This window comes from Chryseobacterium sp. RLHN22, from assembly GCF_051011795.1.
GTDB lineage: Bacteria > Bacteroidota > Bacteroidia > Flavobacteriales > Weeksellaceae > Chryseobacterium > Chryseobacterium zhengzhouense.
In genome coordinates, this window is record NZ_JBPCHW010000019.1 from 1 (window position 1) to 88,378 (window position 88,378).

Genomic DNA, 88,378 nt, shown 5'->3' on the forward strand with positions numbered 1-88,378 from the left:
AGAAAAATTTTCGGCGGTCGCTTTGCGACCCCCGAAACTTTTTATAACAAATCTATTGAATTTTCTTAAACCTGAATCTCGGCTTAATTACAGAATTCAGAAACTGCCCTTTCGATCTCGCCTCTCTGAATTTCTCTGTAATTTCCGTAGGCACTCTTAGGTAATCATATATTGCTCCTGACTGATATATCACTCTTAATATTTCAGTTTCAGGAAAGTAAATATAATGATGTACAACGCTTGATGGCATAGCAAATATTCATCAAAAAATATTCCCAACAAGTAATACCTTCCAAACTTCGAAAGGTATTATTGTTTAATCATTAAGTTTGTTTTTGAAATCATCAATTCTGAAATCGGTCAAAGTATTTCCTTTTTCTATTTTTTCTTTGGAATACAGTCTGAAATCATTTTCGGTTTTCTCCAGTAAATAATCATAAGGTCCGACCGAAGAAATTAGTTTAACCAAAACCGGTGAAATTTCCAAGCAGATAAAGAGTCCCATTATAAAAGCTGCGGCTGTAGCAATGATTGCCGAATTTTTTCCTAATTCATCCAATGCCTGTAATCTGGCTGCGAATCCGTTGAACTTATCTTCAAATGTTTCTGTAGACTTTCTTTCGGTTTCAAGATTGGTGTACACTTTTGAGATTTCTTTATCGAGATAATCCAATCTTGGTGCAATCTGCTTTTGGTAATTTTCTAAATCCTGTCTTCGCTGTTCTTTCAGTTCCTGCTTACGTTTTGCGTTGGGTCCAAAACCTTCTTTTCCACTCGTTAAGTTGGTTTGTTTTCCTAGAATTTCTTTTTCAAGCTCAACAGCAGCCGAATCGTATGATTTTTGGTATTGAGTAATTTTCTCAGAGATCTGCTTTTTCTCAGTTTCAAAAGGGCCACTTTGCTGAAGAATTCTGCCGTTCATTTGTTTTTGCAGATCAGTTTTATTACGCTGGATGATGGTATTCAATTGCTTGTTGACTTCTTTTTCAAAAATTTTAAGCTCTAACGGCTTAGAAATAATAATTCCTAAAAACGTCGCTAAAATCAATCTGGGAATTGACATCAAAATCTGATTCCACCAGGTTCCTGTTTTTTTTATGGATGAAACAATGTATCGGTCAAGATTAAAAATCATCAGTCCCCAAAGAATTCCGAAGCCGATAGATGCCCACAAATCATCAAAAATAGTGTACATCGCATACGCTGCAGATAATGTTGCAAATACGGCAGTAAAAAGAACGATTCCTCCGATTCCTGCAAATTTATTCCATTCGCTTGGTGTTTTTCTTAAAATATGAATGTTTCCACCAGAGCAGATCAGCAGAAATTTCTGAAACCAGTTGATTCTGTGATTGGTTTGATATATAGTTGATTGCGTGTTTTTCATTATTGAAATTTTCTACAAAATTAGTATTAAAAAACATACCATTGTTACAAATAGTAATATGTTTTACCAAGTAATTTTAAATTTGTTTAAAATCATGATTACTGAATGGCTTAATTTCTGTATCAGTATGGATAATTTTAAATAAACTGAGTTTAGTATAAGAATTTTAATCTACTTAAATAAGAGGTAGAATTAACTTCTTTTTTCAATCGCAAAATCCTTTCACTCATCCAAGGCTTCTTCTGTGGTCATAAGCTGAATGAAGTGTGTCTGTGAGCTAAAAAATACTCGGGTATTAAGTGAAAAACATTGCGATTATAAAGCTTTAATTAGCAATCTTAAACTCAAACTCAGAACAAATCAATATTGTTATGAAAAACTTATCGAAAATCTCTTTAGCAGCAGCTGTATTAGCATTGTCATCGTGTAAAAAAGAAGATGTGATTGATAAAGAATTAAAAGAAGCAGCAGCAAATATGAACAAAATGACTCCTCAATTGTTGAGTGAAGGTGTACGATTAGACAGTGTTTCTGCAACGCAGAATAAAACTTTACAATACAGCTATACTTTAACGGATGATGTCAAGGAAGAACTGAAGACCGAAGAAATTAATGAATATAAATCGGCTGCAAAAGAAGAAGCCCTGAAAAGTATCAGAAATTCTCCCGACATGAAAAACTTTAGAGATAATAATGTTACTTTAAAGTATGTTTACTACGACAAAAACGGAAAACCAACAACCGATTTTTCTGTCTCACCTTCAGAGTACAAAGAAAAGTAGCAATTGAATTTATTTCAGACGATCGGGGTTTTGCTTCAGAAAGCTTTCCCATCCTGTGTAAGACTTTGTATCGGCAACAACTCCCGAATTGAAGTGATGGCAGACCGCAACCGCCAATCCGTCGGAAGCATCAAGGTATTTTGTAGGAAATTCTTTCAGTTTCAAAAGATTCTGAAGCATTCCTGCAACCTGTTCTTTACTGGCATTTCCGTTTCCGGTGATTGCCATTTTTATTTTTTTAGGAGAATACTCGGTGATGGGAATATTCCGGTACAAACTTGCGGCCATGGCAACACCCTGAGCTCTGCCCAATTTTAGCATCGATTGTACATTTTTACCATAAAAAGGAGCTTCGAGCGCCACTTCATCTGGATGAAATTCATCAATTAAAGCCAAAGTTTTATCGAAAATATATTTAAGCTTGGTTTCATGATTCGGGTATTTTTTCAGGATCAGCTCGTGAATGGATATCATTTCCATTTTGCCTTTCTTTACCGATATCAAACCAAATCCCATCACGGCTGTTCCGGGGTCAATTCCTAAAATTATTTTCTCTGTAGAAACCATCTCTGCAAAGATACGGGTTTCTTAATCTTTAAATTAAATTTTATGAGTTAGGAAAAATATTTTTGACTTAAATATTTTCCTGCAGATTATTTTATTTCTCGCAGATTTGTTTGATTAAGCAGATTACTTCGAAAATTTAAATCTGCAAAATCTGTTTAATCAGCGTGAGAATTTTATAGTAATAGACGAGGAAATCTATTTGAAAATTATTCCAAATTGAGTTTCTTTTCGTTAATCGGAATCCACTTTCCATCATATCTAAGCAATAAGATTTTATCAACGATAAATTTAGTTTTATAAATTTTGTCTTTATAAGTTTCCCATGCTTTCAAAAAATTTTCATAGGACAAATTTCTATAACCTACTGTCATATGTGGATTAAATGAATGTTTTCCAAAACTAAATTTTTCTGTTACATTAAAATATAATTGTTTTAAATTTTCATTTTCTTCGGGATGTATAAACAAAACAGGATTTTTAGGATTGGGAAAACTTCCAAAACCGTTTAATATTATTTCAAAAGGAGAAATGCTGGTGTTTATTTGCTGAAAAGTAATATGAATATCTTCTTCTAACTCAATTTCTCGTTCAAACGGTGGGAACAAAGTAATATGTGCATCGTTATTCAGTGCTTTTGAGTTTTCAAAATTTAAAGCTAAATCTTCTTTAAAAGTTCTTACCTCATCAATGATTTTCTGATCAGGATAGATGGCGATGAAGTACATTTTTTTCATTTCGTAAAGATAAGATTTCTACTCATTTTAAAAATTAATACTATACATAAGAAAATTATGCATAGATTTGTAAGGTATTTAAGCTTTACTATGAAAAAAAATAGTCTCTATAAAGGAACACTTCAGAATATTATTTTGAAACTCCTTTCTAAAGAAGTGAAGATGTATGGTTATCAGATCACACAGCGTGCAAAAGAATTAACGGAAGGTGAACTGGAAATGACAGAAGGTGCATTGTATCCTCTTCTGCATAAACTCGAGGCCGAAGCAATTATCACTTCAGAAGTTCAGGAAATCAATGGAAGAAGCCGTAAATATTACCTGCTTACCGAAAAAGGAAAAAAACAGCAGGCAACGCAGGAAAATGAAATGAGAAGCTATTTATTTAATCTGAAAACAATTTTTGATATATGATGACGCTTGAGCATAAAAAAGAAATTCGTGAGTATCTGATTGCCAAAAAACTTCCGTTAGATATCTTGATAGAACTTGAAGATCATTTTCTGAGTCAGATTGATCATCTTATGATTCAAAATATTTCTTTTGAAAGGGCCTTTGATGAAGTAAAGCAAATTTGGAAAGAAGATTTAAAGTTTACTAAAAGTTTTAACGGTGAAGAAGTTCCTGTTTTTGTAAAGACTATAAAGGATAAGAAAATAAATCGACTTCTTTCAAAAAGCCTGCTTTTGGTTTGCATAATTCTTTTAGGTGTTTTTTTGTTAAGTAAATTCAATGTTAAAGGCAGTTTTGAGGAGATAATGATTTATTTTTTTTATGTTATCTCGGGAATTCCGGCAATTTATTATTTGCTAAACATAAAGTGGTTTAATTTAATTTTTCGAAATAAATCATTCAAAATAAATATTTACCAAGGTGCAAATATTATGGCATTTCTTCCAGTCTTAATGATGTTGGGAGGAAGCTTTTTTTCAAAAATGGCAGAAAGAATTTATGATTTTGTAAATGTCGGTTCAAGAATAGGTTTAGCCTCATTTATTTTATTGGCTTGTTTTTTATGGTTTTTCTCTTTTGGCTTTTTAATGCAGATTGCATTTATACAATCTGTAAAAAAAATGAAACCTTACCTTAAAACTTTTAATTTGTAACATAATGAACAAAGAGAATTTTAGAGAAGTAGAAATTTATCTTAAAAGCAGAAATTTAAGCCCTTCTGTATTTGCTGAGGTTTATGACCACTTTGTAATGCAGGTTTCAGACTTAATGGCTCATCATAAGATAAGCTTTCAGGAGGCTTTTATTCAAACAGCAATCAATTGGCAGAATGATCTGAAAATGGTAAAAGCTGATTGGTTTTCGCTCAAAAGAATTGCAAGAATAGAAAAAGATATTTTGCAGCAAAGATTTAGAAAAATTATGCTCATTTCTTTTAGTGTTTCTGTTTTTGCATGGATTGTTTCTACAATTTCCGAAGATATTTATTTTGGGAGCGTAATTTTGATATTTGCTGTTTATTTCGGTTTTTCTTTATATGCATTTATTTTTAGAAAAATCAAATTTTCAGAATACAGGCAAAAAAGCTTCCATCCGTTATTATTAAGAAATATTCTTATGATATTTTTACCGCTACTTGCAGGTTATCTTTTCGGATATAATCTATGGGATTTTTTAGACACAAAATTTTCTAAGTTAATTCTTATTTACTGTATGATGATACATATTCAGCTTTTGTATTTTCACACTAAAAAAATAAACATATTGCTTTCATGACAACCGAACAAAAACAAGAAATAAGAACTTTTCTTTTGAATAAAAAGCTTCCGATTGATATTGTAATGGAAATTGAAGATCATTTTGTGAGCCAGATTAATGAACTTCAGTCGGAGAAAAATCTAAATTTTGATGATGCGTTCAATGCAACCATTATTTCTTGGTACGATGATTTGCGGCTTTTCTGGGATGGTAACTGGAGTACAGAGAAAACATCTGCCCTTATAAAAAAGTCGACAAGGCAAAAACTCATTTCAATCTTAAAAAAATCTTCGTTAATTGCTGTAATGGTTTATATTGTAGTACTAATGAGCTATTTTTTTATTCCGTTTTCAGCTTTTAGAATAATTCTGGGAGTTCTAATAAGTCTTGTTATGGTATTTCCATTAATTATTTATATCAAAGAAAAAAAATATTTTGACCTGCCTAAAAAATATAAAGACATTCAACTTTCTGCTCATCAGAATTTGGTAAGTGTATTTTTTATTCTTCCAATATCTTCCGTATGGTTTTTTCGTTTTGTTTTGGAAGTGAACGATAACTTTCTAACCCCGGATCATGTCAAAGGCATCGTTGTTAATTTTTTATTTCTATTCTTTTTCTTTTTTGAAGCGGCAATTATTGTGTCTCAGCAAAAATATCTTGAAATGATAAGAAATATTATTCCTTACCTAGAAAAGAATTTTAAAATTTCTGCTTAATAATTTTCCAATATATCTGCAATCTGTTTGATTTTAAGATGAGGTCTGAATGAAGCTGATTTCCCTTTTTCTTCATCGGCAATATTGGATAGAATAATAACTGATACTTTTGTTTTGGGATAATAGATATTCAGAGAAGGGGCGCCTTTTACATAACCACTGTGAAAATATGATACTGGTTTGTGGTCATTCATCATAATTCCTAATCCGTAGCCCATTGTCCCCAAAACAGGATGCTGTCTTTCTGTGCTTTTATCCATAAATTTTTTCAGTGTTTCAGGTTTAATGATTTTTCCACTGTACAAAGCATTATTCCAAGTGTGTAAATCGTCAATCGTTGACAAAACGCCGCCTGCAGGAATTCCGATTTCTTTGTTGCCTAATCTTTTAGGCATATTGTCAACTGCTTTTTGATTTTTCGAATTTCCTACATACGTTTTGGCAAAATTTTCTCCTTGAAATGAAGTTCCTGTTGATGAATTTTTCATTCCTGCTTTTTTGAATAATTCAAGCATATTTTCATCAAAAGATTTTTCTGAAACGGTTTCTACAATTTTCCCTAAAGCATTAAACCCGTCATTGGAATAATTAAATCCTGTTCCGCTTTTGAACATCAGTTTTTCTCCGAAATTATTTAATCCCGAACTGTGATTTAAAAGCTGTTCAATCGTAATGTTTTCGTATTCTTTCTTTTGAAGTTCTTTGATATATTTTGATGCTTTATCAGTAAGATTTAGTTTCCCTTGTTCCATTTGAAGTAAAATTAAGACTGCAGTAAATTGTTTGCTAATCGAGGCAATTGCAAAAACTGTTGAATTATTGATTTCAGTTTTATTCTCAAAATTGGAATAGCCGTTATTTTTTCGATACAATTCAATACTATCTTTAAAAACCGCAACGCTTCCATTAAAATGATATTGATTGAAAACCGAATCAAGCTGAGTTTTGTACAGTTTTTTTTGAAATACAGTTACGGCAGAATCGGCAATAACTTTTTTATTGATAGGTTTTGATGGTTCACCTTTTTGGCAGGAAAATAAAAGAAGACATAGAGAAGTGATGGTGAGTAGAAATTTCATGCTGTGCTTTTGCTTTCTCTAAAAATAAGAAAAAAGACTTTTTAATCAAATTTTAAAGCTTATGAATTCTGATAATTTTAAAAAGACTATTTCGCAAACAACTCACAAAACCAGAAAATATATTCACCTTCATCATTTTCGTCAGACTTTGGTTTCGGATAAGTCTTCTTTACGATTTCCCCAATTTCAAAAGTTATAGGATTGTTAAAAATAGGGCCATCAAAAGTAAACGTATGAAACTCTCCGTTTTCTCCACAGGGATCTACATTTTCGGGTAAATTTTTAATAAAATCTTTATCAATGATTCTTCCTGCAAAGCTTTTATCTAAATAAGTTTCGTTCACGCAGGTTACAATGGTTTTAAAACCAAGATCTAAAAACTCATGAATAAGTTCGGTTGTATTAATTTTCCACAAAGGGAAAACGCCTTCCATTCCGATGGATTGTAATTGGTTTTCACGATATTTTCTTAAATCTCCCAAAAAAATATCCCCAAAAATGGAGTAAGTAACGCCTTTAGATTTTATTTCACTCATGGTTTTACTCATAATCTCACGATATTCTTCCATGGAAGGCTCTTTCGGAAGTTCCATTTTAATTAAAGGAAAGCCCAGACTTTCAGCTTGTTTTTCCAGTAATGAAACATGAACACCGTGCATAGAAATTCTTTGAAATTCTTTATTGATACTTGTCAGCAAAGAGGTGATTTCAAATTGGTCTTGTTGTAAGATTTTATATAAAGCAAGGGCGGAATCTTTTCCGCTGCTCCAATTGAAGATGGCTTTGGGTTTCATCAAACAATTATTAACTTCAAGATTAAAAAATTTAAAACGTTCAGGAATGTTTCTATTTATTATCTGGCTTTCCAAAGTTATTGAATTCGTTAGCTTCGATCTTGTTTTTTTCTGCTTGTTGTCTTTTTTGTAATTCTTCGGCGTTTCTGTCCATGTCACTTTTGTGTGCGGTATTCATAGGATATGAATTGCAGCTTTTTAATGATGTTACAGCAATAAAGATCAGCGTTAAAAGAAGTGGATTTTTCATTTTTTTTGTTTTTATAAAACTAACAACATTGTACAAAAATACTAAACCTCAGAATGTGAAGAAAGTTACTTGATGATTTTTAACAATCTGTATTCAATATAGCAGTTCGGTTAATTGTTTGGTTTTATTTTGAAAAAACTAAATAAAGACCATCCTTTGAGACTTCATTGTAAATTGCTTTTGCTGTTTTTCCGGAAAAATGAAAAATTTTAAAATTGTTTACACCTAATTTGTATAATTCTTCCTCCTCAATCTCATGGCCATCTAAAAGTATGGTTGGTTCAAATTTTCTCGAGGAAATACCACCAGTCAGAACTACCATTTCATCAATTTCAGAGCTTTCAAAAGAAAATTCTTTATTTTTTAATTCTTCTTTTGTGAGGACAAACTCTTTATCATTATAACCGCCAAAATCAAAATGTAAGACATTATTGGTTTTGCGAATGTAGAAGTCAGGAACGGTTATTTTATAGATTCCGTTTTGATTGGTTTTTACTTTGAAAATTTTTTCTTTTGTAATAAAGGTAACTTCAATATTAGGTAAAGGTTTTTTTGTTTCAGAATTAGTTAGTTTCCCGGAAATGATAAAGTCATTATCAGACATTTTTTCTTTGTCTAAATCTCTTTCTGAATTTTGATTTTCCGAAATTTGAATTAAAGGTTTTTCAAAATTTACAGCCTGAGTTTGAATTCCGGCTAAACTTGCTGCAATTGTCAATCCTGCAACCAGTTGAGAATATCCGTTTCTTTTTTCTTTACTAATAACTACTTTTTCAGGAGGTGAAAAGTGTCTATTTGATTGATGTCTGAGAATCCGACCACAGATTTCTCCATTTGATTCATCTAAAATTCTGAGTATTTCCTGATCTGATTTTTGGGTTAAATCTAGTACGGTTTTAGAACATAAATCACAAAATTTCCCGTCCGGGATATTTTGCATATTATCCCATTTTTCTTTACAAGGATTTTCTATCTGAATAATTTTCATCATTAAAAGTTTTTATTTAAAACTAAATTACAAAATCTCACAAAATTCTATTCTGTGTAGGAAATAATTATTCCATCTTCATAATTTCCATTATCTCCTATTAATTCTCGGGCGTAAATTTCGGATAAGTGATAAGAAAATATTTTTTTCTCGTTTCTTTTTTTTTCGAAATCTTCTTTAGAAATTTCAACACCGTCTAAAAAGTACATGAATTCTTTATTCTTTGGTTTGAATTGTATTTTTTTGATTTTCTCTAAATTTAAATCAACAGTTTTTCCGTTGTCTTTAAATTTATTTTCACTGATAAAACTGTAGTATTGATTTTGATTGATTTCATCATTCTTATTAGAATCATTTTCAACAACAAAAATATTTTTAAAACCTAAATAGTTTTCAGGAATTCTGATGACATTGGAATAGTTAGAAGTAAATCTTTTTTCTAATTTTAGAATACTTACTATTTTCAATTGATTTGATAAGTCTTTATTTCCTGAATATTTTATATCTAAATTAATGTATTTCGGAGTGTAATGATCTCTACTATCATCTTCATTTCGTGGGAAATATTCAATTAATCCTTCAATTAGAACTTCATCTATAGTATCATGTTTTGCTTGTTGTGCATTCAGATTTGATGTAATAATTGTAGCTAAAAAAATTCCACTAGCAATTTTTCTGAAAGGAAAATTAAAGAAATGATAATTGGTGTTTGTTTTTTCTTCCTTAAAATATAATCTTGAGATTTGAATTCTTCCACAAATAGATTCATTTGCATGTAATAAAGATTGAATCTCTTCATCAGATTTATCGTTAAGATTGTGTACTTTTTTTGAACAAAGATTACAAAAACTCCCACCGGGAATTTCTTTCATGTTTTCCCGACCAACATTGCAAGGCTCTTTTATTTGAAATTCTTTTTTCATCATTAAAAGTTTTTATTTTAATCTAAAATACAAAAAACCTCAAAGAAAATTCCTTGAGGTTTTGATTTATAATTATTGATACGTTTAGTAGTCAATAATTGCGTATCCGGCTATGGACCGGCCTACATATTTCTTCTGTACTTACCACCTACTTCAAACAAAGCATTGGTAATCTGACCTAGCGAACAATATTTCACGGCATCCATCATCACTTCAAATAAGTTTTGTTGGTTGATTGCTGCGTGTTGTAAAGTTTTCAGAGCTTCTGCAGATTTATCTTGATTAGAATTTTGGAAATTATGAAGCATTTCAATTTGGAATTGCTTTTCTTCCTCAGTCGAACGGATAACTTCTCCCGGACGAACGGTTGGCGAACCGTCTTTCCCTAAGAAAGTATTTACTCCGATGATCGGATATTCTCCAGTGTGCTTCAACCATTCGTAATGCATCGATTCTTCCTGGATTTTTGAACGTTGATACATTGTTTCCATCGCTCCAAGAACGCCGCCTCTTTCTGTAATTCTGTCGAATTCTGCATAAACAGCTTCTTCCACCAAATCCGTCAATTCTTCAATAATAAATGAACCTTGCAGCGGATTTTCGTTTTTCGCCAAACCTAATTCTTTATTGATAATCAACTGAATCGCCATTGCTCTTCTTACCGATTGCTCAGTCGGAGTTGTAATAGCCTCGTCATAAGCGTTTGTGTGAAGAGAATTACAGTTGTCATAAATGGCATAAAGCGCTTGAAGAGTTGTTCTAATGTCATTAAAATCAATCTCTTGAGCGTGAAGCGAACGTCCCGAAGTTTGGATGTGATATTTTAACATCTGGCTTCTTTCGTCGGCTCCGTATTTCAGTTTCATGGCTTTTGCCCAGATTCTTCTTGCCACACGTCCGATCACTGAATATTCAGGGTCGATACCATTGGAGAAAAAGAATGATAAGTTCGGTGCAAAATCATTGATATCCATTCCTCTTGACAAATAATATTCAACATACGTAAAACCGTTTGCTAAGGTAAATGCCAACTGAGAAACCGGATTTGCTCCCGCTTCTGCAATGTGATAACCAGAGATTGAAACAGAGTAGAAGTTTCTTACTTTTTCTTTAATGAAATATTCCTGAACGTCACCCATTAATCTCAAAGCAAATTCAGTAGAGAAAATACACGTGTTTTGAGCTTGGTCTTCTTTTAAAATATCAGCCTGAACGGTTCCACGAACGGTTGCAATGGTTTTAGCTTTAATTTCAGCATAAGCTTCTGCAGGAATGACTTCATCTCCCGTGATTCCTAATAATTTTAAACCTAAACCATTATTGGAAGGTGGTAATTCGCCGTTATATTTCGGTCTTGCTAAACCTTTATCGTCGAATTTTGCTTTTAAAACTTCCTCAACCTTAGCCTCAAGCTTATTCTCAGCAATATATTTTTCAACATTCTGATCGATCGCAGCATTCATAAAGAAAGCCAACAACATCGGCGCTGGTCCGTTGATGGTCATTGAAACGGATGTCAATGCATTCACCAAATCAAAACCTGAATAGAGTTTTTTAGCATCATCTAAAGTTGCAATAGAAACTCCCGCATTTCCGATTTTTCCGTAAATATCAGGTGGTAAAGCGGGATCTTGTCCATACAATGTTACCGAGTCGAAAGCCGTAGACAAACGTTTTGCAGGCATTTCCGCAGAAACGTAGTGGAATCTTCTGTTGGTTCTTTCCGGCCCACCTTCTCCGGCGAACATTCTCGTTGGATCTTCACCTGTTCTTTTGAAAGGATAAATTCCCGCTGTAAAAGGAAATCCTCCCGGAAGATTTTCCTGGCCTTTCCATTTAATCAAATCGCCCCAATCGTTGTATTTTGGTAACGCAATTTTTGGAATTCTTAAATGGGATAAAGATTCTGTTGAGGTCTCCACTTTAATTTCTTTTCCTCTTACAAAATAGGAGTAAAACTCTTCTTGGAAAGCCTTTTTCGTATCGTCCCAGGTTTTTAGGAAGTCGATGTTTTCCTGTTGGAGCTCTTTTTCAGCTTTTTGATATTCAGCGTCCAAAGCTTCATTGGAGATAATTTTTTTAACACCATCAATATGATACATTGTTCTGGCTAATTCAGCTTGCTTTTCAATGTTTGCATCATATTGTCTATTGTTTTCAACGATTTCAGAAAGGTAACGAACTCTTTTTGGAGGAATGATCGTTACTTCGTCTGTAATTTCCTGTTCAACAAAACCTTGTAGATTTAAACCAGCAAATTTATCGTTGACTTTAGAAACCAATCTGTTGTATAATTCTGTAGTTCCGTGATCGTTGAACTGAGATGCCTTTGTTGCGTAAACCGGCATTTCATCCAATGGCTGTTCCCATAATAAATGATTTCTCTGGAACTGTTTTCTAACCGCTTGAAGTGCATCAAGAGCTCCTCTTTTGTCAGATTTATTTAAAGCAACCAAATCCGCATAATCCAGCATATCGATTTTTTCCAACTGCGTAGAAGCTCCATATTCAGGAGTCATCACGTACATTGAAACATCTGCAAAATCCGAAACTTCTGAACCTGATTGTCCAATACCTGAAGTTTCCAAAATAATTACATCTGGATGAGCCAATTTTAAAACATTCAAAGCGGAATGAATGAACGGAGAAACCGAAACGTTGTTTTCTCTCGTCGCCATCGAGCGCATATAAACTCTTGGATCATTGATCGCGTTCATACGAATTCTGTCTCCCAAAAGTGCACCTCCCGTTTTCTTTTTTGAAGGGTCTATTGAAATAATAGCAATTTTTTTATCTGGATTTGAACGGATAAAACGTCTTACCAATTCGTCTGTCAATGAAGATTTTCCCGCTCCACCTGTACCTGTGATACCGATGATCGGAATATTTAAATCTTTTGATTTTTCGTCGATCGCCTGAACTAACTCTGGTTTTTCTTCTGAGAAGTTTTCAACCGCAGAAATGATTTTAGCAATGCTTGTAGAATTTTCAAAACTAATTGATTCTAAATCGTTTGCCGTAACTTCTTTTCCTGTTGCGAAATCTGATCTCTTTACCAGATCATCAATCATTCCCTGTAGACCAAGCTCACGACCGTCATCCGGAGAATAAATTCTGTCGATTCCGTAAGACATAATATCTTCGATTTCTTCAGGCAGAATTACACCGCCACCGCCACCAAAGATTTTGATTTGTGGTGAGTTTTTCTCTCTTAAAAGGTCGTAGATGTATTTAAAATATTCGTTGTGACCACCTTGATAAGAAGTTAGGGCAATCGCATTGGCATCTTCCTGAATTGCTGTGTTAACCACTTCTTCAGCAGATTTGTCGTGACCAAGGTGGATGACTTCACATCCTGTTCCCTGAATCACACGACGCATAATATTAATCGCAGCATCATGACCATCGAATAACGATGCAGCTGTTACGATTCTTACTTTATTTTTTGGAGTATATTTTTGGGTTTCCATAAAAAACTAGAAAATTTCTGAATTTTCAAATATAATAATAAAATAAGAACCATTGTTTTGTTTTTAACTATCTGTTTGTTAGTGTTTTATGTATTTACTTGTTGTTGTTTTTGTAACTAAACTAACGTTTGTTCAGGTGTTTAGAAGGTTATTCTTTCATTTTGAATTTTTCGGAATTAAATTTTTATTTTTGCACATAGAATTTTAGGAATGAAAAGAGCGTTAATCTATTTTGCATTGGGGACAGTATTGAGTTTTTTAATCAATTATCTGTTTATAGATGGTGAGCATATCGATCTAGAAATATATTATGCCATCGCTTTCGGTCTTGCGTGGGGAATGGCGTATTTTCTCGATAATTCTAAATTTTCTCTTGTCCAGAAAATGGGTTCTTCCTTTGGTGTAATGGCGCTTTTAGTGGCAATTGGCGCCGTTATTTTCAATCTTGAACTGGCAATTCCGTCTATCTTGAAATTTTCTACGGTTTTTGTGGCTTATTATTTAATAGCAAGTTTCAGAGGGAGTAAATCTTTACGCAATTAAAAATTATTCTAAAGATTCAATTTTTAAACTAAAGATTTTCAATTTTCAGATTTTATTTATCGTTTTTCGACTTTACAAAAGTTGAGGTTTTGATTCTTCAAATGTGATAACTTACTTAATATCACTATTTTCAATACTTTAATTTAAAATATATTTTCAGATTAGAAAAATATGTGTACCTTTGCACACCCTTTTAGGGGAAAATTATGTTTAATCTTTAACTAAAACGTGTGAATACATTAAGTTACAAAACTGTTTCAGCGAACAAAGCTACTGCTAATAAAGAATGGGTTGTGGTAGACGCTGAAGGACAACCGTTGGGAAGACTAGCTTCTACGGTTGCAAAGATTTTGAGAGGTAAGCACAAAGCAAACTTTACACCTCACGTAGATTGTGGTGATAACGTTATTGTTTTGAATGCTGGGAAAGTTACTCTTTCTGGAAACAAGTGGAACGATAAGACTTATATCTGGCATACAGGTTACCCTGGTGGACAGAAGTCTATGACTGCAGCTGAACTTCAGAAGAAAGATTCTTTAAAAGTATTAGAGAAGTCTGTAAAAGGTATGTTGCCTAAAAACAGATTAGGATCTGCTTTATTGAAGAACCTTTATCTTTATGAAGGAACTGAGCACAAACATGAAGCTCAACAGCCTAAAACAATTAATGTTAACGAATTTAAATAATTAATATGTCTATAGTTCACAAAATCGGAAGAAGAAAAACTTCTGTAGCTAGAGTTTATGTAAAGCCAGGAACTGGTAACATTACAGTAAACGGTAAAGAAGCTGCAACTTATTTCTCTACAGACGTGATGGTTTACAAATTGAACCAGCCGTTTATCCTTTCTGAAACTGTTGGTCAGTACGATGTTACTGTAAACGTTTTCGGTGGTGGTAATACAGGTCAGGCAGAAGCTATCAGATTAGGTATTTCTAGAGCACTTTGCGAAATTAATGCTGAATTCAGATTAGCATTGAAGCCTGCAGGTTTACTTACAAGAGATGCAAGAATGGTGGAAAGAAAGAAGCCAGGTCAGAAAAAAGCAAGAAAGAGATTCCAATTCTCAAAACGTTAATTTTTTTCAGACATCAGATTGGAGATGTCAGATTTCAGACCTTTTTTCGTCTGCTATCTTATATCTGAAATCTATTAATCTAATTTTAAAAATTGCCCGTTACGTTTAGCATCCAAACACTTCTCCCATCTAAAGAAGTTGTTGATTGTTTAAAAAACGGAAAGTAAACTAACAAAAACAGAAAACATGGCAAAAGCAAATGTAAAAGACCTTCTAGAGGCTGGTGTACACTTCGGTCACATGACTAGAAAGTGGAATCCAAATATGGCTCCATACATTTTTATGGAGAAAAACGGTATTCACATTGTAGACTTACATAAAACAGCAGTTAAATTGGATGAAGCTTGTAACGCTTTAGAAAAATTAACTTCTGCAGGTAAAAAAGTTCTTTTCGTAGCTACCAAAAAGCAAGCGAAAGAGGTAGTTGCAAAACACGCTGCTGAACTTAATATGCCTTATATTACAGAAAGATGGCCAGGAGGTATGTTAACGAACTTCGTTACGATCAGAAAAGCTGTTAAGAAAATGAACTCTATCGACAAAATGAAAAAAGATGGTACGTTCGAAACTTTATCTAAAAAAGAAAGATTACAGGTAGACAGACAAAGAGCTAACTTAGAGAAAAACTTAGGTTCTATCTCTGACATGGTGCGTCTTCCTTCTGCAATCTTCGTTGTAGATATCATGAGAGAACACATCGCTGTAACTGAAGCTAAAAAATTAGGAATTCCAGTTTTCGGTATTGTTGATACAAACTCTGACCCAAGAAAAGTAGACTTCGTTATCCCAGGAAACGATGATGCTTCTAAATCTATTGATATGATCTTGAACGTAGTTTCTGAATCTATCAAAGAAGGTCAGTCTCAGAGAAAAGCTGATAAAGAAAAATCTAAAGAAGAAGGTGAAGTAGTATCTGCTGATAAAGATGCTGATTTCGATGCTGAATAATTAAAGGTTTTCTTTAAAATATAAAACCGCCAAAGTAATTTGGCGGTTTTTGTTGTTTTATACAAAGATCGTTGTTTTATTTTTTCTTCTTTTTCTTAACTGTTGATTTAGGCTTTATTTTGATGTTTTTTGCCTCTTTTTCAGGGCTGTTTTGAGCAAACAATTCTTTTGTGTTGATAGATGGTGGGCCAGGATTCTGTAGAACTACGACCATACTTTTCGTAATATCTTTCGGGCTTTTGTATTTCACATCGCATATACTCCCGGAAAAAATATAGGAATCTTTATTCAGAACAATGAAATTTTCACCTTTTGAAGGCACGGCCAGATTGTAAAACTTCTTTCCGGATATTTCTAAAACCAGATTGCAGTCAGAATTATTTTTAAGGAGAACAATAGCTTCATTATGATTAATATCTTCATTAAACATGTTGTTCAAAAGTTTGGTGGTCTTTTCTTTATGTTCATCCGAGGTTTCTGCCATCAGGTTTTTGAAAATTTCCTGATTGGCCTCGCTGTTTTTTTTCTTGATTGAAAGGTCGGGAAGTTCCATGAAAACAGGTCGGGCTTCCATGGGTTTTGCATTTTTGGCGCCTTTTGTCCATTCTGCATTTTTCAGAGCAATGATGCGTTGTCTTAGAATTCCTTTTTTAGGATCTTGTGGATGTGCTTGTGCAAGATATTCTTCAATCTTAGTGATGTCTGTACTTTTTAGAACATCTCCATCAGCAGTAGCATTGCTGGCGCAGGATGAAATGATAAGACTGAAGAAGGAAAAAGCAATAATGTTTTTCTTCATCAAATTGTGTTTTAATAATCTATTCTGAAATTATTCAGAAATTAAATGTCTGCAAATTTAAGCAATTAATTTTAAATCATTTAGTTAGACAACATAATACTATAAGAATTGGTAACAAATGTTGTTTTCTGATAAAGAGAGTTACAAACCATCCCCGAAAGAGTATAATTCTGGTTTTTGGGAACCATCGCATAGCCTATTTTATTGGTTCCGATGGGGATTTTTTTAAGGTAATTATTTCCTTTGATGGTAAGAACCATATTTCACCTGGATTTGTTTTCTACAGATATTGATGTTTTGAGCTGGTCTGAAGAACTATTCAAAAGATCATTAAGAACATCTGCTGTTTCCGGCTTATATGTTTTTAATAAAGCCTGATATTCTTGCTCGGTTGTTGATGTAGAATTTACTTTCGTACCTTGGTTTGAAGTTTTAGGATAGGTGTTTTTGGAAGGTTGCCTTGTACCATAGTTTGTATTTCCGCAACTATTCAGAAGTAAAAGGATGATCGCGTTAAAAAGAAGATGTTTAGTCATATTCATATTGCCGGATGTAAATTTAACTTTTTATTAAACTTAAAAAAGAAAGCTTTATTGCATGAAAAAGGTTGTATCATGTACAACCTTTCTTTTATTTTTAAATTAATTAATTTTAAATTTAATATAAGTAATTGTTTTTCCTTTAGCAGAAAACAATTCTTCGTAATGGGTTCTGATATCTCTTAAATGAGGTGTATTTGGATCGTATTCCAGAGCTCCATAAATATCGTGATGTGCAGAAATAATTTCGTAACCAGCACCTTGTAAATATCCTAACGTATAACCATGCAAAAACTCTGAATCGGTTTTTAGATGTACAATTCCGCCAGGTTTTAGGAATTTCTTGTATCTTTCAAGGAAATCAGGATGCGTTAATCTATGCTTTGTTCGTTTAAATTTAATCTGCGGATCGGGGAAAGTAATCCAGATTTCATCAACTTCATTTTCGGCAAAATAATATTCTACCAACTCGATTTGTGATCTTAGAAAAGCAACATTATTCATCCCGTTTTCTACCGCCTCTTTAGCTCCGAACCAGAATCTCGCTCCTTTAATATCAATTCCGATAAAATTTTTATCTGTAAAGGTTTTTGCGAGACCAACTGTATATTCACCTTTTCCGCAACCCAATTCCAAAACAATGGGCTGGTCATTTTTAAAGAAATCTTTTCTCCAGTTTCCTTTAAGTTTAAAACCTTCCAGAGCCTCATCTCTGGTTGGCTGAATAACATTGGGTAATATTCTGTTCTCTGCGAATCTTCTTAATTTGTTTTTGCCCATGAACTATGTATGAAAGTCTGCAAAATTACGAAAATTATGCAGCATTCAAGCTTTTAAAATGTAAGGTTACTATTTCGAATTTCAAATTATTTTGCAGAGCTGCCCAAAGCGACCATCATAGGTTTCTGAATGGTTTTTTGTGAAGCGTACTGAGCCCCACACACAATACTGGATAAAAGATAATCTCCTTTTTGTACTACGATCGAGTTGTCTCCGTGGGCGGGAACGGGAAGTCTGTATTTGGTATTTCCAACTCCTTCAATCCTTACAATGATGTTGCAGTCTGATCTGTTTTCGATCATGACGATACATTCTTTTGCATTCGGGTCGTTATCGAACAGGGAATTCAGGATCTTTACAGTTTTATTTTTGTGCTCTGTGGAGTTTTCTCCCATCAGCATATTGAATTCCGATGCTTCGGTATCTGCAATCACTTTTGTATTTTTTGTCGCAGTGGTATTGGTAACATAGACATTCTGCGCCGTACTTGGTGTATAAACAACAGCAGATTGGCCTACCTGTAGCTGTTTCTGATATTTCAGGATTTGTTTCTGCTTGATCATGGCATTCATCTCCTCAAAGGTAATTTTTGTGGAAGGACCTCTTCTTAGTCTTGCCAGATTTTCCTGCATTTCTCTTACTTTTCTGTCTCCCGGAGGCGCAGTTTTGATGTATTCTTTCATCATATCCATTACTCTTGGTTTGAGGACGGATCTTCTGGGATCATCGGGGTGAGCGTCTCTTAGGAAAGCATTTATCTCGTAAATGTTTTTGCTTTTAAGGATTTCACTATAGTCTTTTCCCTTTTTTTGGGCTGAAAAAGAAACGAATAATAAAGTAGTAAATAATAAAACTAACTTTTTCATTGAATAATATTTTGGTGTATTGTGTGCTTCTCAATATGAGAAGGTTAGTGAATGGATAGTTTCATTAAAATTAAACAAATTTTGAAAAAGAATATTGCCTGATGGGTTAAGATTTAACTCAATTAAATATTTTAGACGCTATAAATTCTTACCATTAATTTACAATTTCCTGGAGATGAGAATTTTTCAATCTCCGCTGATAAATAGGAAGGTATTTTTCGATAGGTAATTTTACGGCTTCGATATTGCCAGCCTGTAAGTAAACTTCAATATTTTCCGAAGTATAAACAAACTGTAAAAAGTTATCAATTAAGTTTGCAGGAATTTTAAGTCGTATAAAATAGTCTGTTCCCAAATAGTTTTTGATATTGGTAACGGAAGTATGCATTCTTTCATAAGCCACCAATCTCTGCTTTTTCTTACGTTCTCCAGAAAGAATGTCAAAAATACTTTCAATACTGAAGGTAAGTCCTCCGTCTCTTAGACCTGCGACAGGAAGCTGCGGTGAAGTTCCGTCACCTTTAGGTTCGGGAAGTCCGATTATTTTTTTTATGGCTAAACCTTTATCTTCCTTGCGAATAGAGTTTACGTCATATCTTAGATTTCCGGTGGGACGGAATCTACTGATTACGACTTCCTGAATATCGTGATAAGCGATCTTTAATTCAACCAGGTTTTTAGAACTGAGCATTTGTGAAGTCATCTTTACGTCTTTTCTTTCCGTAACAATAGAAGTGAAACGAATGATATCACCAGGTTCTGCTTTGATGCTAAAATCTCCGTTGTAGCTTGTAAGAACAGTTTTTAGAGTTGTAAGATTGGTTACATAAACCTGATTTAGATATAATGATGAATTATCTCTCAGGAATACCTCTCCCGAAAAAGTCTGCGCATTAATTTTAACTGCAAAAACCAACAGCATTACAAATATAAGTTTCTTCATATGTGATGCAAAATTACAGAAGAATTATGTCAATTCTGCGCAGTGTTATTCAATAAGTGGTTAAAGTTATATTAAACTTTGAAATAAATTGTTAATGAATGTTATAGAAATTTTGTTATGTCTATTTATCCCAGAAATTATCATTTCTGTGTTTTACCAAAAGCCAGCTTGAATATTTTACGGTTGTGATATCTCCAAGTTCTGTCCAGCTCAGGAAGTACCAGTATGTTGCCGTTGGTACAGGCCTTCCCTTCATATTACCATCCCATGTAAATTTGTTGGTCGGGGTACCACGGAATACTTCGGCACCATATCTGTCGAAAATTCTGAATTCAAGATTTTTTTTGTTCATTAAAGACGAATAATCGATTTCGTCATTTTTGCCGTCTCCGTTTGGTGTGATTGTATTAATTAATTTAATAATGACGAAATCTTCTTTAACAATATCACAATTTAAAGAATCTCTTACATAAATAGTATAGGTTCCTAAGCTTAAGTTGGTAAATATATTTGAACTTTGCCAGTTGAACCCGTCAATTGAGTATTCATAAGCAGGTGTTCCACCGCTTACGCCGATTGTTACCGTTGTGCCGTTTATTTCTATTGAAGTGATAACCGGTAGTGTAGATGCTGATACGTTTACAAATTGTCTGTAAGTACAGCCATTGAAAGTGAGATCTACCCAATAGTCTCCAACAGTGACATTTGAGATTGCAGGTGTAGTTGCACCCGTACTCCAGAGATAAGAATCAAAACCTGAACCAGCATCTAGATTGGTAGCAGTATTTGGACAAATAAACAGATCTTTCAGAATATCTGATTTTTTGGGAATTTTTAAAGTAATATTAATTGTAGCAACATCCGGGCAGAACCCACTTTTTTCGAATCGGATATAGTAAGTATGTGTACCTGTAAGAGTTACTGCACTGCTTATTGGCGCTACATCATTCTGAGCATCTGCCAATGTTGTGTGATAGCTTACCGTTACAAGAGGATCTGTTGTAAACTCAGTTAAGAATTGCGAAAGATTCATTGGTTTTACCCCGTCTAAATCATCGTCACAAAATGTTGTTGTAAGTGTATTCTTGATTAATGTCAATTTTGATCCTACTGTAAAATTTACCGGCTGAATTACCGGAGCACATCCATTCGGTGATTCTACCCTGATATATATTGTGGTATTAACAGTATAACTCCAGTTGTTTGGAAGAGTGTTGGCGTTTCCTGCATTCGCATCTGTAAGTTGTGCATAATATCTTACATTGGTAAAATAAGCAGGATTGTTTAAAATGAGTTGCGTTATGTCTGACAATACTACATTTACTGTACCATCAAGATTTTCATCACATTGTACCCCCATATTCATCGGAGTAACGATTGCCAGAGGATATAAATTTAAAGTAATCTGGGCAATATTCTTACATCCCGTACTATTCTTTACCACAGCATAAACAACCGTTCCGTTTGGTGCGGGATAGGTATTTGGTACCGTAATTAATGCAGATGAAGTTTCATTCTGAGCAGTTGCCAGGGTAGGATAGTAGGTAATGGTTACCGGGGAATTTGTCGTAACATTGGCGCTTGTAAGGTCAAATGTTCCGGAACCGTTTACATTACATGCATAGATTGTAGCATTGCTAACTGTAACAGGCTGAATATTGATTGTCACCGTTATTGTTTCACAATCCGGAAATTCAGTATTGTTACCACAGAAGGTATAGACAAAAGTATCTGTTCCACCCGCTGCCGGATTGGTAGCGGTATAAGTGATAATGCCTGTCGCAGCATTTATGGTTGCAGTTCCTAGCGTTGGAGCTGTAGTAATTGATACGGTGGATGCAACCGGTGTTTGTGTAGAAGTTGTAAAGGCAGGTGTAATAATTTTGGTGTCGCAGATATTGTAAGATGCAGAAGATTGCTTAGTACAATTTAGTACCTTAAACGGTTCGGTAATAAGAGGGGCGCAAGTTCCCATTGTAACTGCACAGGTATAATTTCCCGATCCTGTAGGAGTATAAGATGCGGATGTTGCACCAGGAATAAGTACACCTCCAACATACCATTGATAAGATTCATAGATAATAGGATCAACCGTAAGCACAATTCCGGGAACGCAATCTCCCCCTGTTTTTAAAATAATAGGCTGGGTTGGGAATCCCGCGAAAAATCCACCATAACCTACGGCATCACTTCCTGCAGTAATACCCGCTGTGATTGCTTTTGTAGAAGTTACTGTAATTGTACCTGTTGTATTTGGAATTCCGTATGTTACCCAGTTCAAATTTCCGGTCATATCGAAAGGACCGGTTCCCACCGGAGGCGGAGCATTATTGACAAGAACGGTAGCTCCTCGTTCTGTAATTAAATTAAGCTTTGTCGGGATTGTAAGGATCCCGGCAGGATTGTTATTGGTATGTACAAAGTTCTCATCAATTAATCCGATTTCATTAATTTGTTTAGGAAGATAGCAGTTTAATCCGGGAATGAAATTGAAACCTCCGGTTGCGACTTCATTTCCTGTACTTGCTGCTCCTGCAAGCAACTGATAAACATATGCATTTTTGGTGGTTACAATATAAAGATTGTAATGTCCCGTAGTTCCCTGAAGCTGATATTTTGTATCGGGAACCACAAAATATTGTCCTGTATTTAATGTGGCAATAGGAGTTAGTTCACCATTTACATACACCAAAGTATTGTCCTGCGTTGCAATAACCAAGACGCCTTCCATATTGCTGCCTATATTCCCATTACCCTTTACGAGTGCAAAAGTGCTTCCCAGTTGGCTTACCGGGATAGACTGATCCATCAGGATGTCAGAACTGGTCGGGTTATTACCGGCATACTGACCATTAAAATTACCATTGGTAATATTTACAGGTTTTGTAGCTACAATTTTTGCACCTATAAATCCGTCAAAATTTCCTGTTATATCTCCAATCCCATCAATAATATATGACTGGCCTTTATTTAATGTGAAAGTGAGCGTGGGATTAGTTGCTCCCGATGTTCCGTTAGAAAACTGGACTACAGATTTATATCCGGATACGGTTACAGTTGTATTATCTTCCGTTGCAAGCACGCTGGTCATGAAGTTAAGAATACCATTACTTACTGTGATTGGCGCTGTAGCAGCATAAAAAGTTGTACCTGTTGAAGCCGTTCCTTTTGACGTAATAATTTCTGCATGATTATAAACAGAAAATCTTAAGTTGGCATAAAACGGAAAATCTGCCTTAAGATATAATCCTTTTGTTGTAGGGGTAAATAGATCGCTTTGTTGAGTGGTAATAATATAATTACGAAGAACGTCAAATTTTTGCGGGTTGTTTTTACTGATTGTAACTGTACCAATGACAACATTATTGTTGTAAATGGTAACAGGAAACGGGGTAGTACGGTTGGTTGATAGATAAAGCTTTTGGTAAGGATTAGGATTACCGGTACGATCTACCATAGGCGCAAACCAATGCTCTCTGTCTAATTGTGCAAATGATATAGAGAATATATAAAAAATAAGAAAAAAAGATAGAATTTTCTTCATCCTGAACTTGATTTTATCACAAATTTAATAATAAAATACGTTAATAGTTTTAAAAATAAACAAAAAACCACGATTTGATATCGTGGTTTTTGTAATATTTAAAATTTGTAATGATTATTCTCTGTTTTTAACTAAGATCCAACCTGAGAATTTAATTGGAGTTTTAGCCTTATTGTTTTCATTCCAGCTGATGCTGTACCAGTAATTTCCTGTCGAAACTTTTTTCCTGTCATTGGTAGTTCCGTCCCAGGTATATCCGTTTTCTTTATTGCCCTGGTGAATTCTGTTTCCGTATCTATCGAAGATATTGAATACTAAATTTGGCTTGTTAGCAAGAGCCGAGTAGTCTAAAATATCATTTACACCATCAGAATTCGGAGTAATTACATTTACAATATTAGGAATCGTAATATTTACTTCCATAGGAACACAATTGAATGTATCTCTTACATAAACTTTAATGTCACCTCTCGGAAGATCCGTAAATACATTAGATGACTGCCAGTTGATATTATTTATTGAATATTCATAAGGTGCAACTCCTCCGGTTACATATACTGTAATGCTTGTATTGGATACCTCAACATTTGTAATAACAGGTTGCTCTGAGGCATACACTTTTACTTCTTGTTTGGTGATACAGTCGCCAGTTTTCAATTTTACCCAATAGGTTCCTACGCCTACACCAGAGGTCGTTTGTGTTGTATCTCCTGTGCTCCATTCGTATCCGTCAAACCCAGGTCCTGCGTCTAATACTGTTTTATCTTCAATACAAATTACTTTATCTTCTAAAACGGTAGATTTTACAGGAGGAAGAACAATAAGTGTTACTTCTGCTACTCGATAACATCCGTTTGCATTGCTTACTCTCACATAGACAACACCATTTGGAGCTATATATGGATTTGGCTGAAGAATTTCATTTGTTTGATTATGTGCATCAGTTAATGATGGATAATAGGTCTTGGTTACTCCGGTTTGTGTAGTAACTATTGCAGTTGTTAAGTCAAATTGACCTGTTGCAACATTACTTTCAAGGAAGCAGGTTCTAAGTGTAGCTTTGTTCACGACAGGGCTTTCTGCTACTGTCAGAGTTAAAGTAATCTGCTCACAGTCTACAAACTCAGGATCATTCCCGCAGAATTTGTAAACAATTGTGTCTGTTCCCACAAAGCCATTGTTAGGAGTATATCCTATAACTCCTGTCGTAGGGTTGATTATTGCAGTACCGTTTGTTGGCGGAGTAATAATCTGTACACTTCCAGGTGTAAATGTTTGTGGTGACGTTGTAAATTGTGGGACAATATTTAAATAGCCTTCACATACTGTTTTAGTCTGATTTGTTTTTTCAAGACAGGTAAATACTTTGAAAACAGGAGTGGTTTCCGGAAGGCAAGATCCTACCGTAATAGTCACTGTATAGTTTCCGGATTGTGTTGGCGTGTATGAATTACTGTTTGCTCCCGGAATAGCAATGCCGTTTCTGAACCACTGATAGGTGTCATAGCTGTCGTCTACTTCTAGTATTAGCCCAGGAATACATTCTCCTGTCTTCTTTGCAATTAGGGGAATTGAAGAAAATCCGGCAAAATATCCTCCGTATCCGGAAGTACTATGTCCTCCGTTAATTCCGGCAGTTACTGCTTTATTGGATTGTATGGAGATGTTCCCGGTAATAGGTTGTATTGCATAGGTTACCCAGTTAGTATTTCCTGTCAACTGAAACGGACCCTGTGCTGCTGTAGGAGTGATAGGTGCTCCTCCATTAACGGTATAAGTAACTGTAGCACCCACTTCAGTTAAAATATTAAGCTTTACGACAGTTCCACTAGGTACAACACTGGCTCCTGCTGTACCTGTCGGCATTTGACCCACTTTGCCAATCTCATCAATTTTTCTAGGCAAAAAGCAGTTCAAAGGAGGGATGTAGTTAAAGCCACAGGTAGCACTGTCATTGTCTACCGAAACCAGCTGATATAGGTAAACATTTTTTGTAGTACTTATAAACATATTAGCGTGCGATCCTCCTGGCTGTACAATATAGTTGCTTCCGGAAATTCTGTACCATTGTCCTTGGTTTAATGTTGCGACAGGAGTACTAGATCCGTTTAAATATACTTCCGTATTATTTTCAGTGGCGATTACAATTCCTCCTTCCAGATCTGGAAAGGTTGATCTCGTTCTTACCATTGCAAAAGTATTTCCGAGCCTGCTTGTTGGTACAGACTGATCTAATATAATATCTCTTCCGGAAGAAGTGCTCACTCCAAAATTGGCTGTCACATTTCCATTCGTAAGAGTGATGGGTTTGTCTGAAACAATTTTTGCACCCATAAATGGAACAGTAGCAGATATTGGTCCTGCAAAAATAAAAGATTGCCCCTTATTTAAAACAAATGTATGGGTGTTTGTTGTGGGAGTTGCTCCAAAGAATGAGAAAACTGCTGTAGCACTCCAGGTAGCAGTAACTGTTGTATTATCTTCTGTTGCTAAAACACCCGCAGTGTAATTGTTAGAAGCAGTCTGAGTAGAAGGAGTACTTGCTACAAAAAACTGTGTACCAATACCAGCTTTACCTTTGCTGGTAACCACTTCGGCATGCTGAGTTGAGTTTACCATTCTCAGGGTACAATAAAAAGGTTTATCTGCCTTAATATATAATCCTTTATTAATCACGGTAAAAGCTTCCGAATTATTGTTGGTAGAAATATTTGAAGCTGGAACAATGAAGGTTTGGGGGCTTCCTTTGCTAATTGTAACCGTTCCCAATGCGACACTATTACTGTATACCGTTACCACAAAAGGTGTTGTGGAATCTGTAGAAAGATAAAGTGACTGTGCTGTAACAGCGGTGGATGCAAAATATGGCGCTATCCAATGCTCTGTATCCCTTTGGGCAAAAATAAAATTGCCGCTGAGGATAAGTAATAAAAACGTGAGTAAAAGTTTTCTCATAAGCGTAGAATTAGGATTCATACAAAAATAGTAGAATATTTTAAATGTATTATAGAAAATATAAAAAAAAATTCAAAAATAATTAACAAAAAGCCACAACATTTAAGTTGTGGCTCCTGTTATTATTGATTATTTTCTTATTCTCTATTTTTTACCAAAATCCATCCGGTGTATTTAATAGGAGTTTTGGTTTCATTTGGCTCATTCCATGTAATATGATACCAATAAGTTCCGGTAACTACTTTTTTATTAGACTGAGTTCCGTCCCATCTGTAGTTATTAAGCTTGTCTCCCGTAAAAATTTTGTTACCATATCTGTCATAGATTACGAATATAAGATTTTCTTTGTACGCGAGCTCTCTGTAATCTATATAATCATTCACATTATCTCCGTTCGGAGTAATTGCATTTACCAAATTTGGTATGGTAACCTCTACAGAAATAGGTGTACATCCGAAAGAATCTCTTACGTAGAACGTATGCTGACCTCTTGACAGATTTGTAAATATATTAGAACTCTGCCAATTTGCTACTCCATCTACAGCATACTCATAAGGTGCAATTCCGCCGGTTGCCATTACGGTTGCTGTATTGTTTGAGATTTCAATAGATGTGATAACCGGATCCTGTGCTTTCTTCACACTCACAAATTGTTTCACTGCACATCCCGAATCCTGAAGTATAACCCAATATTCTCCTACAGGAACCTGTTGTATGGATTGTGTAGTTGCTCCTGTACTCCAACGGTAAGATTGGTAACCTGGTCCTGCATCTAATGTAGTTCTTTCATCGATACAGATATATTTATCCACTAATAACGGAGATCTTTTAGGTGGTGTTACCTTTAAATTTATTTTAGCAATCGCATAGCATCCGTTTGCATTATATACTCTGGTATATACAAATCCATTTCCTGAAATGTAAGAATCTACACCTAAAATAATTTCATTGGTACCATTACTTGCATCGGTAGAAGTAGGGTAAAATTTCTTGGTAACAGGAGTTTCTGCTGTTACATTCGCTGTAGTAAGGTTAAATTGAGCTTTAGTTTCATTGTTCTCTATGAAGCATTCTGTAAGGGTAGCTTCATTCACTACCGGAGTAGGATAGAAATCTAAAGTAATTTTAGCATTTCCTACGCATCCTTCTGCAGTAAGAACTCTTACATATACTGATCCCAATCCTGAAAAATAATTGGTAGGATCTGTAATCTGATTAGTATTTGCGTTAAGATCAGCTAAAGTAGGATAGAATTTCTTTGTTGTCGGAACCGCATTGTCGGTAACATTGGCAGTTGTCAAATCAAAAAATCCTTTCCCTGAATACTGACAAGCTTTTATCGTTCTGTCCGTTAGTACAAAAGGTACTACATTAAGGTTAATAGTTATTTGTTCACAGTCTACGAATTCTGTCGCATTTCCGCAGAATTTAAATACAATTTTATCAGGTCCAAGATATCCAGGATTAGGAACGTAGGTAATTACTCCCGTTGAAGGATTAAGCGTTGCTGTACCTTGCGTAGGCTGAGTAATAATTGATACTGTACTTGGAACAGGAGTTTGGGTAGAATTTGTAAAGGTAGGTGTAATAGCTTTTGTACCACAGATATTGATGTTCTGTGTAGTTTGTCCTAAGCATGTAAATACTTTATAAACAGGAGTCGTCACCGGAGGGCAGCTTCCCATTGTTACTCTTACGGTATAATTACCTGCAACTGTTGGTGTTATCGTGTGGCTGGTAGCACCTGCAATAGGAGCGTTATTTAAAAACCACTGATACGTATCGTAGCTGTCGTCTACCTCCAAAATGATTCCCGGAATACATTCTCCAGTCTGCTTGGCAATTACCGGGACAGAAGAGAATCCGGCAAAGTACCCTCCATAGCCTGAAGTATTATATCCTCCATTGATGCCCGCTGTAACGGCTTTATTGGATTGAATGGTTACCGTTCCCGACATATTTTCCAATCCGTAGGTTACCCATGCCGTACTTCCGTTTAAAGGGTATGGGCCTTGTGCAGCAGTAGGTGTGGTCGCGGGCCCTCCATCGACACTGTATGTAACAGTAGCTCCTGCTTCTGTAATGATGTTTAATTTAATGTTCTGTGTGTTCATCGGTACGACGCTTGCACCTCCTGGTCCTGTAGGCATTTCGTCGACTTTTGGTAATTCATCAATTTTTCTGGGTAAAAAACAGTTTAAAGGCGGAATGTAATTGAATCCCCCTGTTTCATTCTGATTCAGAATGGAAACCAATTGATACAAATACACATTTTTAGAAGTGGTAACAAGCATATTATAATGCCCCGATGTTCCTTGAGCTGCATAATCACTTCCAGATATTCTATACATCTGACCTTGATTAAGCGTTGCAACCGAAGTACCCGATCCGTTGAGATATACTTGTGTGTTATTTTCTGTAGCTACAATAATGCCCCCTTCCAAATCTGCGGAAGAAGATCTGGATCTCACCATAGCGAACGTACTTCCTAATCTTTCTACTGGTACTGACTGGTCTAATATAATATCAGATCCACCGCCTGTAGAAGCTCCAAAATTACCATTCACATTTCCGTTGGTTAATACAATAGGTTTGCTTGCCACAATCTTCGCACCAATAAAGTTGTTGATGTTTGCATTACCTAAACCTGCATATACAAAAGACTCTCCTTTATTTAGCGTGAAAGTATTGGTTGTGGTAGTAGGAGCCCCACCTATAAATGTAACAGGTGCGTTCCAAGTGGTTGTTACGACTGTATTATCTTCGGTTGCCATTACCCCAGCAGTAAAATTACTTGAACCAGCAGTGGACGGTGTAGCCACTACAAAAAATTCTTTTCCTGTGCCGGCTTTTCCTTTACTCGTAAGAATTTCTGCATGAGTAGTAGGAGTAGGGCTACTCACCAGCCTTAATGTACAAAAATATGGTTTAGCACCCTTAAGAGAAATTCCTCTGTTGATTACATTAAATGCATTAGCAGCGGTATTTACTGATATATTGGCTGGAGGAATCGCAAATATTTTTGGATCTCCTTTACTAATCGTAACGACTCCTAATACATTACCCGGGGCTGTAGAACTGTTGCTGGTAATTGTAACATCAAAAGGCGTTACGGAATCTGTAGACAAATAAATTGCCTGGGTAGTAGCTGAAGATGCATAGAAAGGTGCAATCCAATGATCGGTATCTCTTTGTGCAAAAAGAGAGCCGAACGTCAGAAAAACCAAAACTAAGCTGAGTAGAAATCTTTTCATAAACTTATGGAGTTAGGATTTCTACAAAATTAAAATAAAAATTAATATATTGTTAATAAATCTTAAATAAAGTTTGAAAATTACTCTCGATTCTTAATTAATAGCCATCCTGAATGTGAAACTGGTAATTTTGTATCTGGCTCAATCCATCTGATAATATACCAGTACGTTCCCGTTGGGAGGTTTCTTCCGCCGGACTTGCCATCCCATTTATAATTATTGCCTGAAGATTTGTAAACTGCAGCGCCATATCTGTCTGCTACTTCAATATTTACCTGGTCTTTAATTTTTAAATCAGAATAGTCTAAGACATCATTTTTTCCGTCGCTGTTTGGTGTAATCGTATTGATTAAATTTAAAATTAAGAAATCTTTAATTACAGGCTGACAACCATCTCTTCCGATTACATATACTTTGTGCGGGCCTCTTGTAAGTCCGCTAAAAACATTTGAATTTTGATAATCCGATCCGTTCAGAGAATACTGGTATGGAGCAGTGCCACCTGAAACATTTATTGTCGCAGTAGTTCCTGTTACAACAATGCTCGTAATTGTCGGAGCCTGAGCCGCAGTTACTGTTACCGTTTGTCTGTAAACACAACCGTTAAATTCAAGATCTACAAAATATGTTCCTGTATCCACGGTTATAGAAGAAGTTGTAGCACCTGTACTCCAAAGGTATGATGTGAATCCGTCACCGGCATTTAAAACGGCTTTATCATTTAAGCAAATTACCTGATCTCTGAGAACATCAGATTTTTTAGGAGATTTTAAGCTAATCATTAAGGTAGCTGTGTTTGGACATCCATTGCCACTTGTAAATCTTATATAGAAAGTTTTAGGGGAAGTAATTGTCTGGTTGGTTGCTAAAGAGTTTACACCCGCTTGAGCATCAGCTAATGTTGCGTGGAAAGTAAGGGTAACCGAAGGATCTGTTGTGAACTGATTCTTATAATTGGTTAAAATAACATCTTGAGAGCCATTTAAATCATTGTCGCAAATTTCGGTTGTAACATTTGTGGTTAATAAAGTTATTTTATTACCAATTTTAAAATCAATTTGCCCGAAAGATGAAGGACAAACAGAACTTGAACCGTCAACTCTTACATAAACTGTTGTATTTGCTGTATACGTCCAGTTTGTAGGCAGGGTGTTGTTGTTTCCGGCGTTGGCATCAGTTTGATTTAAATAATATCTTATTGTTAAACTTCCTGAGTTTGCAACGATTTGAGGAGTTACATTGCTGAAGTTTACATTAACAATTCCGTCAAAATTGTCATCACAGAGAACAGCATTATAACTTGATGTGTTGATGTTCGGAGATGGGGTAACCGTTAAAGTAATTTGCGCAACTCTTGTACATCCATAAGCTGAAGTTACATTCGCATAAATAATTCCTGCAGGTCCTGTATAACTTGTAGGTAAAGGTATTTGACCCGTTAAGTTTGAATTGGTAAAATACGTGACAGTAGCTCCTGGTGCTGAGGTGATATTTGCGGTAGTCAAATCATATATTCCGTTTCCTGAAGCGTTGCTGCATGAACTTAATGAAGCATTGTTGACCTGAAGAACATCTGTGTTGATAATAATTTTAAAATACTCGAAAGCGAAAGGATTTCCATTGCCCTGGATATAATAGATAAATGAATCTGTTGTGTTTACTGTTGTTGTGTTTGGAGTATAAATGATTTGCCCGTTTGTCGGATTTACTGTTGCTGTACCTGAGGTTGGCTGGGAAATTATGGATGTAAGAGACGGAACGATAGCTTGTGTGGAATTCGTAAATGTAGGGGTAATTACTTTTGTATTACAAGATCCGATCGTGTAAGTTGTTGTGGAAATTGGCGGACATAAAATGTAATTGTAAATTGTCGTCAGTTTTGTTTCACAATTATTTTTTGTAACAGAGCAGGTATAAGCTCCGGCTCCGTATAATTCCGGATTGATGAAATAGGTTGTCGCTCCGGATATTGCAACACCATTCAGGTACCATTGATAAGCATCATAATTATTATCAACCTGAAGCTGAATTCCGGCATAACAATCTCCGGTTTTTGTGATGGCCGGAACCGATGAGAATCCTGCAAAATAACCGCCATATCCTACTGCGCCACTTCCTGCTGCGATTCCTGCTGTCATTGCTTTTGTAGAGTTCAAAGTAATATTTCCTGTAACATTCTGAATAGAGTAGCTTACCCAGTTTGCATTTCCGGTTACAGGATAGGGGCCGTTTGCTGCAGCGATATTTGTTCCGTTTAACGTTACTGTTGCTCCGGCTTGAGTAATAATATTTAATCTCGTGGCGAAATTCTGACCACCAATCTGATTAATAAATCCAATTTCATCAATTTTATTGGGCATGAAACAGCTTAATGGTGGTATAAAATTCATTCCTCCGGAAGCATACTCATTTCCGTTGGTCGCACCTGACAATAATTGATATACGTAAATGTTTTTCGTTGAAGAAATATTCATATTGTAATGACCATTTCCCTGATGTTGGTATCTTGCGCTTGGTACGAGATAATACTGTCCTTCGTTAAGCGTTGTTGTAGCTCCGGATCCGTTAAAAGTTATCTGAGTGTTATTCTCCGTAGCGATAATTAAAGCGGTTTCCATCTGGGAGGTTACTGTACCATTACCTTTTACCACTACAAAATCTTTTCCTAAACGGTCTACAGGAACTGCCTGGTCCATAAGAATATCGTTATTGGTAAGGTTCTGAGTAGTATAAGCGGCATTAAAATTTCCGTTAGTTACAGAAATTGCTTTTGTCGCAACAATTTTAGCGCCTACAAGCCCGTTTTTATTGACATTCGACCATGAGCTTACCACATCTAAAATATAAGATTTTCCTTTGTTAAGGGTAAATGTTCTTGTGGGAGAAGAAACTCCATCTGAAAAAGTAATATTCGGATTGTATCCTGAAATAGTCACTACGGTGTTGTCTTCAGTAGCAGTTACTCCGATGGTCGCATTCATATGATCTTCCGACCCTGAAATCGGAGCGACCCCTGCATAAAATATTGTGCCCAATCCTGCGGAGCCTTTTGAAGTTAAAATCTCGGCATGATTTGGCATTGCAAACCTGTAATTGGCAAAGAATTTTTTGCTCCCTTTTACATTCAGTCCCATATTATTTGGAGTAAACAATTGAGATTGGGATGATGCAATTAAAAAATTATTCGGTATAATGACCTGAGCAGGATTGTTTTTGCTTACCTGAACAGTTGTATATAATGTGTTGTTATTGAAAACCTGCACAGAGAAAGGAGCCGTTTCATTGGTAGATAAATATAGATATCCTTCAAGTCCGCTTGTTCCGGCTTTTGCCGACATGGGTGCAAACCAGTGTTCATTATCAAGTTGAGCATTAAGGATTAAACACCAAAATGTACAAATAATCAGTAGAAGTCTTTTCATGCCTCAGTTTTAGGGGCGACAAATTTAAGCATTAATAATCAATTTTTTACACATTGTTTTTAACATTTCATTATAATTTAATAAAATTTCATTTAATTTAAAATATGCTTTATGAATTATTAATATTGCAATTATCGTTTATAGCAAAAAAAATCCCGATGAATTTCTCATCGGGATCAATTTTTTTAATCTTAAAAGATTATAAGCTAACTCTGATAAATCCTGTTACTTTAAGATCTCCGTTTACAGATTTTACATAATCAGCAACAGACATAGAGCTGTCTTTGATGAAATCCTGGTGAACCAAAGTATTGTCTTTGTAGAATCTCTGCATTTTACCTTTCAAGATATTGTCGATAATGTTTGCAGGCTTACCTTCTTCAGTAAGTTTATGTCTTTCGATTTCTAATTCTTTATCGATAGTTTCCTGAGAAACTCTTGTTTCGTCAAGAGCGATCGGGTTCATTGCAGCAGCCTGCATAGAAACAGATTTAGCAGCTTCGTCAGCTCCGTCTACTTTTGCAGAAAGTGAAGTGATGGCAGCGATTTTGTTTCCAGCGTGAATGTAAGCTCCCAAGAATGGTCCTTCGATTCTTTCGAAAGCACCGATCTCAATTTTTTCACCGATAACACCTGTTTGCTCGATTAATTTCTCAGCAACAGTCATTCCGTGGAAATCTGTAGCCAATAATTCTTCTTTAGTTGCAGCGAAGATAGCCATTTCAGCCAATTCGTAAGCAAGCTCGATGAACGCTTCGTTTTTAGCAACAAAGTCAGTTTCGCAGTTCAAAGAAATGATTACACCTAAAGTGTTGTCTTCGTTTACTCTTGCGATTACAGCACCTTCAGAAGACTCTCTGTCTGCTCTGTTAGCTGCAACTTTTTGTCCTTTTTTTCTAAGGATATCAACTGCTTTTTCGAAGTCTCCTTCTGCTTCAACTAAAGCTTTCTTGCAGTCCATCATACCTGCACCTGTTTGGTTTCTTAATTTTGCTACGTCTGCAGCAGCTGGTGTATAAGACATAATATTTATTATTTTTTATTTAAAATTATGATTAACTTTAATAGTTTATTTTTAAGATGTGCAAAGATAATGATTTTAATGATAAACTAAAAAATGACTTTTAACGTTATAGTATTTATTTAATAATTTTTTAAAAGGTTTTCTCTACATGAAAAAAATATTTCTAATCATATTCCTTTCCGTTTTCAGTGTAGGCTTTGCTCAGAAGAAGAAAAAAGCCAAAGCCACCAAAGCAGTCGCAGAAAAAGAAGTGGTAATCATTTATACTCTTGAAGAGGCTATGGCGAGCTCAGAACCCAGGATCATTGCCGGCTTTATTAAGCAGAATCCGGGTCATGAAAAAATCGGTGATCTTAAAAAAAAACTGGTGAAGATCATCATGGCAGATAATTCGGTTGAAGCCAAACCGACGATTAAGCCAATCAGTAAAGATAAAATTGAGAAAATTGTCAGCAACAATGAGCTGAATAAAGGTAAAGATCTGGCTACTGTTGCAAAAACAGCAACGCCGGAACGTACGGTAACTTATGCGTCAATGGGAAGCTCAAGTAAAAAGTCGGAGCCGAGCGAGCAGGCAAAAAAGACGGCATCACTGCTTACGCATCTTTTTAGCAATGATCCGAATAACAACGAAGCTTACGTGAATATTAAAAATCTTTCGAAATGCAGGTTGGTTGTTAAAATCAGCGGTAAAAAATATTACAATCTTGATGTTCCTGCAAAAGGAGATAATTTTGTTCTGATTGAAAAAGGTGATTATGTGGTGACCACATCAGTTTGTGATGCAAAATATTCCTCACTGAAAAAAATAAACAAAGACATAGAAATTCAGCTGAACGTTGCTGAATAGTAATAAAAAGGCGGTTAAGAATTTTCTTAACCGCCTTTTTGTTTTGAATATTATCCTTTAAACTGTCCCATCGCAATAAATTTGTCTTGTCTTTGGGTCTCCAGCTCTTTTCCTGTAAATTTTGAAAACGCTTTGATGTTCTGTAAAATTGAACTCTTCAAATTTAAATAAGTTGTTTCAGGATCGTAATGCGCTCCTCCAAGAGGTTCTTCCACGATTCCGTCGATGAATTTTTCTCTCAACGCATCTTTGGGAGTAAGATTCAATGCATTGGCTGCATCTTCTTTGTGATCCCAGTTTCTCCAAAGGATGGATGAACAGCTTTCCGGCGCGATTACGGTGTACCAAGTGTTTTCCAACATATATACTTTGTTACCAACACCAATTCCTAATGCTCCGCCACTTGCTCCTTCACCAATAATGTAAGTGAAAATAGGAGTTTTAAGCATCGTCATTTCGAAAATATTTCTTGCAATGGCTTCACCTTGTCCTCTTTCTTCAGCTTCAAGACCTGGATAAGCTCCCGGTGTATCAACCAAAGTTACTACAGGAATTCTGAATTTTTCAGCAAGCTTCATTAGTCTTAAAGCTTTTCTGTATCCTTCAGGATTTGGCATTCCGAATCTTCTGTATTGTCTTTCTTTTGTAGTTCTTCCTTTTTGGGTTCCGATAATCATTACTTTCTGCCCGTCTAAGGTTGCTAAACCACCGATCATTGCAGGATCATCTGCGAAATTTCTGTCTCCGTGAAGCTCAAGAAAGCTTCCTTTGTCTACCATGCCATTGATATAATCTAATGTATAAGGACGGTCCGGATGACGAGATAGTTGTACTCTTTGCCAAGGGGTAAGATTTCCATAGATTTCTTTTTTCTTTTCTATGATCTTGTCTTCGATCTGGCTGCATGCTAATTTTACATCAACACCACTTTCTTCTCCTACTAAAGAACAGGTTTGGTATTGTTCCATTAATTCTTTGATAGGAAGTTCGAAACTTAAATATTCCATTTCTTGAAGTAAATTAAATCTTTCAAATGTATGAAAAATTATGGTAATTTTATTTAAAATTATTTATAGCATTGTTTATTCTAACGGTAGTTTCCTCTTTACCAAGAAGTTCCATGATGTCCGGAACGTCTGGTCCTTTCAGCTCTCCTACCAATGCTAAACGAAGCGGCATCATTACTTTACCCATTCCTAATCCCTTATTTTCAGCAAAATCATGAACAATTTGCTTTAAATTTTCAGCCGTGAAATCAGCACCCTCCAAATTTGTTGCTAATTCTCCTAAAATTGTAGAAGTCTCATCATTCCAAGCTTTTTTTGACGCTTTTTCATCGTAAGAAGTGGGCGCTTCAAAGAAAAATTTTCCGTTTTCGTAGATGTCTTTCGGGAAGGTTGCTCTTTCTTTCATCAGATGAATGATCTTCATTAATTTTTCATCTGAAATATGTAAACTTAAATCTGAATTTTTAAGAATATTCAGCAATTCTTCATCCGAAGTTTTCTGGATATACTGATGGTTGAACCATTCTGCTTTTTCTTTACTGAATCTTGCGCCGGCTTTATGAACTTTATTTAAATCAAATTCTTTTGCCATTTCATCTAAAGACAAAATCTCTTTATCATCGGCAGGTGACCAGCCCAAAAGCGCCACCATATTGATAAAAGCTTCCGGAAGATATCCACTTTCTCTGTAACCTTTGGAAACATTTCCAGTCGCAGGATCTGTAAAGTTTAACGGGAAAACCGGGAATCCGAATTTATCGCCGTCTCTTTTGCTTAGTTTTCCTGAAATTCCTTTCTTTAAAAACTGTTTTACAGAAGCTGTTATTTCATTATCCTTTTCATTCTCTCCCAACATAGATTTGAATCTTGGACTTTTCACTTCTGAAAAGAAAGATTTAATAATTGCAGCCGAGTCATCAAAAGAAAACTGACTGTTTTTTGCCACAAATTCTTCTGTGAAAGATTTTGTAATGCTATCAATATTTTCTTTATTAATTAATGTGGATACATCTGGTTTTAAAATCAAAGAAAGATGTGCAAACTGAGGTGCTTCCCAACCCATTGCTTCATATAGTAAAGTATGCAAACCTAAAGACGGTAACCATTCTTCCCCTCGGATAACGTGAGAAATTTCCATTTCGTGGTCATCGATGATGTTTGCAAAATGGTAAGTTGGCATTCCGTCATTTTTTACCAAAACTTTATCGTCTAAAGTATCTGTATTTACAGAAAAATTTCCTCTAATAATGTCTACTAAACCTAATGTTCTGTCAACAGGCATTCTGAATCTCACAACGTAAGGTGTTTTTTGATCCAGTAATTTCTGCACTTCTTCTTCAGAGAGAGCAAGACTGTTTCTTAAACGGTTTCTTGTTTTATTGTCATATGAGAAAACATCACCTTTTGCTTCGTATTCAGCACGGATTGCGTCTAATTCTTCGGCTGTGTCAAAAGCAATGTAAGCATAATCTGTTTTTAAGATCTGCTCTGTATATCTGTCGTAAATATCTCTTCTTTCGGATTGTCTGTATGGAGCGAATTTTCCTCCTTTTTTAGGACTTTCGTCGGCAATGATTCCGCACCATTCAAGGGCTTCTTCGATATAATCTTCTGCTCCTTCCACGTATCTTGCAGTATCTGTATCTTCAATTCTCAATACAAATTCTCCGCCTTGGTTTTTAGCAAAAAGATAATCATATAATGCGGTTCTTACGCCTCCCAAATGCAAAGGTCCTGTAGGACTTGGAGCAAAACGTACTCTTACTTTCTCCATTTTTAATTTTAATTTTGGTGCAAATTTAAAGAGACTTTCTTGTAAAAAAAAGGAATTCTATTTTGGATTTTTTATCAGAATGTAATTTTTGTACTCTCCGAAACGGATTTTCAGCAAATCTTCTATAGGCTGCAGATATCTGTCTTTCTTTTTCCAGACTGCCTGAGTTTTATCATGATTGAAAATGAAATCATAGCTTGCAATAGCTTCTGCCATTACTTGGGGATGTGTTCCGGTAAATTTTATCACTCTGTCGACTGTATTATAATTGAATTCGTCTTTTGGCGCTTCTTCTAACTTTTTATCGGAATGACCATAATAATACACAAAATTATTGGCCTTTAATGACATTGTTCTTTTAGATTTTACCGAACTGTAATGGTAAACAGGAGCATTTAAAGCTAATACTCTCAATTTTTCTCCTTTTTCGGAGCCATTTTCGTAATTTTCGATAGATTTGAATTTTCGGAACCCCTGAGAATCGATATACGCTCTGATATTAGGATCATATTTGAAAATTCTGATTTCATTTTTATGCACTCTGCGGCTGTTACGAATACTGTTGTAATCACCCCAGAAATGAATAAATGGCTGTAAAAGTCCGTCAATATCGGGATAGGAATCAGCTTCTTTAATTTTAGATAAAATCAAAGGATAATCTTTTTCATGCAGCACTTCATCAGCCTGAATATGAATAATCCAATCAGCTGATTTCGATACATTGTCATAGGCGATGTTACATTGCTGGGCAAATATTTTTCCGCCTCTTGTCATACTGTCGTCCCAAACCGTATCAATTATTTTTATTTTCGGATCGCCTAGATTCAAAATTGCTTCTCTGGTTCCGTCTGTGGAATCACCCACTGCAATTACGAATTCATCACAAAGCGGGAGAACCGATTTAATTGACTCCAGAAAAGGAACACCATAAGTAAAGCCATTTCTTACATAGCTGAATGCACTGATTTTCATTTGGTATTATTAGTAAGAGCAAAAATCTAACTTTTTTTTTAAACCCGAATCATTTTGGAAAAAATAATTCTACTTTTGTAGACCATAAAGTTATAATATGCTAGAAATCGGAGAAAGACCTTGGGGAAAATACTATGTTTTGGCTGATGAACCCAATTACAAATTGAAAAGAATAGAAGTAAATCCCGGACAAAAATTATCTTACCAATATCATCACAAGAGACAGGAACAATGGACGATCATTGAAGGTGACGCCACTGTTGTTTTGGATGATAAAGAAATTAAATTGGGGTATGGCGAAAGCATTTTTATTCCGTTGGGTGCAAAACACAGGATGATGAATCTTTCTGAAAAACCTGTTGTTTTCATTGAAGTGCAGACAGGAACTTATTTCGGCGAGGATGATATCGTGAGGATTGAGGATATTTACGATAGAGAATAAATAGTTGTATGAAACCAAAAATATCTTTTTTAGTAGGGTTAAAAAATAATTTAGAATACACCATTTTTTTTTATGAAAATGTGAGAAAATTATACCCATCTATTGAAATTGTATTTGTTAGTTTCGGAAGCACGGATGGTACACATGAATGGTTGGAAAATCTGAATGATGAAAATTTAAAATATTACTTTTCCGCTGAGAATAAAACGCTTTCAGATACCTACAATAAAGCAACGGAAATCTCAACTGGGGAATATGTGTGTTTTTTGCATAATGACATGATTCTCGGGAAGAATTTTGTTTCTAATCTTGAAGAAAACATTGCTGATGATGCGATTAATTGCTATAAAATTATTGAACCTCCAATTTTCACCGGAGATGTCAGAGACTGGAAAATAAATCAGGATTTTGGAGATGATATTCAAACATTTAATTTTCAGAAGTTTTTCGATTTTGAAGATCAATTTATTCGTAAAACGACTGAGATTGTAACAAATACGGATCATACATCATTTTTTTTATGTGTCAAAAGATCAATACTTATGAAGATTGGAGGATTAGATAATCTTTTTGACCCCATGTTCTGTGAAGATGATGATTTAATAATACGTTTAAAATTATTAGGATTAAAAACAATATTAGTCAATACGGCAATAGTATATCATTTTGTCAGTAAAACTTCGAGATTTTCAGAAGAATATGCCAACAAAACGAAAATTATTGAAGACCGATCCAGAAGAAATTTTTTCAGGAAATGGGGATTTTCTAATCGTTCTGATGTATTTACAAAATATGATATTGGAATAGTTATTAGCAATGGAAATTTAGAGATATTAGAAAAAATAGAGCCATTTGGAGATAAGATATACGTTGATTTTCCATTTGAAAATTATGTGGAAAAAGAGCAAACTAATACTAAATATAGTTTAACAGAAAGAATTAAACCTGTTTCTGAAAAAAGGCAACACGATATAATGATTTATGTGAATGGTAAGTCATTTAATGATCGAACGTATGATTCTATATCAAATTTACATTTCATTATAAAAGAAGGGAATAGAAAATTTGTAAATCCGAATTTTTTCATGAAAATTTTCCACAAAGTACTAAAACCTTACCGTCCACTTATATTTTTCAATAAACCCAGATCGATTGAAAATTCATTAATAACTAAACAGCTTGGCGTTTGATGAACTGGCTAAAAAAAATACTACCGCTACCTAAAATTTCCTACGGAATTACGGTAAATAATGAAATTGATGAGATTTCTAAACTGCTTGATGTTTTGTTGCCGTTGGTTGGTAAATCTGATGAGGTTATCGTTTTACAGGATATTACAAATAGAAATCAAAAAATTTCAGATATTTTAGATACCTACGGAAATAAGATTATAAGGCTGGAAGCCCGTCTTAATGGTGATTTTGCAAGTTTTAAGAATAATCTGATAAGTACTGCTACAAAGGATTATCTTTTCCAGATCGATGCAGATGAAATTCCGAAAGAATCATTAATACAAAATCTCAAGTATTTTTTATTTAAGAAAAGAAAAAAAGATGTACTGATGGTTCCAAGAATCAATATTGTAAATGGAATTACTCAAGAACATATAGCAAAATGGAACTGGAAACTTAACGATGAAGGTTACATTAATTTTCCTGATTATCAGGATCGTATTTTTAAACTAAATAAAGGCATAAAATGGGAAAATAAGGTTCACGAGAAGCTTTGTAACTATGATAACAAATTTGGCCTTCCAATAGCTGATTACTCTTTTTGCCTTTTGCACATAAAAGATATAGAAAGACAGGAACAGCAAAATTCTTTTTACGACACTTTATAGATTGAATTATTATTATGAAAGTAATTTTAGATGCTGATGTTATAGCAGATTTTTATAAAGATAACCGAACTGGAATTTTCAGGGTAGCTCTTGAATTAATAAAAAAAATAAGTCGTAAAAAAGAAGTTCAAATATTTTATTCTCATCTGAGTATATTCAATAATGAAACTTCAACTCAAGAATTGGATGTTTTTTTTGAACAGGAAAACGTCAAAATGTCTCCTGTAAACAATAGAGAAAAGAGGAGATTCTTGCCATTAAGAAAAGAGAAACTGTTCAGATATTTATACCAAAAAATAGGAATCTATAATTATAAAAATACACTTTTCGAAAACCTGTTTAAAGATGCTGAAATATTTCATTCTTTCTATTATCCAATAAATAAAGAGATTGATAAATACCCACATCTTAAAAAAGTCATTACAATTCATGATCTGATTCCTGTTTTGTTTCCCGATCTGCACTTTACTTCAGATCTAATAAAAGAAATTATTGCGAGTATAGGAAAAGACGGCTATGCCGTATGTGTTTCGGAAAATACAAAAAAAGATCTTTTAAACTACGCTCCGTACCTCAATCCTAATCATGTTTTTGTAAACTTATTAGCTGCCTCAGATGAGCTTTTTTATGTTTGTAAAGATCAGCTGAAATTTCAATCGATCAAGCAGAAATATAATCTGCCGGAAAAATATTTTCTTAGTCTTGGTACTCTTGAACCCAGAAAAAATGTAGATCATGTGATCAGAACTTTTTTAAAGCTTATTAAAACTGAAAAAATTGATGATTTAAGTTTGGTTTTGGTAGGCTCAAAAGGTTGGGACTATGACCGAATATTTAACGAGTATGAGAATGCAGAAGAATTTAAAGATCGGATCATTTTTACAGGAAGAGTTCCTGATGAAGATTTGGCAAGCCTTTACAGTAATGCTCACTCTTTCTACTATATGTCATTGTATGAAGGGTTTGGCTTACCGCCACTTGAAGCAATGCAGTGTGGTGTTCCTACCGTAACTTCAAATACTTCTTCTTTGCCGGAAGTTGTAGGAGAAGGGGGGATTACTCTTGAACCTAAAGATGAAAAGGCCCTGCATCAAACGATGCTTAATTTATACGTAGATGAAAATTTTAGACAGATGTATTCTGAAAAAGGGCTGCAACAATCTAAAAAGTTTTCGTGGGAGTTATCTGCCGAAAGACAGATCGAGATCTACAAGAAAATTTTAGAAGATAAATAACTTCAGGCTAGCAATAATCTACTTAAATAATTTCAAAACTTCATCTTTTTGCGCATCAATGGAGAAAGGGTAAATTCCTTTTTCTGAATTGTTATGCAATGTGTTCCAAAGCTCTTTATTTGTACAGATTTCAATAATATGATTGGCAAAACTCTGATAGTCGTCATTTCCTGAAATGAGAGCAGTAACTCTGTTTTCCAAAAACATACCTTCAGCGCCTATTTCTGTCGTTAAAACAGGAAGTGTATATTCTAGAGCCTGGCCAATTTTACCTTTTACACCCGCACCAAAACGAAGAGGAGAAACCGAAGCAACACATTTTTCATAATATGGAATGATATCTTCAACATATCCTGCAGTTTCAAACTTCTCCGAGTTCATATTTTGGATGGATTCCGGAGCCTCTGAACCGATGATTGTAATTTTAAGATCAGGCATTTTTTGCCACACAAGCGGCATAATTTTATGATAAAGAATCTCAACGGCATCTACGTTTGGATCGTGTAAGAAAGTTCCGATAAAAAATATTCCTTCTCTGTCTTCAAATGAAGGCATTTCTTCAGGTTTCACTTTAAGATTGTGAACATTGCTCACCGTAACCAGTTTAGATTCGTCTACAAAGGATTTCATGAATTCCTTTTCCTTGTCGCTGATTACAGCGATTTTATCTGCCTTTTTGCAAAGCTCGGTTTCAATATATTTGTATTTTACGAGTTCTTTAGCTCTCTTTTTATCGTATTTTATTTCCAGACCACGTTCCATTCTCAGATAATGGATGTCTACCATGTCATAAATAATTTTCGCCTGAGGCGCATTTTTCCTGAAAAAGTCTAAATAATATTCAAAAAGTTCCGGTCTGTGACACCAAACAAAGTCTATTTTGGGTATAAGATTATTTAGAAAATATTTTTTCCCTTTTAATATTCCAAAATTATTTATGAATGGGGTGTAAACATTTACATTATGTTCATTCAGATTCTGAATATATTTTTTAAATTCTACCGTAGGAATAGATTTTCGCCAGTCCATAAGATAAACATTATAATACTTTGCAAGGAATTTGGCAATCTCAGTGAGTCTGTTGGATGCCGAATCTTTATCGAAAGTAGGAATCTGGCTATCCACAATAAGAATCGTTTTCTTACTTGCATCGTGAGCAATTGTTCTGTCAGATAAAGGATAATATTTCTTTATGTGAATATAGTTTTTTATCTTTCTTTTAATTCCCATCGGGTTGTAATTTAAAAATGTTGGTGGTAAAAGTTTTTACACTGTATTTGTTGAGTATATCTTGTGAAATTTCTACATACGGAAGATCAAGAAACTCTTTTATAGAATCTGTATTAACATTCTTGCTGTCAATAATCATCATATTATTTGGATGAAAAAAATCGTATTCCTTTACTGCCGAATTGGTTGTAATAAGCTTTTTTCGATAGCCAAGACTTTCGAAAGTTCGGAATGATAACCCTCTCTGATCTGCTCTCTGTATATCAATCATCGCTTTGGCCTGAGCAATAATTTTCTTCGTTTCTTCCAAGCTGAGGTACTCTGTAATGGAAGTCAGATATGGATAATTTAATTTTTCAAACCAGAATAAAATAAATTTTATTCTTAATCCTGCATCTGCTAAAATCTTCGATAGATGATTGATTTCTTCAATTCGGGTATCATAAGATGAAATGTTAAAAATATCATACTTAATTTCTCTCGATTCTATTTTTTCGTCATAAATGAAATTGGTCGTTTCAATAAAACCATAATTTTTGATATCTTCTTTTTCGTAAGAATAAATCTCGTCAAAAAAATGAGCGATTTCAAGCTGTTGCGGATATTTTTTACAGCTGTCATAGTAATAAGCAATGAAACAGTCTGTTCTTTTTTTAAGCTCCTCCAAAATGTGCAAATCCATAAGATCGGGACGGATAATGAAAATAAAATCCTGTTTTTCTTTGATCTGCTGAAGAATTTGCTTGTTAAAAAATTCTCTTTTTTTGTTCTTGCCAAACAGTTTCGTAATTCCGTTCCAGACTTTAGCACCTATGTGCGGATATTTATATTTTATAATATCCGTTTTTATATCTGTAACATTTATTGACGAATAAGACTGCAGTTCTTTGACTACAAAATCAATATAGCCATACGCAAAAGGGTAGATTAAAGTAATTTTCTTTAATTTCATTTTCTGAATATTTCCTGCAGCTTTTTCTCAAATGTCATTTCCTCATTGAGTACCATCTCTTTATAAACTCTGAATTGCGGAATATGTTGCGGATAATTGTTCAAAACTTCTTTTATTTTCTCTACGATCACCGGAATTTTACTTTCGTTAAATTCAAATTTATATTCTTCAGGAATCATTAAATCTTCATAAAAAGCGGAAGATCCATTCTTTCCTGAAATGATGCAGCAATCCTGAGATACAGATTCTCTCAACATTTTATCTCTTCCTGGGTTTTCACCAAAATCTACATACAATAAAGATTGTGACATCAGTTCCTTGATCTGCAAAGCATTCATATTTTGAATAGGAATCCACTGCAAATCCGGTGATGCTTTGATAAGCGCTGAAATTTCTTTTTTTCCTTTTTTAGGATTGTATAGAATCGTTTTGTTATTAAGATCTTTCTGAATAGGTTCTTTATTTTCTAAAAATATCGGATTAATGTAATCACAGACAAAATCGATCTGGCTTTCAGGAATTCCGTGATCTTTCAGATAAACACTCGACCGGTAAGATTGTGCCCATTGATAAACATTGGGTAGTGCTTCAAAATGATATTCTTTATCGTTTTGATTGTAGAATAGTTTGGTAATGAAGCTTTGTTTTCTGACCCTGTAATCCATTAAAATTTTATAAAAATCTACACTTAACCACCAAATGATTTTCTGACTCTGAGGGTATTTTTTTATTAGAAAAGTCATCGATTCCGGGATGATCAATATATTGTCAGGATGATCTTCTATATTGTGAATTTCCTGGGTTTTATAAATATTATAATTTATAGCTTTTGCATTTGCCTTTTTAGGAACGTAATGCATGAATACATTATCAAATCCTAACTCATAAAGCTTGTTTGAAAGCTGGTGCAATGCTTCCGGACCACCTGTCACTTTCTTCGGGGGACAAAATATGATGATCTTGGAAGTATTTTTATATGAAATCATAGAATCTCAGTTAATGAATAGGATTTGATTGAGGCAGTATCTCAATTTGACGGTGCGATAATACCATTTAATTTTTAAAATTACAAAATATTAATTAACCAAATCTTCTACCCAGTTTTCTATCAGATATTGATGAAGAATATTTTTGGAAACTTCACGATAAGGAGTTTCGAGAAAAGCTTGTGGAATTGTGATGTTCTCAATGTCATCAATGACCAAAATGTTTTCAGGATTGTAAAAATCGTAATTCACAATATCTTTATTGGTTGTAATTAGTTTTTTTCTCAACCCTAAACTTTCAAAAACTCTGAAGCTCAGACCTTGCTGTCTTGATCTGCTAACATCAAGCATAATTTCTGACTCTTCCAGATAATTGTTGATCTCTGTGATGGTTAAAGGAGATTTAGAAAACTCAAGATAAGGTTCTGTATTCTCTTTTTTCGAAAAAATAATGATCTTACTTTTCACATTCATGGTGTACAAAGTTTCGGCAATCTTTTTTATGATCGGAAATCTGTTGTCATAAGAGCTTATATTGAATACTTTGTATTTGAATTTTGTCTGAATGACGTCTGCCGTTTTATAAATAAAATTTGTTTTAAAGCTTAAATTATATTTTTTGCAGTCTTTTTTTTCAAACGAAAATACTTTGTCGAAAAGAGAAAGTATATTTTTTGTTTTTGGGTATCTGTTTATGGAATCACTGATAATCAGCACCGATTTTTTTGATTTTGCATTGATGGCTTCAATGGTTTGTTTTGATAAAAAATCGGCCTTAATGTAAATCGTAGTGTCAATACTTTTGATGTCGTTAAGCTTGTTTAAAATAACTTCGTTGTAATAAACATGTTTAAGATTTACAATTCCTAAGTTTTTAGTGAAAAAATTTAATGTTTTATGGGCAAGTCCTGGATATTTATATCGAAAACTGTGAAAATCAATATGTATGACATCGTACGATTTGTCCTCCAATGCATCAGCAATATATTGGTTATAACCCCAATTGTCGTAGGTTATAAGAAGTACAAGCTTTTTAGGTTCTTTCATCCTTTGAAAATCAGCAATTAATTTAATAAGGTTTTGTCCAAAAATTCTTTTAAATCCTTTTCCAAAAGCGAAGGCTTAAAGTCTGAATAGTCTGTTGAATTTGGCACATAATCGGTTACATGCAAAAACTTATCCATTTTGGGATTGCTTGTCCATGCCCAGTCTGATAATTTTATTTGAGGTGAAAAAATCGTAAAAGTAGGAACGTTTAGCGCTTTACTGATATTTGTTGCTCCGCCTTCATTGCCAATCAGGCATTTGCAAAGGCTCGTAACAGCGGTAAATTCTCGTAAATTTTTTGTATCAAATGTTTTGATAATATTTTTTTGTGTTTTTTCGGGTAAGGAATTGCACAAATCGAGAAACTTTTCTTTTTGCGCAGGCATATAGTTGCAAAGAATTTTTGCTTCAGGCTTATGATCTGCTATGAATTGCAGCAACTCAGCCATATATTCTACCGGATAAGTTTTTTCTTCTGAGCTGCCAAAAGTGCTGATCATGATTAACTGATCATTTACCGATAAACTATTTTCAGCGAGAATTTTTTTTGCATTTTCAATTTCCTCATTTAATAAATAGACTTTCGGGAAAGCTTCTTCAAAAGGTATATTTAATGGTTCAAGCATTTGAAGACGATGCTCAATACCCAATGTAGTATTTACAGATTTAACCTGCATTTCTCTCTTCACAGGTTTATTGTAGAATATCTGTGTGTAGTTTTTGAAAAAGCCAATTCTGGTCTTCGCTCCTGAAAACAGAGAAATAATTCCGGTTTCTATTTTGGAATAAAGATCAATGACAAGGTCAAATTTCTTGCTTTTTACCTGAGATACAGTTTTTAAAAGCCCATCTTCATGGAAAAAAAGAAAATGATCTATAAAAGGATTTCCTTTTAATATCTGAGCATGCTTTTCATCCAAAAGAAAGCTGATTTCTGATTGAGGATATTTTTTTTTGAGTTGAGGTAATATCGTTGAGGTCACGAGGACATCACCCATGAATTTTTTTTGTATAATTAAAATTTTCATTTTATCCTCCAAACTCCAATACCGTTTTTTCAATAATTTTCACACAGTCAAGCAGCTGCTCTTCTGTAATGACCAAAGGTGGTGCCAATCTGATGATGTTTCCGTGGGTTGGTTTGGCAAGTAAGCCGTTTTCTTTTAGTTTTAAACAAAGATTCCATGCCGTTGAACTTTCTGGAGTATCGTTGATTAAGATAGCATTCAACAAACCTTTTCCTCGTACTTTGGTGATAAGGTCAGATTTTTCGATCACTTTTTCAATCTCACTTCTGAATAATTTCCCTAATTCTTCAGCTCTTTCCGAAAGTTTTTCTTCCTCTACAACATCTAAAGCTGCAACCGCAACCGCACAGGCAATAGGATTTCCTCCGAAAGTAGATCCATGCTGTCCTGGTTTGATGACATGCATAATCTCATCATTTGCCAAAACTGCAGACACAGGATACATTCCGCCTGAAAGTGCTTTTCCTAAAATTAAAATATCAGGTTGTACATCTTCATGGTGACATGCAATTAATTTCCCGGTTCTTGCAATCCCAGTCTGAACTTCGTCAGCAATGAAAAGAACATTGTGCTTTTTACATAATTCTGAGGCACTTTTCAGGAAGTTTTCATCAGGAACATACACTCCCGCTTCACCCTGAATAGGTTCCACCAAAAATGCCGCAATATTTTGAGCATCATTTTTTAGAATTTTTTCTAATGCAACAATATCATTGTAAGGAATTTTAATAAACCCTGGAGTAAAAGGCCCGTAGTTTTGGTTTGCATCAGGATCGTTTGAGAAAGAAACAATCGTCGTTGTTCTTCCATGAAAATTGTTTTCGCAAACAATAATTTTTGCAGCGTTTTCAGCAATACCTTTTACTTCGTAGCTCCATTTTCTCGCTAATTTTACTGCTGTTTCCACAGCTTCAGCACCGGAATTCATGGGTAAAACTTTATCGAAGCCAAATAGAGTAGTAATCTTTTTTTCGTACTCACCTAAATTTGAATTGTAAAAAGCTCTGGAAGTTAAAGCTAATTTTTTAGCCTGATTTACCAATGCATTAACAATTTTCGGATGAGAATGTCCTTGGTTTACAGCAGAATAGGCAGAAAGAAAATCGTAATATTTTTTGCCTTCAACATCCCACACAAAAACACCTTCTCCTTTATCTAAAACCACAGGAAGCGGATGATAGTTGTGAGCACCGTGCTGATCTTCAAGATCTATAAAATATTGGGAGTTTTTTGCTGTAACTGTTGACATAAATTTTGGTTTTTACAAATTTACATATTATAAATTACATATCTGCACAGAATAACAATCCTGTAAAATAAGCAGAATAAAGTGTGTTTTTTAAGTTAAAAAATATTGGGTTAAGCAGGCTGGACTTTAGTTTTTATATCTTTTCATCGGGCAGATATTATATCAAATAAAAAAACCGCCTCAAAAAAATGAGACGGTTGAAATGTATTTTTAAATAATCCTAATGATTATCATACTTCTTATCCATTACAAAATCCTCCATGAATTTTGTTGTGTAATTTCCTGAAAGATATCTTTCGTCCTCCATCAATTGTCTGTGGAAAGGAATTGTCGTTTTCACCCCTTCAATATAGAATTCTTCGAGGGCACGCTTCATTTTTGCAATGGCTTCTTCACGGGTTTGAGCCGTTGTAATCAATTTTGCAATCATTGAATCGTAGTTAGAAGGAATCGTATATCCGGAATAAACGTGAGTGTCAACTCTGATCCCGTGTCCTCCAGGAATGTTTAATCCTGTGATTTTTCCCGGTGACGGTCTGAAATCAGCATAAGGATCTTCAGCATTAATTCTACACTCAATTGAGTGCAACTTCGGATAATGGTTGATTCCTGAAATTGGAGTTCCTGCAGCCAAAAGAATTTGCTCTCTGATCAGGTCGTAATCAATAACCTGTTCAGTGATTGGGTGTTCCACCTGAATTCTCGTATTCATTTCCATGAAATAGAAATTTCTATGTTTGTCAACCAGGAATTCGATTGTTCCAACACCTTCGTAACCGATAAATTCTGCTGCTTTTACAGCGGCATCACCCATCTGCTCACGAAGTTCATCTGTCATAAACGGAGATGGAGTTTCTTCCGTTAATTTCTGGTTTCTTCTCTGAACCGAACAGTCTCTTTCCGAAAGGTGACAAGCTTTACCAAATTGGTCACCTGCAACCTGAATTTCAATATGTCTTGGTTCTTCAATCAGTTTTTCCATATACATACCCCCATTTCCGAAAGCAGCTACAGCTTCCTGAATGGCAGATTCCCAGTGATCTTTAAGGTCTTCAGCTTTCCATACCGCTCTCATTCCTTTTCCACCACCACCTGCGGTTGCTTTAATCATTACAGGATATCCTGTTTCTTCAGCAATTTTTACAGCGTGTTCATAAGATTCGATCAAACCGTCAGAACCGGGTACACAAGGTACACCTGCAGCTTTCATGGTTGCTTTAGCATTTGCTTTGTCTCCCATTTTTTCGATTTGCTCCGGAGAAGCACCGATAAACTTGATTCCGTTTTTCTGACAGATTCTTGAGAAATTAGCATTCTCAGATAAGAAGCCGTAACCTGGGTGAATGGCGTCTGCATTGGTAATTTCTGCAGCAGCAATAATGTTAGGTATTTTTAAGTATGAGTCTTTACTCATTGCAGGACCGATGCAAACAGCCTCGTCAGCAAATCTTACATGAAGACTGTCTTTATCTGCTGTAGAATAAACCGCAACGGTTTTGATCCCCATTTCTTTACAAGTACGCAAAATACGCATTGCAATTTCGCCACGATTGGCAATTAATATTTTTTTGAACATCTTAATACGATTTGAAATTTGAAAATTTGAAATTTGAAATTGACCATCTGATCAATCATCAATCATCATTAATCAATTATAATTAAGATGGATCTACTAAGAATAATGGTTGGTCGTATTCTACAGGAGTTGCATCGTCAACTAAAATCTTAACGATTTTTCCGCTTACTTCAGATTCAATCTGGTTAAATAATTTCATCGCTTCGATTACACAAACCACTTTTCCGTTAGAAACTTCGTCACCAACGTTTACAAATACATCTTTATCCGGAGATGGCTTTCTGTAGAAAGTTCCGATCATCGGAGATTTGATGGTTACATATTTGCTGTCATCAGAAGAAGCTTCAGTAGCTTGAGCCGGTGCAACAGCAGGAGTTGCAGCTGGTGCAGGAGCAGCAGCTACTTGTTGAGGAGCTGTATGATAAACTGCAGGCTGAGCATAAGCTACTTCACTTCCTGCTAAAGGAGTTTTAATAGTGATTTCGAAATCTTTAGTTTTGTATTTTACTTCTGAAACTTCAGCTTTAGATACAAACTTGATAAGATTCTGTATGTCTTTAATGTCCATAAAATTGATATTTGATTTGCTGCCAAAGATACCAAAAAAACATAAAAAACAACAAAAAACCGCCAAATTTTATCAAAATCGGGCGGTTTTTGTATTAAAACGAGTGTTTTTCGGTGAAAACGACTCTTAGTTTTCTTCAGTAGTTGCTACTTCTTTTTCCAATACTACTTTACCTCTGTAGTAAAGTTTTCCTTCATGCCAGTGAGCTCTGTGGTAAAGGTGCATCTCACCTGTTGTTGCATCTTTTGCTAATTGAGGAACTACAGCTTTGTAGTGAGTTCTTCTCTTATCTCTTCTTGTAGACGACTGTCTTCTCTTTGGATGTGCCATTTTGTAATAACTTTTTTAATTGATGAGCGATGAGATTCATCATCCCATCATTAAACTATTTAATTTTTATTCTTTAAATTTTTCAATGCGTCCCATCTCGGGTCGCTTTCGTGTTCTTCCTCTTCTTTTGTTTCTTTTGGACTGAATTTTTCAAGAATTGCAAGATCTTCATCACTTACATTCGGTGATATTTTTTTCATAGGTATTGAAAGTGCCACGTTTTCGTAAATCAACTGAGCTACATTGAAAGCGTGATCGTTGGTAGGAATCGTAATGACATCTTCTTCGCTGTCATCGTATTCTTCGCCAAACTTTACCAAAATACCGATCTGGTTTTCAATGGGATGTGTGAAGTTTTCGTTTGTAATATCACAAACCAGTTCCACTGTCCCATTTACTTTAATTTCAAATTCCAAAAAAGTAGTGTGTTTGTCAAGCAAAACATCTACTGCGATTTTAGGATCTGTAAATTCCTGTTCAGTGTCAAATAATTGAAAGAACTCTTTATTTATCTCAAACCTGAACTCGTGCTTACCTGTTTTTAAACCGGAAAAGCTTACGTCATAGTTTCTTAACTTGTCCATAAAATGAGTGTGCAAAAATATGCATTTTTTTTAATATTACAAATAAATTATATAACAAATTAATTTTAATTCGTTTACAAATTCTACATTTCAGTTTCTATAGGCAGATCTTCGTCGATTCCGTTATCAGCAGGCATTCTTCTCGGTTGTAGGCGATTGCTCATCAAATCTCTATAATCATTTCTGTTATTAAAAATTTTGATGGCTGTGAAAATTGCTTCCATAAAACTCTGCTCGTCCGCGATATTTTTACCCGCAATATCATAAGCAACCCCGTGATCCGGAGATGTTCTGATGAATGGTAGAGCAGCTGTATAATTTACTCCTTCTTCATAAGCTAAAGTCTTAAACGGAGCCAATCCCTGATCGTGATACATGGCTAAAACCGCATCATAATTTCGGTATTTATTGGGCTGGAAGAAACTGTCTGCCGGAAAAGGTCCGAAGGTAAGGATTCCGTTGTCTGAAAGTTCTTTGATTGCCGGAGCAATGATTTCGATTTCTTCATTTCCGATCACTCCGCCGTCCCCTGAATGTGGATTGAGTCCTAAAACGGCAATTTTCGGTCTTGTTACAGCAAAATCTTCAATTAAAGTTTGGTTTAAGGCCTTTATCTGCTTTTTGATTTTCTCTTTTGAAATGTTTTCTGCTACCTGAGATAGAGGAATATGATGTGTTGAAACAGCTACTTTCAAATCTTCTGTAACCAGGAACATTAATCCTTTTTTATTAAATTTTTCTTCAAAATAACCGGTGTGACCTGCATGCTTGAAACCCATTTTCACCATTTCATCTTTGTTAATCGGAGCGGTTACCAAAACATCAATTTCTCCTTTTATTAAAGCTTCTGTAGCTGCTTCAAGAGAGTCGATCGCCATTTTTGTGGATTCCTCTGTTGGTCTTCCCAGTTCTACGTTTGAATTTTCTTTGGTAAGATTTACCATATTCAGCTTGCCATTTTGAGCTTGGGAAGCTTCTGTAATGTAGTTGAAATTTAAATTCAGCTTAAAAATATTCTTCTGATACGTGAAAAGTTTGCCCGAACCAAAAATAACAGGTGTGAAAAAATCTGTAATGGTTTTGTCTTTCAGAGATTTCATGATGATTTCCGGGCCGATGCCGTTGAAGTCACCAATTGAAATTCCTACTCGTACTTTATGGTTTTTTGGGCTCATTTTCTTTATCTTTGAAGATTATAATTTTACAAATTTAGCAAAAATAAATATGTTCACAGGAATTATTGAAGCAGTAGGAGTTATTGAAAAAATACAGGAAAACGGAACGAATATAGACTTTACCCTGAGTTGTCCTTTTACGAACGAATTAAAAATAGACCAGAGTCTTGCGCATAACGGTTGTTGTCTTACGGTTGTAGAAATTAAAGACGATAAATATGTGGTGACAGCAATTAACGAGACCTTAGAAAAAACAAATCTAGGAAACTGGAAAGAGGGCAGTGTTGTTAATTTGGAGCGTTGCATGATAATGAATGGAAGACTTGACGGGCATATTGTACAAGGTCATGTTGACAAAACCGGAGAAATTGTAAGCATCGAAAACAAAGATGGCAGCTATTTTGTTACTGTACAATATAATTCAGAAGGTAATTTTGTTACGGTTCCTCAAGGCTCTATCACAATGAACGGAATTAGTTTAACGGTAGCGAAGAGTGAAGATTTTCAGTTTTCTGTAGCCATCATCCCTTATACATGGGAATTTACCAATATGAATACACTAAAGGCTGGCGATAAAGTCAATCTGGAATTTGATATTATTGGTAAATATATTTCAAAACTAATTAATAAGCAGAATGTCGTTTAATAAATATAAAGGATATAGTTTAAGAAATCGTGTGTTTTTCGGTTTCTTACTCATATGTCTTTTAAGTGTTGCTGCTTCTTCTCTTGTTCCGTATTTTGTTTTAAGAAATAATGCGCTTCAGCAGAGTAAGATTGATATGCAGGACAAAACCAATGCGGTCATGGCATATTTCGATTATGCTTTGAGCCGTACATCCGTGCAGACTGATGATCTTAAAAAAGTGTTAGGCAATAAAATATTTGAGATTGCAGATATTAATCAGCACGATATTATTATTTATGATTTAAAAGGAAACTATCTTCTTTCAAATAAAGAACCTAATCTGGTCGACAGAAAAAAAGTTCCCGTTAAAATCGTTAATGAAATTCTTTCAAAAGAAACCCGGTATGATATTCGCGGATATGATGCTGAAAAAGACGCTGTGTATACTTCGTCCTACTTAGTTCTTAAAAATAATAACTGGGAACCGATTGGGATTATTTATATTCCGCTTTATCACAACGAATCTGCTTACATGGATGTCTTGCATAAATATGTGGTGTACATTCTTTTGGTGGATTTGGTGATTATTGCCTTCAGTATTTGGCTAAGCTGGGTGACTTCTAATAATCTGGCTAAAAATATCACGAAATTTTCAGACATGATCACGCGTATTACTTTGTTTGAAAACGAAATGCGTCCCATCAAATATTACAAAAATGATGAGCTTAATGCTTTGGCAAGAGCCTACAATAGAATGATTCTTCAGATTCAGGATCAGAAAGAGAGACTTCGCTTTAAAGCATCAGAAGAAGCATGGCGTGAAATGGCAAAACAAGTCGCTCATGAGGTTAAAAATCCTTTAACACCGATGAAGCTTACGATTCAGAACTTTGAAAGAAAGTTTGATCCGAATGACCCAAATGTTACCGAGCGTGTAAAACAGATGAGTAAAACCATGGTCGATCAGATCGATGTGATTGCAACCGTAGCTTCTGCTTTTTCTGAATTTGCCAAACTACCCGAGAAAAATAATGAAGTCATTAATCTTAATAACGAAATTGATGATATTCTCAGGGTTTTCAACGACGATCAGATATTTGTTCATGCCAATAAGAGCAATATTATGATTACAATGGATAAGGTTTTTCTTTCGCGAATTATTACCAATTTGGTTACCAATGCGAAACAGGCGAAAAGTGATGACCGAAATCTTTTAGTAAATGTTGATATTGAGCAGCACCAGCGAAGAGTGATTATTTCTGTTCAGGATAATGGGATCGGAATCCCTGAAAATATGTATGAAAAGATTTTTGAACCGAACTTCACATCAAAAAACAGTGGAATGGGGCTTGGCTTATCCATGGTTCGAAAAATGGTGGAAGACTACAAAGGGGAGATTACCGTAAAATCTGAAGTCGGGAAAGGCTCTACTTTCACTATCGCTTTACCTACCAATTTATAGTGAAATCTTTTAAGTTTAAACAATTTGAAATTCAGCAGTCAAAAGAGGTCTTCCGTGTCGGAACAGACGGTGTTTTGTTGGGTGCATTAGCAAATGTTGATTCTGTTTCTAAGGTTTTAGAAGTAGGTACTGGAAGTGGCTTGATTTCTTTAATGTTAGCTCAAAGAAACTCTTTTGCAGAGTTTTTAGGAATTGATATTAATGAAGAAGCGGTGAATCTTACTCGGGTTAATTTTAAAAGTTCTCCTTTTCATTTAAGGTTAAAAAATATTCGTCAGAATTTTAAAAGCTTTGAAACGAATGAAAAGTTTGATTTAATCGTATCAAATCCCCCGTATTTTGAAGAGTCAGATTCTGAAAAAGATAAATTGGCGCGTCAAACTGTTGAATTAAATTTTCAGCAATTGATTTCAAAATCATCAAACTTACTTTCTGAAAACGGGATTTTTTCTGTAATTATCCCTTTTGAAATTGGAGCTCAGTTTGTTAAATTGGCAGATGAAAATCAACTGTTTTTAATCCGAAAAGTCAATATTAAAGGTATTGAAAATTCAAAGGTAAAAAGATTGATTCTGGAATTTTCTTTAACGGAAAAAGATGTAGACGAATCCGAATTTATTATAGAAAAAAGTCCGAGACAATACTCGGACCAATATCTTGAACTCACCAAAGAGTTTCATGTTTTTCGTAATAAATATTCTGTTTGAACCATTAAGAAGTGTTAAGTAGTTAAGAATATTAAATTGTATTGCTTAATTGAAAATCTGTTGATTTTTCTTAATGAAACTTAACTTTTTAAATATATCTTAATGATTTAATTTTTATTCAAACAATTCTGCCGTATCAAGCACAGAAACCTTCCCATCTTCACATCTGATGGCTTCTCCAGGGAAATTCTGAATCATGTGATAATCGTGAGTTGCCATGACAACCGCTGCTCCGTTTTCCAAAGCAACCTGCTTTAACAGGGTCATAATTTCATTCGAAGTTTCAGGGTCAAGATTTCCTGTAGGCTCATCTGCTAAAATTAAATCCGGATGGTTTAAAAGTGCTCTTGCAATCGCAATACGTTGTTGTTCTCCACCGGAAAGTTCGTGTGGCATTTTATGTTTTTTCCCTTTCATGTTTACGCTTGAAAGAACTTCGTTGATGCGCTCATCGATTTTATGTTTGTCACTCCAACCTGTAGCTTCCAGAACGAATTTCAGATTTTTTTCAACCGTTCTGTCGGAGAGCAATTGGAAGTCCTGGAAAACAATTCCCAGTTTTCTTCTCAGATTAGGAATATCTGAAGCTTTTAATTTAGCAATATCGAATCCTACAACTTTACCCACGCCGCTGGCTAAAGGAATGTGGCCGTAAAGGGTTTTAAGCAATGAACTTTTTCCGGAACCTGTTTTACCGATCAGATAGCAGAATCTTCCTTTTTTTATGTTAAGATTAACATCAGAAAGTACAGTGAAGTTTTTCTGTGCAATTTTTGCATGCTGCAGAGTTACAATGCTGTCTCCGGAGATATTGGTATGTGGCATAAATTTATTTTTAGAGGCTTTTTACAAAGCACTTTTTCAGATTTTAAAAATAAAAAAAGATATTCTATAAACCTAAGAAATTAATATATTTTAACAACAAAAAATGCCTGAAAAAGTACTTTTCAAGCATGATTTGTATATTGTAAAACTAAAGAATTATCTTTTAGCTCTTGCAGAACTTACTGTTAAGCTTTTTCTTCCTTTAGCTCTTCTTGCAGCTAAAACTCTTCTACCGTTTGGTGTAGACATTCTTTCTCTGAAACCGTGTTTGTTTCTTTTCTTTCTTTCTGATGGTTGGAATGTTCTTTTGCTCATTACTATATGTTTAAGTCGTAATTATCTATTAATTTTCAGGTTGCAAATATATGCATATTTTTATTAAGTGCAAACGTTACATGTCTTTTTTTGAAATTATTTTAAAGCTTTTTATATGTAATTATTGAAAATCCTTACTGCAAAAGACTTCATTTGCTTTCTTAATTATTAGTCTGCAATCCGTATAAAAAACTTTATCTTTGGAAACTCAAATTTAAAGAAATGTTTACACCTGCAGAACTTTTAGAAATCAATACGCTTCTTATACCGGAAAATAAAATTGTTATTCTTACCCATTACAATCCGGATGGAGACGCAATTGGCTCAAGTTTAGGGCTGAAACATTACTTAAAAGCTAAAGGTCTCGAAGCGGAAGTTGTTGTTCCTAACGATTTTCCGAAGTTCCTGAAGTGGATGCCTGAAGCAAAGAAAAACATCATCGGTGAGTACAAAAGAAAAGTAGCTTATGATATCATTCATGAAGCAGATGTCATTTTCTGTCTGGATTTTAATTCTCCCTCAAGAATCGGACTTTTAGGCGACTGGTTGATGAAAGCGAAAGCAAAAAAAATTCTTATCGACCATCATCAGCAACCTGAAGATTTTGACTTTGTCTATTCAGATACGGTTATTCCGGCAACTTGTCAGATGGTATATCATTTCATTGAAGCGATGGATGATGAAAAACTGGTGAATAAAGATATTGCTGAATGTCTTTACACAGGGATTATGACTGATACCGGAGGTTTTCGTTTTCGTTCTACGAGTGCAACAACGCATAGAATTGTTGCGAATCTAATTGAAAAAGGAGCAGATCCGTCTATTATCACTTCGAATACCTGGGATACCAATACAGTTTCACGTTTGCATTTATTAGCTTTAATTTTAGGCAGAATCGAAGTGGTAAACGAAGGAAAAGTTGCAGTTTTATATCTGACAAGAAAAGAGCTTCAGGAATATGGTTTCCAGAAAGGCGATACAGAAGGCTTTGTCAATTACGGACTGAGCATTGTCGGAGTAAGAATGGCAGCTTTCTTTATGGAAGATCTTTATGAGGATTTCATTAAAATTTCCTTCAGAAGTAAAGATGATGTAGATGTGAATCAGTTTTCAAGAAAATATTTCAATGGAGGAGGTCATATTAATGCTGCGGGAGGAAAATCTTTAGAATCTTTACCGGATACGATTGAGACTTTTAAAAGCAGAATTGCTGAAGAGAATTTGTAAGTAAGAAATAATCTCTATGCTTTTCTGTATCCTTTATCTTCCAATTCGGTACAGGTATAATCATAAACTTCTGTAAACATTTCATCCAGAAAACTCTTTTTAAACAAACTGAATTTCGTCATCTTCGGTGGGTCTAAAAAGATATCGCAATGACTTGCCTTAGAATAAACCGATTTTGCAATGGCTAAATGAAGAATACGGTCAAATTCTTTCATCAAACTCATATTTTCCAAGCCATCGTAACTGATGGAATTAACGTGTGAACCGATGAGGAAATCACATTTGTCGGCAATAGGTTCTATGGGAAGATTGTCTAAAACTCCGCCATCAACATAAATTTTCTCACCAATTTTTACCGGTGGTAAAACAAATGGCACACTTGAGGAAGCCAAAAGCGGACCGAAAAGTTCACCTTCTGAGAAAAAGTCCACAATCCCATGAGTCATTTCAGTTGCGGCAACATAGACCGGAATTTTTAAAATTTTAAAATCATCTTCAGGAAAATGATCATTAAAAAGTTTCAGGATAAATTTAGAGCTGAAAAGTCCGTTTTTGGAAAGTTTTAAATAGGAACGAGAGAAAAAAGTGGTGTTTTTCACGATTTCCATCATTTGATCAGGTGTTTTTCCAAACGAATAAAATGCTCCGATAATTGATCCTGCACTTGTTCCTGAAATGATGTTAGGTTTAAGGTCGTATTCTTCTAAAGCTTTAAGAACCGCAATGTGAGCGATGCCGCGCATTCCGCCACCGGAAAGAGTAAGCCCTATTACTGGTTTCTTTTTTTTGAAAGAGAATATGCCCATTTAAACTTTTAAACCTTACTAAGATAATGATTTTGCCAGATAATGATATTAATTCTGGTGTTGAAAATTAAAGTACCAACTTTTTAGGCAAATGATGTAATAGTTCTGTGTTGATGATTTCTGCACAGATGGAAGGTTTTTCCCAATGACCGTTATGTCCGCAGTCTAAAACGTAAGATTTGATGTTGGTGCGATCTGGAAGATTATTGATCGTAATATCGGTTTTTACGGCATTGTCATGTTTTCCCGCAAGAACTAAAATTTTGCATTCTAAAGTTTCTAAAACATGTTTTTTATCGGTTCTTTCCACCATTCCTTTTACGCAGGCCAAAGCTCCGAGATTGTTGGTAGAAAGGGCAACTTCCAAAGCAGTTTCTATTTTCCCTTCCAAAACGTCTCTTTCATTCGGGTTGAATAAGTTGGGAACTCCGGCTCTTGCATAATGGGCAAAAGCATCTTTTATAATTCTGTAGCTTTTGATGCGCTGTTCTTTTTTCTCGGCATCATCAGGAAAATAGGTTGAAAAAAATAAAGTAAGACTTTTTAAATAGTCAGGGAATTTCTCCGCAAATGCCAATGAAACATAGCCACCCATCGAATGACCCAGCAAATGAATTTTATCTGAATTTTGATGATTCAGAACTTTTTTTACTTCTTCAGCCATTATTTCCATGGTATGAACTTCACCCAGAATATCCGATTGTCCGTGTCCCGGAAGGTCGATTTTTAAAAGTGTAAAATCTTTGGAAAGGTTTTTTTCAAGGTCGCTCCAGATTGAAATGTTTTCCATAAAACCATGAAGCAGAACCAAAGTCTCTTTTCCGTCGCCTTTTTTTTCAAAATTGAGCATAACCTTAATTTTTTAATATTGAATGTCAATATAGTCTACAAATCCTGAACCATTGACCATGTCCTGAAGTCGGTATGTTTTTCCGCCATCTTTAGATGTAAATGTTTTGGTACCTTTTCTTGTGTATGGTTTTCCGTTGTCGTTGGCTGATATTTTTTGCGTAATTTCTCCTGTGAAATTCATATGTTTGGCAGAAACTACCTGCACAAAACCCTTGATGTTTACAGAGTTATTTCCTGATATAATGCTTCCTGAAACATCATAATTATCCCGTTCGCCTTCAATCTTTTTAAAATCTACTGTTCCGTAATATTTTGGCGAACTGTCATTTTGGTAGATGAATTTGTGGCTACCGCTAAAATCTTTGAAACGGTTTACACTGTTTTTAGCTTTAATACTGTCGTTGATTTTTGTTCTTGCTTCATTAATAGAGTCAACAATTTTTGTGCTGTCTGATTTGTTGTCAGTACTTGTTGTTTCTTTTTTTGAACATGAAAAAGTAAGAAGAGCAACTGAGGCTAAAACTAAAATGTTCTTCATCATATTTGAAATTTTTATGCTCAAATTTATATAAAAAAAAGAGCATTATAAAAATGCTCTGAGGTTTTATTTGATTACGTTTTCATAAACTTTCTTTTCCCATGGTTTAATATCGCTGATTCCGTATCGCTCTTTTTTCGAGATTGAAATATTATCCATCATATCAACAAAGTTTTTATAATTGGCATCGTCGGTTGGTTTTACAATGATGGTAAAGATATCCTTATTCGGAGCTTTTTGATAAGCTTCAGAAATAATTTTTGAAACATTCAGGCTATTGTAATCTGTTTCTTTTAAACCTGCTTCTGTCAAATCTTTTTCATTGCTTTGATGATAGAATATTCTGTTGTTTTCACCAATGATAAATGTAATTTGGTTTTTATCTCCAATTTGATTTGTTGGCGGATGGGTGCTTTTCGCAGGCAATCCTAAATCCATTACATTAGGTTTTGAGAAACTTGATGTAAACATAAAAAACATCAGTAATAAAAAATTTAAGTCGACCATCGGAGTCATGTCGATTTTGACGTTTTTCTTTTTTTGTTTTCCTCCGGATTTTTCTTGGGTAATAACTTCAGCCATAATTCAGTTTTTTAAATGTTGAACAAATTTTTAGAATCAGTGAAATTTTAATTCACTTTAAATTGATTCGATGCAAAGTTTATACCTAATTATGGGATTGGTTATAAAAAATTTTATTTCATTAAATATTTTAAATAAAAACCTTACGGTAAGATGAATTGAATAAGGTTTTATGATGTTTTAAGTATGTTGATTTATTTTTTAATAATTAATTTTTCTGAAAAATTATCTTTTTCTGCATTGTTAATCTGAAAAATATACATTCCGTTTGCAAAAGGAGAAGTATCTATGGAGGTGTTTGCTTGAGAATATTTTTTGCTGAAAATTTTTCTTCCTACAACATCAAAAATGGTTACTGTACTTTCTTTCGGAATATGGTTGATGTGGAGAACGTCTTTTGCAGGATTGGGATATATTTGTGGCTTTTCAGGGGTGTTACTCTCGGTTGTTCCTAATGATTCTTTAGATCCACTTAGCTTTACAATCCAAAAATCCAATTGACCATGGTTGCCGGTAACGTCCCCGCTGTCTGGATTTGAATTTGAATACCCTGCCAAAGCCAATCCACCATCTGAGGTCGGAATAATACTATAGGCACCTTCGTTTCCACTCCCGCCATAAGATTTTTGCCATAAAAGGTTTCCAAAATTATCAAGCTTCACCACCCAAAATTGAGTGGAGGCCAATGGCTCACCTTCGGCAACTCCTGTATTGGAAGAGAGATATCCTGCTGCTACATAGCTTCCGTCATGTGTTTGTCTTATTGAATATGCCTGATCATAGGTAACACTTCCCAGAGCATTCTGCCATTGTAGATTTCCTAAAGCATCCAGTTTTATGATCCAAAAATCTCCTTGCCCGTTATTAGAAACTATATTTCCATTTGTTGAAGTTGTGTTGCCCGATACGATATAACCACTGTCTGATGTTTGGGCAATGGAGTAAGCATTATCTTCTCCGGAGCCACCAAAACGCTTTTCCCAAAGAATATTTCCTGTATTCCCGATTTTTACAATCCAAAAGTCTCTTATTCCTATTGTTGTAGTGGAAACATCTCCACTATTTGAAGAGTAGGTGTCGCCAGCTATAATGTAACCTCCGTCAGTCGTTTGCTGGATTTCAAAAGCTCTTTCACTATTAGATCCACCAAGAGATTTTTGCCACTGCAAATTTCCTGAGGAGTCTAATTTTAATATCCAGTAATCAGTTGTGGTTAAGCCATGATTTCCTGTAATATCTCCGTTGCTTGAACTTGAATATCCTGCTACAATATATCCTCCGTCAGTAGTTTGTTTTACGGAGGTTGCGATGTCCTGAGATGTTCCTCCGAAGGTTTTTTGCCATACTATATTTCCCTGCGAATTCAGTTTTACAATCCAGTAATCAGCATATCCTTTGTTCAGGGTAATATCTCCATCGGTAGAATTTGTAAATCCTGCGACAACATATCCTCCGTCTGAAGTAGTACAGATTGAATTTGCCTGATCATCTCCAGATCCACCAAGGGACCTTTGCCACTGAAAAGTTCCTGAAGCATTCATTTTCACTATCCAAAAATCATTATCTCCATGATTTATGATTGCGTTTCCATCGGAAGAATTTGAAAATCCGGCAGAGATATATCCTCCGTCCGGGGTTTGTACAATAGATTTGGCAGTTTCGTTATTTGACCCACCAAAAGATTTTTGCCATTGAATAGTGGGAATTTGTGATTTAGCAACAGATGAAAGTAATAAAATTAAAAGAATAGATTTAAAATATTTCATAAGTGTTTGTATTGTAGTTGGTTATTCAAAATTAAATAAATTTATTCATATTTTAATGAATAATTAATAAACTTGAATAGAACCAATTAAAAAACAAAAAACTCATACTTTTCAGCATGAGTTTTAAATATATTTTTAAATTTTTATTTATTATTCTTAAAATAGTTTACGCCACACTCCAAGAATTTTTTAAATTTCTCTTTTTCCATATATCCGGAAACGGGAGTATTAATCACTTTTCCATCCGGAGTTAAAAGAACATAGTGTGGCTGCGAATTATTATTAAAATTAGCAGTCTGGAATAAACTCCATCGGTCACCAATTGTTTTTACTTTTTTTACTTGTCCGTCTCCCAAATCAATTTTTGTTTTTTGGTCTTCAGGAAGTTCTTCTTTGTCGTCTACGTAAAGCGAAGCAAGAACAACATCGTTCTGCAGGATGGGTAAAATATCTGGTTCGCTCCAGACAAATTCTTCCATTTTACGGCAGTTTTCACAACCGTATCCTGTGAAATCTATTAAGATGGGTTTGTTCTCTTTTTTAGCCAATTCGATCGCATTGAAAAAGTCATGTTCAGGATGCATTCCTAAAATTCCATCTTTTTCGTCATGGAAATAACTTACATTTAGTGGAGGTAAAATTCCGCTCAATAATTGCAGTTTTGGTCTTTCAGCAGGAATTAATCCCTGAATTAAATAAACAACAAAACCAATTCCTAAAACACCAATAATTTTTCTTGTGATAGAAATTTTCGGTTTTTTATCGTCATGCGGAAATCGTATTAATCCGAATAAATAAATAACCAATCCAATCGCAACGATAATCCAGATGGCGATGAATAGTTCTCTTTTAATCAAGAATGTTTTAGAAACCAAATCTGCTTTTGATAAGAATTTTAAAGCCAAAGCCAATTCCACAAAACCTAAAACTACTTTCACGGTATTCATCCAACCGCCAGATTTGGGAAGGCTTTGTAAAGCTTGAGGAAATAGAGCCAATAATCCGAAAACAATCGCCCAAGCCAATCCGAAACCACCCAAAGCAAATGTCAACAACATCGGAACGTTTGCCGAACCTGTAATGGCGCTTCCTAGTAAACTACCTAAAATTGGACCTGTACAAGAGAATGAAACAATTACCAAAGTCAAAGCCATGAAGAAAATACCAATCATTCCGCCTGCTTCTTCAGCTTTTGAAGATTTGTTGGCAATCGAGCTTGGCAATGTAATGTCGTAATATCCAAAGAAACTTCCTGCGAAGAAAATAAAGATGATAAAGAATACAATATTCAGCCAAACGTTGGTTGAAATTTCATTAAAAATATTTCCTGCAATTCCATCAATTAAATGGAAAGGAAGACTTAATAAAACAAAAATCAAAAGAATAAAAAATCCATAAACTAAAGCATCTCTTTTTCCTTTTGCGGGATTTTTATTTCCTTTAGTAAAGAAAGAAACCGTTAACGGGATCATCGGGAAAACGCATGGAGTCAGTAAAGCAATTAAACCTCCAAGGAAACCCAATAAAAGATACGTCCAATAATTTTCGTCGATTTTTGATGAACCTGTTCCGCAATCTGTCAAAGGTTTTGCAATATCAATAGAAGCAATTTTTAACTGTTTCGGGTCAAGCTTTGAAGATTCTGTAACGGTAATCTCTCCTTTTTCCGGATTTTCAGCCACAGTTTCTACAGTTTTTACAGAGTCTTTTGCGGGTTCTGTTTTTTCATCGGTAGCTGTTTCTGCAGCTCCGGTTGGAGTAACTGTTTTGTTAAACTCTAAAGTATTCGGAGCAAGACAAACCCGGTCATCACAAGTTTGGTAGGTGATTTCGGCAACAACATCTCCAGGTTTTGTAGGATCTTTTAATTTAAATTTTTGCTTAAAACCGGCAGAATTTGAGTAATAAATAATCGTTCCGCCAAAAGCTTCAGAAAATTCTTCATGCTTTTTTCCGATTTCCTGAAATTTCCCTATCAGTTCGATGTTTTTTCCGGAAACTACATATTCTGTCGGAATTCCAGTGTCTTCCGGAATGTCTCTTGAGTAAATGTGCCATCCGCTTTCAAGCGTTGCATTCAGCACCGCTTCGTACTGATTATTACCAAGGTCGTTGACGGCGAATTTGAATTTTACGGGATTTTTGATTTGTGCATTGATTCCTGTTGCCAAAAACAAAAGAATCAGTAAAAACCAGTTTTTAAATTTCATTTTACTTTCGATTAAAAATTGCGAGAACTTTTTGGGTTTTCTCATCTTTTGCATATCGTCTGTCTTGTCTGAACGGAATAATGCCTAAAACATAATCGTTTGCATCTGCAAGAAGCCAGATTTTTTGCTTCGCTAAAATAGACAATTTTTCGTCCCTGAAAAACTTAGAAACTTTCTTTTTCCCTGAAAAACCGATAGGGTAGAATAAGTCACCTTCATTTTTGGTGCGAAGTTTCAGCGGATAAGCAAGTTTTTCGGCATCGAATTCCCAATTGAAGTCTTTATTGATTTCTTCGATGATCTCAATATACTGCGAAATGTCGATGCTAAAGTGTTTTTGATGCAGTTCTGTGGTATTAGTTAAAATGATTTCTTCCTGAATTTCAATATCTGAATTTAATTCAATGAAAATCAATTTGTTTCTGTTGATAATTAATTTATATTCTTTTGAATAAAATATACTTCCGGTTTCAGTAATGAAGATTTTCTGAATTTCTTCAGGCCGATTAAAACCATATTTTTTTAAAATTTCAAACTGAATAAACTCAGTTTCCTGACTTAGTTTTTCTTTATTTAAAATAATGTTTTCTTCAGATTTTATTGAAATATTTTTTTCAATCTTTTCGATTTGTTGATGTACAAAATCTTTGGTTTGATTTAAATACAAAATGCTTTTTCTGAAATTTTCCAAAAACTGTTCGTTGGTCTCCGAAAGTTTCGGGACGATTTCATTTCTGATTTTATTTCTCAGGTAATCATTTTTTTTATTGGAAAGATCCTCACGGAAATCAATTTTGTTTTCCTCTGCAAATCTGTAAATTTCTTCTTTTGAAAAATTTAGTAAAGGTCGAAGAATATTGTTTTCATTTGCCGGAATTCCGCTTAAACCATTTATTCCGGAAGCTTTTGAAAGATTGATGATGAAAGTTTCCAATTGGTCATTCAGATGATGCGCTGTAACGAGAAAATCTAAATTTTCCTTTTCCTGAATTTCTCTGAAGAACTTATAACGAATGTCCCTTGCCCAAAGCTGAATGGAGTTGTCTGGTTTTTTATCTTTCTCCGAAACTTTATATAAATGAAATTTAATATCATTCTTTCTGCAAAAATTTTCCACCACTTTTTGATCAGAATCAGAATCTTTATCACGAAGTTTATAATTAATGTGCGCAACCTGAAATTGGTATCCTGAACCACGTAATTCATTAAACAGATGCATCAAGACCATAGAATCTGCGCCGCCGCTTACCGCTAAAAGATAAGTTTGGTTTTCAGATAACTTAATAAGATTTTGAAGTTGTTTTTCGAAAGCGGATCTTGAAAGCTTCATGCTTAGAATTTCTTTTGTACAAAGATAAACCTTATTATTAAAATGAATTTTGTTACCTTTGAAATCGTTTAAAAAGTTTATTTATGAAGATTTTTAAAATTTTAATGGCTTCGGCAGTGGTGTTGGGAATGACATCTTGCGTAAGTAAAAAACAGTATGATGCTCTTAGTGGCAACTACAAACAGTGTATCGAAAATATCGGTGAGAGACAACGCGAAATTCAGGATCTGAAAGGACAGAACTCTACATTGATGGCAGAAAATAACTTATTAAAAAGTCAGCACGATGCTTTGAAATCGTCTTTGGATGCTTGTCTTTCAAATACCGGAAAAAGCTCTGCTAATATTGATAAATTGGTGGGTGAGATCAATGCGTCAAACTCTTATATCAAGCAGCTTATTTCAGCAAATGCTAAAAACGACAGTTTAAATTTAGCTTTATCAAATAAACTGAAAAGATCTCTTGATAATGTAACGGATGATGATGTTCAGGTAAAAGTTCTTAAAGGTGTTGTTATGATTTCATTATCAGATAAAATGCTTTATAAGACAGGAGATTATAACGTTTTGCCGGCGGCTCAGGAAGTTTTGGGGAAAGTAGCAAAAGTAATTAACGATTACGACAAATATTCTGTACTGATCGAAGGTAACACAGATAATGCACCTTTGAACTCTTCAAATCTTCCGAAAGACAACTGGGATCTTTCTGCATTGAGAGGTACAGCGGTAGCGAAAGTTTTACAGGCGCAGTTCGGAGTTGATCCTTCAAGAATTACTGCGGGTGGACGTTCTGAATACAATCCGAAAGCTACAAATATGAGTGTTTCCGGAAGAGCAGAAAACAGAAGAACTGAAATTATCATCATGCCTAAGCTGGATGAATTCATGAAATTGATGGACATCAAAGAAAAGAAATAAGAATTTAGATCTTTAAATATAAAATTCCGATAAGCAATTATCGGAATTTTTTTGTGTTTTTAGACTACATCTTCTTTTTTTAAGAGTTGTATAATCTGTTTTAAAAGTTGACTGCGTTTACTGGTTCGGGTTGTGCTTGTTGCATAAGGAGAAGTTTTTGTGTTTTTTTGGTTTCCTTTTGCAACGGATAAATTTATTTTTGTTTCCATATAGTATTTACCTCGATTTTCTTAAAGCAGTGATGCAAAGGTAATCGGGGGTGATGATGTAGACAATCCGTGTTTTTACGGTAATTTTTATGCGTGCTTTAAATTTCGGACAGCACACGATTTATTTTAATTAAATTTGAACAAATAAAAAATAATGAGCTTTTTTGAAGAAAAAAATCCTGAAATGGACAGGTATTTAGAAAATCATGCCTCATCTGAGCCTGAAATTCTTAAAAAACTGAGAAGGGAAACTTTTCAGAAAACAACTCAACCACACATGATTTCCGGTTATCAGCAGGGAAGGCTTTTAACCATAGTTTCTCAAATGATCCAACCAAAAAATGTTTTGGAAATTGGAACGTTTACCGGATATGCAACACTCTGTTTAGCAGAAGGCCTTTCTTCGGAAGGAAAAATTATAACACTTGATGTAAATGAAGATCTAGCCTATCTGCCAAGAAAATATTTTTCTGAAAGCAAATATTCAGAACAAATTGATTTTAAAATTCAGGATGCAAAGGAATTTTTGAGAAACACGGATGAGATTTTTGATCTGGTTTTCATTGATGCGGATAAAGAAAATTATGCAGAATATTTCAGATTGATTAAACCTAAAACAAAATCGGGTTCTGTCGTAATGTTTGATAATGTTTTATGGTACGGAAAAGTTTTAGACGAAAATCCAAAGCAAAAATCCACTCAGGTTATTAAAGAGCTTAATGATTTGGTGGCAAAAGATGAAGATTTTGAAAATCTTATTTTACCTTTGCGGGACGGAGTGAATTTTCTGAGAAGGAAATAATTTGAGGTTGATTTTAAGGTCAAGATTTTACACAGTAATTTTTCTCAGCCTTTGTCTCAACCTTAATCTTAATAAAATATAAATGAATAAAGGAATTTGTATCGTTACCGTGGCACCTGTTCGTGCTGAAAATTCAGATAAAGCAGAAATCGTTACCGAAATTTTGTTCGGTGAAAGTGCGGATATTTTGGAGGTGAATAAAAACTGGACCAAAATAAAAATGCATTACGATGGGTACGAAGGCTGGATGGATACCAAACAGATTAAACCGGTAAGCGACGAATATCTTGCCAACAGAAAAGTAACTTTGATTACGGAAGATTTTTCGTCTGTAATGACCAATGACGGGAAAACACTTTTGTCAATGGGTTCTGAAGTTGAATTTCCTGCTGTTGCTTCAAGACGCAGTCATGATCTTAGAGAAAGTATCGCTTTGACGGCAAAAGAATTTTTGAATATTCCTTATTTGTGGGGTGGGAAAAGTTTTTTTGCAGTAGACTGTTCGGGTTTTGTGCAGCTGGTTTATAAAATTCATCATGTGAAAATGCCTCGAGATACCTATCAACAGGCAGAAGTAGGAGAGGCGTTGACTTTTGTAGAAGAAAGCCAACCCGGAGATTTAGCTTTTTTCGAAAATTCTGAAGGAAAAATTATTCATGTCGGAATTATGCTTGAAAACCAAAAAATCATTCATGCTTCAGGAAAAGTAAGAATCGATACGCTTGATTCCAGCGGAATTTTCAATAAAGAAATGAATAAACATACTCATAAACTAAGAGTCATTAAAAGCATTCTTTAAATTTTATGGGAAGTGTAATTTTTACTGTTTTGGATGTTCTGAATTTTCTGTTGATTCTGCTTCTGTGGATCTACACTTTAAGAACATATAAAAAACTTCCCGAGAAAATTCCTACCCACTTTGATTTTGAAGGTAAGCCGGATCATTTTGGGAAGAAAAGATTTGCTTTCTTGTTGCCTATTTTATCAGCAATCTTCTATGTTGCTTTCTTTTTTATCGCTAAAAATCCGGAAACAGGTAATTTTCCTGTAGAAATTACTGACAATAATTCATCGGTGCAGTTTTTCATCATGATTCTTCTGATGAAATGGCTTTTGTGCCTTGTCCTGTTGTTATTTTTAAATATTCAGGATTATACATTCCGTTATAGCTTTAATGCAGATTCTAAAGCAAGAGTTCATATTTTGATATTTATACCTTTTATTTTTATAAGTGTAATGGCTGCAATTATTGCGGCGTATATTTACAGGTAATTTTTAAACTAGACATGAAAACCACAAGAACATTAGCTCAAATTTCAAATTCAAAAGGTTTCCAGCTTTCAGAGATTTTGGTAAGTTGGCCATATTACACCGAGGAAACGGTGATTTTGGCGTATTCTGAAATTAAAAGAAGAGGAATTCAGATTAATGAAGAAATAGAAAAACTGATTACAGCATTTTGTGAAGCTCAGGGAAAACCTATTTCACAGCTCGAGTTTGAGTTGTTTGAAAGCAAAAATGTTGCAAACTATCAGGAATATTTTAATTCTCAGCCCCAGTATTCTGAAACGATGAATGAGGAAAGCAAAAAGCTGGAAAAATTAAGACGTGAACAGGCTTTCCAGAGAGAGGTTTTTGAGAAAAAGCAGGCGAATAAAGATGTGCTTTATGGCGGTCTTTGGTTTGTTGGGGGTCTTGCCGTTACCTTAGTTTCTGTTGCAAGCGGAAAAGGCGGCTTTATTGCTTACGGAGCTGTAATTTTTGGTGGAATTCAGTTTTTTAAAGGTTTAATGAAAAGTTAATGGCTTTTTTATACTCCATATTTGTCAGTCTGCTTGTTTTCGGAATGAGAGTCTTTTCATTGTTTCATGATAAAACGAAGAAAGGTGTTGAAGGAAGAAAACAATCTTTATCGATTGTAAAATCTGCATTTTCAAAATCTGATAAGGTTTTGTGGATGCACGCTGCAAGTCTTGGAGAATACGAACAGGGGCTTCCTGTTTTAGATAAGCTAAAAGAAAATTTTCCGAATCACAAGATCCTGATTACTTTTTTTTCGCCTTCAGGTTATGAAAATGTCATCAAGAAAAAACATATTGCAGATGCGGTTTGCTATCTCCCTTTTGATAAAAAAAGTTCCCTAAAAGAATTTGTTTCCCAGTTTGAATGCGAATTGTTTTTCACGGTAAAATACGATTACTGGTATCACCTTCTCGCTGAACTCAAGTCCCGGAATGTGAAAACTTTTGTGATTTCAGCATTGTTTTATGAAAGTCAGTCTTTTTTCACAACTTACGGAAAATGGTTTGTCGGACAATTGAAAAAAAATATTACTTGGTTTTTTCATCAGACGCAGCATTCTTATGTTTTGGCTAAAAGTATTGGTCTACTAAATTCTTCGGTAACGGGAGATACAAGATTTGACAGGGTAAAGCAATTAAAGCTTCGAGATAATCATGTTGATTTCGTTCAGGAATTTATCGATGGAAGAAAAGTAATTGTATTTGGAAGTTCGTGGCAGGCTGAAGAAAAAATTGCAAAAATAATTTCCGAAAATTATTCTGATTTAAAAATAATCATTGCTCCACACGATTTAAAAAGAGTGGAATATTTACAAGAAATTTTTCCAGATTCTATTTTGTATAGTGAATTACCAATAACCAACAACCAACAACCAACAACCAATATTTTAATCATTAACAATATCGGACTTCTTTCCAGACTTTATTCTTACGCAGATATTGCAGTTGTAGGTGGTGGATTTCATGATGCGGGGCTTCATAATATTCTGGAAGCAGCAACATTTGGTGTTCCTGTAATTTTCGGAAATCATTACAAAAAAAATCCAGAAGCAGATCATCTGATTGCCGCAAATGGAGGAAAATCGTTTGAAGATGAAAATTCTGCAGCCAGATTTGTTATAAGCTTGATGGAAGATGAAAAGCTGTTAAATGATATGTCTGAAAATGCAGCCGGATTTGTTGAAAAACAGCCGAATTCTACCAAATTGATTATTGGTAAGATCTTGTCACTTTAAAAATCCCTGACTTTTAATATCCTTAATAATCAGGTCAAAATGATCCGGGATCCTTTCGACATTAAACCAATTAAAATCGATTCCATTATTAATGAAAAGTTTTTCGAGATAAATATTGTTGGTTACTTTTTCATATACGGTTGAAAGAAGTTGGTCGATTTCCATCCAATAATCTTCGTCTAGTTTCTTAGTTAAAGCTAAAGCCTTTACAATTTTATTAATAATATAAAGGTAAAGTTTATAAATGTCATTGAATCTCTGTCTGCTCAGTTTATCGTTGTATTTTAAAATCTGATTAATTAAAAATAAATTCAAAGAAACATCGCCAAATTTATCGGTGGTTACCTTTACGTGTTCTGTTATTTCAGCGCTTATTTTACGGATAAGTACAATGAAATATTTTTGATTACTGATGTATTTGGCGGCATATTCTACTTTTTCTTTTACAATTTCTTCCATCTGGTCACGTTTCTGATCAGTGGTTTCTTCATCGATTAATTCGAAGTATAATTTTTTAGAAAGAATTTTATCTTTCTTCAGAAGCCTGAAGATTAATCGGTCTTTTTCGATACTTGAAAGCTGGCTTAGTGCTGTTTTAAATTCTTTAGAATATTCCATTAATTAAATATTTTAGAATATTTCATAAATCCGTTCAATGCCCAGTTTGCGGTGTAGTACAGTGATTTTAATGTAGAGAATCCCATAAAATCTTTATATACAAGATATTGATCTTTTATAATGTTTTGTTTTTTTCTGGAAACACTGTTTTCACGCATTCTGTATTTTGCTAATGTTTTTTTTAAGGGATATCCTTTCGGGATTTCTTTCAGTAAATTCAGCCACATCACATGATCTTCACGTTTGCTTTTTACAGGAAAGTAAAATTTTCCGACTCTTTGGGTATCATAAATGGTAGAAACAGGCGCAAGTCTGCAGGTTTTAAGGAGATTAGAAAAAGTTACTATTTTATCGGCTTCAAAATCTTTCAAAGTAGGCTCCATGGTGTGTTCATCACATCTGGAATAGTTGCAATAGGCCAATTCGGCATTTTTTTTCTGCATAAAACTGATCATTTCCTGAAGATATTCAGGATACCAGAGATCATCGGAATCTAAGAATGAAATATATCTTCCCTGAGCTTTCTCAAGGCTTTTATTCCTTGCATTTCCTGCACCTCCGTTTTGCTCCAAAACCTGTAGCTTTATTCTTGGATCATTATATTTTTTGATAATTTCAATAGTATTGTCTTTGGATCGGTCATCAGAAATTAGCCATTCCCAGTTTTCATAAGTCTGATTAAGCACAGATTGTATGGTTTCCTCGATAAATTCGGCGGAATTGTAACATGGTGTGATGATGGAAACTAAGTCTTTCATTCGTGCTGTAAAATTAATATTAAAATTATAAAAATCTTTTTTCATAAAAGTGCCATGAACTGACACCGACCGCGATGACAATCAGCATACACATTACAGCCATCAGATAAGGATTGTAATCTTCAAAAAGACCTAATGTTGTAAACGTTCTGATGATTGGGAAATGAAATATATAAATTCCGTAAGTGAAATCACCATATTTTCCAAAATTATTTAAAAATTTAAATGAATAAGCTATATATAATACAATAATGCCGATCATCATCGGAGAGAATAATTGAATGTTGATCAGTAAATCAATCCAGACCATACAAATGGCAATGATGAAAAGCAGATTTTTGTATTTGATAAATTTTTCAAAATTAAAATAAATCAACATTCCCGGAATGAAATAAGATAAAGTTCCCGGAAGCTGTTTTGCCACAGAAATCTTACCCAAAGACTCAAAATAATTAAGATAAGCAAGCGATAAAAAATAAAGTATAATTAAACTGCTGTTTCTGTATTTGTTATTCTTTCCAAAAAGTAAAAACAATAACGGAACACAAAAATAATAACACATCTCAATTTTAAGTGTCCAAAGAGCTCCGTTTACCGCTTGATTTCCAAAAACTCCGGGAAGCCAGGGTGCTTTAAAATTTAAAAATAAGGAATTCCACAACAGATATTTGTAAACCTGGGCGTTGGTAAAATAGTCTGAAAAAGAATAAGTGCTTACTAAACTCAGCAATATCGCACATAGAAAAATGACCAGTAAATAAGCAGGAACAATCCTTTTTATTCTCTTCTTTAAATAACTTTTCAGGCTTGAAGATCTTTCGTAGCTTCTTGCAATCAAAAAACCACTCACAACAAAAAATCCGAAAACTGCAATTTCAACAGGGCTATGTTCAAGGAATTTAAGTTCTGCAGAAGCACTTAAAGCTCCTAAATGTCCTAAGAAAACAATAAAAGCCAATAGAACGCGGAGGAAGTCAAAATTATTTTTCGTGATGTCTTGCATTAGTCGTGTTTTGTGCAAAAATAGTTTTTTTTACAGAATACGATCTATTCCGCCTGTTGAATATTTGTTAAATCAACGTCATTTAAAGCATTTGCAAAGACAAAAAGATACGATATAATAATTTTTTATAATATTTCTTCAAAAAATATGTTTAATAATATAAATAAATCATAATTTTAAGCCTTGAAAAATTTGATCTATGAAGAAATTAGCATTATTTGCAGGATTATCATTATTAGCTTTTACAGGGTGTAACGACGATGACGCTCCGGAACAGGTGTTTCCGCTTGTAGGAACCTGGTCTCCAACCAAAGAAGTAATTACTGAAGTGGAACTGGACGGAACAGGAGGATCTGACGAAATTGTTTACACAGATTGCCAGAAAGAATCAAGATGGGTTTTTAATGAAAATCTTTCCGGAAAAAGAACCAATAAAGATATGGCTGGATCAACTCCAACATGCAGTACGATTTCGGAACGTAATTTTTCTTACGTTTATAATGCTTCTGAAAAAAACATTGAGATCAAATATCAGGGAACTGTTGTTGCAGATAAAGGTAAAATAACTTTACTGAATGCTCAGACGATGAACCTTAAAATTGAAGATACAACTGATCCTACAGTTTATAAATCTATAACGTATACTTTCAAAAGAGTTACGCAATAATTGCTAAATATTTTACTTAAATATATAATCTCATCGAAAGATGAGATTTTTTTGTTTATAAGTTTCGCATTATATTTAATTCAAAATTCAATTTCCATTTCTTTTAAATTCATTATTTTTGTGAAAATTAGAATTGGAAGTAAAAAATCTAATATCTAATATCTAACATCTAATATCTATAATTAAAGTGTTTTACGATCATCAGCAGATAGAAAAAAAGTGGCAGAAATACTGGGAAGACAACCAAACGTACAAGACTTCCAATAACACAGACAAACCAAAATTTTATGTTCTCGATATGTTTCCGTATCCTTCCGGAGCAGGACTTCACGTAGGTCACCCGCTTGGATATATTGCTTCCGATATTTATGCGAGATACAAAAGACATCAGGGTTTCAATGTGCTCCACCCGGTTGGTTATGACAGTTTCGGACTTCCTGCTGAGCAGTATGCAATTCAGACAGGGCAACATCCTGCGATTACAACTGAGCAAAACATTACAAGATACGAGGAGCAGCTAAGAAAAATCGGTTTCTCATTCGACTGGAGCAGAGAAGTAAGAACTTCCGATGCTTCTTATTATAAATGGACACAGTGGATTTTCATTGAATTGTTCCATTCTTGGTATAATAAGGATACAAATAAAGCAGAATCTATTTATACTTTAGTTAAGCGTTTTGAAGAAAAAGGAACAGAAGGACTAAATGCCAATCAGAACGATGAATTGAATTTCACCGCAGAAGAATGGAAAGAAGCTTCCGAAATGGATAAGGAAGATATCCTTTTAAATTACCGTTTAGCCTACAGAGCAGAAACAACGGTGAACTGGTGTCCTGCATTGGGAACAGTTTTAGCCAATGATGAAGTAAAAGACGGAAAATCCGAAAGGGGAGGTTTTCCTGTGTTCCAAAAGAAAATGATGCAGTGGAGCATGAGAATTTCGGCTTACTCTGAAAGATTATTACAAGGTTTAAAAACTTTGGACTGGCCACAACCTTTGAAAGATTCTCAGGAATACTGGATCGGAAAATCTCAGGGGGCACAGGTGAAATTCAATGTTGATGGTCATGACGAAATTGTTGAGGTTTTCACGACAAGGCCAGACACCATCTTTGGAGCCACTTTTATGGTATTGGCTCCGGAAAACCCTTTAGTGGAAACTATTACTACATCAGAACAAAAAGTTGAAGTAGATACTTATATTGAAGAAACTTCCAAAAAAACAGAACGTGATAGAATGTCTGACGTGAAAAACGTTTCAGGTGCTTTCACGGGAAGTTATGCGATCAATCCGTTTAGCAGAGAAAAAATGCCGATCTATATTTCAGATTATGTTTTAATGGGGTATGGAACGGGTGCTGTAATGGCTGTTCCTGCGCATGATGAGCGTGATCACAGATTTGCAAAGAAATTTAATTTAGAAATTAAAAAAGTTGTAGAAACTGACGAAGATGTTCAGGAAGCTTCTTTCGATTCTAAAGATTCGGTTTGCGTGAATTCTGATTTCTTAAATGGATTAAATTATAACGATGCAAAAGCATTAATTATTTCTGCCATTGAAAAGAAAGGAATCGGTCACGGAACAACGAACTACAGACAGCGTGATGCGATTTTCTCAAGACAAAGATATTGGGGAGAACCGGTTCCTATATATTATAAGGATGGAATGCCTTACACGTTGCCGACCTCTGCCTTGCCTTTGGAACTTCCTGAAGTTGAAAAATATTTGCCAACTGAAGATGGAGATCCGCCATTAGGAAATGCAAAAACTTTTGCCTGGGACGAAGCGAACCAAAAAGTTGTTGATACGAATTTAATTGACGAAAAAACGGTTTTTCCGTTAGAATTATCTACAATGCCGGGTTGGGCAGGAAGCTCTTGGTATTTCTTAAGATACATGGATCCGAAAAATGAAGAAGTTTTCACGAACAAAGAACTTTCGGATTATTGGGGACAGGTAGATTTGTATATCGGAGGTAGTGAACACGCAACCGGTCACTTATTGTATTCCCGTTTTTGGAATATGTTCTTAAAAGACAGAGGATATATTAATCATGATGAGCCTTTCCAAAAATTGATTAATCAGGGGATGATTTTGGGGATGAGTGCTTTTGTGTATAGAATTGATGGGACTAATCAATATGTATCTAAAAATTTAGCAAAAGATTATACAACTCAGGCAATCCACGTTGATGTATCTTTATTAAAAGGGACTTCTGATGAGTTAGACACAGAAGCATTCAAAACCTGGAGACCGGATTACGCAGATGCAGAATTTATTTTAGAAGACGGAAAATACATCACAGGCCGTGAAGTAGAAAAAATGTCTAAGTCAAAATACAATGTTGTAAACCCAGATGATATCTGTGAAGAATATGGAGCCGACGGTTTAAGATTATATGAAATGTTCTTAGGTCCGTTGGAGCAATCCAAGCCTTGGAACACACAAGGTCTAAGTGGAGTGTACGGTTTCCTTAAAAAATTCTGGAACCTGTATTTTGACGGGGATACTTTCTCTGTTTCTGACGAAGAGCCAACAAAAGCAGAATATAAAGTTTTACATACCTTAATAAAGAAGGTTGTTTACGACATCGAAAACTTCTCTTTCAATACTTCTGTATCTTCATTTATGATCGCTGTAAATGAATTGCAAAAAATAAAATGTAACAAACGCAATATTTTAGAACCTCTTGCCGTTATCATCTCTCCTTATGCTCCGCACATTTGTGAAGAATTATGGAATAGATTGGGGCATGTCGAGACAATAGAATTTGAAAAATTCCCTGTACTGAACGAGGAATACCTTGTTGAAGACGAAATTTTATATCCTGTAAGTGTAAATGGAAAGATGAAATTCAAAATTTCATTATCTGCACAACTATCTCCAAAGGAAGTTGAAGATTCAGTGCTTCAGGATGACAAAATGGGACAAATTTTGGAAGGAAAAACGCCTAAGAAAATCATAGTTGTGCCTAAAAAAATTGTAAATATTGTGATTTAAAAGAAATTTAACATTGGTAAATTATAAAAAAAACATATCTAATTTTTTTAAATTTTAAATGTATTTTTCAAAATCTGGAAAAATTAATAAAATATCTGAAAATAATTGCGTTTTTAGAATTAGGGTATATTAAACCTTTGAAAAAAAGATAAAATGTTTTCTCATACTCTTGTATTTTAATTATTTTTGCCTTTATTTTACAAACTCTAAAATTTTAAAACAATATAATTTAGTTAAATATGGAAATGAATGTTTCAAAAAATGATGAGCAAGTAGTTGCTAGAAAAGCAGGAGGTCTTAATCCAGCTGTAATTATTCCTATTCTATTAGTTATAGGAATTTGTATTTGGTTATTCGTATTGGGTAGCCCGGGTAATTTTAAAGCTGATCCAAGATTGGCAGGTGCGTCAGTAGCGTTTTCTGATGTAGAAGGTAAAGAAATGCATCCAGAAGGATTCTTGGGAATGATCTACATGGGAGGTGTTATTGTACCATTATTGGTAACATTCATGATTACTGTAATCGTTTTCTCATTTGAAAGATATTTTGTTTTAAACAAAGCTTCAGGTGCAGGTAACGTAGATAACTTCGTAGTTAAAGTAAGAAGTTTATTAAATAGCAATAAAGTTGACGAAGCTTTAGAAGAGTGCGACAGACAGCAAGGTTCTGTAGGGAACGTTGTAAAAGAAGGTCTTACCACTTACAAAGCATTATCTCACGATACAACTCTAAATAAAGAGCAGAAAATGGTTGCTCTTAACAAAGCTATCGAAGAGGCTACAACTCTTGAAATGCCAATGTTAGAGAAAAACATGATGATCCTTTCTACTTTAGGTACTGTTGCAACGTTGGTAGCACTTTTAGGAACGGTAATCGGGATGATTAGAGCATTCTTTGCATTAGGAGCTGGAGGTGGTACTCCGGATGCAGCTGCATTATCAATCGGTATCTCTGAAGCTTTGATCAATACGGCATTAGGTATTGGTACTTCTGCAGTAGCAATTATCCTTTACAACTTCTTTACTTCTAAGATTGACGGATTGACTTATAAGATCGACGAGATCGCAATGAGCATTCAGCAGTCTTTCGCAGAATTCCACTAAGATATTGTGTGAGTCTGTGTTTTTACACAAAAAAGAAGTTTTAATAATTAGATAATAAATAATGGCGAGAATAAAACCAAAAAGACATGGTGTAGTTACGGATATGACGGCAATGTGTGACGTTACGTTCCTACTACTTACGTTCTTTATTATGACCACTCAGTTTAAAAAACCTGATGTGGAGCAAATCAAACCGCCATCTTCAATCTCTGAGAAATTACTTCCTGATGCAAGTTTAATGACAATTAATGCTACTCCGGATGGTAAATTTTACTTCCAACCGGTAGAAAATGCAACAGAGAGATTAAAGCTTTTAGAGAAAATGGGTGCGAAGTACAATGTTACTTTTGACGATAAACAAAAAGCTGCATTTCAAAAAGTACAGGCAATTGGGGTTCCTATGAACCAATTGAAAAGCTACTTGGATTTGCCAGAAGATGAGCAGAAAAATTATAAGAGTCCTACAGGGATTCCGATGGATAGTACAAATAAACAATTAACCGACTGGGTAAAAGAGAGTTTAAGCGTTAACCCTGATTACAAATTAGCAATCAAAGGAGACGTTACAACTAAATATCCTAAAGTGAAAAGTTTATTTGAGGGTTTAAGAGATATCGATTTTCTTAAATTTTGGTTGATTACGTCACAAGAAGGTAAACCTAACGAATAATTGAGAAGAAGAAATGGCAGAAGTACAAGTACAGGATAAGAGTGCCAAGGGTGGCAAGGTTCGATCCAAGAAAAACAACCCCAGAGTCGATATGACTCCAATGGTTGACCTTAATTTCTTACTATTGATGTTCTTTATGTTTACATCAACGTTTAGTAAACCAAATGTGATGGATTTAGGTCTTCCGGCTAAACCGAGAGAAGATCAGCCTAAACCTCCACCAACAGAAATTGACTTATCTAATTCAATTACTCTTCTATTAGGAAAAGACAATAGAGTTTTTTGGCATCAGCAAGATCCGGCAGGACTTAATGACCAAACTTTAATGGAAACTTCATTAGATAGAGAAGGTATTAGAGAAATTATTAAGCAAGCAAAAGCAAAGGCTAAAAAGAAAGATCTGTTTACAGTGATTATCAAGCCTACTGACGATGCGGTATATAAAAACTTTGTAGACATTCTTGACGAAATGGCAATTACAAAAAGCGAAAGATATGGTGTTACCGATGTTAAGCCTTTTGAAAAAGCTGTTTACGATAAGAAGGTTGGTAACTAATTTGTAGTTATTACAAAGAGTTTAACAATTAAATTTGCAATACAATGGCAGATGAAAATGTATACAGTCAAAATCTTACATTAGACGAGATTGTATTTGAAAATAGAAATAAAGAATATGGTGCTTACGATATCAGACATCAGTATCCTAGATTACTGACGAAGTCTTTTATCATTGGTACAGGATTATTCTTGGTAACTGCTTTATCTCCTTTCATTTATATGACAATTAAAAGTATGAATGAAAAGGATGCTGTAGAAGTAAAATCTGATTTGGTAGAAATTATCGAAGAAGATCCGATTATCGAGCAGCCTAAAGAAGAAGAACCACCTCCACCACCTCCACCACCAGTTGAGGAGGAGAAAATTGAGATCATCCAAAATGTAGTTCCGGAACCGGTAAAAGCTCCAAAAGTGGAGACTCCGCCGCCGCCAATTTCTAAGCAGTTAGAAACAACTACAGGTTTGGTTAATCAGGAGGGAGTAAAAGCTCCGGCTTATACACCACCGCCACCGCCACCATCAACAGGAACTAAGGCTTCAACTGCCGAAGTAAAACCTCAGGTGAGTGATACCCAGGTGTATAGTGAAGTAGAGCAAACTGCTGAATTCCCTGGTGGTATTAATGCATTTAGAAATAAATTCCAGAACAGCTTTGACGGTTCTGCTATGAACGGTGATGAAGGTGCTGTAAAAACTGAAATCACTTTTGTTGTTGAGAGAGATGGAACTATTACAGACGTAAAAGCTAATGGTAAAAATTCTGATTTTAATTCAGAAGCTATTAGAACAATCAAATCTATCAAGAACAAATGGACTCCGGCCAAAATTAACGGCCAGTCTGTTCGCTACAGATTTAGATTCCCTGTTTCAATGAATTTTGAGGGGTAATTTATTTAAAATAAATTATAAAAAGAGAGACATATGTCTCTCTTTTTTATTTTTTTTAATATTTTTGTTGTATGATGTTCAATTGGTTGTCTTTAGTCGCAGGAATTTGTTACGTAGTCTTAGGAATCGTAATGATGATCTACAAATTCTTCGAACCTATCTATTCTTATGCTTTAGGAGCAGTATTAATACTTTACGGAATCTTCAGAATCTGGAGGGCTGTATCTAAATTTAGAAATACAGAGGAAGATGAAGAATAAAATGAAAATATTGTTCTTTTTGTTGGCATTATTTTTTGTAAGTTGTTCAAAAAAAACAGAGTCAAAAGTAGCTTACAATAAAGGTGAAATGATTATTTCAACTGATGAATCGTTCAAGAGTGTAACAGAAGCATTAGTAGAAGGATACATGATTAGTTATCCTGAGACAAAGATTACTGTTGTCACAAATAAAGAAGACCTTGGTTTTCTCGATTTACTTAATGACAAGGTTAGGATTTCTGTGATGTCAAAAGAATTATCTCCAGAAGAGATTAAAGCGTATGAAGAGAAAGTTGACATGAAAATTATTCCTGCAAAATTTGCTGCAGATGCTGTTGTTTTTTTTGTTCCAAAAGATTCTGAGAGATCAAGCGTTACAATAGATGAAATAAAAAATGGCTTACAGTCAGAAGACAAAAATTTTGTTTTTGACGGAACCAATTCCAGTAATTTAAACTTTGTTGCCCAAAAACTTAAAAAGCAACCAAAAGATTTAAAATTTTCTATTATTCCGGGGAGTGTTAACGTTATTGAAGAACTAAAAAAATATCCGAATAAAATTGGAGTGATTGGTTTGAATACTATTAGCAGACCCTATGACAAAGGAGCAGAGAATTTGAGAGAAATGATTAAAATTCTTCCAGTTATGGATAATGGGAAATCTTACTCTCCAGATTCTGAGGGTCTTAAAGACATGAGGTATCCTTTCACAAGAGTTCTCTATTTCTTAACAAATGAAGGAAATTTTAACATCGCCAATGGTTTCATCAGATATTCTTGCACTCAATTGGGGCAAATGATTGTCGAGAAAGAGGGCTTACAGCCATATAATATCTACAGACGCGAAGTTCAAATGCGTTAAAAATTCTTAATATTACCTTTTAAACCATATAAATGCATTATTTTGGTCTGAAAATTGTGTAATTGTAATTCGGTTTTTTAAAATTACAAGTTTAAAATAATAATGAAAGATATAATGATTATGAATGTAAAGAAGATTGCTTTAGGTGCAGCAGTGGTATTTTTTACCAATTTTGCTTTTGCACAATCATTACAGGATGGTATAAACAGTATTGATAGCGATAAATTCGCAGCTGCAAAAACCAATTTTTCCGCGATGATTGCAAAAGAGCCTACAGCAGAAAACTATTTTTACTTAGGAAATACTTTCTTAAGACAAGCTGAGCCTGATTTTGCTGCAGCTACGGAAAATTTTAATAAAGGTTTGGCAGTTGATAAAAAAAGTTATTTAAACCAAATTGGTTTAGCAACAGTTAAATTAGGGAAAGGTGATAAGTCAGCTATTGCTGAAATTCAAAAAATTGCCGAATCCAGAGAAAAAGATGCTGAAGTTCAGTATAGAGCTGCCGAAGCATTGACTTTATTCGATAAAAATAACTCTCCTGATTTAGCAATTCAGTTTTTGAATAAAGCTATTGAAAGAGCTTCTAAAAAAGAAGTACCTGCATATTATTACTATACTTTAGGAGATGCTTACAGATTAAAAAGAATTCCCGGAGATGCAATGTCTGCTTATGACAAAGCTTTACCATTAGCTAAAAATAAAGCTTCAGTTCATACAAGAATCGGTACGCTTTGGATGGCTGCTCAGCAATGGCAACAAGCTAAAACAAGCCTAGACAAAGCAGTTGCTACAGACGCTACTTACGCGCCTGCTTATAAAGCATTAGCTGCATATAATATTAAATATCAGGAAAATGCGAAAGCAACTCAGGATTTGATCAATTATACAAAATATGCTGATGAGGATCCTTATACCCAATTGGAAATTGCAAAGCTGTATTTTACCAATGAAGATTATGCGAACTCAAAAGCTATTTTAGATAAGATTTTTGATAAAATTAATGATCCTATCAAGTTTAAGTTGAGAGCTTATGTAAACTATGCTGACGGACAATATTCAGAAGCTAAGAAAAACATGGATACTTTTGTTTCCCAGGCAGATAAATCAAGAGTACAGCCTGCAGATCAAGGGTTAATGGGATTAATAGCTGCAGGTTTGGCTAAGACAGAAACTGATGCGGCTAAAAAGTCAGCATTACAGGCAGAATCTCAACAAAAGATTGCCATTGCAAAAAGTGCAAAAGATGAGACTCTCAAATGGGATATGGAGTTAGCTAAAATCAATGGAGGCGGCGCGTCACAAGCTTCGGCAGATGCAGGACCGACTACCCCTGAAATTGAAGCTGCTAAAAAACAGGTAGCTGCAAATCCACAGGATTCTGATGCTCTTTACAAATTGGCAAATGCTTACCAAGATGCTAAAAACTGGAATGGAGCTGTGTTGACATGGCAAAAGATGATCGGGTTACTTCCGGATTGGGCACCTGCTTATTACAGTCAGGGCTATGCTTACCAACAAGCAGGAAATAATGATGCTGCGAAAATTTCTTACGAGAAATTTATTTCAACAGTAAAGCCTGCTGAAGTTGAAGCTAACAAACAGACTCTTGCTTATGCATACTTTGCCGTTGCTTACCTTGAAAAAGATAAAGATTTGGCTAAAGCAAAAGATTATGTTGCAAAATCATTACAATTAGATCCGTCTTATCAGGATGCAGTAAAGCTTAATGCAGAGATCAACAAATAGTTTAAAATTTAAATTGTTAATATATAGACTTCCCATTCGTTATGTTTGGGAAGTTTTTATTTTATCTTACCTTTGAAACATGAAAACAGATATACTCGCTTTCGGTGCTCATCCTGATGATGTAGAATTAGGTTGTGGCGGAACTATAGCAAAACTAATTTCTGAGGGAAAAACCTGTGTTATTGTTGATCTTACAAGAGGTGAACTAGGAACAAGAGGTACGGATCTCACAAGAAAAGAAGAGGCTGCAGCAGCGGCTAAAATTTTAGGAGTTGCCGCAAGAGAAAATTTAGGCTTGAAAGATGGATTTCTGGTCAACTCTGAAGAATATCAGATGGAGTTGGTAAAAATGATCCGCAAATACCGGCCTGAAATCGTTTTGGCTAATGCAATTGATGATAGACATCCAGATCATGCAAAAGCAGCGAAATTAGAGTCGGATGCGTGCTTTTTAGCCGGATTGAGGAAAATTGAAACAGTTTTGGACGGAGAAATTCAGGAGGTTTGGAGGCCGAAACATATTTTTCACTATATCCAATGGAAAAATATCGAACCGGAATTCTGTATTGATATTTCTGAGCACTTAAATAAAAAGCTGGAAGCATGTATGGCATTTAAAACTCAGTTTTATGATCCGACTTCGAAAGAACCAGAAACACCAATTACATCAAAAGACTTTTATGAGAGCTTAACTTACCGTGCACAGGATTTAGGAAGATTATCGGGAGTGACTTATGCTGAGGGATTTACGTCTGAGAAGCTAATTTCTTTGAAAAATTTTGACGGAATTGTTTGGTAGTTGGGAAATCTTTCCTATATTTGCACTCACAAAACGGTGATTGTAGCTCAGTTGGTTAGAGCGTCGGATTGTGGTTCCGAAGGTCGTGGGTTCGAGACCCATCATTCACCCCAAGAAAGTACACTTTTATAGTGTACTTTTTTATTTTATAAATGAATTAAAATTGGGGCACAAAAAAAGCATCTTTTTTCAGATGCTTGTGTTTTTAGAAATTCTTTTTAATTAAACCTCGTCGTCAGAATCAATTGTGTATGTTCTGCTTTTGAAGTCTTTATCATGTTTTTCTGAAATAACATCCTCACCTTTTTCGTTAATGATGAAATCTGTGGACTCATTAAACATCTCCTGAAAACTTTTAAAATCTTCTTTATACAAATAGATTTTATGCTTCTCGAATGTAGCTTCTCCATTCTCTCCGAAATTCTTTTTGCTTTCGGTAATCGTAAGATAATAATCTCCCGCTTTCGTCTCGCGCACATCAAAGAAATAAGTTCTTCTCCCCGCTTTTAACACCTTAGTGAAAATTTCATTTTCATGGCGTTCCTTGTATTCACTCATTATTAGATATTTTTTAATCTTGTTAAGAACAAATATAAAATATTTCTGTCAACCACAAAATTTTTTTTATGATTTTTTTAACAATTCAAAATATTTTGACTATGCTGTTGTCGAATTGGTAATTTCGTTAAGATTTAGGATTTTATCGGCTCTCTGAGCGCTAGACTCTCGGTGTGTGATGATTATAGAAGTCGCATTATGAATTTTAGCATCAATATTTTCAAGGATGTTCTGTTCGGTTTCTGTATCTAAAGCGGAAAGCGAATCATCAAAAATAATAATATTTGGGTCCTTAATTAATGCCCTCGCAATACATATCCTCTGTTTCTGACCTCCTGAAAGCATCACCCCACGTTCTCCGACAAGAGTTTCATACTGATCTTTAAACTCCACGATGTTTTTATGTACATCTGCAATTTTAGAATATTCCACCACTTTTTCGTGGGTGGGATTGTCAATGGAAAAACCGATGTTGTGTTCAATAGAATCTGAAAAAAGATAGCTTTCCTGCGGAATATAGCCGATGAAATTTCTGTAATTGGTCAGATTATGATCTTTCAGGTTTTTTCCGTCGATTAAAATTTCGCCTTCCGTAGGGTCAATCAGTCTACAAAGTAGAAGGGCGATGGTCGATTTTCCACTTCCTGTTTTTCCCATAATGGCTAAAGATTTTCCGGCTTCTATTTTAAAACTTAAATTATCCAAAGCTCTAATTCCTGTATTCGGATAAACGTAAGAAACGTTTTTGAATTCAATATCTCCTTTAATAGGATAGTTTTCAAAATTCTTATTATAAATTTCAGATTGCTTCTCCAAAAATTCGTTAATTCTCTGCATAGAAGCTTCCGCTCTTTGATTGATGGAAGTTACCCAACCCACCATAGAAAAAGGCCAGATCAAAATGTTGATATACATAAAGAAATCAGCGATTTTACCGACAGTTAATTCTCCGGCAATATATTTTTGTCCACCAATTAAAATAACGACAACGTTCAGTAATCCGATTACAAATAAAATAATGGTAAAGAAATATGCTTCTGTTTTTGCTAAATCTAAAGCCTTGTCCTGATAATCGTTTACCTTCAGTCCGTAATTTTTCTGAATATATTTTTCTTTCGCGAAGTATTTTACCACTCTGATTCCTGAAAAACTGTCCTGCACAAAGGTGGAAATCGCAGATTGGCTTTTCTGCATTATTTTCGATTTCTTATTGATAATTGAGCTTACTTTAAAAATAATATACGATAAAACAGGTAATGGTAACAAAGTCCATAAGGTCATGGAAACATCTGTTTTAACCATATAAACACTAGTGATTAATAATAACACCACGAGATTTACTACATACATTACACCCGGCCCCAAATACATTCTTACTGCTACGATATCTTCACTTAATCGGTTCATTAAATCTCCGATAGTGGTTTGCTTGTAGTCTGTAAGTGATAAATCCTGATAATGCCTGTAGATTTTATTTTTCAGCTCGTATTCAATTCTTCTTGAAGCAACGATGATGGTCTGTCGCATCATAAAAGTGAAAAATCCGGTAAGAAGTGAGCAACCGACAATAATGGCAACATAAATAAGAACCTGTCTGTTGAAACCTAAATTGCCGTGTTTTGTGAGTTCGTCTACTGATCGTCCGACAAACTGTACTTTATAAATGTTGAAAAAATTACTGGCGATGATGAATAGTAACCCCCAAAACAATAATATTTTGTGTTTCCAAAAGTAAGGGTTCAGAGTTTTCAGTGCTTTCATAAACTTTCACAAAATTACGAAAATTGAAGGAGACTGAGAATTTCATAAATTTTAAATTTCATATCTTTGCACCCATAAAAAGCTCTTTGAATGTTAGGAAGAAGACAAATCCGTGAAAAAGTAGTAGAAAGTGTATATTCGTACTACCAAAATCCTGTAAAAATAGATGTTTTAGAAAAGAACATGTTTTCGGGTATAGAGAAAATTTACAACCTCTATATTTATCAGCTTAATTTTTTAGTAGGTCTAAAAGATTTGGCAGAACATCAGATGGAAATTGGTAAAAACAAATACTTCAAGACTGATTCTGATGTCAATCCCAATCAAAAATTTATCAACAATCAGGTTTTAAAAAAGCTTGAAGAAAACCCGGAAAGATTGTTCTTCTCCGGTCAGCATAAAGATTTAAAGTGGGATTTGCATGACGATATGCTGGTGAAAACTTTCCAGAGAATGACTGCAGGAAAGCGTTATCAGGATTTTATGAAAGAAGAAGGATACTCTTTTGAAGAAGATCAGAAATTTATCGGAAAATTATTTTTACGTTATATTGCCGAAAATGATGATTTTCACGATTATATTGGCGACAGAGAGCTTACCTGGGCGGATGATATTCATATTGCCAACTCAATGGTTCAGAAAACGATCGGTTTCCTGAAGGAAGATGAAGAGAGCCGTACGTTAATTAAAATGATTAAAGATGAGGAAGACAAAACTTTTGCAAGCAAATTATTAAGAGATACACTGAACAACTGGGAAGCGAATGAGAAAAAGCTTTCTGAGCGTTTGGAAAACTGGGATTTGGAGAGAGTTGCATTAATGGATAAAGTGATTTTAACAACTGCCATTTCTGAACTTGATAATTTTCCTTTTACCCCTTCAAGAGTTATCATTAACGAGTATATTGAGATTGCAAAAGTCTTTGCTACTGACAGATCGAATATATTCATCAACGGGATTTTAGATAAATACTGTAAAGATTTAAATAGAATATAAATTAAAATTAATTTAATATGAAAAAGACATTATCAATAATTGCTTTGTCTGTTATCGGATTCGGATTGGTTTCTTGTAAAAAAGAAGAAAATAAAACGACAGAAAATACTGAAATTTCAGGAGTGGATTCTACAAATGCTCCTTCTGCCGATTCTACGACAACATCTGTTGCTCCGGCTCCAGCTGTTACAGGAACAGAAGCTGCAGCTCCTGTAAAATCTAATCAGCCTACGACTACCATTGCATTATCTGAAAGCAATTTCGATTTTGGAAATATTAAAAAAGGTGCAAAAGTAAACCACGTTTACGAAATTACCAATACAGGAACAAACCCATTAATTATCTCTGAAGTAAAACCTGGATGCGGATGTACTGCTCCTGATTTTACAAAAGACCCTATTATGCCGGGTAAAAAAGGAAAAATTACTTTAAGCTTTGATTCTGCTAACTTTGACGGAAACGTACAAAAATATGCTGATGTTTTCGCCAACGTAGAGAATGCTCCTATCAAATTGACATTCAATGCCAATATTCAACCATAATTAAGTATTTATGTTGACATTATTTTTACAAGCACCTGCACAGGGAAACTCTACCACCATGTTGATGATGATGGGAGTGATGATTGTCGGATTTTATTTTCTGATGATCAGACCGCAGATGAGAAAACAGAAGCAGGAAAAAAAATTTCAGGATGACCTTAAAGTGGGAAGCAGAGTAGTGCTTACTTCTGGTCTTCACGGAAGAATTGCTCAGATTCAGGAAGACGGAGTTGTTATTGAAACGCTTTCCGGAAAGCTGAAATTTGAAAAAGCAGCGATATCGAGAGAGTTTACCGAAAATCGTTTTGGTGAAAAGGCTACAAAGGCTGCCGAGAAAAAAGAAGCAGAAACTGAAAAGAAATAATTTTAGTTTTGATAATATTGTGTTTCGGGGGGGGGGGGGAAAAACAACACCCCTACCCCCTTTTT

87 protein-coding genes and 1 tRNA gene are annotated in these 88,378 nt (G+C 34.6%); 38 read left to right on the forward strand and 50 right to left on the reverse strand.

Features of this window, described 5'->3' with window-relative positions; genetic code table 11:
• Positions 1-52 precede the first annotated feature (52 nt).
• Entirely contained in the window at positions 53-250 is a 198-nt protein-coding gene (locus ACR1PN_RS16330) for a KTSC domain-containing protein (protein WP_378181225.1), read from the reverse strand.
• 66 nt (positions 251-316) lie between these two features.
• Positions 317-1,387, reverse strand: a complete 1,071-nt coding sequence (locus ACR1PN_RS16335; RefSeq protein ID WP_433980894.1) for a DUF4407 domain-containing protein — start codon at positions 1,385-1,387, stop codon at positions 317-319.
• Between the two features lie 371 nt (positions 1,388-1,758).
• Here ACR1PN_RS16335 and ACR1PN_RS16340 point away from each other — a divergent pair, with 371 nt between their 5' ends.
• Positions 1,759-2,169 (forward strand): hypothetical protein, encoded by a 411-nt coding sequence (locus ACR1PN_RS16340; protein ID WP_378181219.1) that lies wholly within the window; start codon positions 1,759-1,761, stop codon positions 2,167-2,169.
• Between the two features lie 9 nt (positions 2,170-2,178).
• On the opposite strand, the gene ruvC is transcribed toward ACR1PN_RS16340, so the two are convergent.
• Both ruvC and ACR1PN_RS16350 read right to left on the reverse strand, forming a co-directional pair.
• On the reverse strand, positions 2,179-2,736 hold the full coding sequence (gene ruvC, locus ACR1PN_RS16345) for a crossover junction endodeoxyribonuclease RuvC (RefSeq protein ID WP_433980895.1): 558 nt from the start codon (positions 2,734-2,736) through the stop codon (positions 2,179-2,181).
• A 206-nt stretch (positions 2,737-2,942) separates the two neighbouring features.
• Positions 2,943-3,470: a 2'-5' RNA ligase family protein gene (locus ACR1PN_RS16350; protein ID WP_433980896.1), complete on the reverse strand. Its 528-nt coding sequence runs from the start codon at positions 3,468-3,470 to the stop codon at positions 2,943-2,945.
• 90 nt (positions 3,471-3,560) lie between these two features.
• Between ACR1PN_RS16350 and ACR1PN_RS16355 the strand changes: the two genes are divergently transcribed.
• The 4 genes from ACR1PN_RS16355 (at position 3,561) to ACR1PN_RS16370 (ending at position 5,899) form a co-directional block, all read left to right on the forward strand.
• Positions 3,561-3,884 (forward strand): PadR family transcriptional regulator, encoded by a 324-nt coding sequence (locus tag ACR1PN_RS16355; protein ID WP_433980897.1) that lies wholly within the window; start codon positions 3,561-3,563, stop codon positions 3,882-3,884.
• A gap of 110 nt (positions 3,885-3,994) precedes the next feature.
• The gene (locus ACR1PN_RS16360) at positions 3,995-4,576 is read left to right on the forward strand and encodes a hypothetical protein (RefSeq protein ID WP_433980898.1); all 582 of its coding nucleotides are present in this window, start codon (positions 3,995-3,997) and stop codon (positions 4,574-4,576) included.
• 4 nt (positions 4,577-4,580) lie between these two features.
• Positions 4,581-5,198, forward strand: coding sequence for a hypothetical protein (locus ACR1PN_RS16365; RefSeq protein ID WP_433980899.1), 618 nt, complete (start codon positions 4,581-4,583; stop codon positions 5,196-5,198).
• On the forward strand, positions 5,195-5,899 hold the full coding sequence (locus ACR1PN_RS16370) for a hypothetical protein (protein ID WP_433980900.1): 705 nt from the start codon (positions 5,195-5,197) through the stop codon (positions 5,897-5,899). Before ACR1PN_RS16365 ends, ACR1PN_RS16370 begins: the two co-directional genes overlap by 4 nt.
• Here the strand turns inward: ACR1PN_RS16370 and ACR1PN_RS16375 are convergent.
• The 6 genes from ACR1PN_RS16375 to ACR1PN_RS16400 form a co-directional block, all read right to left on the reverse strand.
• Positions 5,896-6,978, reverse strand: a complete 1,083-nt coding sequence (locus ACR1PN_RS16375) for a serine hydrolase domain-containing protein (RefSeq protein ID WP_433980901.1) — start codon at positions 6,976-6,978, stop codon at positions 5,896-5,898. The two genes, ACR1PN_RS16370 and ACR1PN_RS16375, sit on opposite strands and share 4 nt — an antisense overlap.
• Before the next feature lie 86 nt (positions 6,979-7,064).
• Positions 7,065-7,772, reverse strand: coding sequence for a diphthine--ammonia ligase (locus ACR1PN_RS16380; RefSeq protein WP_433980902.1), 708 nt, complete (start codon positions 7,770-7,772; stop codon positions 7,065-7,067).
• 52 nt (positions 7,773-7,824) lie between these two features.
• Entirely contained in the window at positions 7,825-8,022 is a 198-nt protein-coding gene (locus ACR1PN_RS16385; protein ID WP_433980903.1) for a hypothetical protein, read from the reverse strand.
• A gap of 124 nt (positions 8,023-8,146) precedes the next feature.
• A complete protein-coding gene (locus tag ACR1PN_RS16390) occupies positions 8,147-9,013 on the reverse strand; it encodes a carboxypeptidase-like regulatory domain-containing protein (RefSeq protein ID WP_433980904.1) in 867 nt (288 codons plus the stop codon).
• Positions 9,014-9,057: 44 nt separating this feature from the next.
• Positions 9,058-9,933 (reverse strand): hypothetical protein, encoded by an 876-nt coding sequence (locus tag ACR1PN_RS16395; protein ID WP_433980905.1) that lies wholly within the window; start codon positions 9,931-9,933, stop codon positions 9,058-9,060.
• Between the two features lie 122 nt (positions 9,934-10,055).
• On the reverse strand, positions 10,056-13,403 hold the full coding sequence (locus tag ACR1PN_RS16400; protein ID WP_433980906.1) for a methylmalonyl-CoA mutase family protein: 3,348 nt from the start codon (positions 13,401-13,403) through the stop codon (positions 10,056-10,058).
• Positions 13,404-13,613: 210 nt separating this feature from the next.
• Between ACR1PN_RS16400 and ACR1PN_RS16405 the strand changes: the two genes are divergently transcribed.
• The 4 genes from ACR1PN_RS16405 to rpsB all read left to right on the forward strand — a co-directional run bounded on the left by ACR1PN_RS16405 (position 13,614) and on the right by rpsB (position 15,972).
• Entirely contained in the window at positions 13,614-13,946 is a 333-nt protein-coding gene (locus ACR1PN_RS16405; RefSeq protein WP_433980907.1) for a hypothetical protein, read from the forward strand.
• A gap of 230 nt (positions 13,947-14,176) precedes the next feature.
• A complete protein-coding gene (gene rplM, locus ACR1PN_RS16410) occupies positions 14,177-14,632 on the forward strand; it encodes a 50S ribosomal protein L13 (RefSeq protein ID WP_034678947.1) in 456 nt (151 codons plus the stop codon).
• A gap of 5 nt (positions 14,633-14,637) precedes the next feature.
• The gene (rpsI, locus tag ACR1PN_RS16415) at positions 14,638-15,024 is read left to right on the forward strand and encodes a 30S ribosomal protein S9 (RefSeq protein WP_079465666.1); all 387 of its coding nucleotides are present in this window, start codon (positions 14,638-14,640) and stop codon (positions 15,022-15,024) included.
• 186 nt (positions 15,025-15,210) lie between these two features.
• Positions 15,211-15,972 carry a 30S ribosomal protein S2 gene (gene rpsB, locus ACR1PN_RS16420; RefSeq protein WP_378181185.1) on the forward strand — a complete coding sequence of 254 codons (762 nt, stop codon included), beginning with the start codon at positions 15,211-15,213 and terminating at the stop codon, positions 15,970-15,972.
• A 76-nt stretch (positions 15,973-16,048) separates the two neighbouring features.
• Here the strand turns inward: rpsB and ACR1PN_RS16425 are convergent, their stop codons facing one another.
• From ACR1PN_RS16425 to tsf, 11 genes are all read right to left on the reverse strand, one after another.
• Complete coding sequence (locus ACR1PN_RS16425; protein ID WP_433980908.1) at positions 16,049-16,771, reverse strand: DUF6759 domain-containing protein; 723 nt, start codon at positions 16,769-16,771, stop codon at positions 16,049-16,051.
• 80 nt (positions 16,772-16,851) lie between these two features.
• Positions 16,852-17,031 carry a hypothetical protein gene (locus tag ACR1PN_RS16430; RefSeq protein ID WP_433980909.1) on the reverse strand — a complete coding sequence of 60 codons (180 nt, stop codon included), beginning with the start codon at positions 17,029-17,031 and terminating at the stop codon, positions 16,852-16,854.
• Positions 17,032-17,034: 3 nt separating this feature from the next.
• A complete protein-coding gene (locus ACR1PN_RS16435) occupies positions 17,035-17,313 on the reverse strand; it encodes a hypothetical protein (protein WP_433980910.1) in 279 nt (92 codons plus the stop codon).
• Between the two features lie 99 nt (positions 17,314-17,412).
• Positions 17,413-18,090: a tRNA (guanosine(46)-N7)-methyltransferase TrmB gene (gene trmB / locus ACR1PN_RS16440; RefSeq protein ID WP_433980911.1), complete on the reverse strand. Its 678-nt coding sequence runs from the start codon at positions 18,088-18,090 to the stop codon at positions 17,413-17,415.
• An 86-nt stretch (positions 18,091-18,176) separates the two neighbouring features.
• On the reverse strand, positions 18,177-18,956 hold the full coding sequence (locus tag ACR1PN_RS16445) for a DUF6759 domain-containing protein (RefSeq protein WP_378181173.1): 780 nt from the start codon (positions 18,954-18,956) through the stop codon (positions 18,177-18,179).
• Between the two features lie 154 nt (positions 18,957-19,110).
• Positions 19,111-19,899, reverse strand: a complete 789-nt coding sequence (locus tag ACR1PN_RS16450; protein ID WP_378181170.1) for a hypothetical protein — start codon at positions 19,897-19,899, stop codon at positions 19,111-19,113.
• 121 nt (positions 19,900-20,020) lie between these two features.
• Positions 20,021-23,443 (reverse strand): T9SS type B sorting domain-containing protein, encoded by a 3,423-nt coding sequence (locus tag ACR1PN_RS16455; protein WP_433980912.1) that lies wholly within the window; start codon positions 23,441-23,443, stop codon positions 20,021-20,023.
• 114 nt (positions 23,444-23,557) lie between these two features.
• Positions 23,558-26,398, reverse strand: a complete 2,841-nt coding sequence (locus ACR1PN_RS16460) for a T9SS type B sorting domain-containing protein (protein WP_433980913.1) — start codon at positions 26,396-26,398, stop codon at positions 23,558-23,560.
• A gap of 137 nt (positions 26,399-26,535) precedes the next feature.
• Positions 26,536-29,652 (reverse strand): gliding motility-associated C-terminal domain-containing protein, encoded by a 3,117-nt coding sequence (locus tag ACR1PN_RS16465; RefSeq protein WP_433980914.1) that lies wholly within the window; start codon positions 29,650-29,652, stop codon positions 26,536-26,538.
• An 80-nt stretch (positions 29,653-29,732) separates the two neighbouring features.
• On the reverse strand, positions 29,733-33,074 hold the full coding sequence (locus tag ACR1PN_RS16470; protein ID WP_433980915.1) for a gliding motility-associated C-terminal domain-containing protein: 3,342 nt from the start codon (positions 33,072-33,074) through the stop codon (positions 29,733-29,735).
• A gap of 199 nt (positions 33,075-33,273) precedes the next feature.
• Positions 33,274-34,098 (reverse strand): translation elongation factor Ts, encoded by an 825-nt coding sequence (tsf, locus tag ACR1PN_RS16475; RefSeq protein ID WP_378181154.1) that lies wholly within the window; start codon positions 34,096-34,098, stop codon positions 33,274-33,276.
• A 148-nt stretch (positions 34,099-34,246) separates the two neighbouring features.
• Here tsf and ACR1PN_RS16480 point away from each other — a divergent pair, with 148 nt between their 5' ends.
• Complete coding sequence (locus ACR1PN_RS16480; RefSeq protein WP_433980916.1) at positions 34,247-34,948, forward strand: DUF6759 domain-containing protein; 702 nt, start codon at positions 34,247-34,249, stop codon at positions 34,946-34,948.
• A 50-nt stretch (positions 34,949-34,998) separates the two neighbouring features.
• Here the strand turns inward: ACR1PN_RS16480 and ACR1PN_RS16485 are convergent, their stop codons facing one another.
• From ACR1PN_RS16485 to ACR1PN_RS16495, 3 genes are read right to left on the reverse strand one after another with little or no spacing between them, the layout of a single operon-like run.
• Complete coding sequence (locus ACR1PN_RS16485; RefSeq protein ID WP_378181148.1) at positions 34,999-35,955, reverse strand: acetyl-CoA carboxylase carboxyltransferase subunit alpha; 957 nt, start codon at positions 35,953-35,955, stop codon at positions 34,999-35,001.
• 49 nt (positions 35,956-36,004) lie between these two features.
• Entirely contained in the window at positions 36,005-37,729 is a 1,725-nt protein-coding gene (gene gltX / locus ACR1PN_RS16490; protein WP_433980917.1) for a glutamate--tRNA ligase, read from the reverse strand.
• Between the two features lie 57 nt (positions 37,730-37,786).
• A complete protein-coding gene (locus ACR1PN_RS16495) occupies positions 37,787-38,701 on the reverse strand; it encodes a hypothetical protein (protein WP_433980918.1) in 915 nt (304 codons plus the stop codon).
• Between the two features lie 97 nt (positions 38,702-38,798).
• Here ACR1PN_RS16495 and ACR1PN_RS16500 point away from each other — a divergent pair, with 97 nt between their 5' ends.
• Genes ACR1PN_RS16500 through ACR1PN_RS16515 form a run of 4 tightly spaced genes read left to right on the forward strand, consistent with a single transcriptional unit; the run spans position 38,799 to position 42,218 of the window.
• On the forward strand, positions 38,799-39,143 hold the full coding sequence (locus tag ACR1PN_RS16500; RefSeq protein ID WP_433980919.1) for a phosphomannose isomerase type II C-terminal cupin domain: 345 nt from the start codon (positions 38,799-38,801) through the stop codon (positions 39,141-39,143).
• An 8-nt stretch (positions 39,144-39,151) separates the two neighbouring features.
• Entirely contained in the window at positions 39,152-40,333 is a 1,182-nt protein-coding gene (locus ACR1PN_RS16505; protein ID WP_433980920.1) for a glycosyltransferase family 2 protein, read from the forward strand.
• Entirely contained in the window at positions 40,333-40,983 is a 651-nt protein-coding gene (locus ACR1PN_RS16510) for a glycosyltransferase (RefSeq protein ID WP_433980921.1), read from the forward strand. Before ACR1PN_RS16505 ends, ACR1PN_RS16510 begins: the two co-directional genes overlap by 1 nt.
• 14 nt (positions 40,984-40,997) lie before the next feature.
• Positions 40,998-42,218, forward strand: a complete 1,221-nt coding sequence (locus ACR1PN_RS16515) for a glycosyltransferase family 4 protein (RefSeq protein ID WP_433980922.1) — start codon at positions 40,998-41,000, stop codon at positions 42,216-42,218.
• An 18-nt stretch (positions 42,219-42,236) separates the two neighbouring features.
• Here ACR1PN_RS16515 and ACR1PN_RS16520 read toward each other — a convergent pair whose 3' ends face one another.
• The 11 genes from ACR1PN_RS16520 to pdxA form a co-directional block, all read right to left on the reverse strand.
• Positions 42,237-43,448: a glycosyltransferase family 4 protein gene (locus tag ACR1PN_RS16520; protein WP_433980923.1), complete on the reverse strand. Its 1,212-nt coding sequence runs from the start codon at positions 43,446-43,448 to the stop codon at positions 42,237-42,239.
• Positions 43,438-44,400, reverse strand: a complete 963-nt coding sequence (locus tag ACR1PN_RS16525) for a hypothetical protein (protein WP_433980924.1) — start codon at positions 44,398-44,400, stop codon at positions 43,438-43,440. Before ACR1PN_RS16525 ends, ACR1PN_RS16520 begins: the two co-directional genes overlap by 11 nt.
• Positions 44,397-45,386, reverse strand: a complete 990-nt coding sequence (locus tag ACR1PN_RS16530; RefSeq protein ID WP_433980925.1) for a hypothetical protein — start codon at positions 45,384-45,386, stop codon at positions 44,397-44,399. The genes ACR1PN_RS16525 and ACR1PN_RS16530 overlap by 4 nt, the downstream gene beginning before the upstream one ends.
• Positions 45,387-45,476: 90 nt before the next feature.
• Entirely contained in the window at positions 45,477-46,433 is a 957-nt protein-coding gene (locus ACR1PN_RS16535) for a hypothetical protein (RefSeq protein WP_433980926.1), read from the reverse strand.
• A 17-nt stretch (positions 46,434-46,450) separates the two neighbouring features.
• The gene (locus ACR1PN_RS16540) at positions 46,451-47,461 is read right to left on the reverse strand and encodes a glycosyltransferase family 9 protein (protein ID WP_433980927.1); all 1,011 of its coding nucleotides are present in this window, start codon (positions 47,459-47,461) and stop codon (positions 46,451-46,453) included.
• A 1-nt stretch (position 47,462) separates the two neighbouring features.
• The gene (rocD, locus tag ACR1PN_RS16545; RefSeq protein ID WP_433980928.1) at positions 47,463-48,710 is read right to left on the reverse strand and encodes an ornithine--oxo-acid transaminase; all 1,248 of its coding nucleotides are present in this window, start codon (positions 48,708-48,710) and stop codon (positions 47,463-47,465) included.
• A 220-nt stretch (positions 48,711-48,930) separates the two neighbouring features.
• Entirely contained in the window at positions 48,931-50,286 is a 1,356-nt protein-coding gene (accC, locus tag ACR1PN_RS16550; protein ID WP_378181115.1) for an acetyl-CoA carboxylase biotin carboxylase subunit, read from the reverse strand.
• Between the two features lie 82 nt (positions 50,287-50,368).
• Positions 50,369-50,854 (reverse strand): acetyl-CoA carboxylase biotin carboxyl carrier protein, encoded by a 486-nt coding sequence (accB, locus tag ACR1PN_RS16555; RefSeq protein WP_433980929.1) that lies wholly within the window; start codon positions 50,852-50,854, stop codon positions 50,369-50,371.
• 126 nt (positions 50,855-50,980) lie between these two features.
• Positions 50,981-51,184: a 50S ribosomal protein L32 gene (gene rpmF, locus ACR1PN_RS16560; RefSeq protein WP_034678990.1), complete on the reverse strand. Its 204-nt coding sequence runs from the start codon at positions 51,182-51,184 to the stop codon at positions 50,981-50,983.
• 59 nt (positions 51,185-51,243) lie between these two features.
• Positions 51,244-51,768, reverse strand: a complete 525-nt coding sequence (locus tag ACR1PN_RS16565) for a YceD family protein (protein WP_378181107.1) — start codon at positions 51,766-51,768, stop codon at positions 51,244-51,246.
• Between the two features lie 83 nt (positions 51,769-51,851).
• Positions 51,852-52,943, reverse strand: coding sequence for a 4-hydroxythreonine-4-phosphate dehydrogenase PdxA (pdxA, locus tag ACR1PN_RS16570; protein ID WP_378181104.1), 1,092 nt, complete (start codon positions 52,941-52,943; stop codon positions 51,852-51,854).
• Positions 52,944-52,992: 49 nt separating this feature from the next.
• Here pdxA and ACR1PN_RS16575 point away from each other — a divergent pair, with 49 nt between their 5' ends.
• From ACR1PN_RS16575 to ACR1PN_RS16585, 3 genes are read left to right on the forward strand one after another with little or no spacing between them, the layout of a single operon-like run.
• The gene (locus ACR1PN_RS16575) at positions 52,993-53,589 is read left to right on the forward strand and encodes a riboflavin synthase (protein WP_378181101.1); all 597 of its coding nucleotides are present in this window, start codon (positions 52,993-52,995) and stop codon (positions 53,587-53,589) included.
• Positions 53,579-55,033: a sensor histidine kinase gene (locus ACR1PN_RS16580; RefSeq protein ID WP_378181098.1), complete on the forward strand. Its 1,455-nt coding sequence runs from the start codon at positions 53,579-53,581 to the stop codon at positions 55,031-55,033. Before ACR1PN_RS16575 ends, ACR1PN_RS16580 begins: the two co-directional genes overlap by 11 nt.
• Positions 55,033-55,740, forward strand: a complete 708-nt coding sequence (locus ACR1PN_RS16585; RefSeq protein ID WP_433980930.1) for a tRNA1(Val) (adenine(37)-N6)-methyltransferase — start codon at positions 55,033-55,035, stop codon at positions 55,738-55,740. The genes ACR1PN_RS16580 and ACR1PN_RS16585 overlap by 1 nt, the downstream gene beginning before the upstream one ends.
• A 114-nt stretch (positions 55,741-55,854) precedes the next feature.
• Here ACR1PN_RS16585 and ACR1PN_RS16590 read toward each other — a convergent pair whose 3' ends face one another.
• Complete coding sequence (locus ACR1PN_RS16590; protein ID WP_378181092.1) at positions 55,855-56,565, reverse strand: cell division ATP-binding protein FtsE; 711 nt, start codon at positions 56,563-56,565, stop codon at positions 55,855-55,857.
• Between the two features lie 156 nt (positions 56,566-56,721).
• Positions 56,722-56,880, reverse strand: coding sequence for a 50S ribosomal protein L34 (gene rpmH, locus ACR1PN_RS16595; protein ID WP_034679005.1), 159 nt, complete (start codon positions 56,878-56,880; stop codon positions 56,722-56,724).
• Between the two features lie 222 nt (positions 56,881-57,102).
• Between rpmH and ACR1PN_RS16600 the strand changes: the two genes are divergently transcribed.
• Positions 57,103-58,107: a DHH family phosphoesterase gene (locus ACR1PN_RS16600; RefSeq protein WP_433980931.1), complete on the forward strand. Its 1,005-nt coding sequence runs from the start codon at positions 57,103-57,105 to the stop codon at positions 58,105-58,107.
• A gap of 14 nt (positions 58,108-58,121) precedes the next feature.
• On the opposite strand, the gene ACR1PN_RS16605 is transcribed toward ACR1PN_RS16600, so the two are convergent.
• From ACR1PN_RS16605 to tilS, 7 genes are all read right to left on the reverse strand, one after another.
• The gene (locus tag ACR1PN_RS16605) at positions 58,122-58,913 is read right to left on the reverse strand and encodes a patatin-like phospholipase family protein (protein ID WP_433980932.1); all 792 of its coding nucleotides are present in this window, start codon (positions 58,911-58,913) and stop codon (positions 58,122-58,124) included.
• Between the two features lie 67 nt (positions 58,914-58,980).
• Complete coding sequence (locus tag ACR1PN_RS16610) at positions 58,981-59,763, reverse strand: alpha/beta fold hydrolase (RefSeq protein WP_433980933.1); 783 nt, start codon at positions 59,761-59,763, stop codon at positions 58,981-58,983.
• 12 nt (positions 59,764-59,775) lie between these two features.
• Entirely contained in the window at positions 59,776-60,306 is a 531-nt protein-coding gene (locus ACR1PN_RS16615) for a hypothetical protein (protein ID WP_433980934.1), read from the reverse strand.
• Between the two features lie 63 nt (positions 60,307-60,369).
• Positions 60,370-60,885 carry an ExbD/TolR family protein gene (locus tag ACR1PN_RS16620; protein WP_433980935.1) on the reverse strand — a complete coding sequence of 172 codons (516 nt, stop codon included), beginning with the start codon at positions 60,883-60,885 and terminating at the stop codon, positions 60,370-60,372.
• A 194-nt stretch (positions 60,886-61,079) separates the two neighbouring features.
• Positions 61,080-62,651 carry a T9SS type A sorting domain-containing protein gene (locus ACR1PN_RS16625; RefSeq protein ID WP_433980936.1) on the reverse strand — a complete coding sequence of 524 codons (1,572 nt, stop codon included), beginning with the start codon at positions 62,649-62,651 and terminating at the stop codon, positions 61,080-61,082.
• Between the two features lie 143 nt (positions 62,652-62,794).
• Positions 62,795-64,861, reverse strand: a complete 2,067-nt coding sequence (locus ACR1PN_RS16630; protein ID WP_433980937.1) for a cytochrome c biogenesis protein CcdA — start codon at positions 64,859-64,861, stop codon at positions 62,795-62,797.
• Between the two features lies 1 nt (position 64,862).
• Complete coding sequence (gene tilS / locus ACR1PN_RS16635; RefSeq protein WP_433980938.1) at positions 64,863-66,191, reverse strand: tRNA lysidine(34) synthetase TilS; 1,329 nt, start codon at positions 66,189-66,191, stop codon at positions 64,863-64,865.
• Between the two features lie 83 nt (positions 66,192-66,274).
• Between tilS and ACR1PN_RS16640 the strand changes: the two genes are divergently transcribed.
• Positions 66,275-67,108, forward strand: coding sequence for an OmpA family protein (locus ACR1PN_RS16640; protein WP_378181065.1), 834 nt, complete (start codon positions 66,275-66,277; stop codon positions 67,106-67,108).
• A 59-nt stretch (positions 67,109-67,167) separates the two neighbouring features.
• Here the strand turns inward: ACR1PN_RS16640 and ACR1PN_RS16645 are convergent, their stop codons facing one another.
• Positions 67,168-67,317, reverse strand: a complete 150-nt coding sequence (locus tag ACR1PN_RS16645; protein ID WP_433980939.1) for a hypothetical protein — start codon at positions 67,315-67,317, stop codon at positions 67,168-67,170.
• Positions 67,318-67,471: 154 nt separating this feature from the next.
• Between ACR1PN_RS16645 and ACR1PN_RS16650 the strand changes: the two genes are divergently transcribed.
• The 5 genes from ACR1PN_RS16650 (at position 67,472) to ACR1PN_RS16670 (ending at position 71,156) form a co-directional block, all read left to right on the forward strand.
• Entirely contained in the window at positions 67,472-68,119 is a 648-nt protein-coding gene (locus tag ACR1PN_RS16650; protein ID WP_433980940.1) for an O-methyltransferase, read from the forward strand.
• 82 nt (positions 68,120-68,201) lie between these two features.
• Entirely contained in the window at positions 68,202-68,918 is a 717-nt protein-coding gene (locus tag ACR1PN_RS16655; protein WP_378181059.1) for an NlpC/P60 family protein, read from the forward strand.
• 5 nt (positions 68,919-68,923) lie between these two features.
• On the forward strand, positions 68,924-69,391 hold the full coding sequence (locus tag ACR1PN_RS16660) for a DUF1648 domain-containing protein (RefSeq protein ID WP_433980941.1): 468 nt from the start codon (positions 68,924-68,926) through the stop codon (positions 69,389-69,391).
• Between the two features lie 14 nt (positions 69,392-69,405).
• Positions 69,406-69,921: a hypothetical protein gene (locus tag ACR1PN_RS16665; protein WP_433980942.1), complete on the forward strand. Its 516-nt coding sequence runs from the start codon at positions 69,406-69,408 to the stop codon at positions 69,919-69,921.
• Positions 69,921-71,156, forward strand: coding sequence for a 3-deoxy-D-manno-octulosonic acid transferase (locus tag ACR1PN_RS16670; protein WP_433980943.1), 1,236 nt, complete (start codon positions 69,921-69,923; stop codon positions 71,154-71,156). Before ACR1PN_RS16665 ends, ACR1PN_RS16670 begins: the two co-directional genes overlap by 1 nt.
• Here the strand turns inward: ACR1PN_RS16670 and ACR1PN_RS16675 are convergent.
• Genes ACR1PN_RS16675 through ACR1PN_RS16685 form a run of 3 tightly spaced genes read right to left on the reverse strand, consistent with a single transcriptional unit; the run spans position 71,148 to position 73,535 of the window.
• The gene (locus ACR1PN_RS16675) at positions 71,148-71,774 is read right to left on the reverse strand and encodes a deoxyuridine 5'-triphosphate nucleotidohydrolase (protein ID WP_433980944.1); all 627 of its coding nucleotides are present in this window, start codon (positions 71,772-71,774) and stop codon (positions 71,148-71,150) included. The two genes, ACR1PN_RS16670 and ACR1PN_RS16675, sit on opposite strands and share 9 nt — an antisense overlap.
• Positions 71,774-72,532 (reverse strand): glycosyltransferase family 2 protein, encoded by a 759-nt coding sequence (locus tag ACR1PN_RS16680; RefSeq protein WP_433980945.1) that lies wholly within the window; start codon positions 72,530-72,532, stop codon positions 71,774-71,776. Before ACR1PN_RS16680 ends, ACR1PN_RS16675 begins: the two co-directional genes overlap by 1 nt.
• 25 nt (positions 72,533-72,557) lie before the next feature.
• On the reverse strand, positions 72,558-73,535 hold the full coding sequence (locus ACR1PN_RS16685; RefSeq protein ID WP_433980946.1) for an acyltransferase family protein: 978 nt from the start codon (positions 73,533-73,535) through the stop codon (positions 72,558-72,560).
• Between the two features lie 199 nt (positions 73,536-73,734).
• Here ACR1PN_RS16685 and ACR1PN_RS16690 point away from each other — a divergent pair, with 199 nt between their 5' ends.
• The 11 genes from ACR1PN_RS16690 to ACR1PN_RS16740 all read left to right on the forward strand — a co-directional run bounded on the left by ACR1PN_RS16690 (position 73,735) and on the right by ACR1PN_RS16740 (position 84,205).
• A complete protein-coding gene (locus ACR1PN_RS16690) occupies positions 73,735-74,202 on the forward strand; it encodes a lipocalin family protein (protein ID WP_378181038.1) in 468 nt (155 codons plus the stop codon).
• A gap of 187 nt (positions 74,203-74,389) precedes the next feature.
• Complete coding sequence (leuS, locus tag ACR1PN_RS16695) at positions 74,390-77,203, forward strand: leucine--tRNA ligase (protein WP_433980947.1); 2,814 nt, start codon at positions 74,390-74,392, stop codon at positions 77,201-77,203.
• 239 nt (positions 77,204-77,442) lie between these two features.
• Entirely contained in the window at positions 77,443-78,306 is an 864-nt protein-coding gene (locus ACR1PN_RS16700) for a MotA/TolQ/ExbB proton channel family protein (RefSeq protein WP_378181032.1), read from the forward strand.
• Between the two features lie 61 nt (positions 78,307-78,367).
• The gene (locus ACR1PN_RS16705) at positions 78,368-78,976 is read left to right on the forward strand and encodes an ExbD/TolR family protein (RefSeq protein WP_433980948.1); all 609 of its coding nucleotides are present in this window, start codon (positions 78,368-78,370) and stop codon (positions 78,974-78,976) included.
• Positions 78,977-78,989: 13 nt separating this feature from the next.
• Positions 78,990-79,532 carry an ExbD/TolR family protein gene (locus ACR1PN_RS16710; RefSeq protein WP_433980949.1) on the forward strand — a complete coding sequence of 181 codons (543 nt, stop codon included), beginning with the start codon at positions 78,990-78,992 and terminating at the stop codon, positions 79,530-79,532.
• Between the two features lie 44 nt (positions 79,533-79,576).
• Entirely contained in the window at positions 79,577-80,422 is an 846-nt protein-coding gene (locus ACR1PN_RS16715; RefSeq protein WP_433980950.1) for an energy transducer TonB, read from the forward strand.
• Between the two features lie 71 nt (positions 80,423-80,493).
• Entirely contained in the window at positions 80,494-80,682 is a 189-nt protein-coding gene (locus ACR1PN_RS16720) for a DUF308 domain-containing protein (RefSeq protein ID WP_433980951.1), read from the forward strand.
• Positions 80,672-81,544: a PstS family phosphate ABC transporter substrate-binding protein gene (locus tag ACR1PN_RS16725; protein ID WP_433980952.1), complete on the forward strand. Its 873-nt coding sequence runs from the start codon at positions 80,672-80,674 to the stop codon at positions 81,542-81,544. Before ACR1PN_RS16720 ends, ACR1PN_RS16725 begins: the two co-directional genes overlap by 11 nt.
• A 102-nt stretch (positions 81,545-81,646) precedes the next feature.
• Entirely contained in the window at positions 81,647-83,293 is a 1,647-nt protein-coding gene (locus ACR1PN_RS16730; RefSeq protein WP_378181013.1) for a tetratricopeptide repeat protein, read from the forward strand.
• A 79-nt stretch (positions 83,294-83,372) separates the two neighbouring features.
• Positions 83,373-84,092 carry a bacillithiol biosynthesis deacetylase BshB1 gene (gene bshB1 / locus ACR1PN_RS16735; protein ID WP_433980953.1) on the forward strand — a complete coding sequence of 240 codons (720 nt, stop codon included), beginning with the start codon at positions 83,373-83,375 and terminating at the stop codon, positions 84,090-84,092.
• Between the two features lie 36 nt (positions 84,093-84,128).
• Positions 84,129-84,205 (forward strand) — tRNA-His (locus tag ACR1PN_RS16740).
• 109 nt (positions 84,206-84,314) lie between these two features.
• Here the strand turns inward: ACR1PN_RS16740 and ACR1PN_RS16745 are convergent.
• Both ACR1PN_RS16745 and ACR1PN_RS16750 read right to left on the reverse strand, forming a co-directional pair.
• Positions 84,315-84,650: a DUF3276 family protein gene (locus ACR1PN_RS16745; RefSeq protein ID WP_029295477.1), complete on the reverse strand. Its 336-nt coding sequence runs from the start codon at positions 84,648-84,650 to the stop codon at positions 84,315-84,317.
• A gap of 99 nt (positions 84,651-84,749) precedes the next feature.
• A complete protein-coding gene (locus tag ACR1PN_RS16750) occupies positions 84,750-86,411 on the reverse strand; it encodes an ABC transporter ATP-binding protein (RefSeq protein ID WP_433980954.1) in 1,662 nt (553 codons plus the stop codon).
• Positions 86,412-86,501: 90 nt separating this feature from the next.
• Between ACR1PN_RS16750 and nusB the strand changes: the two genes are divergently transcribed.
• The 3 genes from nusB to yajC are packed head-to-tail and all read left to right on the forward strand — an operon-like array spanning position 86,502 to position 88,313.
• A complete protein-coding gene (gene nusB, locus ACR1PN_RS16755; protein ID WP_378181004.1) occupies positions 86,502-87,407 on the forward strand; it encodes a transcription antitermination factor NusB in 906 nt (301 codons plus the stop codon).
• A gap of 17 nt (positions 87,408-87,424) precedes the next feature.
• Positions 87,425-87,949, forward strand: a complete 525-nt coding sequence (locus tag ACR1PN_RS16760) for a DUF1573 domain-containing protein (protein ID WP_433980955.1) — start codon at positions 87,425-87,427, stop codon at positions 87,947-87,949.
• Positions 87,950-87,959: 10 nt separating this feature from the next.
• Positions 87,960-88,313, forward strand: a complete 354-nt coding sequence (yajC, locus tag ACR1PN_RS16765; protein WP_378180998.1) for a preprotein translocase subunit YajC — start codon at positions 87,960-87,962, stop codon at positions 88,311-88,313.
• Positions 88,314-88,378 lie beyond the last annotated feature (65 nt).

Excerpts from the sequence above, each read along its gene's own strand:
- ACR1PN_RS16330 (WP_378181225.1), bottom strand. The coding sequence starts at position 250 with ATGCCATCAAGCGTTGTACATCATTATATTTACTTTCCTGAAACTGAA.
- ACR1PN_RS16335 (WP_433980894.1), bottom strand. The coding sequence starts at position 1,387 with ATGAAAAACACGCAATCAACTATATATCAAACCAATCACAGAATCAAC.
- ACR1PN_RS16340 (WP_378181219.1), top strand. The coding sequence starts at position 1,759 with ATGAAAAACTTATCGAAAATCTCTTTAGCAGCAGCTGTATTAGCATTG.
- ruvC (WP_433980895.1), bottom strand. The coding sequence starts at position 2,736 with ATGGTTTCTACAGAGAAAATAATTTTAGGAATTGACCCCGGAACAGCC.
- ACR1PN_RS16350 (WP_433980896.1), bottom strand. The coding sequence starts at position 3,470 with ATGAAAAAAATGTACTTCATCGCCATCTATCCTGATCAGAAAATCATT.
- ACR1PN_RS16355 (WP_433980897.1), top strand. The coding sequence starts at position 3,561 with ATGAAAAAAAATAGTCTCTATAAAGGAACACTTCAGAATATTATTTTG.
- ACR1PN_RS16360 (WP_433980898.1), top strand. The coding sequence starts at position 3,995 with ATGATTCAAAATATTTCTTTTGAAAGGGCCTTTGATGAAGTAAAGCAA.
- ACR1PN_RS16365 (WP_433980899.1), top strand. The coding sequence starts at position 4,581 with ATGAACAAAGAGAATTTTAGAGAAGTAGAAATTTATCTTAAAAGCAGA.
- ACR1PN_RS16370 (WP_433980900.1), top strand. The coding sequence starts at position 5,195 with ATGACAACCGAACAAAAACAAGAAATAAGAACTTTTCTTTTGAATAAA.
- ACR1PN_RS16375 (WP_433980901.1), bottom strand. The coding sequence starts at position 6,978 with ATGAAATTTCTACTCACCATCACTTCTCTATGTCTTCTTTTATTTTCC.
- ACR1PN_RS16380 (WP_433980902.1), bottom strand. The coding sequence starts at position 7,772 with ATGAAACCCAAAGCCATCTTCAATTGGAGCAGCGGAAAAGATTCCGCC.
- ACR1PN_RS16385 (WP_433980903.1), bottom strand. The coding sequence starts at position 8,022 with ATGAAAAATCCACTTCTTTTAACGCTGATCTTTATTGCTGTAACATCA.
- ACR1PN_RS16390 (WP_433980904.1), bottom strand. The coding sequence starts at position 9,013 with ATGATGAAAATTATTCAGATAGAAAATCCTTGTAAAGAAAAATGGGAT.
- ACR1PN_RS16395 (WP_433980905.1), bottom strand. The coding sequence starts at position 9,933 with ATGAAAAAAGAATTTCAAATAAAAGAGCCTTGCAATGTTGGTCGGGAA.
- ACR1PN_RS16400 (WP_433980906.1), bottom strand. The coding sequence starts at position 13,403 with ATGGAAACCCAAAAATATACTCCAAAAAATAAAGTAAGAATCGTAACA.
- ACR1PN_RS16405 (WP_433980907.1), top strand. The coding sequence starts at position 13,614 with ATGAAAAGAGCGTTAATCTATTTTGCATTGGGGACAGTATTGAGTTTT.
- rpsI (WP_079465666.1), top strand. The coding sequence starts at position 14,638 with ATGTCTATAGTTCACAAAATCGGAAGAAGAAAAACTTCTGTAGCTAGA.
- rpsB (WP_378181185.1), top strand. The coding sequence starts at position 15,211 with ATGGCAAAAGCAAATGTAAAAGACCTTCTAGAGGCTGGTGTACACTTC.
- ACR1PN_RS16425 (WP_433980908.1), bottom strand. The coding sequence starts at position 16,771 with ATGAAGAAAAACATTATTGCTTTTTCCTTCTTCAGTCTTATCATTTCA.
- ACR1PN_RS16430 (WP_433980909.1), bottom strand. The coding sequence starts at position 17,031 with ATGGTTCTTACCATCAAAGGAAATAATTACCTTAAAAAAATCCCCATC.
- ACR1PN_RS16435 (WP_433980910.1), bottom strand. The coding sequence starts at position 17,313 with ATGAATATGACTAAACATCTTCTTTTTAACGCGATCATCCTTTTACTT.
- trmB (WP_433980911.1), bottom strand. The coding sequence starts at position 18,090 with ATGGGCAAAAACAAATTAAGAAGATTCGCAGAGAACAGAATATTACCC.
- ACR1PN_RS16445 (WP_378181173.1), bottom strand. The coding sequence starts at position 18,956 with ATGAAAAAGTTAGTTTTATTATTTACTACTTTATTATTCGTTTCTTTT.
- ACR1PN_RS16450 (WP_378181170.1), bottom strand. The coding sequence starts at position 19,899 with ATGAAGAAACTTATATTTGTAATGCTGTTGGTTTTTGCAGTTAAAATT.
- ACR1PN_RS16455 (WP_433980912.1), bottom strand. The coding sequence starts at position 23,443 with ATGAAGAAAATTCTATCTTTTTTTCTTATTTTTTATATATTCTCTATA.
- ACR1PN_RS16460 (WP_433980913.1), bottom strand. The coding sequence starts at position 26,398 with ATGAGAAAACTTTTACTCACGTTTTTATTACTTATCCTCAGCGGCAAT.
- ACR1PN_RS16465 (WP_433980914.1), bottom strand. The coding sequence starts at position 29,652 with ATGAAAAGATTTCTACTCAGCTTAGTTTTGGTTTTTCTGACGTTCGGC.
- ACR1PN_RS16470 (WP_433980915.1), bottom strand. The coding sequence starts at position 33,074 with ATGAAAAGACTTCTACTGATTATTTGTACATTTTGGTGTTTAATCCTT.
- tsf (WP_378181154.1), bottom strand. The coding sequence starts at position 34,098 with ATGTCTTATACACCAGCTGCTGCAGACGTAGCAAAATTAAGAAACCAA.
- ACR1PN_RS16480 (WP_433980916.1), top strand. The coding sequence starts at position 34,247 with ATGAAAAAAATATTTCTAATCATATTCCTTTCCGTTTTCAGTGTAGGC.
- ACR1PN_RS16485 (WP_378181148.1), bottom strand. The coding sequence starts at position 35,955 with ATGGAATATTTAAGTTTCGAACTTCCTATCAAAGAATTAATGGAACAA.
- gltX (WP_433980917.1), bottom strand. The coding sequence starts at position 37,729 with ATGGAGAAAGTAAGAGTACGTTTTGCTCCAAGTCCTACAGGACCTTTG.
- ACR1PN_RS16495 (WP_433980918.1), bottom strand. The coding sequence starts at position 38,701 with ATGAAAATCAGTGCATTCAGCTATGTAAGAAATGGCTTTACTTATGGT.
- ACR1PN_RS16500 (WP_433980919.1), top strand. The coding sequence starts at position 38,799 with ATGCTAGAAATCGGAGAAAGACCTTGGGGAAAATACTATGTTTTGGCT.
- ACR1PN_RS16505 (WP_433980920.1), top strand. The coding sequence starts at position 39,152 with ATGAAACCAAAAATATCTTTTTTAGTAGGGTTAAAAAATAATTTAGAA.
- ACR1PN_RS16510 (WP_433980921.1), top strand. The coding sequence starts at position 40,333 with ATGAACTGGCTAAAAAAAATACTACCGCTACCTAAAATTTCCTACGGA.
- ACR1PN_RS16515 (WP_433980922.1), top strand. The coding sequence starts at position 40,998 with ATGAAAGTAATTTTAGATGCTGATGTTATAGCAGATTTTTATAAAGAT.
- ACR1PN_RS16520 (WP_433980923.1), bottom strand. The coding sequence starts at position 43,448 with ATGGGAATTAAAAGAAAGATAAAAAACTATATTCACATAAAGAAATAT.
- ACR1PN_RS16525 (WP_433980924.1), bottom strand. The coding sequence starts at position 44,400 with ATGAAATTAAAGAAAATTACTTTAATCTACCCTTTTGCGTATGGCTAT.
- ACR1PN_RS16530 (WP_433980925.1), bottom strand. The coding sequence starts at position 45,386 with ATGATTTCATATAAAAATACTTCCAAGATCATCATATTTTGTCCCCCG.
- ACR1PN_RS16535 (WP_433980926.1), bottom strand. The coding sequence starts at position 46,433 with ATGAAAGAACCTAAAAAGCTTGTACTTCTTATAACCTACGACAATTGG.
- ACR1PN_RS16540 (WP_433980927.1), bottom strand. The coding sequence starts at position 47,461 with ATGAAAATTTTAATTATACAAAAAAAATTCATGGGTGATGTCCTCGTG.
- rocD (WP_433980928.1), bottom strand. The coding sequence starts at position 48,710 with ATGTCAACAGTTACAGCAAAAAACTCCCAATATTTTATAGATCTTGAA.
- accC (WP_378181115.1), bottom strand. The coding sequence starts at position 50,286 with ATGTTCAAAAAAATATTAATTGCCAATCGTGGCGAAATTGCAATGCGT.
- accB (WP_433980929.1), bottom strand. The coding sequence starts at position 50,854 with ATGGACATTAAAGACATACAGAATCTTATCAAGTTTGTATCTAAAGCT.
- rpmF (WP_034678990.1), bottom strand. The coding sequence starts at position 51,184 with ATGGCACATCCAAAGAGAAGACAGTCGTCTACAAGAAGAGATAAGAGA.
- ACR1PN_RS16565 (WP_378181107.1), bottom strand. The coding sequence starts at position 51,768 with ATGGACAAGTTAAGAAACTATGACGTAAGCTTTTCCGGTTTAAAAACA.
- pdxA (WP_378181104.1), bottom strand. The coding sequence starts at position 52,943 with ATGAGCCCAAAAAACCATAAAGTACGAGTAGGAATTTCAATTGGTGAC.
- ACR1PN_RS16575 (WP_378181101.1), top strand. The coding sequence starts at position 52,993 with ATGTTCACAGGAATTATTGAAGCAGTAGGAGTTATTGAAAAAATACAG.
- ACR1PN_RS16580 (WP_378181098.1), top strand. The coding sequence starts at position 53,579 with ATGTCGTTTAATAAATATAAAGGATATAGTTTAAGAAATCGTGTGTTT.
- ACR1PN_RS16590 (WP_378181092.1), bottom strand. The coding sequence starts at position 56,565 with ATGCCACATACCAATATCTCCGGAGACAGCATTGTAACTCTGCAGCAT.
- rpmH (WP_034679005.1), bottom strand. The coding sequence starts at position 56,880 with ATGAGCAAAAGAACATTCCAACCATCAGAAAGAAAGAAAAGAAACAAA.
- ACR1PN_RS16600 (WP_433980931.1), top strand. The coding sequence starts at position 57,103 with ATGTTTACACCTGCAGAACTTTTAGAAATCAATACGCTTCTTATACCG.
- ACR1PN_RS16605 (WP_433980932.1), bottom strand. The coding sequence starts at position 58,913 with ATGGGCATATTCTCTTTCAAAAAAAAGAAACCAGTAATAGGGCTTACT.
- ACR1PN_RS16610 (WP_433980933.1), bottom strand. The coding sequence starts at position 59,763 with ATGCTCAATTTTGAAAAAAAAGGCGACGGAAAAGAGACTTTGGTTCTG.
- ACR1PN_RS16615 (WP_433980934.1), bottom strand. The coding sequence starts at position 60,306 with ATGATGAAGAACATTTTAGTTTTAGCCTCAGTTGCTCTTCTTACTTTT.
- ACR1PN_RS16620 (WP_433980935.1), bottom strand. The coding sequence starts at position 60,885 with ATGGCTGAAGTTATTACCCAAGAAAAATCCGGAGGAAAACAAAAAAAG.
- ACR1PN_RS16625 (WP_433980936.1), bottom strand. The coding sequence starts at position 62,651 with ATGAAATATTTTAAATCTATTCTTTTAATTTTATTACTTTCATCTGTT.
- ACR1PN_RS16630 (WP_433980937.1), bottom strand. The coding sequence starts at position 64,861 with ATGAAATTTAAAAACTGGTTTTTACTGATTCTTTTGTTTTTGGCAACA.
- tilS (WP_433980938.1), bottom strand. The coding sequence starts at position 66,191 with ATGAAGCTTTCAAGATCCGCTTTCGAAAAACAACTTCAAAATCTTATT.
- ACR1PN_RS16640 (WP_378181065.1), top strand. The coding sequence starts at position 66,275 with ATGAAGATTTTTAAAATTTTAATGGCTTCGGCAGTGGTGTTGGGAATG.
- ACR1PN_RS16645 (WP_433980939.1), bottom strand. The coding sequence starts at position 67,317 with ATGGAAACAAAAATAAATTTATCCGTTGCAAAAGGAAACCAAAAAAAC.
- ACR1PN_RS16650 (WP_433980940.1), top strand. The coding sequence starts at position 67,472 with ATGAGCTTTTTTGAAGAAAAAAATCCTGAAATGGACAGGTATTTAGAA.
- ACR1PN_RS16655 (WP_378181059.1), top strand. The coding sequence starts at position 68,202 with ATGAATAAAGGAATTTGTATCGTTACCGTGGCACCTGTTCGTGCTGAA.
- ACR1PN_RS16660 (WP_433980941.1), top strand. The coding sequence starts at position 68,924 with ATGGGAAGTGTAATTTTTACTGTTTTGGATGTTCTGAATTTTCTGTTG.
- ACR1PN_RS16665 (WP_433980942.1), top strand. The coding sequence starts at position 69,406 with ATGAAAACCACAAGAACATTAGCTCAAATTTCAAATTCAAAAGGTTTC.
- ACR1PN_RS16670 (WP_433980943.1), top strand. The coding sequence starts at position 69,921 with ATGGCTTTTTTATACTCCATATTTGTCAGTCTGCTTGTTTTCGGAATG.
- ACR1PN_RS16675 (WP_433980944.1), bottom strand. The coding sequence starts at position 71,774 with ATGGAATATTCTAAAGAATTTAAAACAGCACTAAGCCAGCTTTCAAGT.
- ACR1PN_RS16680 (WP_433980945.1), bottom strand. The coding sequence starts at position 72,532 with ATGAAAGACTTAGTTTCCATCATCACACCATGTTACAATTCCGCCGAA.
- ACR1PN_RS16685 (WP_433980946.1), bottom strand. The coding sequence starts at position 73,535 with ATGCAAGACATCACGAAAAATAATTTTGACTTCCTCCGCGTTCTATTG.
- ACR1PN_RS16690 (WP_378181038.1), top strand. The coding sequence starts at position 73,735 with ATGAAGAAATTAGCATTATTTGCAGGATTATCATTATTAGCTTTTACA.
- ACR1PN_RS16700 (WP_378181032.1), top strand. The coding sequence starts at position 77,443 with ATGGAAATGAATGTTTCAAAAAATGATGAGCAAGTAGTTGCTAGAAAA.
- ACR1PN_RS16705 (WP_433980948.1), top strand. The coding sequence starts at position 78,368 with ATGGCGAGAATAAAACCAAAAAGACATGGTGTAGTTACGGATATGACG.
- ACR1PN_RS16710 (WP_433980949.1), top strand. The coding sequence starts at position 78,990 with ATGGCAGAAGTACAAGTACAGGATAAGAGTGCCAAGGGTGGCAAGGTT.
- ACR1PN_RS16715 (WP_433980950.1), top strand. The coding sequence starts at position 79,577 with ATGGCAGATGAAAATGTATACAGTCAAAATCTTACATTAGACGAGATT.
- ACR1PN_RS16720 (WP_433980951.1), top strand. The coding sequence starts at position 80,494 with ATGATGTTCAATTGGTTGTCTTTAGTCGCAGGAATTTGTTACGTAGTC.
- ACR1PN_RS16725 (WP_433980952.1), top strand. The coding sequence starts at position 80,672 with ATGAAGAATAAAATGAAAATATTGTTCTTTTTGTTGGCATTATTTTTT.
- ACR1PN_RS16730 (WP_378181013.1), top strand. The coding sequence starts at position 81,647 with ATGAAAGATATAATGATTATGAATGTAAAGAAGATTGCTTTAGGTGCA.
- bshB1 (WP_433980953.1), top strand. The coding sequence starts at position 83,373 with ATGAAAACAGATATACTCGCTTTCGGTGCTCATCCTGATGATGTAGAA.
- ACR1PN_RS16745 (WP_029295477.1), bottom strand. The coding sequence starts at position 84,650 with ATGAGTGAATACAAGGAACGCCATGAAAATGAAATTTTCACTAAGGTG.
- ACR1PN_RS16750 (WP_433980954.1), bottom strand. The coding sequence starts at position 86,411 with ATGAAAGCACTGAAAACTCTGAACCCTTACTTTTGGAAACACAAAATA.
- nusB (WP_378181004.1), top strand. The coding sequence starts at position 86,502 with ATGTTAGGAAGAAGACAAATCCGTGAAAAAGTAGTAGAAAGTGTATAT.
- ACR1PN_RS16760 (WP_433980955.1), top strand. The coding sequence starts at position 87,425 with ATGAAAAAGACATTATCAATAATTGCTTTGTCTGTTATCGGATTCGGA.
- yajC (WP_378180998.1), top strand. The coding sequence starts at position 87,960 with ATGTTGACATTATTTTTACAAGCACCTGCACAGGGAAACTCTACCACC.